Genomic DNA, 115,343 nt, shown 5'->3' with positions numbered 1-115,343 from the left:
TTTTACGGTCACTTCCTTCAAAAACCGAATCATCGCCATCCGTGGCTTTCCAGATCGTGCCCATATCCAATAGGTTTACAAAGAAGTCATTTGTTAATGTTCCTGGTCTATTGGTGAAAACACCATGCTTGGAGCCATCAAAATTAGCGTTCAAGGTACGCATACCACCAACCAATACCGTCATCTCCGGTGCCGTCAATGTCAATAGGTTAGCCTTGTCGACCAATAACTCCTCTGTATTCACAGAGAATTTTTGCTTCGTATAATTTCGGAAACCATCTGCTTGAGGCTCTAGTGCCTCAAATGCTTCAATATCCGTCTTTTCTTGTGAAGCATCTGTTCTTCCTGCTCGGAAAGGTACCTTTACATCGTGTCCAGCATCATTTGCAGCCTTTTCTATGGCTGCCGCTCCACCCAAGACGATTAAATCGGCGATAGAAACCTTTTTGCTACCGGACTGATTATCATAAAATTCTTTTTGAATTCGACCCAACGTATCCAAAACCTTCTCCAATTGCGCAGGATTGTTAGCTTTCCAGTCTTTCTGAGGCGCTAAGCGAACTCGTGCACCATTTGCTCCACCTCGTTTATCTGAATCCCTATAGGTAGATGCCGAAGCCCATGCAGTGGAGACCAATTCTGAAACGGTAAGTCCTGACGCTAGAATATTCTTCTTAATTTCATTTGCGTCCGCATCACTAATCAGCTCATGGTCCACAGCGGGTACCGGATCTTGCCACAATAACTCTTCCTTAGGAACTTCAGGTCCTAAATAGCGCTCAATGGGCCCCATATCACGATGCGTCAGTTTAAACCAAGCGCGAGCATAAGCATCTTTGAACTCCTCTGGGTTCTCCAAAAAGTGTCTTGAAATTTTTTCGTAAGCTGGGTCCATGCGCAAGGACATATCGGTTACCAACATAAAGGGTTGATGGGTTTTTCCCTCAACATGCGCATCAGGAACTGTTCCGGCACCAGCGTCGCCAACAGGTTTATACTGCCATGCTCCAGCGGGACTTTTGGTTAACTCCCATTCGAAACCGAATAAGTTCTCAAAGTATTTATGGCTCCATTGTGTAGGACTTTGGGTCCACGCACCTTCTAGACCACTAGTAATGGTATCTGGACCTACTCCACTATTGAACTTGTTCATCCAGCCCATACTTTGAAGCTCAATCCCGGCTGCATTTGGCTCAACATCCACATAATCATCCGGATTTGCAGCTCCATGTGTTTTACCAAAAGTATGCCCACCTGCAATTAGTGCAACGGTTTCATAATCGTTCATGGCCATACGCCCAAAAGTGTCGCGTATATAATGTGCTGCTTCTAGAGGATCTGGATTTGCATTGTGCCCTTCCGGGTTTACGTAAATAAGTCCCATATGGGCGGCTCCAAGGGGGTTTTCAAGTTCTCCGTTTTCTTCGGCATAACGTTTCTTGTTCCCCATCCATTCTGTTTCGGAGCCCCAATAAATATCGTCTTCCGGCTGCCATATATCCTCACGTCCTCCAGCAAAACCGAACATAGGTAATCCCATGGTTTCGTGAGCAACATTACCTGTCAAAATCATCAAATCTGCCCATGACAATTTTTTGCCATACTTCTGTTTAATGGGCCATAACAATAACCGTGCTTTATCCAAGTTCGCATTGTCCGGCCAACTATTTAAAGGCGCAAAGCGTTGGTTTCCCGTACTAGCGCCGCCGCGACCATCGGCAATTCGGTATGTACCGGCGCTATGCCACGCCATCCGAATAAAAAATGGTCCGTAGTGGCCATAATCTGCTGGCCACCAATCTTGGCTATCCGTCATTAAATCTGCCAAATCTTTTTTAACCGCAGCTAAATCTAAAGATTTGAATTCTTCTGCATAATTAAAATCTTCATCCATAGGATCCGCCTTCGAAGAATGAAGCCTCAGGATGTTTAGGTTTAACATATTCGGCCACCAATCCCTATTAGTGGTTCCTCCCCCGGCGGCTTGATTAAGCTCCCCGTTTAAAAAAGGACAATTTGCAGTGGATGAATTGTTTACATCCCATGCTTTGCCGTGATTATCATCTCCCATAATTATATCTTTTAGTGTTTAAGTTCGTAGTCTTGTAAATTTATTAAAATCCCTCTATAATTGAATCGGTTTCCCATAGTTATTATCTATGAGCAATGGGTTGGACTTATATTTTCCATCAATCCTATCCCCATAAAGAAAGTTAAGCGTCGAAGAAGGGCTTCTGCGCAATATTTGGCTTATTTTGAGGGATAAAAAACCGCTACTCTTTGGGAAGTCTTTTTAGGGCAGTATTTATTCGCGCTATGCTCTCTTCTTTGCCAATCATTGACATGATATCAAAAACATGGGGGCCTTTCATGTCGCCTACTAAGACCAGGCGTAAGGGCGCCATGACCCTTCCAAAAGAAAGTTCCTGTTGTGAAATCCATGATTTTAACTCCAATTCAGTTTTTTCCGAGGTGAAATCTGAAATCCCCTCTAAGACATTTACCACCCCTTTCATTATTTCAGGCGTGTCTTCTTTCCATTGTTTTTTTACCGCCTTATCGTTGTATGATGATGGTGCGAGAAAGAAATAATCGCTGAGCTCCCAGAAATCACTTACGAAGGTGGCACGTTCCTTAATCAGAGAAACCACCTTTTCTAAATAAGCGATTGAAAATTCATCTTTCCTTACAGCTGTCTTAGCAATAAGCTCCTGCTCGAATAAGTCAGCTAAAACAGTGTTATTCTTTTTTTGCAAATAGCATTGATTATACCATTTGGTTTTATCAGGGTCGAATCTTGCCCCAGATTTATTCACCCGTTCCAAACTGAACGCTTTTACTAATTCTTCTAAACTGAACAATTCCTGCTCAGTTCCCGGATTCCAACCCAACATAGCCAAAAAGTTGACAACGGCCTCAGGAAAATATCCCGATTCTTTGTATCCTATAGATTCGTTCCAAGATAGCGGGAATATCGGAAACCCTCCTTTTTCGCCATCTCTTTTGCTCAATTTTCCTTTTCCCACCGGTTTCATAATCAGTGGCAAGTGCGCAAACTCGGGAGCTTCCCATTCAAAGGCATCATACAGCTGTTGGTGAAGTGCCAAGGAGGGCAACCACTCCTCGCCACGAATTACATGGGTTATTTGCATTAAATGATCATCAACGATATTCGCTAAATGATAGGTTGGCATGCCGTCACTTTTGAACAAGACCTTATCATCCAAAACATTGGTATCAATCTCAATAGCTCCCCTTATCACATCGTTTAGCTTTAATTTTTCATCAGGAGTTGTCAAAAAACGGATGACATAATCCTCTCCAGAAGCCAAACGCTTTTCTAGTTCTTCGGGCATTAACGACAAGGAATTGTCCAGCTTTAAGCGATTGTGCCAATTATAGATGAACGTCTTGCCTTTTGTTTCGTGGTCTTTTCGGTGAAAATCCAATTTCTCTGAAGTATCAAAGGCGTAATATGCCTTACCTTTTTTCACCAGCTCCTTCGCATATTGCTTATACAAATGTTTACGCTCACTTTGTCTGTATGGGCCGTGTCCGCCATCCTTTCCCGGACCTTCGTCAAATGGGATTCCACACCAATTTAACGCATCAATTATGTACTGCTCCGCCCCTTCCACATATCTGTTTTGGTCCGTATCCTCTATCCTGAGGATAAAATCCCCGCCATGCTTTTTGGCGAATAAATAATTGAAAAGTGCGGTGCGTACACCGCCTATATGTAATGGCCCTGTTGGACTGGGTGCAAAACGAACTCGAACTTTTTGGCTCATCTTATAAATTTGAGCTTCAAAGATAACGAACTCTTTTCAGGATATTTCCCTATTTACAGGTAACAAATGCTCTTGAACATAGCTATGCTGCCATTTTCATTTCATTGGGAATCCTTTTATTCATTAACCTGAACCAAAGCGGTGGTAAAAAGGAAAGTACCATAGAGGTGGGGTAGCCGAAAGGCATTTGAGGTGAAATATCGTGATAATCCAAGATTTGATATTTTTTAGAGGATTTATAATGATGATCGCTATGCCGGGTGAGTTCGTACAAGACGATTCTACCTATGACATGATTGCTATTCCAAGAATGTACTTCCCGGACACGCTCGTATCTTCCTGATGGTAGTTTTTTTCGCATTAAACCGTAGTGTTCAATATAATTCACGGTTTCCAACATAAGAAACCCGACCACACCCGCTAACAAGGCCACCGTAAGGCCAAGAATATCAAAAATTAGAAAAATGGTTGTTAAATATCCTATTTGGAGCAGCGTGTACCATAACATATCATTATTAATGGAGAGAAATGAAGCCCCATCCCTTTTAAGCAATTGCATTTGTAATTGCCAAGCACTTGTATACTGACGGATGGTAGAGGTCAACCAAAAAGAATATACCGATTGGTTGTACCTTGCGGTTGCCGGGTCCTCTGCAGTAGCGGCATTTGCGTGATGGCCAAAATTATGTTCAATGTAAAAATGCATGTAATGCGATGGTAACAGTAGTGTTTTGGCCAAGGTGCGCTGCATTCTTCCTTTTCGATGTCCTAATTCATGTGCAACATTGATTCCGTTGGTTCCCAAAACAATACCCATAGAGATTACCAGGCCCACAATTTCATAGGTTTGATAGGAATTGGAGGAAACATCATATAGCAAATAGCCCAGAAGTCCAAAAACAATGGGCACATTCAGGTAAAGCATCCAATCAAACAATCTGCTTTTTTCCTTTTCCGCTCTTTTTGCACCTTCAAGATTACTAGTATCGTGCGGCAGCAAAATTTCTAAAATTGGAATGAAGACAAATGCATAAAAAGGAGTGAAGAAACTCCAATATTCCTTAAAATAAATACTAATTACGGCAGAAACGGGCAGGGTTATGGCCGCCAGGTATTTTAAATCGCTCATCTTATCGCTTTTAACAATTTTTTCTAATCGAAATTTTAGATTACGACTATCTTGCTACTAAATATAGGATATTTTGAGTGGATACCATAACATATTGGGCAAGCTGAACGGGTTTATCCAAAAACATTACACCCAAAAATTAATAAAGGGCGGTCTGCTATTTATTACTTTGGGTGTACTCTTCTTTTTAGCCGTTATGGGGATAGAATACCTGCTTTGGCTAAACTCCACAGGACGCCTCATATTATTAGTGGTTTTTATTGCAACGGCACTCTTCTTAATGTATACCTACATACTTACCCCAATCTTTTATTTGTTAAAAATAAAAAAAGGCATTTCGGCCAAAGATGCCGCCTTAATGATCGGAAAGCATTTCCCCAATGTGGGTGACAAGCTTTTAAACCTTTTAGATTTAGCAGAAAATAATGAGAAAACGGAGCTTTTACTAGCCAGTATTGAACAGCGTTCCCAAGGATTGAACCCCATTCCTTTTACAAAGGCGATTGATTATGGACAGGCCTTCCGCTACTCAAAATACGTTTTGATTCCAGCTGCTCTTATTGTCTTGGTGTACGTTTCGGGTAACTGGAATTCTTTTTTTGGTTCCTATGAGCGGGTGGTGAACTATAATATGGCATACGAACCACCGGCGCCCTTTGCGTTTGAGCTATTGTCCGCCGATTTGAATGTCATTGAAAGTGAGCCTTTTACATTTCAGGTCGCTACAAAAGGAGCGGTTAGGCCAGAAAATGTATATGTTGTGCTCGATGGAAAAGAAATTCTTTTGCAGGAAGAAAACGGAATACATCAATATACCCTTTCGCCGCCTATCAGCAGTTCGGCTTTCAATTTTCGGGCCAATGAAGTAACCTCTAAAAGCTATTCACTTCAGGCTCTCAAAGCCCCTGCCATTGTTGATTTTAATATCAAACTTACCTATCCACCATATCTAAAAAAGAAAGCCGAGGTTCTGAAAAGCACCGGAAATGCCACCGTTCCGGAAGGTACAAATGTTACATGGGCCATCGTAGGGCAAGATACGGAGGAGATAAAGCTGATAACCAAAGATACCGCTTTGGCCTTTCAAAAGGATGAGGATGCATTTACCCTTTCAAAACGTGTGTTTTCCAGTTTGTCCTATCAACTAACTACTTCAAATGCCAATGCCAAAGATTATGAAAAGTTGGACTATAACTTTGAGGTCATAAAAGATGGTTACCCGACAGTTAAGGTAACACAGATACTAGATTCGCTTAATCCTAATGTTTCCTATTATTCAGGGGAGGCAGCGGATGATTACGGGCTGGCAAAAATAGATTTGGTCTATTTTGCAAAGGGTGAGGAGCAAAGTAAGGAAATAATCAATTTAAGTAGGCCCAACACAGGTTTCAGTCAATTCTACTATACGTTTCCATCAGGTTTAGAGCTTGATGCTTCCAAGAATTACGAATTCTTTTTTTGGTCACCGATAACGATGGTATCCGAAACGGCAAAACAGTAAAAAGTCAAGTCTTTAGTCAAACGCTGTTGGATGAAAATCAACTAAAAAACAAAGACTTGGAGTCGCAACAGAAGCTAATTAACCAACTGGATAATTCTTTGGAAAAAGCAAAGGAACAAAAGGAGGCCTTAGAGGATATTAACACGCAGCAGAAGGAAAAAAACAGCCTCAATTTCAATGATCAAAATCAGGTTAAAGATTTTCTGAAAAAACAGGAGCGCCAAGAAGAGCTCATGCAAAAATTTAGCAAAGAGCTTAAGGACAATCTCAATAAGGGAAATAAAGACGATAAACTCAATCAATTACTTCAGGAAAGGTTAGAACGGCAAGAACTAGAGGCCAAAAAGAACCAAAAACTATTAGAGGAACTGAATAAAGTTGCCGATAAAATAAATAAAGAAGAGCTGAGTAAAAGGCTGGAAGAGTTAGGCAAAAAGCAACAAAACTCCGAAAGAAGTCTAGAACAATTACTGGAGCTCACAAAAAGATATTATGTAACAGAAAAAGCGGCACAACTGGGAAAGGACCTTGAAAAACTTTCAGAAGAACAGGAGGCTTTATCCGAGAAAAAATTTGGAGAAGATTATGCAAAGGAAAATCAGCAGCGTCTGAAAGAAGAATTTGAAAAAATTGCTAAAGAACTTGAAGAATTAAAAAAGGATAATGCCGCACTAAAAAAACCCATCGATTTGAAAATTGATAAAACCAAAGAATCAGGGATTAAGGAAGACCAACAGAGTGCATTGGAGCAGATTGAGAAACATGAAAATAGTCATGAAAATAGTAGTGAATCATCATCTGGTGAGGAAAAGGAAAAAAGCGCTAGTGCTACCAAAAAAAGTCAAAAATCCGCTGCCGAAAAGATGAAGGAAATGAGCGAGGAACTCAGCGAGTCTTCGGCTGGTGGAGGAGGGAATTCATCAGTTGCCGAAGATGCGGAAATGTTACGTCAAATACTAGACAATCTCATTATTTTCTCCTTTAAGCAAGAAAACCTTTTTGATAAGTTAAGCGCTCAGGAACAGGAGGACGTCTCTCAATATTCGGCAACGGTTCGCGACCAAAAAGAACTTCGAGGTCTTTTTGAACATGTTGACGATAGCCTTTTTGCACTGTCGCTGCGCCAAGCAGAACTTTCCGAATTCGTTAACGAGCAGATCACAGAGGTTTATTATAATATCGATAAATCCTTGGAGAGCATGGCCGATGGTCAAATGTATCAAGGCATATCATATCAGAAATATGTGTTGACCGCCTCGAATAGTTTGGCCGATTTCCTGGCCAAGGTTATGGATAATATGAACGAAAGCCTTCAAATGGGCAAGGGCTCCGGCGAAAGTCAAAGTGGTTTTCAATTACCCGATATCATCAAGAGTCAAGGTGAACTGGGCGAAAAAATGGGGGAGTCAGGAAGTAAGGGGCAATCAGGTAGCCAAGGAAAACAGGGTCAGCAGGGGGAAAAAGGACAAAATGGCGAGGGAGAAAATGGCCAAGAAGGGCAAAAAGGACAGGGGCAGGGAGGTGAAAATGGTCAAGGTGAAGGCGGTGAAAATGGAGAAGGCCAAGAAGGTAAGGGTAATTCCGGTTCCAACGGAAACGGGGGAGAAGGACAAAATGGTTTATCCGAAGGAGAGCTTCAAGAAATTTATGAGATTTACCAAGAACAACAACGTATCCGGCAAGAGTTGGAGAAACAATTGGAAAACCTCCTGAATTCTGGCGATCGCAAATTAGGGGAAAAATTGGTTCGACAGATGGAAGACTTTGAGAACGACTTGTTGGAAAACGGTATAACCCAGCGTACAGTGAACAAGATGAATACCATTCAGTATGAGCTCCTAAAGCTTGAAAACGCCGCCTTAAAACAAGGAAAGAAACAGGAGCGCGAAAGTAATAGTAATGAAAAGGACTTTAGTAACCCTATTACCACTAAACCCTCATTATTAGATAATTATCGCAACGAAATAGAGATTTTAAATAGACAAGCCTTACCTTTGCGGCAAAATTTTCAGAATAAAGTAAAGGAGTACTTCAAAGGCGATGACTAACTTTCATTATGAGACTGATTTTCAGCTTATAGAAGCTGAAAATCATAAGAATTGGATTGAAAAATGTTGTAAATCAGAAGGTTATGCTATTGAATCGTTGAATTATATCTTCTGTGATGACGATTTCCTATTAAAAATCAATCAGGAATATCTCAATCATAATGATTATACGGATATCATCACTTTTGATTATACTCAAGGGAAACTGGTTTCGGGAGATATTTATATATCGGTAGAACGAGTACGAGAAAACAGTATGCATTTTGATGTATCGTTTGAAAATGAATTGCATCGTGTTATGGTACATGGTCTCCTCCATTTAATGGGATATAAGGATAAGGGTGACGAGCACATCGAATTGATGCGGCAAAAAGAAGAAGAAAAAATAAAGCTGTTCCACGTGGAACAATAGAAGTTATGTTTGGAGAAAATTATGATGTTATAGTAGTAGGAGGCGGGCACGCCGGTGCGGAAGCAGCGGCTGCAGCGGCCAATATGGGTTCCAAAACCTTGTTGGTCACCATGAACCTACAGACAATTGGGCAAATGTCCTGTAATCCTGCCATGGGTGGTATTGCAAAAGGACAAATAGTGCGGGAAATTGATGCCCTCGGTGGTTATAGTGGAATTGTAACGGACAAGTCGGCCATTCAATTTAAAATGCTGAACAAGTCCAAAGGTCCGGCCATGTGGAGCCCCCGTGCTCAAAATGACCGCATGCGTTTTGCAGAAGAATGGCGACTAGCTTTGGAGCGTACCCCTAATGTAGACTTTTATCAGGAAATGGTATCAGCACTATTGGTTGAAGGTGATACCGTAGTAGGTGTGCGAACTTCATTGGGAATCGATATTAAGGGCAAAGCCGTGGTTTTGACCAATGGCACCTTTTTAAATGGGTTGATTCATATAGGTGAAAAACAATTTGGAGGAGGCCGCGCAGGAGAAAAAGCAGCCACAGGAATCACAGAACAATTAACTGCTCTAGGGTTCGAAAGCGGAAGAATGAAAACCGGCACACCTCCCCGAGTTGATGGCCGATCTCTAGACTATTCGAAAATGATTGTGCAACCCGGAGATTCCAGGCCTGAAAAATTTTCTTATACGGATACCCCAACACTTACTACACAACGGGATTGTTACATGACCCATACCAGCGCGATGGTTCACGATTTGCTTCGCGAGGGTTTTGACCGCTCTCCGATGTTTAATGGAAGAATTAAAAGTATAGGCCCCAGATATTGCCCCTCGATCGAGGACAAAATTAATCGGTTTGCGGACAAGGATAGTCACCAAATGTTCATTGAACCAGAAGGGTGGGACACTGTGGAGGTTTATGTTAACGGGTTTTCAACCTCTCTACCCGAGGATGTTCAATTCAAAGCACTACGCTCCGTTGTTGGATTTAAGCAGGTCAAATTTTTCAGGCCGGGATACGCAATAGAGTACGATTATTTTCCACCTACCCAGTTGAAACACACCTTAGAAACTAAATTGGTGAATAATCTTTATTTCGCAGGTCAAATTAATGGTACCACCGGCTATGAGGAAGCTGCATCCCAAGGTTTAATGGCGGGTGTAAATGCACATCTTAAATTAAACGAAAAGGAACCATTTATTTTAAAAAGAGACGAAGCCTATATTGGTGTATTGATTGATGATCTTATTACAAAGGGGACAGAAGAACCCTATCGTATGTTCACATCGAGGGCAGAGTACAGAACATTATTACGCCAAGATAATGCAGATTTACGATTGACGCCAATGGGATATGAAATTGGTTTAGCTAAAGAAAATCGACTTCTCAAGATGGAGCAAAAGCTTGAACAATCCGAGGCCTTTGTTAATTTCTTCAAGTCCACTAGCGTACTTCCGAATGATATAAATCCCATTTTGGAAAAAGTAGATTCTGCTTTGGTGAATCAATCCGATAAAATGTTCAAGGTTTTTTCCCGGCCCAAAGTGACCATGGATCACATGCTTCAATTAGATGCGGTTTCCTCCTATGTAAATGAAAATGACCTAGACAGGGAGGTTTTAGAACAGGCCGAAGTTCAGGTTAAATATTCTGGTTATATAGCTAAGGAAAAGGTGAACGCCGACAAATTGCACCGACTTGAAGCGGTAAAAATTCCTCCCAATTTTGACTACTCTAAACTTAAGTCGCTTTCTTATGAAGCCCGGGAGAAACTGACCGCCATTCAACCGGTAACCATATCACAGGCCTCTAGAATTAGCGGTGTCACTCCTAGCGATATTAGCGTTCTATTGGTTTTCTTGGGAAGGTAGTTGCAATTGTTCCACGTGGAACAATTTCTATGTTTTATTTGTATCATCAGATGCTGGCCTGATTAATAAAAGGGCTCTCAACAATTGTTTGACAGGTCTAAAAGTAAAAAATAACCGCCTAATTATCACAAGGGCAAGGTTATGTTGGCTTGATTTTTGATATTTATTTTGACCATCTTCAGCCGATTTTTATGAGAAGAGCATGCATCTTTCTTGTCTTTGTTTTTTTAATCCAATCCTGTATTCCTCTTCGTGTTGCACCTAAAATTGATGACTACAATGTTGGCAAGGGGAAAAATTTTAAACGCAGCCTTCCGGAAAGAGAGATGTTTATCTTTGAAGACCCCAAGGAAGCCTACATGTTCTATGATTGTGTAGACATGAAATACGGCCTCAATAATGATAATGTTTATGATGATATCCCCTTTGAAATAGATGACAAACAATACTTCTTCTCGTTTTATGAAACAGAAATACAAGACAAGTATTTAAACCTGTTTCCTTTTGTCGCCGATATTTCCCTCAACGCGGCTTTAGACAACGATGATATGGAACCTATTCTTTCCGATAAAGCGGAAGGGGTACGAAGAAACGGAAATTGGTACATCGCTATAGAGGTATACAGTGACACAGAAAAAGACTGCCTAACAATTAACCCACTTTCTAGAAAAGTGGTTTTAGAGTATCTTAGGGACTTGAAAAACGAATATTTAGCTACCCACAATTATAATGAGCTCATATTTAAAAACTAAAGATTATTTTAATACCCAAGAAGAATTTGAGTTATTATATGATTCTGAGTTGGACATGCTTGTTACACATCCACAACCTTCAGAACTGGACATCTATTATAAAAGTGAAGATTATATATCCCATTCCGATAGTCGCCAAAATCTATTGGAAAAAATCTATCATCTAGTTAAAAAATATAATCTCAATCGGAAAGTTAGGCTGATTGATTCTGTCAACAGTCCCGGGAAAAAATTATTGGACATAGGGGCGGGGACAGGTGATTTTCTTTTAACTGCAAAAAATAAAAATTGGAATATTGAGGGCGTCGAACCAAATTCTATGGCTAGATCTAAGGCTGCCGGCAAAGGAATTTTATTACACCCTAGTATTGACGATATACCCAAAACCAAGTTTGATGTTATTACACTTTGGCACGTTCTAGAACATTTACCCAACCTGGATAAACAGCTAGCTTCAATAACTTCTTTATTAAACGATAATGGAAATCTAATAGTCGCCGTGCCTAATTTTAAGTCCTATGACGCAAAAAGATATAAAACGTTCTGGGCAGGATTTGACGTCCCAAGACATCTCTGGCATTTCTCCAGAACCGCAATTCCCTTGCTCTTTAACAAATACAACTTAGATCTGATGTCTACTAAGCCAATGTGTTTTGATTCTTATTATGTCTCACTGCTTTCAGAAAAATATAAAACCGGAAAAACCAAATTACTTAGTGCTGCCTATACGGGGTTCATCTCAAATATTAGGGCGCTTTCTACAAAAGAGTATTCTTCCATCATCTATATACTTAAAAAAGCATAGAAATCAATTTAAAAGGCGTCTGTCACAGTTTCTTTACCCATACAAGCCAACATATAAGCCCGTGCTGAAAACCTTCTTAATCCTCATTATATTGATTGCTTTCACATAAGTAAAATTTATGGTGTTTGGTAATATCCATCATTTTCATCTATATCTCTATTTTTGGACAAATATGACACTCTAGAAATACTTTAATTCTCAAGGAGAGTTAGAAAAGCTTTGTTACTTTTGCGCAACTTAAATTTAATACAAATGAGAAAATTAATTCTAGGTTTGGTGGTATTGGCATTTGTCTCCTGCCAACAAGAAAAAATAGGTTACGTGGATAACGTGAAACTAATGAACGAATACCAAGAAAAAATAGATGTTGAAGCTAAATTCAAAACTAAAGCAGATGCGTTGACAAAAAAGAGAGATAGTATTTCTCAGGCATTCCAAATAGAGGCACAAGCTTTTCAAGCAAAAGCTCAAAAAATGTCTCAACAAAAAGCACAGGAAGAATATGCCTTGTTCCAGCAAAAAGGACAGTTTATGGGCCAACAACTACAACAGGAAGATCAGCAACTGCAGGCCGAAGGTCAAAAAGAAATGGATAGTGTTGTAAGTATTGTTAAAAAAGAAATCGAAGCCTACGGTAAAGCTAATGGTTACAGCTATATCCTTGGTGGAGGTGATGGTGGTAGTGTTCTTTATGGTAAGGATGCTAATGACCTTACTTCAGAAATCGTTAAAATTCTAAACGATAAATATAAAAATTAGTATCTAAAAACTTCTTTTAATAAACAACCGGCTATCGCCGGTTTTTTTATCTTATTTTCTCAATTCTTTCTATACCTTTCTTTATATCAAATTTATCTTGTGGTAAAAAACCCTTAACTATAAGTACGATACCACATACAACCAAAATTAAACCAATGCCTTTCTTAATTAGATGGATACGCTTATAAGTTAATTTTTTCTTTAATTGCTTGGCCAACAATATTTTAAAAATATCCGTTACAAAATAGGCAGAAAGCATTGTGGTAAAGAAAACCAGTATTCTATTCGGTTCATTTTCTAGACTAGGGCCCACAATAATGATGATACCCAACCAAAATACGAGAACACCAATGTTGATGAAGTTCAATAAAAAACCTTTAACAAATAACCCAAAGTAATCCCCACTAGTAATCTTGATTGATTTCTTCCGTACGGCCTTAGAGTCCCTTTTGAAAAAAGTAGTTAATCCATATACCAATAATATTACCCCTCCAAAAACGTAAAGTCCTGGCTGATTACTTAAGTTTTCAAGTAATTGAAAACTACTAAAGTAAGCCGCAATGATGAAAATAATATCAGCGATAATTACACCGCAATTGAAAGACAGTGCCGCCCTGAATCCTTTTATAGCGCTGGTCTCTAAAAGCACAAAAAATACAGGTCCAATCATAAAGCTTAACAAAAAACCCAATGGAATTGCTGCCTGTATATCTTCCAGCATAAACTGCTATACTTTTTTAATTACTCCGCCAAAAACTGTCTTTTCTTCTAACTTTGGAGGATTACCATGTACGAGTACCTCACCACCAGCCTTCACTGCGGCCCTAACATATTCACTGGCATAGATTTCTGCCCTAGAACCGGCATTTACATTAACCGTAGAGAATTTGGTCTTAAAATTCTTACCTTGGTAAACACCACCTGTATTTATTTGAACGTCCTGTAAATCCGAGAATCCGGATGTTTTAATTACACCACCAGAAACCGATTTAATCAGCATTTGTTCAACCTCTGCAGTTACTATTAACTCCCCGCCTTCTTGTGCCTTAAGTTCTAAAACATCCTGTTTTATGACTCCTTCAGATATAATCCTAGCATCTTCGTTAACGTCTATCACCACCAATTTTTCGGTATAATAAATATCTACGAAAGTTTTATAACCACTGAAAATCTTGCCTATCTGCATTCGCACTTTAAGAATGCCATCATTATTTACAATGGCAACCTTATCTGTATTATCCCCGGTAATTACTGCCTTATTTTCAGTTGATTTGATAAGGTTTATGGAAAGGCCGTCAAAACCCTTGAGTTCAGAAAACTTATCCAAACTTTTGGTTACTTTATTTTCCTGTGCATTTATTATTTGTAACCCACAAAGAAATAACAACACTATAATTTGTTTCATTCTGTTGGTTTTTTTATTTAACTAGCCTTACTAAGCAAAAGCTGTTCCAAAATGCCTATTCGTTTTTACCTAGGAGCGTGAAATCCAGATGACGTTTCACCAAATCTGTGTTCTTAACCATTACAATTACTTCGTCACCTAATTGATATGTTTTCTTGGTTCTCTCACCGACGATTGCATATTCCTTATTGTCAAAGATATAATAATCTCCTTTTATGTCTCGGATACGAACCATACCTTCACATTTATTCTCTATTATCTCCACATAGATACCCCATTCTGTGACCCCACTTATTACCCCAACAAATTCTTCATCTTGGTGGTCCTGCATGAATTTTATCTGCATGTATTTTATAGAATCCCGTTCTGCGCTTGACGCAAGATATTCCATGTCCGAAGAATGCTTACATTTTTCTTGATACAGCTCCGCCTTTGCAGATTTTCCACCATCCAAGTAATGTTGAAGTAGACGATGTACCATTACGTCGGGATATCTTCGAATAGGTGAAGTAAAGTGCGTATAATAATCAAAAGCAAGACCATAATGTCCTATATTGTCCACCGTATACACGGCCTTGCTCATACTACGTATGGCAAGCGTGTCCACCAAATTCTGTTCCTTTTGACCCTTAACATCATCCAAGAGTTGATTTAAGGATGCACTAATGGATTTTTTATCTTTAAAGTTAAGCTTGTGTCCAAATCTGGATACAATCCCGTTTAAGGCTATTAATTTTTCTTCATCCGGATCATCATGAACCCTATAAACGAAAGTTTTTATAGGTTTCTGTTTACCTATAAACTCTGCCACTTTTCTATTGGCCAAGAGCATAAACTCTTCAATAAGTTTATTGGCATCTTTTGATTCCTTAAAATAAACACTAGTTGGCTCGTTCTTTTCATTAAGGTTAAAACGTACCTCTACTTTATCAAAAGAAATGGCACCCTGGTCCATTCTTTTCGCTCGCATGTCCCTGGCCAGTCTGTTCATGGTCAAAGTGGCTTCCACCACTTCATCATCAACTTTGTATTCGGATTTTCTAATCGAGACTTCTTTTGGAATAAATCCTTTTTCAGATTCTATAATATGCTGTGCCTCTTCATAAGAGAAACGTTCATTGGAATTAATGATTGTTCTTCCAAACCACTGACCTTTAATCTGCCCTTTTCTATCCAATTCAAAAATGGCTGAAAAAGTATATTTTTCCTCGTTAGGTCTTAACGAACAAGCATTGTTGGAAAGTACTTCCGGTAACATAGGAACAACCCTGTCTACAAGGTATACCGAAGTGGCCCTATCGTAAGCTTCCTCATCCAATACCGTACCTTCTTTTAAATAATGAGATACATCGGCAATGTGAATACCTATTTCATAATTACCGTTCTCTAGAATTTTAAAGGAAAGGGCATCATCAAAATCCTTGGCATCCTTAGGGTCTATGGTAAAGGTCAACACGTCACGCATATCCCTCCGCTTTGAAATTTCCTCGGGCTTAATTTGAGTATCCAAGCCGTCCGCAAAACTTTGCACTTCCCCAGGAAACTCATAGGGAAGACCATATTCCGCCAAGATGGAGTGTATCTCCGTATCGTGTTCTCCCGGTTTGCCCAGAACTTCGGTAACCTTTCCATAAGGGGAATCCTTATCGTCCGGCCAATCGGTAATTTCTACTAAAACTTTATCTCCGTCCTTAGCATTCTTGAGTTTGTCCTGAGAAACAAAAATATCAGTATACATTCTAAAATCCGTAGGTCGTACAAAGGCAAAGGTCTTTTGCATATCTACGATTCCCACGAACGTATTCTTATAGCGTTCTAAAACCTTTACTACCTCTCCCTCTAATTTCTTACCGTTCCTTCTGGGGCGTATAAACACCTCTACTTTATCCTTATGAAAAGCTTTGTTTATTTTATTAGCCTGAACGAAGACATCATCCTCCATTCCCTCAATTACAATGTAGGCATTTCCTCTTCCTGTGATATCAACAATTCCCTCGTGGTGGGTTTTGTTGTCCTCTAAAGTTTTATAATTGCCTCTACTACTCTCCTGAATTCTTTTAGTTTCCTTGAGTTGCACCAATCTCTTAATGAGTAAATTTCTTTCTTGAGTATCCGTGACCCCAATTTTTGCAGCTATTTGTTTGTAATTGAAGCTTTTTTGTGGTTCTTTTTCTAAAACCGTGAAAATACCTTTTGTAATCTCGTTCTTCCTATGGTTCTTCGCCTTCTTATTTCTCTTCGACATTTAAAATTTTAATTTGCTGGAAAATTACGAATTATAATCCACTAGCTATTTAGACAACATGGTTCTAATTGATATCAACTTTACAGGTTATCAACATTTATTATATTATTATTTTCTCATTTTAAAATTTAAAATAAAAATGGTGATTATGATAGCTTGTTAATAGTAGGGATAAAAAATTTACTCATTACTTGCTTTAGTTAGATACCATAAGTTGTTGACAGGCAATTCTAGCTTAATAATATTGATAATCAGAAATTTGATAGAGTTATCACTGTTGGTTAATAACTACTTTCAACATGTTTTTATTGATAAATTAAAGTGAGATTGATGTTAACTAAAGGGTCTTGATTTCTTTAAATGATGTAACTAAATATTATAGTTTAATTATGTAGTTAAAAAAATTATTTACAAGCAGAATAGAATTGTAATTGACAACTTTAAGTGTAATTTTTTGTAAACATTTTTTAAAGGTTATACCACAAGTACTAACCCACTAATGAACAATTAATTTTATTGAAAACTATATTTATGTTGTCAAACATAGATTTTTTGTGGTGAGCTACTGTATGTTGTACCTTTATCCTATTAAAATTGATGTTTCCCCAACTTAACATTACTATGTAACTCTATTAAACTTCGCCATATGAAAATAGCTATAGGTAACGACCATGCCGGAACGGAATATAAGCTTGCCGTAATAGGTTTATTGAAATCCATGCAAATAGAAGTGCTTAACCATGGTACGGATGGTTCCGATAGTGTGGATTATCCAGATTTTGTACATCCCGTTGCCCAAGATGTGGAAGATGGTACCGTGGATTATGGTATCATTATCTGTGGAAGTGGTAACGGCGCATCAATGACGGCCAATAAGCATCAGAAAGTACGTGCCGCACTTTGTTGGAACAAAGAAATTGTTGAATTAGCCAGGGAACACAACGATGCGAACATATTAAGTTTGCCAGCTAGGTATATAGCTCTGCCCCAGGCATTGGAAATGGTAACTACGTTCTTAAAAACTGAATTTGCTGGAGGTAGGCATGAACGTCGTGTAGAAAAAATACCGTGTAAATAGCTCAATATAATATGGGTCACGGACACCACCACCATCATTCGCATGGACATTCGCACCCAAAGGTAAAAGGGAAGAATCTTCTTATTTCTATTTTCCTTAATATAATTATAACGGTATCCCAAGTAATAGGAGGTCTTATCTCTGGAAGTTTGGCCTTAATTTCGGATGCGCTTCACAATTTTAGCGATGTACTTTCGCTTATCGTAAGTTATATCGCCAATGTACTTTCTAAGAAAGAGGCCTCCACAAACAAGACTTTTGGTTACAAAAGAGCGGAAATTATCGCCGCATTTGTAAATTCTGCTACGCTAATCGTGGTTGCGATTATATTGATAAAAGAAGCCATCGAAAGGTTTATCACTCCCGAGGAAATCGAATCAGACCTTGTTATTTGGTTGTCGCTATTAGGGATAGCAGCCAACGGTTTTAGTGTGCTCCTGATAAAAAAGGACGCCAATAGCAATATGAACATGAAATCGGCCTATTTGCATTTATTGACGGATATGATGGCGTCAGTTGCCGTCTTAATAGGGGGGTTGTTAATGAAATTTTATCAAACGTATTGGGTAGATCCAGCCCTTACACTGGCCATAGCCCTTTATCTTATTTACATGGGTTATGACCTTTTGAAGGATTCCACGCGTGTTCTTATGCTTTTCACGCCCAACACTGTTCAAGTGCAGCACATTGTGCAAAGTATTGTTAAAATTCAACCGGTAAAGAATGTACACCACGTACATATTTGGCAATTGAACGAAGATGAAGTTCACTTAGAGGCTCATATCGATTTTAACGAGGATATAAAACTATCCCAATTTGATGATATCTTAGAAAAAATTGAAGACGAACTGTATCATAATCACGGAATCAATCACGTAAACATTCAACCAGAATTTGGTAAGTGCGATAGTAAGGATATAATAGTACAGGACTAATGAACATATCCATTAAGGCCTTTGAGGAACTCCAAACAGAAGAACTATACGATATTCTGCAATTAAGAAGCGCAGTGTTCGTCGTTGAACAAGACTGCGTATATCAAGATTTGGACGGAAAAGACAAAAGAGCACTTCATGTCATAGGAAAAAAAGAGAACAAGGTTGTGGCTTATACCCGCATTTTTGGACCTGGGGATTATTTTAATGAAGCCAGTATTGGAAGAGTTGTTGTTGAGCAAAAAGAAAGAAAATATGGCTATGGCAAACAAATTATGGAGGCATCCATAAAAGCAATACAGGATGAATATAATGTTGATATCATTAAACTATCCGCGCAAACTTATCTTAAAAATTTCTATACCGATTTAGGGTTCGTTTCGGTTGGAGAGCCCTATCTAGAGGATGGTATACCTCACGTGGCCATGGTTAGAACGTAAAAAGACCGCTACAAAGCGGTCTTTTTATATATTTTTAAGGTTGAAATTTATATCTTAATAGGCTCCTTGTTGGACAGGTTAATATCCTCTAACATGGTATCTGTAAACTTATAGTGTCCTCTAGTGGTTATTATTCTGAATCTATTGGAATTCATTCTACTCAATGTATCCAAGAACAACCATTTGGTCTTTAATAACCTTGGTTTCTCTGATTTTAAACTAATATCAAAAAAATATTTTCTTCCATTTTTAAGGGCAACTATATCCGGGGTAATTTTGGAATCACTTCCTTTTCTGATATAGGATTTTGGGGTTTCATAACCCTCCATATCAGCTTTGATATTCTCAAAACCAGTGGCCTCTAAATGTTGTATCGACTTCTCTAAAAATGCGTTGTTTTCTGACTTTTCTACTTTAACCATAAATTGTAAGATATCATTATTTATTAGAAATCCAAATTTAAAGAGTTGCTTAACAGCATTTTAACGTAATTAGAAGATTATTGCCATAGTCGATACACTAATACAGTTAAGGGCCAGGCTTTTTTATCACGGCGTTATTACTTTATTAAAATTTTGACTGACAGGTCATAGGTCATCTATTAGACTAAGCGTTTGGCCAGGCCGTTTTTAAGTAAAAAATCTAATCTTAAAATTAGATTGATTGGTTTTTCCGCTTTATGCATATTGGAAAAATAGAGATATCCTTCCATTTTAGCATTCAGCGCATCTATTTCTATTTTTCCCGAGGAACCATCATATTTTCTTATTATGCTATTCAGTTTGGTTTCGGACAATCCCTTACTTTCCAATAGAGACAAAAGCCTCTTACGGTTTACCATAGTTATTTTGCACGAAGTGTAGGAGTTGGGTTCGTCACAATATATGCCTGTGATCAACGAGTAAAAATCGGTTTTCTTATTGGCATCGAATAACCATCCTTTTTTTACTTTTCCGTTTTTTTGGTATCCCAGTTCAAAAGCGAAGGTCGGTAAATCATCGTTAATGTAATCTAATTGCGCTTTTTCATCTATAAAATAGGTTTTGTTGTTGCTTCTTTTGGTAAGAATAAGGTCAATACCTGCTAGTTGACTTTTTAAATCTGAAATTCGCTCAAAATCATAATGTCTCAAATGATTAGCATAATAGGCATCGAGAAGAACTGATAGTCTTTGTTCCTTTTCTAAATCTGCGCTAAAAGTGCTTTTTGATGCCACATTAAGAATTTATCCTCTGGAATAGGGATTCTCCTATTTTTTCCACAACCCCCACCACTAAGGCATTGCCCATGAAAAAAGCACGCTTGGTATCGCTGATGCCCTCTAGCAGAGTATGATTGTCCGGGAACATGTTCAGTCGCTCCAACTCTATGGGAGTCAACCTTCTGAGGCCTTTTTTGGTTTGTACCACGTGCTTAAAGCGCGAGGGGCTTTTACCGCCTTCTCCCGTAATAATTGTGCGGGAGGCTTTATCTAGCGCATCCGGGAAAATCATTCCTCCCTCACTATACTTGTATTCAAAACCACTTTTAGCGGTACGCATCTCTTTTTTTGCTCCCTTTAAATAGGCCCATTTTGGAAAATCTGCTTCCGGTATAAAGAAATCCCTGGTCACTTTTCCATTTTGGAGGATATCCCCCAAAATAGCATTTGGCCCATCGTAGTTGGGAGCAGTTTTGGTGGTAAATACCTGTCCGTTTATAAAAACTCCGCTATTTTGAAACGGGGATAGTTTTCCTTCTTTATTAAAGTTTTCAGAAAGGGCTACCAAATCACCATCAATAGAAAATGAATTTCTCGGATGGGACATATTCTTGACGGGAAATGCTTTGGCAATGGTGCCGGAATTATGAATCCAGTCTACCTTGTCTCCATTTTTAATCGATTTATACAAGGATGTAGACTTATGGTACCCTAGGAAAAAAACACGTCTACGCCGTTGCGGCATTCCGTAATCAGCAGCATTAATGACCCGCCATTCCACGGCATAACCTAATTCATCCAAGCTTTTGAGCATAATGGCAAAATCCCTTCCCCGCTGCGTGGAGGGGGATTTAAGCAGTCGATCTACATTTTCTAGAAACAAGTATTTTGGAGGCGTTTTCTTTTCAGAAAGGATACGGTTTATGCTCCACCATAAGACCCCTTTTTTTCCAATGAGCCCCTTGGAATTTTGTAGCGTTGTCGCAACCGAATAATCTTGGCACGGGAATCCACCAACGAGAACATCGGCATCCGGAACATCTGAAGTAGGCACTTGGGAAATATCCGCGTTACTATGATTTTCTCCTCCAAAACATTTTTCATAGACCATGGACGCGTGCTGTGTTTTGGTGCTGGGCTCCCATTGATTGCTCCAAACTACCTTATACTTGCCCTTTTTTTCCAAACCCAAACGAAAACCGCCAACACCGGCAAAAAGCTCTATGACTCTTAATTTCTCCATCACTAGCGAATTTAAGGAAAATCAAAACGAATTTCATCGCATAATCTAGTTGTCAAGCCGAGTCTTAACCTCATAATAAATGCTAGATCAATGATTATTTCTTAAACCATCTGGTTCCATAAGCCATTTCAATAATTATGTATTTTTACTTAAAACTTTTCTTCTATGGGTTTTCAAAAAATCACTTTGTGCAATTTATTCTTAAGCGTACTACTTACATCCTGCAACCTTGATAAGAATAGGGAGAATACTGTTGATGCTGCTATTGATTCTATTCAAAAACAGTATGCTCCTGACAAACGTGTGGCGTTATTTCAGATAGATGCCGTAAAACAAGGGCAAAAGACGGTCTTACAAGGGGAAAGCAACTTACCGGAAGCTATTACGACGTTGCATAATGTGTTAGACGAGCGGAAAATCGATTTTATTGATAGTATACAGCTATTGCCCGCATCGGAATTAGGGGACGAGACACAAGGGGTTGTCAACATATCGGTCGCTAATTTAAGAAGTAATCCCAAACATACCGCCGAATTAGCTACCCAAGCCACCCTTGGCACCCCGATAAAGGTATTAAAGAAGGAGGGAAGCTGGTATTATGTTCAGACTCCAGATAAATATTTATCCTGGGTGGATGCAGGTGGTATTACGCTGATGAACCCGAAACGTTTTGAGGAATGGCGTTCGCAGGATAAAATCATCTTCACAAAAACATACGGACATTCTTATAATGCGGTAGATGAGGAAGAAATTATCTCAGATTTGGTGGCAGGCAATGTTTTGGGATTTGTAAAAAACATTGATGGATTTTTTGTAGTGTCCTATCCGGATGGGCGCCTCGCACTGGTTAAGGATAAAGAAGCAGAGGATTATTCTGGCTGGTTGCAACAAATGAACCGGACTGCCGATGACCTGGTGGCCACCTCTAAAAAACTAATAGGCGTACCTTATTTGTGGGGCGGAACTTCTACCAAAGGCATGGACTGTAGCGGCTTTACGAAAACCATTTATTTCCTTAACGGGATGGTTATCCCCAGGGATGCCTCCCAACAGGTAAATACCGGTAAACCTATAGATTCGATTAGCAATTTTGAAAATTTGGAAAGGGGTGATCTTTTATTCTTTGGAAGGAAAGTCACGGATTCTACTGCAGAAAAAGTGGTACATGTAGGTATGTGGATTGGTGATAACGAGTTCATTCACGCCTCAGAAATGGTTCGGATAAGCAGTATGGATCCGAGTGCTGAAAATTATGACGAGTTTAATAGAGACCGCTATTTACGAACTAAAAGGATTTTAAAGGAAACCGATGAGAGGCTAATAAATTTAGCGCAGACCCCTATTTTTAAGGACTAATTATTTAAGCTTTTCCGAATACCTTTTCCAAGTGTTTTTCATCAGGAATTCGTTTTATGCTACATAAACTCACCACCACATAAGTAAGCATCGAAATTAGGAATGCTGGAATAATTTCGTGTATATCATTTAAGGTTTCATATTCAAATCGAAAAGCAAATCGCCAAGTAATATTTACTACCATACCTGCTATCATAGAGGCCATAGCCCCTAAATCTGTTCCCCACTTTAGATATAAACCTCCAAAAATTGCAGGAAAGAAACTGGCCGCGAAGACCGCCCCAGCAAACGCAGTTAGTTCTACAATCCCTGCCATTGGAAAGAGGGTCATCCCAAAAACAATACTACAGTAAATAGCCATAAACCATTTGGTTCTTGAAATAATCCTATTTTCTGGCATAGGTTTGATAACATGCCAAACATCCTTTACAAATGCAGTTCCAACGATAATGATTACCGAGGCCAAAGAAGACATCCCCGCAGCAAAAAGACCAGCAACACAAATACCGCTAACCAATTTATTGTCATACTTATCAAGCATAAACCCTACGACCTCATCGGTATTATGTATTAAATAGTTTGCTTCTTCTTGAGTCGCCATCCCATGCACCAAAGCCCCCAGGCCCATTACGCACACCAAAGAAATACCCAAGAAAACAGGCGTCCATATCATGGCAAAGCGCATACTTTTAGCATTATTGATAGAATAAAAACGTATGAGATTTTTCGGTTCTGAAATTTGTTTCATTCCGATAGAAAGCCCAATTCCCAATATGTACAAAAAGGAAACAAGTTCCCCAAAGGTGACTAACCCTGATTGAATAGGTGCCCCAGACTTGGTCAAATGTGATGTGTTGGAAATTGTCTCGAAAAGATTATCTACCCCCCTACGAATATGAATGGAATAGCCAACATGAGAATGGCTACCCCGAACATAATAATACCCTGTATGGCATCTGTCCAAAGCACACTATACATCCCGCCCCAAATGGTGTAAGCGCAGGTTATGAATATGATACCAAAGGCACCATATTCATAAGGAATGTCCAATACCGCCGTAAGCACGTGGGCACAGCCTTTGGCGATTCCAATCATGTACCACAAGGTCGCGAAAAGGATAATGACAGCCGATAAAACCCGAATGCTTTTTGCCAAGTTACTCTTGTACCTTAAGTGAAAATAGTCTGGGATGGTAAATGATCTTAGGCGTGCGGTTTGAAAACGCATTTTAGGACCTAATAACTGCCAGGAAATAATGCAAAAGACGGTCCAAATAATTCCCATCCACGCCCAAGACAACCCATATTCAAAAGATTTTCCCGCCTGTCCTATGTATGTGTTCGTACTTGCGGATGTTGAGAAAAAGGCTAAAGAAATGACCCAGCCAGGAATTTCTCGTTTGGCCACATAATATCCCTCGACACCTTGTGACGCCTTTTTCTTAAAGTACCATCCAACGTAAAGACAGCCCCCCACATATATTGCGGTAAGAATTAGCGTTACGTAATGCTCATAGAAATAGTCCACTATTTTTTAGGCTTATCATCTTGTTCATCTATAGTAATGTCCCTACGCAGTACCAAAAGGGCATTTATTATTACCAGAACAAGTATTCCGATATAAGGGAAAAGTGTTAGTGTATCCATAAGCCTTAAATTTTTTCTTTTATCTAGAATTAGGTTCAATGTATACCCGGAAGGGCTTTGTAGGCATGACGTGATTTCTAATCGAACCCACTTATTGGTATTTTTCTAGTTAAACATTTTTTTTACTTCATTTTTGGTGACCTTGCCAAGCACATTTCTTGGCAGCTCCTTTTTCACGATGAATCTTCTTGGAACCTTGTAGGCAGGAAGATACGCTCTTAACCATTCGGATATTTTTATGGTATCTACCGCTTGGTTCTGGCCAATTATGCACGCCGCAACCACTTCGCCCCATTCCTCGTCGGGTAACCCCACTACGGCGCAATCAGCAACCTCTACGTGTTTTCTTAACACGTCTTCAATCTCCAAGGCAGATATTTTGTATCCTCCAGATTTAATAATATCAACACTGTCCCGGCCCAATATTTTATACATTCCACCATTGAACACTCCAATATCACCCGTAATGAACCACCCATCTTTTGTAAAAGCTTTTGCCGTGGCATCAGGTTTACCCCAATATTCCTTAAATACACTTGGACCCTTAATCTGAAATTCCCCAGGCGCTCCCGGTTCAACCGGATTATTGTCCAAGTCCACTAAGCGCATATCAACACCAGGTAATGGCAGTCCCACATGACCCGGCCTGCGTTCTCCCCGGTACGAATTAGAAAGCCCCATCCCAATCTCGGTCATGCCATAACGTTCCAAAAGTGTCTGGCCCGTAATTTCTTCCCATTTTTCCAACACGGTTACGGGAAGCGCCGCAGAACCAGAAACCATTAACCTTAGCTTGGATGCCGCCGCTGTAAGTACTTGTTGCTCTTGGTCTACGGCGCTTTCCCAATAAGAAATAAGTTTGTAATATATCGTGGGAACCGCCATAAAGAGACTTAACCTTCCAGATTTAACAACCTCCCAAGCGCTTGCTGCATCGAATCTTGGCAGGAACTCGCAGCAAGCACCACTCCATAGGGCACAACTCAATACATTTATAATTCCATGCACATGATGCAAGGGCAAAATATTGAGAATATGATCTTCCTTTTTCCATTCCCATGCTTTGACCAGGGTTGTAATTTGAGCTTCAATATTTGCATGGGTAGTAACTACACCCTTTGGTTTACTGGTCGTACCACTTGTATAGAGAATCATGGCGCTTCGGAACGGAGCAATTTGCGGTAAATCGACGGTTGCTTCCCTTAAAATAGTGTTCAGCGCTACGATTCTAACACCGGTCTTTTTTTCTAAAGGCTTTAAAAAATCAAAATAATCCGGATGTGCGATAACCATTTGGGCCTTGGTGTCTTCTATGACATATTGTATGGAGGGCAATGGGTGCAATACGCACAATGGAACCGCAATTCCGCCTGCAGCCCATATTCCCCATTGTACGGCGACATATTCAAAAGAAGGTGGTACCAAATATGTAATTGGGTCTTGGTTGAGGTCCTTCCTTCCTTGTAAAAGATGGGCCGCCACTGTTCTAGTGACACTTAAAAGTGTGGCATAGGAATAGTATTGGCCATGGGATAGAATGGCATTTCTATCCGCATATTCTTTTGATTTGTTTATTAAGGACGACATTGACTGGTATTATAGGATAAGGTATTATTTTATTGTAACATAGTCACCTTTAAGAGGGTGATAATTTTTTTGCTGTATTCCCTTTGCTTCTGGGTACTCTTTGGGTTTATATTTGGATTTGTACGCTCCGAAAGACTGGCAAATATTTTGTAGCGCAGCCGGTGAATCATCTTTTTGGTTTCCTCACCTCCTTTATCGTACTGCTTTTTCAGTTTTTTAAATGCCTTTTTCCACCAATCTAGATTTAATGCCTCAGGATTAACATACTCAGATTTAATACGCTCAAAATAAACCGTTGTTAACTTCCGTTCATAGGCAATGGCTTTAGATTTTTCTTTGGAACCAATTCTGAATGCGGGTTGATTTCTTATTGTTTTGATTTTTGCCGTGACACTGTCCAAATCATAAATACTACCAAAATTCTGTCGTAGTCTATTGAAATCTTCAACCGCTAATAGAGCATCTCCATTTTTCAATTTCCTTTCCGCTTTATCGTAACCGGAGACATACAAATTCTTGAGCTGTTTCTCTTCCAACGTAACCACACCTTTTTTATGAAGCTCCACAAATAGCCAGTCAAAGGATTCTACTATTTTTTCGTCCGGAGGCCAACGATGCGCGGCATCATAGGTGAATAAGGTTTTATGGAACTTTAAACGCTCTAGAAAAGGCATCAAATCCAGCATTTCAATGTAGTTCATGTCTCGATTCCCACAGATTCCCGCGTAAAGGAATTCAGCTTCATAGGGCATATGAGCAGGCTGCAAGGAGAATCCGGCACCGCAGCCTATGACACCGGCGATACCATCACTTAAGGAAGCAATACTTGCGGCTATCCTTGAGCCCCCAGAAAAACCACTTAAGAAAACCTGTTCATTATTTATTGCGAATTGGCTGAACACATAATCAAACAAGCGAGAGGCTATAATAAAGTTGCGGTCATAAGGACCGTTCTTAGAGTTATTTGAACACACCAAGATAACACCATATTTCTCAGAAGCAATCAGGAACGGGGAGATACCAACTTTACCACGTCCAGCCGGTTCAAAAATAAAGACGATTGACGATAGTTTTTCAGAGGAATAATTGCTTGGAAGATAGAGAGCGAAGTTTTCGATATTTGAATCTGCCACGGGTATGGAATCTATAATTTCACCCACATTAAAAGCCGACTGCCCCAAAGCAAGTAATGTCAAAAAAAGTGTAGGAAGAAGAACGACATATTTCATCATAATAATGTTCAAGTAGAACTAAGAATTTATATTTTAATGAGTCCTCTAATCCAGTATCTGGGGAATGCACACGAAAGATCCCTACCGAAATCTCCTAATGGATTGTTATATTTAACGGAATGTAAATAAAACACATGAAACTACCAACGGCATCAAATAGGAAGTTCATCAGTTTACTGTTCTTAATAGTCTTGGCGATAGTTTTGTCAGCTAACATAAAGTCAAAACCTATCGGAATTAGCGAGACTTATGTAAAACCGAATATCCTATTCCTAATTGCGGATGACTGGTCTTACCCAAATGCTGGAGTCTATGGGGACTCTACCGTTCGCACACCAACTTTTGACCGTTTAGCCAACGAGGGAGCCTTATTTGAAAATGCCTATTGTTCCGCACCTTCTTGTTCGCCCTCAAGGGCCAGTATTCTTTTAGGGCGCTATCCCCACCAAAACGAAAGCGCAGGTAATTTATGGTCGGTCATACCCAAGAAATTTCCGAACTGGGTATCCTTACTGGAAACCTCGGGCTATCACACGGGCATGAGCAGAAAAGGCTGGGGTCCGGGCAATTTTAAAGCGGGTGGATACGAACATAATCCTGCAGGAAATGAGTACATTGATTTTGAAACCTTTTTATCCGATAGAAAGGACGACCAACCCTTTGTATACTGGTTTGGCAGTCAGGATCCACATCGCACCTACGAAACCAATGCCGGAATACAGACGGGAATGGAAGCGGCTTCTATAAATGTGCCAGGATTTCTTCCGGACACCCCTTGTGTGCGAAATGATATTATGGACTATTATTTTGAGGTTGAGCGATTTGATCGTGAATCTGGAAATATAATAGATGTGCTGGAGCAGCATGGATTATTGGATAACACCCTTATAGTTATGACCAGTGACAACGGCATGCCCTTTCCAAGAGCAAAGGCCAACCTATATGATTATGGAACCCGAATGCCGCTTGCCATATATTGGAAGAACCATATAGATGGGGGAATACGTATTTCGGATTTTATGAACTTCATAGATTTCGGACCTACATTTCTTGAGGCGGCGAAAATCGAAATTCCGGAGGAATTTAGCGGGCATAGTCTAATGGAACTATTTGGCGATAAAAAATCGACTAATATCTACAGAAGTAAGGTTTTTTTAGAACGTGAGCGACATGCCAATGTCCGCAAAGGAGATTTGAGTTACCCGGCCAGAGCGGTTCGCACTAAGGATTTTCTATATATAAAGAATTTTGAACCAGACCGATGGCCCGCCGGGGACCCTGAGGTCCATATTTCAGTAGGTCAATATGGCGATGTGGATAATTCTATTTCCAAATTCACAATTATGATGATGGAGGGTAAGCCTAGCGATAAAGACTATTTTGCACTAGCTTTTTCCAAAAGACCTGCGGAAGAATTGTACGTATTGGCAAATGACCCTTATAATTTGAAAAACGTAGCCGATAACCCGAAGTATAAAGATGTGCTAGCTACTTTACAAAACGAATTACAAAATTGGATGGCCCGTACAGAAGACCTCCGTGCTACGGAACCAAAAACCGATTATTGGGATAAGGTGGTATATACTCCTGATTATCAATTTCAAAACTATGATTTGCAAAAGGAATTTAATGATTATAAAATATTGATACGTGAAGGAGGGGGTTTCAAAGAAACAAATTGCGAATAGCTAAAAATCTACCAAATAGTTCAAGGTGTCCCAAGAGCAAAGGCAATGATTTGATTTCCTTTTTTGGTTCCCAACTTTTCTCCACCACAGGCGATGGCAATGTATTGCTTGCCATTAACCTCATACATTGCTGGTGTTGCAAATGCCGCCGCAGGAAGTTGATATTCCCATAAAAGGGCTCCATTTTCCTTATCAAATACTCGAAAGTAACCGTCCTTGGTCGCCCCAATGAACAACAGTCCATTTTCCGTAACCACTGGACCGCCGTAATTTTCCGTTCCGGTCCCGATGCCTTTTTCATCTAACTCTAGAGTATTGCCCAAAGGGATGGACCATTTATAGTCTCCAGTGTTCAAGTCAATGGCATGCATGGTACCCCAGGGAGGACCAATCCCCGGTAGCCCGTTACTGTCCAAAAATTTGGAGTACCCGGTATGTTTGTACAAAACTTGTTGAGCTTCATCAGCAACTATTTTCGTGGCCACTGTATGTTTTACCTCTTCGTTGTACAAATAGCGTAAAAGTGCTTGCAGTTCGTCTCCTTTAATTTGTGGAAACCCAGTCATCATACCTTTGCCATTGGTAATGATTTGGGAAACTTCGTTTTTTTCTTTCTTCAATTGGAGGTCAATAAGTGATGGAAATCCACTAGCAGCCATTGCTTTCCTATCCACTTGGTGGCAACTCACACAGTTTTTGAGATAAGTAGCCTCACCTAAAGGGGTGCTACTGGCAATTGTGGTATTCGGAGCCACTTGTAACATCCAGGGCATTTCATTGGAGTTTACATATAGAATGCCCTCATTGGGGTCAGCAGCCGCCCCCCCCATTCGGCACCTCCGTCGTATCCGGGCAACAACAGGTTCGGGGTAATATTGGGAGGGGCATATTGTCTTTTGTCAGCGGTATTAAAGATGTCCAAAAGTTCCGCTCTGTTTTTCGCAAAGGGGCTTATATCCTCTGCCATCAAGTCTTGTGACATCCGAGCATAAGGCTTGGGTTTAATAGGAATGGGTTGTGTAGGCCATGCCTGCTCTCCATCTAGACCCGATGGCGGCACGGGTGTTTCTTTAATGTCAAAAAGAGGCTCCCCTGTTAGTCTATTAAAGACAAATACATAACCCTGTTTAGTGACCTGTGCAACAGCGGGAATTTTTTTTCCATCTCGTTCCACTGTCAAAAGATTTGGAGGAGCAGGAGGGTCCCGATCCCAAATATCATGATGGGTGAATTGAAAATGCCATAATCGTTCTCCAGTATTGGCATTCAGGGCTACTAAGGAATTCGCATATAGATTGCTTCCCAAGCGCACCCCGCCATAAAAATCTGGAGCTGCTGAACCGGTAGGAACATAAAGTATCTCCGCTTCTTCATCAACGGCCATCCCGGCCCAGTTGTTCGCTGCTCCGATTATTGGACTTTTGTAAGCGGTTGAATCCTCCCACGTTTCAAAACCTTCTTCGCCTGGATATGGGATGGTGTGAAAGACCCATTGTAACTTGCCCGTAATTATATTGAACGCCATGACATCACCAGGAGCGGCTCCTTCTCCTTCGGAAACACGTAACGGCATAACTATTAAGTCTTTGAAGATGGTGCCGGGTGTATTGGATATTACGAATTTATCTTTAGCATTGTCCGGCATGCCGGAGCGCAAATCGATTTTTCCATTATCGCCAAAGGAAGAAATTGGTTCTCCGTTAAGGGCGTTTAAAGCAAAAAGATGAGGTCCACGGGTGCATAGAATGCGTTTGTCTTGCCCGCTTCCCCAATAAGAAACCCCTCTGCTTGTGGAATGCCATACCTTCACCGAATCCCCAAATTGCCAGATTTCCTTACCCGTTTCAGCATTTAAAGCAACGACACGAAGCGCAGCAGTAACTCCATAAAGAATGGAATCTACCACGATGGGATTCATTTGCATTTGTCCCCAATCCGGAGCTTCATAGGTCCATGCGACTTTAAGTTGACCCACATTTTCCTTCGTTATTTGGGACAGGGTAGAGTAATGACTGCGACCCGGGTCACCCAAATAGGAGGACCAGGTAACATAGTATTTTTCTTGGGGCAATTCACTCTTTTCCGTTCCACACCCTATTAATAGTAAGAGAGAGAGAACGGTAAATACATCAAATACCGAAAAACTCTTAAGAATTGTTTTCAAAGTAGATTGCATTTTTTTAAAAGTATGAAAAACTATATGGTCTATAAATTGGTCTTGTGCACTTTTTGAAGAATGTCTATAATTTGAACACCATTCCTTTACGAGCAATGCGGAAGCCTTTCTCGAGCACTTCTAGGGTTTGAGAGCTGTCTTCTTTTAGTAACGGATTGGTGTGGTTAAAATGTATAAAATGGATTTTCTTTTTTTCATTTGCCGAAAGGGATTCGAATAATTTTAGACTTTCTATTACGAACGGGTGTGGTATTCCCGATATGTCGCGTGTGTTCAGTTCTTCTCCATCAAAAAAAGTAGCATCCAAAAATGCATAATCAACATGGCCTATCAGGTCGACTACAGACGTATCCCAAACGGACCATTTATCAATATCCGGGATAAATAAAGCGCTTTTATTAGGCCCGTAAATTTTATACCCCACTGTTTCTGAATATTCATCTCGATGTGGAACGACAAAAGGAACTATTTTAAGTTGGTTCGTTAGCTCCACTTCATTTTCATGATCTAATGGATGGATGTCTATATTTCCGTTGGCAACTAATTGACTCCAAGGACCATTATCCTCCAAAAAAGATTTCATCTTGGGCATGGCGAAAACAGGAACTTTGTCCGCATTAACAGCTTCTTTTCCTAAATACATCAATCCGGTATAATGTCCGATATGGGCATGCGTCAAGAAAATGCCATTGGGTAATTCTTGACTTTCGGCATTCATTGTTTCACTTAAAAATTTTGTCTGTTTAGTGATGGCAGGCGTAGCTTCAAAAAGATAACTCTTATTATCATTATAATCTATTATTCCTAGAGAAACAACTTCTCTAGACTCGCTGGAGTCGATAAACAATTGCGCACAACACTCTTTTTTACACGCAATTTGCGGGGAGCCGGCATCCTGTGCAGTGCCTAACACCACTAGGGAAACAGCTTCTTTGCTATCCTCCGTTGCCAGATTTGAAGGTATATTGGTCTTAGCTTCTTCTTTACAATTGCAAAAAAAGAGCAGGGTAAATAGGACGAGGGGTAGCGCACGCATCAGTTTTGAGTTAAAAAGGTTCTGATATCCTTGGACAGTTTTTCTAAATCTGGTTGATGGGTGTACATCATGTGACCTCCTTCGTAATAAGTCACGTCTACACGATCATTGACAATTCCATTTCTGGAAAAGGTATATTCGGCATCGAAAAATGGCGTAATCAAATCGTAGTACCCACTAGCCACCAACACTTTTAAATCAGTATTTCTTCGCATAGCCTCTCCTAAATCGGGTGCAGTGTTAACTGGTGTAGGTTCCCAATAACTTCCATCCGGAATTGTTCTCCAACGCCACTTTTGGCCAATTTTACTGTTGGAAGTAAGATATGGCCGGTCCATTTCTACGTTTAGCATCGATGCGTAATAGTGGTTCAACGCCGCGGTATAGGCAGCTCCAATCCTATAACTGGCCGGATCTCCTAAAGTGGGCCTATCGGCAACATTATCCGATTCATCTCCCATAAAGCGACCATCCAACCTTCCAATGGTAAGTCCTTCGTCGTATAACAAACGTTTTTGAAACCTGGGAACGAGGACCCTTAGATTCGACTTTAAAATATACGCTTTGTCCAGTCCCGTGAAGTAGGCTAGTTTATCGGCAATATTGTCACGCTCAGCCTTTGATAGTAGGTCTCCCTTGTATAGCGCTGGGGTATAGGTATTATATGTAAACTCCCTGGCTTCTTGTACAAAATCTTCCAGACTTTTACCTGCTCCGGCTTTCTTGTGATACCATGCGGTTGCGGCCATACCAGGCAGATAGGTTATATAGGACGTAATGTTGTAATGGTCTGAAGTAGAACCGGCATAGTCCAAAGCTTGGGATATAAGGATCAAACCATTAAGGGCCATGTTTTGTCCCCCGCCTTCCAGTTCCTTGGCAACCGCTGCCGCTCTTGTCGTTCCAAAACTTTCGCCTGCAAGATATTTTGGGGACATCCATCGTTTGTTATCAGTTATCCATTTTCGAATGAAAGCGGTGACAGATTTAGCATCTTCCTTTAAACCCCAATAATCTTTTTCTTTACCTTTTCCTATTACCCTGCTGTATCCAGTTCCAACGGGGTCAATAAACACGAAATCGGTCAAGTCCAAAAGTCCATACTCGTTATTTTTTAGTAAATAGGGCGCCGCACCATCATCTTTGTTTGCTTCTGAATCTACCATTACCAATTTTGGTCCAAAAAGGCCCATGTGTAACCATACAGATGCGGAACCTGGACCACCGTTAAACACAAAAGTTACTGGCCTTTTAGAAACTTCTTTCGTGTTGTTCAGCGTATAAGCGACCGACCAAAAAGAGGCGACCGAATCTCCTTTATCGTTGGTCAAATAGGTCTCCTTGGCAGTAGCCGTATAGGCAAGGGTTTTGCCATTAAACACTCCCTCGTGTGTTGTAATGAAAGATTTTGCAGGTGGAATTTGTTTTATGGAATCCTGTTTCTCCGATGTTTGAGGGAAAACAGTATTTGACAAGAACAAAACATATAAAAACAGAAAACAATTCTTCATCTCTCAGCTTATTTAATAGGGTTCTAAGGCCTTCCCTAAATGTAAGGATTTATGATTATATTAGTGACAACCAACTGACCTTAATTACTATGTCACAATTAGCCGAGAATGTATCCAAACGACTCTTTTCTCTAGATGTATTTCGTGGATTAACGATGTTTTTGCTAGTGGCGGAAGCGGCAGGATTTCACCATAATTTTTCTGAACTGGCTGAGGGAACCGTATTCTCTGGTTTGGCACATCAATTACACCATCATCCTTGGAATGGCTTACGTTTTTGGGATTTGATTCAGCCGTTCTTTATGTTCATCGTGGGCGTAGCTATGCCCTTTTCACTAAGGAAGAGGTTAGCAACTGGGAGCCGAAAAGATGTGACCAGGCATATCCTAAGACGTTGTTTTTTGCTTTTCGCTTTTGGCGTTCTATTACATTGCGTATACAGCCATGCTTTGGTTTGGGAACTTTGGAACGTGCTCGTACAATTGGCTTTTACCATTCTCATTGCTTATGCCTTGATGAGTCTTCCCGCCAAAACACAGGTTGCGGTTTCCATAGGGTTATTAGTGCTTACGGAATTGATGTACAGAATGTACAATCCTTCAGCCCCTTATGCACAGGGACATGAAAGCTTTGGTTCTTTTATAGATTCTTTGGTTATGGGGCAGGTCAATGACGGTTATTGGGTGTTTGTTAATTTTATTCCCACAGCAGCACATACGATTTGGGGAGTAATTTGTGGACAGTTATTACTATCCAAAAAAAATGCCGCCAATAAAATAAGACCCTTTTTAATCTGGGGTGGAATTGCCCTGGTACTGGGCTTCATTATGGATTTCGCTGGAATTACACCTATAATCAAACGAATAGCAACTTCCTCGTTTACATTGGCCTCCGGAGGAATAGCCATCTTGACCTTAGCTCTTTTTTATTGGGGGATTGATGTAAAAGGAAAAAAGAAAAAGTGGATGCAAATTTTTTCTGTTGTCGGAACAAATTCCATATTTATTTATCTTTTTTCCGAAACGGTTGGTATACAGTGGTTCAGGGGTTTTGGGCGAATATGGACAGAAGGTATTTTAGCACCTCTTGGTGTTCCAGCTGATTGGATAATGGTTGTAAATTCATTGGTCGTATTGGCCATGTTCTGGTACATCACCTATTTCTTAGATAAGCATAAAATATATTTTAAAGTCTAATAACTTTTTAAATTCCAGGCATTCTAAATAATCAGAAAATAACAGATCATGAGATGCGCCATTACTATTATGAGTTTTTTGATTTTCTGTTGCACAAATGCGCAAACGGATTCTCCCAAAACTGAATTTACCAAAATGTATCTGCAAGTTTGGCAAGAGGCGGCCGACCATTGTATGGAGGTAGCAAAGGCCATGCCCCAAGAATTATATTCGTATAGGCCAACCGAAATAAGCAAGTCTTTTGCTGAGCAAATGGTACATATTGGATATACCGCAGAATTATTGACACAACGTTATGTGGAAGGGATAGAAGTAAAACCGAACACGCCAGATGCCTCAAAAATGACCAAAGCGGAAGTACTGAAGGTGTTGGAAAGGGGTTTTGACTATGTAACGAATGTCATCCATTCTATTGACCAAGAGAAACTGGATGAAGCGTGTACCATGTACCATAGCGGAAATACGGTGAGCAGAGCTTTCGCTTTCTTTTATGTTCAGGACCATATGACCAATCATAGGGCAAAGGCCAATCTTTATCTTAGGATGAACGGAATTGACCCACCGGAATACACCTGGTAATCCTTTACTTTAAAATTGCGTTGTATTTGGATGGATTGCCTAAAAGTTCCGTGGCGGCCAGAATAGCATCATCATTGGTGAGATAATACTTGTACAAACCATTACGATAGAAATAACGTTTTACGATTTCGTCCTCCAAATTCTTTTGGATTTCATTCTGATACCTATCCAAGGCATTGATCTTACCTTTCTCAATATTTGCTAGGAGTGTTTTATAGCTATCCTTTACTTCCGTTCCTAAAAAGTCGTTTTCCTCTCCAGAAAGTGCCATTTTTATAGCTTTTTCCGCCTTCGTCTCAAAAGAAAAATTACTTTCCCTTACGTAGTTTTTGAATTTATTGAAATCAGCATTTTCAAATTTAAAATTTGAAACATCGGACAATTGGTTGCTGTAATGATAGTCCGTTGCATAGTCAAAAATTACATTGTTCTGAAGCAGCGCCATGGTAAGATCGTTGGTTTTAACCGCGGCAATTTCTACATCGGGTAAAACTCCACCACCGTCTTGCACCTTTCGTCCATTTCTCGTAGTGTAATCGTTAAATTCGGTATTTCGAACGGCGTTTCCACTATCGTCCCTGTTCCAATAGTCCAAGGCCTGGATACACCTTCCAGAGGAAGTATAGTATCTGGAAATGGTAACTTTTAACTGTGTACCGTACGTTAGCTTCAAAGGGCGTTGTACCAATCCCTTGCCAAAACTTCTGGCGCCCATAATGACCGCTCGGTCCAAATCTTGTAAACTTCCGGAAACGATTTCGCTCGCCGAGGCACTGCTACCGTTTACCAGTACTACAAGCGGAATATCAGTATCTATGGCTTGATTGTTGGTCCTATATTCCCGATTGAATTTTTTTACTTTGGATTTTGTGGTAACGATCAATTCGCCTTTGGGCACGAATAGGTTGGTGACATTTATGGCTTCTGATAATAATCCTCCCGGATTGTCCCTAAGGTCCAAGATAATTTTTTCCGCACCCTTTCCTTTTAAATCCGACAAAGCGGATTTCGTCTGATTGGACGCCTTCGCATTAAACTTGGACAGCACGATGTAGCCCGTTTTATCATCGATCATTTCGTAAAACGGAACGGCATCCACTTCAATACCCTCCCTTGTGATAGTCGTTGTGTTAAGTTTACCTTGTCTTTTATAGGTAATGGCTACTGATGTTCCGTTGGCTCCTTTCAAGAGCTCACTCGCGTTATCGTCAAAGTCCGCTACTTTTATATCCCCAATTTGAATGATTTCGTCACCTGCTTTTAAGCCTGCCTTATCCGCTGGATATCCTTCATGAGGCTCAACGATTAACAGCTTATCTTTATAGGAACGTACTAAAGCTCCGATTCCCGAGTATTCGCCGGCATTATTTATACGATAGGCCTCAACATCCTGTTCGTTGAGAAATTTGGTATAGGGATCTAAATCTTCCAACATATTCTTAATGGCGGTGTCCATTAATTCTGCAGGATTGGTCTCGTCCACATAGTTCATGTTCAGTTCTTTGAACAGTGTGGTAAAAATTTCAATTTGCTTTGCAATTTCAAAAAAGTCGCTTTTAAAACCACTTCCAACAACAAGGAAAACAAGCGCTATAATGGGGACAAGAACTTTTTTGCTAACTAGTTTTTTCATGAACACGGTCATTAAATTTTTTTAAAAGAGCTTTCATTTTACCCTGAACTTCTTCAAAAGTGGGTGTTTCCTTACCAAGGTATAAAAATAGAAACGCAAACTCGCCCTGAGTATTGTTAAAAACTATGGCTTTGTTCAACCGATAAGATTCTCGCAAAAGACGTTTTATCCTGTTGCGGGTAACGGCACTTTTAAAGTTCTTCTTAGGAACGGATACTCCAGCCTGTATCTTAGAAGGCTGTTCATTCGCTTCTGAATAAATTAGTTTTAAGGGATAAACCGTCAATGCCTTACCCTCCTCAAATAATTGAGCTATTCGCTTTTTACTTTTTAGCTTTTCTTTTTTCGAGAAAGAGTATTGCATAGATGTTTTTAAAGTCTCCTTAATCTTTGGGCAATGGTTCGGCCGACCAGAAATTATTTGTGGGATTTACATCGGCCATCAATTGCGATGGGTCAATGACAATTCCCTTTATATTTTCTATTGGAGCATTAATGGTAAAACCATAAGACGGATTGGCCCATGTCCAATCTTCTAAAACCGTTCTCTTTAATTTTGGATAAGGATTTCCTTTTTCACCACGCATCATTTGTAATGGAGCATAAAAAGTTTCTTGCGTACCGTCATTGTAAACCACCAAAATATCAATAGGCATTGGCATTAGACCAATTCTTTCCATGGCCACTTTAGTCTTGTTCCCACCGGCAGACACTTCAGTTATTCCATAATCGATAGTATTTGTAGTCTGAGTCCAATCCGTTAAATACCAATCCAACTCCATGCCCGAAACCTTTTCCGCGGTGCGTTTAACATCATTGGGAACCGGGTGTTTAAATTTAAAATCGGCATAATATTTTCGAATGGTTTCCATCAATTTATCCTGACCGATAACATAGCCCAATTGCGACAAAAATATAGCTCCTTTGCTATAGGCGGCAATACCATAAGGCATGTTGGAGTCATACCTGTCTGAATGTGTTGTCTGGGGCTGCTCTTTGCCTGATTTTACAAGGTAGTAATAACTCTTATAGGAATTTTCAAAAGGGTTTTCCAAATTCTTTTCCAAAATCTCATTACTGCAAAGCGATGAAATAAAAGAAGTGAAACCTTCGTCCATCCACTCGTGTTTGGCCTCATTGGTCGCCAACACATGTTGAAACCAAGAATGTGCCAGCTCATGTATCATGGTGCCGATTACGCTTCCTGGCTTATCACCACCGGTAATGAGCGTCGCCATGGCATATTCCATACCACCGTCCCCGCCCTGTATAACGGAATATTGTTCATAGGGGTATGGTCCTATATTGTTATTGAAAAAGCGCATTGCCTTTTCGGTCAATGGCTGCACCTTTTCCCAGGTCTCCTTATACTTTTCGTCATTTTTGTATAAAAAATGTAGCGTTGGCCCATCATCCATCTTTAAGGTATCATGAACGTACTCCGGGTCTGCGGCCCACATGAAATCATGTACCATGGGTGCTTTAAAATGCCAAGTGAGTGTCTTTCCCTTTGTCTTCACTTTGGTTTCTGGATTTTCGTAGCCGTGACCTATTTCATTAGGATTTTGTAAATAGCCAGTACCACCAACCGTATAGTTTTTATCAATGGTAAGCTTTACATCAAAATCTCCCCAAACACCATGGAATTCGCGAGCAATATAGGGGTCGGCATGCCAGCCTTCAAAATCATATTCCGCCAATTTGGGATACCATTGACTCATGGAAAGGGCAACCCCATCGGCATTATTTCTGCCTGATCTACGTATTTGGACAGGAACCTGACCTTTAAAATCCATTTCAAAAGTAGTTTTTCCACCTGAGGGAATTGGCTTGGCCAAGTCAACCACTAGAACTGTTCCTTCTTCATTAAAGGTTACCGCCTCCCCATCTTGGGTCAGCTTTTCTACATGTAAATACCCTATCTCACTTTCACTGAGACTTGCAATACGGCTTTGCTTGTCTACTGTGGTCATTCGTCTATCGGGATCTTCAATCGTCTGCAAACGCATGTCCATTTCGCTCCCTGGCTGGAAGGCATTAAAGTACAAGTGATAGAAAACCCTACTTAATTCATCCGGTGAATTATTGGTGTAAACTAATTTTTGCGTACCAGTATACCGATAATTCTCAACATCCATGTTTACCTCCATCGTGTAATCTACATGTTGTTGCCAGTAGGTGGATTGGTTCTGGGCCGTTAAGGATACCGCAAAACCAGTTAGTATCAGGAATAATAGTACTTCTATTTTCTTCTTCATCGAGTTTAAATTTATAATTGTAATTGACCGTTGGCAACCTGCGAGGCCATTATGAGTGCATTATAGGCATTTGCGATTTTCCCTGAGGTAGATATCTCATTCAATGAGGCACTTTTTGAAGGGTCTCCCCCCAAAATCACTTTAGCCTTAATAGGTAGCCCGGAAGCAAGGATTATTTTCTTAACCTGTGGAGCTGTAAGCTTGGGATATTGAGAGAACAAAAGCGCCGCTAGTCCTGATACTGCCGGTGCGGCCATCGAAGTTCCCGGAGAAAACTCGTATGTATTATCAGGATAAGTAGAATAAATATCCGTTCCTGGAGCAAAAATATCTACGTTGATATCTCCATAATTGGAATAGGACGCTACGAGTTCAGACCCGTAATTAGGGTCTAGTGCACCCACAGTAATGACATTGTCTGAAATTTCTGGACCGTTATTTACTTGGTCATTAGGAAAATTAGGATTAGAAGGGTCGTCCAGATTGGCACCATCATTTCCTGCCGCATGTACAAAAAGAACATCTTTCTCGGCAGCATATTGGATGGCATCGTTAACCCATTCGGCCTTTGGAGAGAAAGATTTTCCAAAACTGCCATTAATGACTTTCGCGCCGTTGTCTACCGCATACCGAATACCCAAGGCAATGTCCTTATCATATTCATCCCCGTTAGGAACCGCCCTTACACTCATTATTGCTACGTTATTGGCAACGCCATTGGCTCCTTTCCCGTTGTTACGCTCTGCGGCAATAATCCCAGCTACGTGTGTACCATGACTTTCATCGGCCACTCGATTTTTGGGATTGCCATTCCCATAGTTTCTGTCATTCCAATCATATGGATCGTCTCCAACGACTTTCCTTCCATCAAAATCTTTGTTCAGATTATAGTTTAACTGCTCCGTAAAATATTTGAGGCCATCGCTTAATTCTTCTATAACTTCTGGGATGGAATCTTTTATAGCAAACATCTGAGAGAGGATAGCCTTGTTTCTTTGCATGGCCTCGTCTGTAGCTTCAATAGCGGCTACATCTGCCTTTGTATAGGTATCCTTTCCCAAATGTTTTCTTACTTCGGCGTCGGCGTTCTTTACAGCCTGTAAAATTTGCTCGTATTGTTGTTTGTTCTGCATGGCTTTGGCATACTCACTGTCCAGTTTCGATTTAGCCTTGGTGAGCGTAGCCTGATCTCCTATGTTGAGTCGCAACATACGTACATATTCCAATTGCTCATTGTAAGATTCCCCTAGAAAATTGTATCCATGAATATCGTCTATATAACCATTTCCGTCATCATCTTTGTTATTTCCCGGCCTCTCATCAGTATTGGTCCACAGTACACCGTCCAAATCCTCATGGTCTAAATCAATACCCGAGTCTAGTACGGCAACAATGACTTTGGTTCCCTTTCTGTTTTTAACAATTTCCTCATAAGCCCTGTCTACGCTCATACCCGGTATGGTATCCGCCACCAAATCTAGGTGGCCCCAATTTTGTTTTTCAGCCTCGCTGAGGTCACTAATTTTTAAAGGAGTAGCATCAATATTCTCTACGGGGGTCAATATCAATCCGCCGGTACCACCGCATCCCGTAAGAAGCGTAGTTATGGATAGCGCAAAAATTAATTTAGAAAATGTACTTGTCATATAATAGGTATTGAAGTTTAATGAATAATGTTTTTTAATTTCTAATTAAAGAGTTCATTAAAAGAATACGTTTGGTCCAATCGCACACCTCTTTCTGTTTGTTTTAATGTGCATAGCTGGTTGTGGGCGTCATGCTCGAAAAGGAGGTAGTATTTTTCTTTTACTGCTTTATTTAAGAAAATATTTTTTTCTTCCAGCGTGAGTAAAGGGCGCGTATCATAGCCCATAACATAGGGCAATGGAATATGCCCAACTGTTGGAATCAGATCCGCCACAAAAACGATGGTTTTTTCTTTATATTTTAATTGGGGCAACATTTGCTTGTCCGTATGGCCATCTACAAAATGAATGCCAAACCCCAATTCTGATTGTTCAATGAAATTTTTATCGGTATTACCTATAAAATGAAGTTGACCACTTTCTTTCATGGGGAAAAGGTTTTCTTTTAGGAATGATGCCTTTTCACGGGCGTTCGGCTCCGTTGCCCATTTCCAATGGTTTTGATTCGTCCAGAACTTAACGTTTTTAAAGGCCGGTTGGTAACCCGTCCTATCCTTGTTCCATTGAATGCAACCGCCACAATGATCAAAGTGGAGATGGGTCAAAAACACATCGGTAATATCATCTCGGTGAAACCCAAATTTTTTCAAAGAACCATCCAGGGTAAAATCTCCCCATCGATTGTAATAACTAAAAAATTTATCGGATTGTTTATTTCCCAGTCCAGCATCGATTAGAATTAGGCGATTGCCATCCTCTATTAAAAGACTTCTGGCAGCGATATCAATGAGATTATTGGAATCTGCCGGATTCGTTCTTGACCAAATAGTTTTAGGTACTACCCCGAACATGGCACCACCATCCAATTTAAAATTACCAGTTTCTACCGGATATAATGTCATCTAATTCAGAGCTAAAGTCCTGCAAAATAAGAAAACCCTTAGGCATACACAGGATTGTTTTATGTTTTTTAACAGTTGGGCACCCTATCGACTGTGGGACAGTATTTGTTTAAACTGTTTTCCAAAATAGAGCATTGCCTTAATTTCCTTAACGCTTAACAACCGTTCTTTTTTTAGGATAATCAACGCACTACCGTTAGACTCAATATGATAGTAGGGATTACTTTCCAAGAAAAGAATGAGCTCGTCGGTGAACAACTTCCGGATGTCCTCTGGATGTTCACCACTTAAAAAGAATCTTCTGTTAAAATCTGGACGGTTTTCTAAGACTATGTCTTTAAAGCCTGCAGGATTGTAAATAAAGTCTAAAAGCCCCTCCTTATCCAAGGTAAAGACCGGTAAGGTCTTTTCTAATTTTATGAATAATAACGTAGTTTTGACAACTTCCCTCGCGATAAATTCACCTTCGGTAAATTCTACATCAATAAGTAAAAGTGATTTTTCTTTACTAGACAGGGCGTTGTAGAAATAAGGTATTTTTCTTTTTCCAAAAAAGATGAAATCGTTCAGGAATTTCGTCCTTATATTTTTTTGGGCGGTATAGGTCCATTTAAGTTCCGTTGCCATGTTTCTCAACATCACTTGTCTTGTGGTGAAATACTTTTCAATAGCCCCAATTTTAGACAGCGGCAATACTTTTCTGATTGCAAAAGGGTGCTTGGAATCTGTACCGTGCTTGTCCAACCCAATAATCTCGATACTTCCCTTTTTGTTGGTAAAAGTGTCCGAATAATTTTCCAAACCTTCCATAACCGTGTGGTCCACAAAATTACAAAGCGAGAAATCCAGGACAACATTTTGGTTTTCAGGAATCATATCCAATTTGTTCTTTAGCTTATAAAAGTTCAAAAAGCTGCAGAAGTATTTTACGCTTACATAATAATTACCTCCGTCTTTCTCCTTAAACATCAGAATATTGGGTTTTGACAGATGATTCAAGAATAATGAAACACTTTTGTTCAACATAACGTGTATAAGAAACGTGACCAAAATACCTACGCTGATACCCGTGATGAGATTCGTAAAAAGTGTGGTCATTAAAGTGGCTAAAAATATGAACACTTGCTCTTTTCCAACCTTGGCTATTTTTCTCAAGTTCTTTGGTGTTGCCAATTTATAACCAGTATACACCAAGATTGCGGCCAAGGCCGCTAAGGGAATCCTACGAAGCTGATCTTGGAAAATAAAAACAAAAATGACCAAGAACGCCGCATGAAAGAAGTTGGACGATTTATTGGTTGCGCCGTTATTAACATTAACGGAACTTCTGGCAATAACGGTCACCACATTAAGTCCTCCTACCAAACCACTTAAAGAGGTCGCCAAACCAAGTGCTTTCAAATCTTTATTTACATTGGACCTTCTGTTTAACGGGTCTAGTTTGTCTACCGCTTTGATACTGAGCAGAGATTCGATACTTGCAATTAAGGTGATGGCAAAGACGGCGAGGATAAAGTTTGACTGATAGATGATTGAAAAATCTGGGAAGGCTAAATTGGTAAGTACATTTTCTGGGATACTGACCAAGAACTGCGATTCCATGGGGTAGGGGATATTTAACCAAGAAAACGAATAGCTGAATACAACGGATAAAATCAGAATCCACATTGGGGCTGGAATGAGATGAAAGTATCTGTTTCGGATTTTGGAATAGAAAATCATTATGAACAATGCCAAAACGCCAATCAAGGCAGCGACGATTTCTTCCAAATGGTAATCACTGTACAGTTCCAAAATCCCATTGGGTATTTGCATGAGCAAGGAGATGATACTCCCATGCTCATTGTTATGACCGATCATGATATGAAACTGTTTGGCCAATATGCCCAAGCCAATGGCCGCTAACATTCCTTCTATGGCTGATGCAGGAAAAAAATCTGCTAAACGACCCATTCTCAAAAAACCCAATAAAATCATTAGAATGCCGGAGAGTACAATGGCCGCCAATGTAAAAAGATAACCTTGGTATAAATCCCCGCCTCCCAATGTCGTAATCGCCCCCAGTAGCACGATGACCAGGCCATTTCCCGGACCGGTGATGGTGACATTGGCCCCACCAAGAATCGCCACTACGACCCCCCCAACGACCGAGGCAATGACACCGGAAATTGGAGGCGCCTCACTCGCCAGTGCGAGACCCAATCCTAATGGTAGGGCGATAAGGGACACGACAAACCCAGAAAAAATATTCTTGGGCAGTGCCTTCATAAAACCTTTGGTACGGGTTGTTCTAACGCTCAATTCTTTTTTCTGATAATTAATAAATCTGTCGGCAAGTCGGATAAAATATATTCTATGTCATGGGGAAAAATACGGTCCAACAATCCGGTTTTTAAAGGAGCGTTCATCACTAAAAGATCAGCTCGTACAACCTCTGCGTAGTGACCGATGGAGTAACCCCTTTTTCCAAAAACCCCCTGTGTTTTTATTTTTACATTGCCCTTCAGTTCTGCCGGGAGGGACTTTAAAACTCTTTTTATCCTGGTGTCCTCTCTATTTCTTATTCTTTCCTTAATTATGGCTGCTTTTTGAAGGGAGCGGTCGTCCTCAACAATCACATGCACTTCTTTTTGCATAATTTCTTCTACTACCGTTAATTGCTGCGCACCAAGAGTGTTGGAAACGTAGAGGGCACGTTCTATTGCCAACGGTGTTTCTGGAGCATCTAAGCCGTTCACCACAACATGTTTACAGGGTACCCGAACCGCGGAAGGTTTTATGAGCAATAGCACAGAGCAGGAAACTTTTCTTGTTAGCTTTCTTGCAAGGGACCCCACATAAAATTGAAACCTATTTTCATGTTGTAGCGCACCTAATATTAAAAGATCAATTTGCGAGGTTTCACATGTTTCTAAAATAGTTGGCTTCGGCTTACCATTTTTCCATTGAATATCGATTGGGATTTCTGGATAGTCGGATTCGGCAAGAATGGTTTCAATCTTAGATTGTTTTTCTGCAGTCTTTTCACCTACGTGCAAAAGAATGAGCCTTGATTGAAAGAAATAAGCTATTCGGATGGTTTCTAGAATATTCGCCTTTAAGGAAGGTGAAAATGCAAATCCGAATAAAATGGCCTTGAAAGGATGGATAGATTTGGGATTAATTTGATTAGTTAGCCAAGATAACACTTCTTGAATGAACGGAAATCATCAGGTTTGTTCAAATGCCTAAACCAAAATCTTTGTGACGTAGCTTCCGTTTAATTACTATTTTTAGCCAAAATATAAGGAAATGATAGAATTAGCCGGAATCATTATTCTTGGAATTATTGCGCAATGGGTTGCTTGGCGTTTAAAACTACCGGCCATTTTGCCTTTGATTCTTATTGGATTATTGGTAGGGCCTATTTCTACCCTTTATACCGCAGATGGGGGAAAACTAATTGAGCCCATATGGAACGGTGAAAAGGGACTGTTCCCCGGGGAAGGCCTGTACTATTTTGTTTCCTTGGCCATAAGTATCATTCTATTTGAAGGAGGGTTAACACTTAAAAGGGCTGAAATACAAAATGTAGGCCCTGTAATTACAAAATTAATTACACTAGGGAGTTTGGTCACCTTTTTTGCCGGAGCAGTTGCGGCTCATTTTATCTTTGATTTATCCTGGCAAATATCCTTTTTATTTTCCGCTTTGATTATTGTTACCGGCCCAACGGTTATAACCCCGATATTGAGAAACATACCACTTAAAAAAGATTTGTCAACAGTTCTGAAATGGGAGGGGATTTTAATAGACCCAATTGGTGCTTTGGCGGCCGTTTTGGTCTTTGAATTTATTAGTGTAGGAGAGGGGCAGGCCTATACACAAACCGCTCTTATCGAATTTGGCAAAATTCTACTTTTTGGATTTACCTTCGGATTTACCTTTGCTCATGCTTTAGCTTTTGCCATCAAGAAAAACTTTATACCCCATTATTTATTGAACGTGGTATCATTATCAGTGGTGCTGTTGGTTTTCGTGGAATCGGATATTTTTGCTCACGAATCCGGTCTTTTGGCGGTAGTAGTCATGGGGATGGTGCTTGGCAACATGGACTTACCAAATATTAAGGAATTGCTTTATTTTAAGGAATCCTTAAGCGTACTGCTAATCTCCATTTTATTCATTCTTCTCGCCGCTAACATCAACATCTCAGATTTGGAATTGATATACAATTGGAAAACTGTTGTCTTGTTTGCAGTTATCATTCTTCTCATAAGACCTTTGGGAGTTTTTCTTAGCGCTATGGGCTCTAACCTTAAACTTAATGAGAAACTTTTTGTTAGCTGGGTAGGGCCACGGGGAATTGTTGCCGCTGGTATCGCCTCGCTATTTGGTTCCAAATTAATCTCAAAGGGAGAACCGGGAGCGGAATATATAACGCCCCTTGTTTTTATGATTGTTCTGGGAACAGTTTTGTTAAATGCCACGACTGCTCGTGTCTTTGCGAAACTGGTGGGGGTGTTTTTAAAAAATCCGAAGGAATACTTATTCTTGGCGCGTCCAAAGTCTCCAGACTCATAGGGGAATATTTGCACAAGAATAATAGACATGTAGTACTTATAGACAATAACCAAACGAATGTGAACAAGGCGAAAAAATTAGGACTTGAGGCTTTTTCGGCTAATATTTATTCGGATTCGCTTGTAGACAATATAGAACTCAATGATGTCGGTTACCTAATGGCCCTAACGGGTAACTCCGAGATAAATAAGTACGCGATTGAAAAATTCGAAAAGCAATTTGGAGAGAACGGATCGTTTCGCTTGGTGGATAGTGAAGAAATGAATGATCCTGAAAACAACCCTAAAGAAGGCTTATTCTCGCATACGGATGATTTTATTAAATTGATGGAGGCAGCCCGAAAAAATCCTACCATCCATGAAATTGATTTAAAGGATACGGAACACTACGAAGGTCTTATTGAGATTACCAAGGCCGACGAAGACATCGTTCCCTTGTTTTTAAAGAGTCCGGATGGGAACATTGAGATCATCCCTTCTTTTAGCAAAGAATTCACAGATATCCAAGAAGGATATAAACTTGCCTATTTAGGTAAAATGTTTCCTATTGACGAGGTTGATGGGAAAGAGTAGCTTCAATTAATTATCAGTACCCAAGGATTTGAATCCGGAGCTGTAAACTCTTCAGAAGTTACCTTTCCAATTGCCTTCAGGTTTCCATTTTTAGGATTAATCCATGAATAGGTCAAACGTGAGGGAACATCTTTTATAGTTATTTTACCTCCGTTGTTCAGATAGGCGATATAAAGTGTTTTTTCTTTTGCTAGTAGTGGCTGTCCGTTGGCCAAGTCCCACCTTTTTTCAATATCCTTTAAGTTTAGATCTTTTAATATTTTACCGACCAATCCCACATATGTTGAACCCTCCAGGCTGAGGGCTCCCTCCCAGGACAACGGTTGATCTGTCCATGCTTCCCAACCTATTTCATCGGGAGAAACTTTCCACTGCCAAAGCGATGCTGCGCCATAAATTACTCCCATTGTCCCGCCATGCATGAGTTGCATCCATGCATCCTCTCCCTGCCACCATCCTAATCCGTTCTTTCCCGCATTCATTCCTTCGTAAGTAGGCTCACCGTTAGCGACTGCTTTTACAGGCAGGTTGTTATACATGCGCTCCACCTTATGATACAAATGCTCATTTCCATGACCTGTTTGCGCCCATTGAAAATCCAGCCAGTTTTCATCTTGATGACTTTTATTATAATGCATGCAATGCTTGGAAGGGTCGTTCTTGGCCCATTCGGCGATATAGTCGTCACACGGATTATAATGTAAACCGGTTGGTTGCTGGTAAGCGTCCCATTCTTCTAACATTGCACCACTTTCCCTTACCCCTGGATCGTTGGCATCATGATCCCCGGCAATTAACCAAATAGCTGGCTTACTCCCATATCTGGCAAGCAGATATTTGGTATACCTTACATATTCATCAGGTTGTATGTTGGTACCCAATACTTGAAGCCCTTTCCAACCAAATCCATGAAAAACAGGCTGATATACTGGAACGATTTCGCGGGACAAGAGAATGTCTATGATATCGTCATAATATTTAAAATAATCAATATTGATTTGAGTAATATGCCCTTCGGCTAAATCCCTAAAAGCCCTCTTGAATCCTTGTGCCGTATTTCTTTCATTAGGCCCATCGGCCTTTGTGTCTGGCTGAAGGGTCATCATCAGGGCTGCATTGAACCCTTTTTTTTGGCGGTCATTCGCATAGGCATGTACTTGTTCCTTAGTCGCCCTAAAGGGTATGGCCCAAGGGGTATCCGCCACTACTAGAAATGATTTTCCGGATTGATGAACCACGTTTCTATGGCCTTCGGACATCTTTAAAAGCCCTTCTTTTAAAATGGTATTGTTCTCTTGGTCAGGTACCGACTTAAATTTTCCTTTTTTATGATGCAAACCGGAATCAGAACTATTGGAGGAATAGGTTTCCCATGTCCAAATGCCATCACTATCTATCGGTGCAAATCTTACTTTCCAAATATTTTCTCCGTCCCAAAAGGCAGGTCTTTTTAGAGTATCTCCGCTTTCATTGTTGAATATGGCCCAGACATCTACGTCATTATAAGGATTCTCATAATTTGAAGTTGATTGAAGGGTTATTTCATGCGTAATCCATTCTGGTACTTTTTCCTCAACTTTCCTCTGACCTGTAAGACTCAGAAAGAAAAAAGATGCAAATAAGACTATGGATATTTGTTTCATGACAAATATATTACCAAAGAAAGGTAATAAACTTTAGTCATTTAATTTGAGGACGGCCATAAAGGCTTCCTGCGGTATCTCCACATTACCTACCTGGCGCATTCTCTTCTTACCTTTTTTCTGTTTTTCCAGTAGTTTACGCTTTCTGGAAATATCGCCACCGTAACATTTGGCAGTTACGTCTTTTCGTAAAGCTTTTATGGTTTCCCTGGAGATAATTTTTGAGCCGATAGCGGCTTGTATCGGAATATCAAACTGTTGTCTGGGAATCAGTTCCTTCAGCTTTTCACACATTTTCTTACCAATGGTGGTTGCGCTGTCAAAATGAATCAATGCCGATAGCGCGTCTACTGTTTGTCCATTGAGCAAAATATCCACTCGTACCAATTTGGAAGCTCGCATTCCTATCGGGGCGTAATCAAAAGAGGCATAGCCCCTGGAAACCGTTTTTAATCGATCATAAAAATCGAAAACAATTTCAGCTAAAGGCATATCAAAATTTAATTCTACCCGCTCTGTGGTTAAATAGGTCTGATTGGTAATCTGCCCCCTTTTTTCAATACAAAGGGACATTACGTTCCCTACAAAATCCGACTTTGTAATTATTGTGGCCTTTATGTACGGCTCTTCAACACGATCTATGGTAGATGGGTCGGGCAGGTCGCTTGGATTGTTCACCGTTAGCGGAACTTCTGGGTCTTTTCTGGTGAACGCATGGTAGCTAACGTTGGGAACCGTGGTAATGACCGTCATGTCAAATTCACGTTCCAATCGTTCCTGGATAATCTCCATATGAAGCATTCCCAAAAACCCACACCTGAAACCAAATCCCAATGCGGCACTACTTTCCGGGGTAAATACTAGCGAAGCATCATTAAGCTGTAGTTTTTCCATGGAGGATCTTAATTCCTCAAAATCTTCGGTATCCACGGGATAAATTCCCGCAAAAACCATGGGTTTTACATCCTCAAACCCTGCTATAGGGTTTTTGGTGGGATTAGCGGAATCTGTTATGGTATCCCCAACCTTTACCTCCCTAGCATCTTTGATACCTGTAATCAAATATCCCACATCGCCCGTACGAACTTCTTGTTTTGGATGTTGGGTTAATTTTAGCGTCCCCACCTCATCTGCAAAATAACTTTTATCCGTGGCCACAAACTTTATTTTCTGACCTTTTTTAATTGAGCCGTTAACTACCCTAAAGTAGGTTTCAACACCTCTGAACGGATTGTAAACGGAGTCGAAAACCAAAGCCTGTAGGGCCTCATCCGCGTTCCCTTTGGGAGGTGGAATTTGCTCAATTATGGCACTCAATATGGCCTCAATGCCAATACCTGTTTTTGCACTAGCAGGAATAACGTCTTCCGGTTTACAGCCCAAAAGGTCCACAATATCATCGGTTACCTCTTCTGGATTGGCACTGGGCAAGTCTACCTTGTTCAAGACAGGTATAATTTCTAAATCGTTTTCCAAAGCCAAATATAGGTTGGAAATTGTCTGTGCCTGTATGCTTTGAGCGGCATCCACAACCAAAAGGGCACCCTCACAGGCGGCAATGGAACGGGATACCTCATAGGAGAAATCTACATGTCCAGGAGTATCGATGAGGTTTAGGATATATTGTTCGCCCTTGTAGGTATAATCCATTTGGATAGCGTGACTCTTAATCGTAATGCCACGTTCGCGTTCCAAGTCCATACTGTCCAGCAACTGCTCTTTTTTCTCTCTTTCGGTGACTGAACCCGTAAAATCCAAAAGGCGATCGGCCAAGGTGCTTTTACCATGGTCTATATGGGCGATAATACAAAAATTTCGAATATTCTTCATAGCAATAAGGGCAAATAAAAGTGCTTTTAAAATCGGTTTTCTCAAGCCTCACCAAAAGCAATTGCAAATATAATCTAATTTCCAGCGCGATCTTAGGCGTATGTATTCAAAATAGGAATGTTTACGGTAGTGAAAGTTGCACAAACGGATTACAGGTTTTGTAAAGAAAAGCCGTATTAATTTGTTAGATTTGATGTTCAACCCAAATATGAAGTGAAGCCGCTACTACTTTTCCTCATAGTTATTTTAGGATTTTTCCAAGAGGTATCTAGTCAAACCTTTTTACTTTCTGGAGAGGTGCGCGATGAAAGAAACGAAGTTATTCCTTTTGCATCTGTTTTTTTATTGCGAACTACCGATTCCACCTTGGTCAAAGGAACTTCTGCCGATGAGTTGGGGGTGTTTACGATCCAAGATATTACCCCCAACCTCTATTTTCTTAGGGCGAGCTATATTGGTAGGACCTCGGCCAGTTTGGCCATCGATATTGCCAAGGACACTAAAATAGGTGCATTGATTATAGAACAAAAGGCAGAGGAGCTTAATGAAGTGATTGTTACCGCAAACAGACCTCAAGTAGAACGAAAAGTGGACCGTCTTATTTTTAATGTAGAGAATACCGTTCTTTCACAAAGTAGTTCTTGGGAAATTTTACAGCAAACACCGGGGGTCATTTCCATGCAGGACGAACTTCAAATACGCAACCAAGCTGCGGTGGTATATATCAACGATCGTAAGGTTCAATTATCGGCTGAGGAGATTCGTAGTCTATTGGAAAATTATCAAGGGGCGAACATCAAATCCGTAGAGGTGATTCCCAATCCGCCCTCCAATTATGATGCGGAGGGAGGAGCCGTACTTAATATTGTCACCAGCAAGAATATTTCTTTAGGATACAAAGGCAATGTTACTACCAATTATACTCAAGCGATATTTCCCAAATACAGTTTTGGCACATCACATTTTTACAAAACCAAGAAATTAAATTTAAATACCAGCTATTCCTATGTACCCAGAAAAGATTTTAAGAATACGGAGAGCATCATCAATTTTATAAACGACACAGGTATTTTTTCTCGATGGGACACTGATTTTGATAAAACGAACCGCTTTAGAACTCACAACGCAGGCCTTGTCATTGATTATGAAATTAATAAGAGGAACGAACTCAATTTCACCACAAATGCGCAATTATCTCCAGAAAGAACATATAACAATTTTCAAGACACACAAATTAGAAATACCTCTGGAGTATTGGATTCAACCTTCACCACATCCAGTTTTCTGGATGAAAACAAGAATAATATTTCGGGCGACCTTACTTTTAAACATCGCTTTAAGGAAAATGGAGGGCTAACCCTAAACGGGCACTATACACAATTTGATTTTACACGAACGCAGGATGCGAACTCTACTTATTTTGAGCCAGACGGCAACTTCATTCGAGATTTTAATTTTTTTACGGACGCCAATCAGGATATAGAAATTGTAACTGCTCAAATGGATTATACCAATCTATTGGGAACCGTAGGTGTTGAAGCGGGCATAAAGGGCTCATTTATCAATTCGGAAAGTAAGCTGGATTATTTTGACCAGAATAATGGAAGTGTTTTAGACCCGAACCTGTCCGATAACTTTCTTTATGATGAAACTGTTTATGCAGGCTACTTAAGTCTTTCCAAGGATTGGGAAAAGTGGAGTTTAAAAACTGGATTAAGAGCGGAACATACGCAAAGTTCGGGGACGTCTATTGCACTATCCACAATCAATAACTTGGAATATTTTGAGCTGTTCCCTACGTTGTACCTCTTACATAATATCCACGAGAACCATAGTGTAGCTTTTGACTATTCAAGAAAACTGACGCGACCCAGGTATGAGGACTTAAACCCCTTTAGAACATTTATTAACGAAAACATCTTCTATGAAGGCAACCCAAATTTACCTCCAAGTTTCAGCAATAATTTCAATTTAAACTATACCCTAAAGCAAGAGTTCTTCTTTGATTTTTATTATCGGGACAATGGGGAATACATCTCCACACTTTCTTTCCAGGATAACGAAAATCAAATTTTAAGGGATGTTACCCAAAATGTTTTGGAAAGTACCTCTTATGGATTCGATTTTAACTATGGGAAATCTATTTCGAACAATTGGTATCTATATAGTTATGTTTCCATTTTTCATGAAGATGAGACTTTTTTGGCCTTGGAAAGCGATGCGTTATCCGCCACCAATGAGATTGATGGACTTTATTTGGATATCACAAATTATTTAACCCTTTCCAAAGACGGCACTTTTAAAGGTGAATTGGGGCTCACCTATTTGTCCGGATTTTTACAGGGATCTTATATCATAGACGAAACCACCAATCTAACCCTAGGTTTACGCAAGTCGTTTTGGAACAGAAGAGCGCTCGTAAGTATCTCAGCTAATGATATATTGGGCAAGGCCAATAGCAGGGTCACCTCTAAGTATTTGAATCAGGACAACAACTATTTAGCCGTGCCGGAAACACAGTATGTGCGTTTTGGATTTACCTATAATTTTGGGAATTTTAGATTAGAGGATAATCAAAGAGAAATAGATAAGATTGAAAGAGATCGCTTACGTGCCGAATAGACCGCTACACCTATCCACTTTCAAATTTCACCAAACTATTTTAGATGTAGGATTATTCGGATTTTCTTTTTTATATTTAGCGCATACCTACGATGAATGAAGAGGGAACTTAGACTATTCTCAATTTTTGTGCTTTTTGTTTCCCTCACCATAGCGCAAGATTTTAAGATATCAGGAACCGTATTGGACGGCAATGAAGCGCCGCTAGTTTTTGCCAGTGTGCTGCTCCAAACAGAGGATTCGGTTCTCATCAAAGGCACTGCTACTGATGAAAAGGGTTTCTTCCAATTGGACAATATAGCGCAAGGAAATTATCTATTGGCCGCCAGTTTTATCGAAAACAGATCTGAGATTCTTCCATTATCTCTTACAGGAGATACAGATATAGGCTCACTTATTATATTGGAAAACGCCCAAGCATTGGATGAAGTGGTGGTCGCTTATAAAAAACCGACCATTGAACAGAAAGTGGACCGCTTGGTTTTCAATATTGAGAATACTGCACTCTCCGATAGTGATATTTGGAACGTGCTAAAACGTACACCAGGCGTAGTGGTAATCAAGGACGAATTAACTATTAAGGGGAGTTCCAATATTGGTATTATGATCAATGGAAGATTGGTGAACATACCACAAAGCGATATTATAAACCTGCTTTCCGGAAGTTCGGCCGGCAATGTGGAGGCCATCGAGGTGATAACAAACCCACCTGCAAAATATAGTGCAGAAGGGGGGCTGCTCATCGATATTAAAATGAAAAAAAATTTGATAGCAGGTTACAACGGTTCCCTCTATAACCGCTATACCCAAGGGGTCTTTCCAAAACATACCGTAGGTACCGATCATTTTTTCAAAGGGAAGCGGACTGATTTCTCCATAAACTATAGTTTTAGAAACGCGAAAACGATTAGCCGATTTACGGATATCACCAATTTCTTTGAGGATAGTACCGTTGATGAAGTTTGGAGTGCTGAACAAAGCGCGGTAACCAGAAGAAAACAACACAACGTTAGCGCTTTTCTGGATTTTGAACTTAATGATAAGAATACCATCAGTTTGTCCACGATAAATACGCTGACCCCATCCGTTAATAGGTTTTATGATTCCGAGACCGTAATAACCGATACGAACGGGACCTTGATTTCAAGCTTTGACACGACCAATGATTCCGATTATGATTTGTACAATACTTCCATTTACTTGGACTGGGCACATCGATTGGATAAAAAAGGTGCGGAAATCGCTTTTAACACCCACTATACCAACTATGAATATGACCGGGGACAGTTGTTAAATACCGATTTTTTTGATGCCGATGGGACCTTGACCGGTGAGAATGATTTCACTACTCAGTCTGGACAACTAACGGGATTGTTCAGCATCCAACTGGATTATAGCACACCTGTGGGAAAATCGAGCGAATTAGAAGCAGGGTTGCGCTATGCCGCTATTAATTCCGACAACACCATTTCTCAGGAGGGTTTCGATAGGAATCAGCCGGGAATAAACCCAACCGAAACGGGAGTTTTTTCCTATGATGAGGATATATCTGCAGCTTACATAAGTTTTAATAGCGGCTGGAATAATTGGGAAATAAAAATGGGTTTAAGAGCCGAATATACTGAAACCATAGGTCTTTTGGATACCGAGGAGGTGGCTACAGAAAATAACTATTTGGAGTTTTTTCCATCGTTTTCTTTGAGGCACACGCTAAATACAAAGCATAGTTTTGGCTTAAACTATTATCGTAGGATTACTAGACCGCGCTATAATAGGTTGAACCCTTTCCAATATTTTCAGACCAATAATTCGGTCGTAGAGGGCAATCCGAATTTGCTGCCTTCTACCCGCAACTACATTTCCTTGGGATATACCTTTGACAAGGCGTATAATCTGGAATTCTTTTTCGGGGAACGAAAAAATCAGTATTTACAACAAGTCTTTCAAGATAATGACTCCAATCTTCTTCGTTTTATAAGCACCAATCTAGGATTGAGTAGAAGTTATGGGGCCGATTTTTCGCTGAATAAAGAAATAACCGACTTTTGGAATACTTTTTTCCTGGTCAGTTATTTTTATGAAATCAATGAGTTTACCGATTTGGGTTCAGGAGCACAATTGAACAACGATGTCTGGACGGGACACATTCGTACCACTAACAGTTTTACTTTTTTAAGTGACAAATCCCTGTTCGCCGATTTAACGTTTACGTATTTCTCTCCTACTGTAAATGGGAATTCCCGTCAGGATTCCTATAATCAGTTAGGCTTCGCACTTAGAAAGACCATCTGGAACAAGAATGCAAGCATTTCTTTGGAGGTTGAAGACATTTTCAACCAAGGAAACTTATTCAATACCAGGCGCTATCTTAATCAGGACAACACCTCCTCGTTCAGGCCTGAAAATAGATTGTTGATTTTAGGATTTCGGTATAAGTTTGGAAACACAAGGATAAGGGACAATAAAAAGAGAAAGCGTGTGGACGAACGCAATAGGATTTAAATCAATACCCGCCAAGCATCGCACCACAGATACCCAGGCTAACCAATAGGTAGACTCCGGCAAGAATACAAAAAACCTTACCGGCCGTTTTTTTCTTTTTTAGAATTAAAATAATGCCAGTTAACAACAAAAGGGCCGGTGGCCCCAGCATGACCAGAAATATTAAAACTACGAGCCCGTCTAAATTCCCTACCTCTAAAATCATTGTACTATCAATCTTTAGTTAATGAAGGCTGAAATTAGCCATCATAATCCCACAAGTACCTAGGCTTATCAGCAAATAGACCCCGGCCAAAATGAACATAATTTTTGCTTTTTTCTTCTCTAGCTTGTTTTTAAAAACAATACCGAGGACGAGAAATAATAAGGCCGGCCCAAACATCAATAAGAGAATTAGTATCATACTATCTCATTTTGAAGTTTAACCAAATGCTCAATTTTATCGTCCCTATAAAACAAGTTCATCGTTTCAAACGGGATAATTTTATAATCCTTGTTCACGATATGTACGCAGGATTTTTTAATTGCCCTGACATCAAAATTATGGGCATCAATAAATTGCATGATAATGATACGGAACAAATTATCATAACCCAATTCTGGCGCATCAATTTCCGGTAAGCAGCACATGATGCTTTTTAGGTTTTCAGATGCTTTTTCAACAGAATTCCCAGTACTGAACAGCTCGATCATTTTTCCATGTAACTGTTCGTCCTGCTCATAGATAATGGTGTTCTTCCCTTCGTTCAACAAATCGTCCGGGTTGATGTATCGTGTTAGAGGGCTTACCTCATCCCCCAATTTTAGGGCATATGCCATTACCAGCGCATCAGGATTGCAGGGCACGGGAATAAGATCGTCCGCTTCAAAAATTGGGGATTGTTCCAGTATCTTACGCCGTACTTCCGTGAGTGTAATTCTATTTTCATCTACCTCAAAATTCTCCAATCTTCCAGCAATCTGTGTAGGTTGGAAAGTAACCCCTCGAACGCATTTTTGTTTCAGTGCAAAATCGATGGTCTCCCCCATGTCATGGTCGTTCAATCCTTTTTGTAGGGTCACCACTAAAGTGGTAGATAAGTTGAGCCTGTTAAGGTGCTCCAACGCTTTTAGTCTTATTTCGGCCAGATCCGCACCGCGCAAAGTTTGCAATACGCTATTGTCTAACGAATCAAATTGCAGGTATATCTCAAAATCCGGGGCATAGGAAGCTAATCGCTCAGCAAAGGCGAAATCCTTGGCAATTTTTATTCCGTTGGTGTTCAGCATCAAATGCCGTATGGGTAAGGATTTGGCATAATCCATAATCTCAAAAAACTGGGGATGTATCGTCGGTTCCCCACCGCTGAGCTGCACTACATCTGGCTCTCCCTCGTTTTTCACGATGACGTCCAACATCTTTTTGACCTCCTCTAAGGTACGATGACGCCCATAGGTGGGAGAAGACCCCGCATAGCAGGTGGGGCAAGTCAAATTACAACGATCCGTAAGCTCCACAACGGTAAGGCACGAATGCTGTTCGTGGTCTGGACATAGACCGCAATCGTAAGGACAGCCGTAATGTGTTTTGGTGTTGAAGGTTTTTGGATATTCAGAAGCCTTATTATAGTTCCGAATGTTCTTGTAGTACTCAATGTCGTCTGCGATCAAAACTTTGGAGCGCCCGTGTTCCCTACAATTCTTGAGCATGTATACCTTGTCATTTTCAAAGACGATTTTGGCGTCTACGCGGCGCAGGCAATCTGGACAAAGGCTTAGCGTAAAATCATAATAGGTGTAATTTTTTTCTGGCATAGGCAGTTCCTTGTAGGATAGTTTTAGAATAGTAGACGAAACAAATTAAGCATAAATATTGGATGCTACTCAGCCCTAGAATTAAAAAAGTATTGGGTTTCAAGAATTCGATTACGAACCGAAACCCAAAGTAGGAGAGCATGAAAATCTTGAAATACATGCCGCTTTCCAAACGATTTGGGCGTTGTTGCAATCGTTTTATGAAAAAGAATAGAATAATCAGAAAAACCACTTCATACAGGGCTATGGGATGTCTAACTAAACCATCTCCCAAATCCATTCCAAGGAAAAAACCGGTTGTTTTCCCATAAGTGAATTCCTTGATGCCCGCTAAAAAACATCCGATACGTCCAATGATAATCCCCAGTATGATCGGCAGCGTAAACAAATCCCCGGAGGAATGCTTTTCTCCGATAATCTTTTTTGCAAGTTCCACGCCCAATAGACCACCAAATAGGCCTCCCATAATAGTTTTATTGTTCAAGATGGCTAGCCATCCCTGTTCGTAGTGTAAAGCGGGATTTTCTAAAAAAGCCACTACTCTGGAAAATAGTAGCGCACCAAAAATGGCCCCAATAATTATGGATAGCCGATTGTTGGAAGAAATAACGTCATCATTTTTTCTGCGCAGTACAATGTAATATCTGAAGGCTACAAAGAATGCCAAGTACTCCAGCACTAAATGCAGGTTGACCTTTACGCCAAACAAAATAGGTTCAAACGGAAGTGCTATTCCTGCCATTCGGCGATGAACAAATTTGTATCACGCGTACCTCCGTTATTCCGGTTACTGGAAAAGGCCAAATACTTCCCGTCGTTAGAAAATACCGGGAATGCATCAAAAGTTTCGCCATGGGTAACCCGCTCAAGGTTCTTCCCATCGATATCAATAAAATAGAGGTTAAAAGGGAAGCCTTTTTCAGCTTCATAATTACTGCTAAACAATATTTTCTTTCCAGAGGGATGAAAGAAAGGACTCCAATTCGCATTTCCCAAAAAGGTCAATTGTTTCAAATCGGACCCATCGGCATTGCAAATAAACAACTCCATTTCCGTGGGTTCCACCAGACCCTCTGCCAATAGGTCTTTGTACTTTTTTATGGCCTCAGGGGTCTTGGGCCGGGATGCCCTAAAAATTAATTTGGTGCCATCCGGAGAAAAAAATGCGCCCCCGTCATAGCCCAGCTCATTGGTGATCTGTTTTACGTCAGAACCGTCAAGATTCATGGTATAAAGCTCTAAATCGCCACTTCGGGTGGAGGTGAAAACAATCTTATCCCCTTTTGGAGATACCGTCGCTTCTGCATCGTACCCGGGCAAATCGGTTAACTGAGCGGTAATGTTTCCTTCTAGGTCGGACACAAAAATGTCAAACGAATCATAGACGGGCCAGACATAGTTGCCATTTTTACGCAAGGGCACCTCGGGACACTCGGCATCTGCCAAATGGGTGGAACCGTATACAAAATGCTTGTTGTCCGGCAAGAAATAGGCACAGGTGGTTCTACCCATCCCCGTGCTCACCATGGGAGGAATAGTATCCGCAAAACTATCGGTAACGTTCATTAGGAACATTTGATCGCACTCCATGCCCCAATCGGCATTGTTGGATTGAAAGATCATCTGTTTATCATCCCAGCTCCAATACGCCTCCGCATTATCTCCGCCGAAAGTGATTTGACGAATGGATTTGAAATATTTCTCCTCGGGATAAATCAAGGTATCCGTACCCGCCATCAGGGAAGCTTTTTTTTCGGTCTCGGGGGACGTATTTTTTTTGGATTCGTTCTTGCAATGGGTAAAAAGAAACAAAACGGCTAATAGGGTTAAAATTCTCATGCGATGTTTATTTTATTGAACGCCCACTTTAAATCCGATTTACGACCTCGAATCGGAACGCTGAATTAACCCTGATAATGTTCAGGGCTTATTTAAGTATTATCTTCGTATTGATAATTACAAATATCATGAATAGAACTGTTTTTTACCTACTTATCACATTATTTATATCCTGTAAATCAGAAAAACAAAAATCAATTTCCCTAGAGGAGGATATTGCATATTTGGCCAGTGATAGCCTCCAAGGTAGGGAAACCGGTACCGAATATGAGCTAAAAGCCGCGATGTACATTAAGAAACGTATGGAAGGCATTGGTTTAGCTCCCAAGGGTAACGCAGGCACTTACTTTCAAACCTTCACCTTTAAGCCCAAAACCGACCCGCACACGGAAATTGAATTCGTAAACGGGGACAGTACCATAACGGGAACCAATGTAATTGGCTATGTGGATAACCAAGCCGATAAAACGGTTATCATCGGCGCCCATTACGATCATTTGGGATTGGGAGGCGAAGGCTCTTTATACGCAGAGGGGGACGCCGTTCATAATGGCGCCGATGACAATGCGAGCGGGGTGGGCATTCTACTGCAACTGGCAGAAAGGTTAAAGGACTCTCTAAAAGGAAGTAATTATTTGTTCCTTGCTTTTTCAGGGGAAGAGATGGGACTTTTGGGCAGCAATTATTTTACTAAAAATCCGACCATAGATTTACCAAAGGCCAGCTATATGTTGAATATGGATATGGTGGGGAGGCTGCGTGACGATAATACTTTGTCCATTAGCGGAGTAGGTACGTCCCCTATTTGGAACCAAGTGCTGAATTCAAATAATTCCGATTTCAAGTTGGTGCTGAGCGAATCTGGAATGGGCCCTTCGGACCATACTTCCTTTTACCTACAGGACATACCTGCCTTGCACTTTTTCACGGGTCAACATTCGGATTACCATAAACCTTCTGACGATTCGGAAAAACTGAATTACGATGGTATGCGAATGATCGAGGAATATATAACCCATATCATCTCCGAATTGGATGATGATGCCAAACTAGCGTTTCGAACCACCAAAAATGAAAGCGAGGATGTTCCGCGTTTTAAAGTGGCTCTCGGTGTAATGCCCGATTATCTTTTTGATGGGAAAGGCATGCGGATAGACGGCGTTACGGAAGGCAGACCGGCAGCTGCGGCCGGACTCCAAAAAGGCGATGTCGTTATACAGTTGGGCGATAGTCTCGTCACCGATATGATGAGCTACATGCGGGCCCTTTCGGTATTCGAGGAAGGTAACACCACTGAAGTCACGGTGGATAGGAATGGGGAGAAAATATCGGCGGAAATAAAGTTTTAGGATATTGTCAGTTCGAGTGCTTAGCAATAGGCGAAGTGCATCGATAACCATTTGAAAAACAAAAACTTCTCGATACAATTTTTCTCCTGCGTCGAAAAACCACTCGAAGTGACAACGGATTACTATTTAGTTCTTTAGAATGTCACTTCGAGAGCTACGCCGCAGGTGTAGTGTGTTGAGACCGTTTCAACCATGAAAGCTTCTTGAGATAGTTTTTCTCCCGTATCTAAAAACAATTCGAAATGGCAACGGAATACTATTTAGGTTTTAAAAAACCTAACCTCACATTTCTTCAGAATGTCAGTTCGAGTGCTTCGCCAGAGGCGAAGTGTATCGAGAACTAGGTATGACATACACGCTTCTTGACACCACTTGTCTCCTATGTCGACAAACTACACCAAGTGACACCATAAATCACGAGAACTTTTTCTTGGCAAGATTTGGCAACTTATCGAACTGACCTGAGATTAGGGCCTGTTTCTTAGCTCTTGACCATTTTTTGATTTGTTTTTCTGTAGCGATAGCAACAGCTGCCTCCGTGAATTCACAATAAAATACAAGTTTCAGTGGTCCACGTGAAGCGGTATAACTGTTTGGATAGGCACCAATATTATGTGAGGCTAACCTTTTCTCCATATCCGACGTTATACCCGTATAATAAGTACCATCGGAACACTCAAGGATATAAACATAGAACAGCTTCATTTGATTAAACTAATAAAAATCTTTGTACTTTCTAGCACACTGTCAGTTCGAGTGCTACGCAGCACGTGTAGTGTATCGAGAACCGTTTGGAGCAAGAAAACTTCTCGATACAATTTTTCTCCAATGTTGAAAAACCACTCGAAGTGACAACAGGTAGCTATTTAACTCTTAAAAAAACGAAACCTTTACATTTCTTCAGAATGTCAGTTCGAGCGCTTCACAATAGGCGAAGTGTATCGAGAACAAATTGCTTCTTCGACTCTTCTTGAAAACATTTTTTTCATCCGTTGAAAAACTACTCGAAATAACAACGGAGTGCTATTAACTTCTTTAAAACCCTTCATTCCATTTTTTCTTAACTTTGCAATCCAAAATCAATAAGGTCCGTGCCTAAAATAGGAGACATAAAATTACCGGAATTCCCTTTGCTTCTCGCCCCTATGGAAGACGTGAGCGACCCACCTTTTCGTGCGCTTTGCAAAGAGCAAGGGGCGGACGTGGTGTATACCGAGTTTATTTCCTCGGAAGGCTTAATAAGGGATGCTGCCAAAAGTGTAATGAAGCTGGATATCTATGAAAAAGAACGTCCGGTGGGGATACAGATTTTTGGCGCTAACCTGGATTCCATGTTGCAATCCGTGGAGATTGTGGAAAAATCCAATCCGGATATCATCGATATTAATTTCGGATGTCCCGTTAAGAAAGTGGTATCCAAAGGCGCCGGCGCCGGAATTTTAAAAGACATCGATTTAATGGTTTCGCTTACCGAGGCCATGGTGAAACATACCAAATTACCCATTACGGTAAAGACGCGTCTGGGGTGGGACGAGCATTCCATTAAAATTGTAGAAGTGGCGGAGCGGCTGCAAGACGTAGGATGTAAGGCCATAGCCATCCACGGCAGGACCAGGGCACAGATGTACAAGGGCAAAGCTAATTGGGAACCTATTGCTGCGGTGAAGAATAACCCTAGAATGCACATTCCGGTTTTTGGAAATGGGGATGTAGATTCGCCCGAAGCGGCTATGAGGATGCGGGACGAATACGGCTTGGACGGTGCCATGATCGGACGTGCCAGTATTGGTTATCCCTGGTTTTTTAGAGAGGTAAAACATTATTTTGAAACGGGCACCTATTTAGAGCTACCGACTATGCCAGAGCGGGTGGAGGCTGCACGGCGACATTTGCAAATGGCCATAGATTGGAAAGGGGAAACCTTGGGCGTATTTGAAACCCGCAGACACTATACCAATTACTTCAAAGGCATCCCCAATTTTAAGGAGTACCGTATGAAAATGGTGACCAGCGATGATTCCGCCAGCGTTTTTAATGCTTTTGACGAGGTACTGGAAAAGTTCGGGGACCACCAGTTTAGTCTAGTGTAGGGAAATCAGTTTTTTATTGATGCGGCTACTGGCAATTTTAGAGGCGATAACGCCCAGCACTACAATAGTGGCCAATACCAAAAAGACGTTCATAATTTTAAATTCTACCGGATAGGCCAAGGATGGGGTTATACGTAGCCACCCAAAGGTGGTTTGCGACCATATCAAAAGCGAACCCAACAAGACCCCGATGATGCCACCCATACTCGTAACCAAAATCCCCTGCATAAAATAGATGGAGCGTAGTTCTTTAATGGTAGTTCCAAAACTGTATAGCGTTTTGGAATTCTGCTGTTTGTCCAAGATCATCATGATAATGGCGCCAACTACATTGAACAGGGCGATGATCAAGACCAGCGTAAAGATGAGGTACGTGGCCAAATTTTCGGTGTTCAACATCTTATAGAGTGTACTGTTCAGCTCTTCCCTGTTTTTTAGAACGATGGATTCCCCTAAGACCGCTTTAATGTCCGCTCTTACGGTCAGGGCATCGGCATCCTCTTTCAGTTTAAAATTGATGCCGGAAATTTGGTTCTCCTTCTTTTCGAGCAAAGCTTGTACCAAGGGCAAATCGGCAAAAACATATTTGTTGTCCAAATCGGCCTCCACCGCGTAAACCCCTCCAATGACCATGGGTAATTGGTTGTACAATGAATTGGAACTGCCCATACTCTGGGAGATGGAACCCGTTCCTGGTTTCACCGCGTAGATTTGCAACGGACTTCTAAATTGGTTGATGGTGACACCAAGAATATTGGCAATCCCGATTCCGGAAACGACCTGCTGCTCGTTAATGGTCCAATCTCCCAAATACAGGATACTGTCCACTTTTATGGACTTTACATAGTTGGAGTCAATTCCCTTGATATAGGCAATGTGATTTTTACCTCGGTGTTCCAGATAAACCTTTTCCTCAATTTCTTTGGAATAAATAGCCAAGCCTGATATTTCACTGAGTTGCTTCTCCTGTTCAGGGGTTATTTCAAAAAACTTTCCCGTTGCAGGCAGTGCTTTGAGTTCCGGGTCAAAAGAATTGGTAAAGGAGAGGCTAAAGGTTTTTAAGCCAGCAAAACCAGAAAGCACGATGAACAGGGCCGCGGAACCGATGACAATGACCAGAAAAGTGATAAAATTAATGATGTTTACCGCGTTCTGGCTGCTTTTAGAACGTACATACCTTTTGGCAATGTAGAGCGGAAAATTCAAGAGATTAGGACTTTTTACGTTTGGGCAATAAATCCCTGTTTTCGATAGGGTTTTCCTTTTCTTTCAAAGAGCTTTCTATTTTTTCGATATAGTCCAAGGAATCGTCCAAAAAGAACAATAATTCCGGAACCCTACGGAGTTGATTACGCGTGCGTTGCGCCAATTCGTGTTTAATCAACGGCTGGTTGGATTTTATCCCCTCCATCAGTTCCTTTGCCTTGTCCGTAGGGAAGATGCTTACGTATACCTTGGCAATGGATAAGTCTGTAGTAACGGAAACCTTGGAAACGGAAATCAGCGTACCCCTAAGCCCACCTTCCAATGCCGCTTTTTGCAGGATATCTACAATATCCTTTTGAATTACCCCACCTATTTTTCGTTGTCGTTGCGTTTCCATGCTACAAAAATACGCAGTAATACTGTATCTTCGGTAGTGACAGAAATATATTCGGCGTGAAGAAAATAGAACATTTGGGAATTGTGGTCAAAAACATGGAAGCGTCCAATCTTTTGTTCGAGAAGTTATTGGGCGCGGCACCTTACAAACAGGAAGAAGTAGCTTCCGAGGGAGTAAGGACTTCGTTCTTTAAGAACGGGCCTAACAAAATTGAGCTTTTGGAGGCCTTGGACGATAATAGCCCCATTGCTAAATTTTTAGAGAAAAAGGGCGAAGGCATCCACCATGTGGCTTTTGAGGTAGACGATATTGTGGCGGAAATCACCCGGCTAAAAGCAGAGGGTTTTACGGTGTTGAACGAAACGCCCAAAAGCGGTGCGGACAATAAATTGGTAGCTTTTGTACATCCCAAGACGGCCAATGGAGTGCTCGTTGAGCTTTGCCAGGAAATACGGAAGTAGGTGTTGTTTTGCTTGTATCGATTAAAAATAAATAGTAATATTGCATCCGCAATTTGCGGGTCCTATAGCTCAGCTGGTTAGAGCACCTGACTCATAATCAGGGGGTCCCTGGTTCGAGCCCAGGTGGGACCACACAGTGGTTGAAAAGTCTTAGCGAAAGCTAGGACTTTTTTTGTGGAACAAACCCTGGGCGAGAAGTTCATGCCGAGCGTAGTCGAGGTAAGCCAATGTAAGTCCACGAAGAGAAGTCGAAAGGCTTTTTTTGTTTCAAAGATTGACAAAGAATAGGGGAAAACACCTCCTTCTCGATCATTAATTAGGCACTTACGGACACTCATTCCTATCGTTCGTCCGCGGCAGGCCCATTGCCGGTATTAAAAAGGATACCTTTAAGGGCCTTCCCCGTGGGACGGTATCAATTAACCGGAACAACCTTGAGAGGCCAGGAAAACCAATCATTTCTTAAACTAAAACTTAAAATCATGAAAAAACTCATTCTATTAGGGGGCTTTTTGGCTCTTGTGGCGTTCACATTTACAGCCTGTGAAACGGCAGAAAAACCGGTACCGTTGGATATGGATGCGGTAAGGGCAGAAATACAGGCTATGGAAGATGCCTATGCTGCCGGTGAAAAAGCCAAAGATGCCGATGCCGTGGCCGCCTATTACAGCGAGAATGCCATCAGTTATAGTCGCAACGACCAGCCTGCTAAAGGCAGGGCAGAGATACGTGCAAATATTGCCGAAAATATTGCGAAGGATACTACGGGCAATTATAATGTATACAAACTGGTAGACCTATTTGCCGAAGGCGATACCGCATTGGAAATTGGGTCATGGACAGAATATAACGAGGAGGGCACGGCCCTTGAAAACGGGTATTATATGTCGTATTTTGAAAAAATAGAGGGCAATTATAAATGTGTGAGGGATATGACGGTAACCACAAAACCGGTCGCCGCAACTATGAGCGCTGACGAGGCTATGTAAGTTGAGATGATGGTACGACAATTAGGGTAATTAGCCAGGAGTTTGCAAGGTGCAGGCTCCTTTTTCTTTTTCGCCTCATGGTTTGGTTCTGACTAAATCAATATTCAATGGACAGTTCCTCATAGTCTACCTTTTCAATAATGTCCGGTCTATCTCCTTCTCCACCTCTTTTATAAAGGTCCTTGCTAATGGGGTAGGCCTTGATGTGTTCGTCCACCAAATCATCCGCCATAACCTCCATGACCTCATCTTCTTGTAGTGTATCGTCCAGCCAAACATCAATGTCGTCATCCTGTAAGATGACCGGTCGTCTAAATTTTTTATTGTGAATTTTCGCGAACAACGGGGTGGCCTCTTTGGTGAGGATGGTAAAGGTTACCATTTTATCTTTGGTAACGGCATAGATACCGGCAAGGTTAAACGGCGTGTCGTTCTTTCTATGGAAGTAAAAGGGGATTTTAAAATCCTTCCCGTTTTTTTTGGCCGTATGCGGCTCGTAAAAACCGTCCACTGGAATGATACACCTTCGCGTTAGGGCACTGTTCCTGTAGTTGTTGGAATCAAAGAGCTTTTCGGAACGCGCGTTTAGGCCAGAACCGTATCGGATGGTTTCCTTGTAGTAGTCTTTGGCTTCGGACCCCAGTTTATAATGGGGAATCAATCCCCACATAACGGGTATCATAGTGCCTTTTTTCTCCTGCGGAATAATCCACATATGCGGGTGTGAAAACCCGTTGGCATAGTTGTAAACGAGCTCCTTGTCCTTGGGGAGGTCCCCGTACAGTTTCTCTACATTGTAGAACAGCTCCAACTGTTGGGCCGTTCTTACCACTCGGGTTCCGTAGCACATAATATTGCGTTTGTTCTAAAATACTCAAAAACTGTTAAAGTGTGGAACGGCATTCCTCAAATATCTATATTTGGTATAATTCCATAAATATGGAATATATCCATAAAATGAAAGACGTTGTTTATAGAAATTATGACCGGTACGCTATAAAGCATTTGCTTATGGAAATTGGCGCACATGCCATGCGCATGGAGTGTGAGCGGAAATTCCTGACCTTCCCCAAACGATTGGGGCTTTTCTTTTTGGAGCAGAACGATTTCTGTACTTTTTTACGGTACAACTACCCCCAAAAAGGAATCATAAGCATAATGAAAATAGACCGGTGGGAATTACCGGAAAAAGGTTGGGAGCGGGTGAAGCTCCAATAATTAGGCACCGTAATTTCCATAGATGGCGACCTTGGGGGATACTACGACAAAAGTAGTATCTTGGGCAGCATAACGTAACCACAGTATGGCCGGAAACAAGACTTCCAAATCTTGGATAAACATTTTGATTGAACTGGTAGAGGTCTTTTTTAAGAGCTCTCGAGCCAATGACCGACCCAGAACCTGGCACCAACATGTAGTGCCCCACGAAAAAGGTTGGGCGGTACGCCGCGAAGGCAACCAACGCATCACCTCTACCCACAGATTACAAGAAACGGCCATACGGAAAGCGAAGCGACTCGCCAGAAAGAAACAGGCCGATGTCATCATCCACAGAGCGGATGGGACCATCCGCGACCGGCTAAGTAATTTCTAAAAGTTCTATGTACCATGGCTAACTATTATATTATCCGGCATAAATATTTAGAACGCAACAGTTTAAGGGATTATTGGATTTTATTTTCTACCTTCAACAAGGTTATCTTTTGAACATGGATAACACATAACAACCAAACTAAACTAATGATTATGAAAACGACTAGAAACATCGCGCTGCTTTTTGCCCTGCTAAGTTATGGGCTTGTTAGCGCACAAGAGCCAACGGTTAGAATTACCCTTACCGTAGACACCAATGCCCTTGGCGACGATCGTAAGGCTCCCGGGGGCTGCACGTACACCGTTGTCCCAGCTGACCGGATCGTTATAAACGACCCCAACGACCCCAAAGCCTTTACCATTCAAGTTAACGAGTCTGACGTAATCGAATGGCAAGGTATCACCACTACAGGTGGGGATGTACGTATGAAAAAAATCAACTTTATAAAAGGGACCCAAATTTTTGACTCGAACCCCGTAAGAGGGCGCAATAGTAATGGCAAGGAAAAGATTAAGGCCAAACCCAATAGAAGAACACCTCCCGGCAAAGACTTTGAATATAGTATAACCTTTAAACCGGATGGTTTCCAAACGTACCAAATTGACCCCAGGATTAGGGTTGGAACGCAATAAGAAATTAACCAGCTTATGATTCCCTTTTTTAGGGTAGGGTTATGAAACACAAAATCAACATACAATTTTTTTTGGTGCTACTTCTAGGCCTTTGGATGCTTCAGGGGCAAGCCCAGACGCTACACGAAGTGGTACTTACGGTAGATGCTATAAAACCGAACAGTGAAGCGAACCTTTCTTTTAGTGCAGGCAGTACTACTACCGTAATCGAAAAGGCCACTGGGAAGCGATTTGCAATTTGGGCAGATGTCGGCGATTCCGTGTTATGGAAGGCCAAGGCCGCCGGTGAATCCCAAGTACCTGTGCATGTGGTTGGTGTCAATTATCGTAGTGGCCCACGTATTTTTAGTTCCAATACCTTAACCGGTAAAAGTACCGTTAAGGCCACCATTATTCGTGGAGGCAAGGAAGATTATGTCTACGAGCTCCAATACTCCCTTGGTTCGGATACCAAGTTGTATCAGGTTACCGCCGTAATCAAGACCAAAAAATAGCGATCAAAGCTTTTTATATGAAGTTATTTTTAGAATGTAAGCGTTGGGCAAAAGCAATGCTATTGCTGAGCCTAATGGTAAAGGGTACTCTCGGTTTTGGTCAAAATGAATCGCTTGCCGATAGCTTGATACAGCTCTATGAATCTGGAAATTATGACTCGGCGCTACAGCTTAAAATTTTATCGGATATTGTCAATAATCTCCCAGATCCCGATCGTATTTTACTGTATAGCGATTCGTTGATGATGGAAGCCGTACGGCAAGATTCCACCAAGTATATATTCAAGTCGCACTTACAGACCGGTAACGCTTTACAACAAAAAGGAAATCTGAGCGGCGCCTTGGACAGTTATTATAAGGCTGTGGAAATTGCAGATAGAAATTCCGAAAAAAAACAGTTGGCCATCATGTATACGGCCATTGCGGCAGTTTACGCCGGCATGGATAATCGGAAAAATGTGAGACAATACTATGCCGATGCCATTGCTATTTTTAGAACGGAACAAGACACCTTGAACTATGCCATTGCCATGGAAAACTTAGGGGATACCTATTTGGAGTGGTCCAAACCGGATTCCGCGTTGCTGTACTTCAACCAATCTGGCCCAATATTCGAAAAATTGGAAAATAAACTTGCCTTGGCCTATAATCTTGGGAATAAGGGCCTGGCCTTTGCCCAGCAGGGAAGACCCACCAAAGCGGAGGAGAATATTGCGGAGGCCATTGCCATACTGGAGGAGTTAGGGGATTACTGGCCCATCACCACCTACCTTACCTACATGTCCGATATTTATGCGGACAAGGAAGACTGGGACGGTGCTTTCGATTATTCCTTGCGTTCTTTGGAGTTGGCCAAGCAGTATGGCTTAAAAGCCCAAATAAGCAGTGCCTATTTAAAGTTATCTGAATTGTATGAACGTACCGGCTATGCCAGTGCGGCTTTGAATTATTACCGCAAGTATATTGCTTTTAGGGACAGCGTTGTGAATATTACGGCCGTACAGCAAATGGCAGACATCCGTAGAAAGTCTGAAATTGGACAAAAGCAAGCGGAAATAGACTTGGCCAACCAACAAAAGCAGACCCAAAAAATCATTACCATCGCTACGGGCATTGCTTTATTTTTAATTGCCTTATTGGCGTTTGGACTCTATAGGCGAGCTGTCTTTACCAAGCGCACCAAGGCCATCATAGAACGCGAAATGGCACGATCGGAAGCATTGTTGGTCAATATCCTACCAGTGGAAACGGCAAAGGAATTAAAGGAGCATGGGAAAGTCAAGGCCAAGAAGTTTGAATCCGTCACGGTATTGTTCACAGATTTTGAGGCCTTTACCGCACATTCTGAACATGTAGACCCTGAACTCTTGGTCAGTAGGTTGGGCTATTATTTTTCCGCCTTTGACGATATCATAGAAAAGCATGGATTGGAAAAGATCAAAACCATTGGGGATGCGTATATGTGTGCCGGGGGCTTGCCATTTCCAATAGCGGACCATGCCATAAAAACAGTCAACGCAGCGTTAGAGATCCTTAGCTTTGTAGAAGAGGTAAAGGCTAAAAATGAAACAAGTTTTTCTTTTAGTGTTCGTATCGGCCTTAATACAGGGCCGGTTGTTGCAGGGGTTGTAGGGAGTAAAAAATTCTCCTATGATATTTGGGGCGATACGGTAAACGTGGCTTCCCGAATGGAAACCTTTTCAGACTCGGGGAGGATCAACATAAGTCACAACACGTATCTTTTGGTTAAGGATGTTTTTGACTGTGAATACAGAGGAAAGGTAGAAGTAAAGAATAGAGGCATTCTAAAGATGTACTTTGTCAAAGGACCCCGAAAAGAAAAATCAAATGTATAAAATTGGAATTAAATAGTACTGGACTTACCGATTCATAAAAAAATCAAAGCTAGGAACATCTTTGTACCGAGGTTTTATGAGTAGCTTTAGGACAGGATTTTAAACCTTTTCGGCCTTACCGGCACCGAGGCCCATATACAGTTTTATGGCGGCGACAAGAAAAAGAAATAGTAGGGCGTAGTCCCAATCTCCGGTGAGGTCAAAAATGCCCCCAAAAAGCATGGGTCCGGTGGCGGCTACCAGATAACCCACAGATTGGGCCATACCGGAAAGTTCCGTGGCCCCATCAGTATCCCGTGAACGGAGTACCAAAAATAGTAACGCCAGCCCAAACGTACCGCCCAGGACAATTCCCAACAAGGAGACCCAAACGGCAATAAGGCCAAATTCCGGCAACAGTATCCCAAGCAGGCTTACCGCTTCTAGCAGAACGAGAACGGTGACGATGGTGCGCTGGTTTTTTTGCTTCCCGGCCACATAGGGGATGACCAAAGACCCAATGATACCAGTAGCCTGGGATAGGGAAAGCATCCATCCGGCGAAAGCCGCATCATAGCCCCGGCTTTGCAAAATAACGGGCAGCCATGCCAAAATAATATAGAAGACCATAGACTGCAAACCCATGAATAAGGCTACGTTCCACGCCAACCGAGAGCTGCTAAGTTTTTTCATGGCCTCCTTAAAACTTCGGTCACTGGACGATTTGGTTAATTTGGGTACCTGGGGCATCCACACGAAAAGCGCTAGTAGCGAGGGAACTCCCCAGACCACTAAAGAGCCGCGCCAGCCCAGTTCAATATCTTGGGCCAAGGGCACACTAAGCCCAGCCGCTGTAGCCGCTCCCAAGGCCATAAAGCTAGAGTAGAGACTGGTCATAAACCCGGAGTTCTCATTAAAGTTCCGTTTCGTTATGCTGGGTAGTAGCACATTGCCCAATGCTATGGCCACCCCCAATAATAGGGTGCCAATGTATAGCGCCGGAATCCAGTTTATATAACGAATGGCGATACCCGCGGTCAATAGGAGCATTGCCCCTAATAAGGTGCCGCCAATTCCAAAACGTTTGGTAAACAGCGGGGTTAAGGTAGAAACCACCCCAAAAGCGAGTAAAGGAAGCGTGGTCAACAGTCCCAAGAGCGTATTGGACAAGCCGGTGGAGACCCGTATATCCTCTACCAAAGGTCCAACACTGGCCAAGGCGGGGCGTAGGTTAATGGCAATAAAAATAATGCCTACGACCAACAAGTAGTTGTTGCGTGAAGCTGATTTTTGGGTTGGGGACATGTGTTTTGGCATTTTAGAATTCGGCAAAAATACTTAAACCTTGGCCTTTCTATCCCTTTAGCATCTTAATTTATAGATAAAACCACAGGCAAACGGGCGCCTATCATGGCAAAAAGGTATGCACTACCAACACCTACGATAATGTCTCCGCGCGCATCCCAGTTATCATGTTTTGTACATTGATAGGATTTTATCTCGTATAACCTGTTAGAACATGGCAAGAATACCAAAACCCAGGCCGCAACTTTTTGGAAATAGGTGGCATCTTGGAACGCGGTGAAGGAATACGCTGAGGGAAAAGCCTGCTCATTTTTGGCCTACATTTATGGCTGGACCAACGTTCCAAAAAGTGGTCGTAAACTCGATGGCCACCTACAAAAGAGTCATAAGCCCTGCAAACTTTTTCGGGCACTGTATTCCTTTGGGGTACAATCGTATTCTTTACGGAAGGCCCTGTAAAAGGCATTTTTAGAATGGAACCCACAAACCTTGCCCAAGGCCTCTATGGAATGCTTTTCCAGATACTTTTTTTGTATCAGCTTTTCCGAATGGGCCACTCTCAAATGGTTGATGTAATCGTTAAAGTTGGCATAGTTGGATGCGCTGATCATTTCCGATATCCTCCGCGCAGAGGTATCGGTCTTCATGGCGAGCAACGAAAGGGTAATGGACGAATCTAGAAACAGTTTTTGCTGTTGCACTTGAGTATTAAAGTCCGTAAAGATATTAAGCAAGAGCAATTCTTGGGGTTCGGTGGGGCTGTTCGCATCGGTAATCAATAAGGTGGGTAGGCCAATGAGTATGTTGGGATTCCATAAGAGGTAACCGGAAATCAACAAGTAGCTAACGGCCAAGATGACCCGCGTAAACTGCACCATAAAATCCTCTGCACTTACCGAGGCTATGACCATAAAAAAAATTACTACATAAAGGCAGACCAACGAAATCAGGTAAAGGGTCTGTAATTTGGTAAAATCGAACAGCCATTTTTTAACCAAGCGATACTGCTTGGATACATTCTCCTTGTTCCGTTTAAAGAACCCGATGAGTAGCCACCACTGAAAAAAGAGATAGATAAGCGATTGACTGGCGCGCGCCATGATATTTACCCACTCTGGTAGAAGTCCGTCCCTAACTGTGTAGACATTTTCTATATTTTCTGCCACCCTGCTTACGATGATGCGTTTCTCCTCCAAATCCATCGTGTAAAAAGAGAAATAGTTGGCGACGAAAAACAGAAATGGAATAAGATGTAGTAAATCTCTTTTACGAAATCGGTTCTCATTGTACAATACCGATCTTACATAGATATAGGATATAGGCGGAATGAGGTAGGATATGGGTGCGGGCATCTTGTAGAGTACGGGAAAATAATTGATTGCCCCGTAAAGGATTACGAAATAAAAACCGAAGCAAATGGCATTTAAGAAAAGGTAGGTCGCAATGAGATGAGCAGAAAAGTTATGCACTTTGTTGATTCGAAACCAAATCACCAATGCCGTAACGATGGAAAAGAAAACACTTGTAACGTACAAGAAATCCAAAAACATATAGGGATAGGTCTAGTAAGAATAAGGTACAAATACTGTAATGGTAACCAAAGGTATTTGGTATAAACGAGAAATTAGGGTTTATTTAGCCGAATAGCAAAAACAATGGTACAAAAGAAAGATTAATTTGAAAATGCAAATGGATCAATTGATCGCCAAGGTAAAAAAATGGGGTAGTGACCAGCCGGCTATTTCCTATATACTCCAAATGGATACGGATTCCGATCTGCAAACGGATCGCAGCAATTCCTTAAAACTTCTGATCGTTGCCCAACGGATAAAGGACTTTTTAGAGCAGCCCGCCTGGTTGGAAGATTTTGGCGCCTATACTAAATGCCACAAGGCCAACCATGGTTTTTTCCAAATACTAAAGGTTTCCTATACGTGTGGGGTAAACGTAAATTTTGTAATGGTAGAGGGTAACGGAAAAGAAACCGCCTATAACTTTGGCGATGCCGACGATTTGGAGAACAATCTGAATATACTGGTCAATAAGGGAGAAAAATAGTGATGCGCCTAAAACGGTAAATCGCCCTTGCAAAGCCATCAAGATTACCCACTTCAACCTTTCCTTGAATACGATGTTCCAGAACAAGCTATACTACTGAATTTCTTATCGGAATAAAATCAATATGGCTCCAAGAGCGGTAAGCACCAAAATCATCTTTCGGTAAAAATCGTCCTTGATTATTTTCACCAACCGTACCCCTACGAACAAGCCTATCAATATCCCGGGAATCAATTTGAGGTTTACCCAAAGCGTATCCAAACTTATGGTCTCCCAAACAAAAATGTGAAACGGCAGCTTAAAAATATTGATGATAAAGAAAAGCCAAGCGGCCGTACCTATAAACTCGTTTTTGGGCAGTCGCATCGCCAAGAAAAAGATATTGCTGAACGCCCCGGCCAAATTGCCGATCATGGTAGTGATGCCGGCCATTATCCCCATAGATCCCGCAAATGCCCAATGCGTAGGTACGCGTTTAGACTTTTTCCGGTCCCACCAATACATCATGACCACACTGCCCAAAATGATGCCGACCATGCCTAGTTTAAATGTGCTTTCATCCAAATCTTTTCCGACCAAAACCCCGATCAGGACCCCCAACATCATCCACGGTAAAAAACGCACGATGTATTTCCATTGGGTATGCCGATTGTAGTAGATGACCGCAAAAATATCGCCCACAATAAGCAGGGGCACGATAAGCCCCGTAGATTCTTTGGCGCCAAAGGCCAGGGCCATTAAGGTAACGATGATGATGGCGATACCTTTGATGCCCGATTTGGAAACTCCAATAACAAAGGCGGCCGTAAAGGCGAGGATCCAAGATGTTAATGAGATTTCCATAGCTGTTGGTATCAGCCCGCCGGACGTTTAGCGAACAAACGGCAAAAGTATCTTAAATTATTTTATCTTTAGTTGTTAACTAACAACCAAACCATGCAACTAAGCACCTTAGATTATAGCTTTATAATCGTATTCTTCTCCCTTGTTTTAGGAATTGGCATTTACGTCTCCAAGAAATCCGGAAAAAACTCAACCGAGTTCTTCCTATCGGGCAGAACCATGCCGTGGTGGCTTTTGGGGCTCTCCATGGTGGCAACCACCTTTTCTACCGATACGCCCAATCTGGTAACGGATATTGTGCGTACCAACGGGGTTTCAGGCAACTGGGTCTGGTGGTGTTTTTTAATTACGGGAATGTTGACCGTTTTTGTCTATGCCAAGCTTTGGCGCAGGTCCAACGTCAATACTGATCTAGAATTCTACGAGATGCGGTACGGTGGTAAGCCAGCCAGCTTTTTGCGAAAATTCAGGGCCATCTACTTAGGGGCCTTATTCAATATTATTACCATGGCATCCGTTACCTTGGCGGCCATTAAGATCGGGGGCATCATGTTGGGACTGGAACCTTGGGAAACCGTGGTCGGCGCGGGATTGATTACCGTGGTCTTTAGTGCTTTGGGCGGATTCAAAGGGGTGGTCTATACCGATTTCCTTCTGTTCTTCGTAGCAATGTCCGGAGCTATCGGGGCGGCGTACTACTTGGTGAATATCCCTGAAGTAGGCGGCATAGAAGCCTTGATGTCCCACGATAACGTTACGAGCAAACTCAATATTTTACCCGATTTTGACAATACCCAGGTGCTTATTATGCTGTTCATCATTCCCATTGCGGTGCAGTGGTGGAGTTCGTGGTATCCCGGAGCGGAGCCGGGCGGTGGTGGCTACATAGCCCAACGAATGTTGGCGGCAAAAGACGAGAACCATGCCATAGGGGCAACCTTCTTTTTTAACATCATGCACTATGCCCTGCGCCCTTGGCCATGGATTTTGGTGGCCTTGGCTTCCTTGGTGGTATATCCTGATGTGGCGAGTATCGCCGCAGCGTTTCCTAATGTGGAGGAGGGTAAACTGGGGCATGACCTGGCCTATTCCGCCATGTTGACCAAACTGCCCAGTGGTCTTTTGGGCGTGGTATTGGCATCCTTGGTGGCTGCCTATATGAGTACGATTTCCACGCAGCTCAATTGGGGTTCCTCCTATATTGTTTTTGATTTTTACAAAAGACAAATCAATCCCGATGCGACCGAAAAGCAAATGGTTCTAGTGGGTAGATTGGCCACGGTAGTGTTGATGGTCCTTAGCGCCCTGTTTGCGCTGACTTTACAAAACGCCTTCGAGGTTTTTGATTTGTTGATACAGTTCGGGGCGGGTACCGGATTGGTGTTCATCTTGCGCTGGTTTTGGTGGCGTATCAACGCGTGGAGCGAGATCACGGCGATGTTCGCCTCGGGAATCATTGTTATTTTATTGGCGAGAACCGATTTAGGTGATATCCTTTTTGCACCGGAGACGGGCATATTTCCAGTATGGGCCAATTACCCTTTTATCGTGGTAGTTACTACCGCCATTTGGATGCTGGTCACCTTTTTAACACCTCCGGAAAGCCCTGAAACCTTAAGGTCTTTTTACAAGAAAACCCAACCTGGCGGTCCGGGATGGAGCAAAGTTGTACGGGATGCCAAAACCGAAAATAAGGATATTAAAAAGTCAGGGGAAGTGTGGAGCGTGCCGGCCGGTATTACGGCGATGCTGATTGGAATCGTATTGATTTACTCCATCATGTTCGCTACGGGATACTGGATTTACGGAAGAACAACCCAAGCGATGGTTTTAACGGTGGTCTCTATCATCTCTGGGGTCTTGCTGATCAAGGCATGGAACCGATTAAAGGGCAATATTCTATAAAAAGGAAAATTATGAAGGATAGAATTATATCGGTGGATATTTTTAGGGGTGCTACCATCATCTTAATGGTTCTGGTAAATACGCCCGGAACCTGGTCCAACGTGTATGCGCCATTTTTGCACGCACCATGGCATGGGTATACCCCGACCGATCTGGTATTTCCTTTCTTCTTGTTCATAGTGGGCACGTCCATTGTTTTCTCGTATCAAAACAAAACGGTGAATGCGGGGGTCTATAAAAAAATTACGATCCGGACCTTAAAGCTCATAGGTCTGGGTCTTTTTCTGGGAGCGTTTACCGTAAGCCTACCTTTTATTAAGGACTGGGCAGATATTCGTTTTCCAGGGGTACTGCAGCGTATAGGGGTGGTGTTCTTTTTTGCTGCCATTATGTTCATCAATTTCAAATGGAGAACACTTATAATCATTACGGCCATCTTGTTAATCGGTTATTGGTTGTTGATGACCTTGGTTCCGGTGAACGGCATGGAATCTACCTTGGACCGAGCACCGAACAATTTGGCGAATTGGTTGGATGTACAAGTCTTTGGTACTCATAACTATAAAGCGGATTACGACCCAGAGGGATTGTTAAGCACCATCCCCTCCATTGCCAGTTCTTTACTGGGCATCTTCACCGGGTTGATTTTGGCATCCAAGCAAGAGAAAAAAGCGACCCTTTTGATGGGTATCGGAGGCAGCCTGTTGATCATAGGTCATTTGTGGGACATCATTTTCCCCATAAACAAAGCGCTATGGACTAGCAGTTTTGTGCTGGTCACGGCGGGGTGGGCAAATTTGGTATTGGCCCTCATTTATTATCTAACGGACGTTAAAAAAATAGAGTTCGGTAGCATCTTCCGATACATTGGGGCGAACGCCATTATCGTTTATTTCCTCTCCAGCTTTATTGCGAAAGTGATGGGACAGATAGAAGTGGGCGACACCTCATTACATGGTTGGCTCTTTCGAAAAATTTATGTTCACGATTTCATGTCCATGGAAATGTCATCGTTGTTGTATGCCTTGTCCGTGGTCACCTTTTACTGTTTCTTGGCATATTTCTTGTACCAAAGAAAGATATTCATAAAGGTATAAACGTGATATACAAGCTAGGAAACCCATTACTTTTTCTCGTACTATTCTTTCTTTTCGCACTGTCCAACCCTATCTTGGGGCAGAAGCATTATGAAGAGGGATATGTAGTATTGAACAACGGTGATACGATTATAGGACGGATCAAAGATCGGACACCCGATCCCTTCGGGAAATTGTGTAAAAAAATACGGTTTAAGGGAAAGGGTAAATCCAAATACGGCCCGGACGAGATCCTATCCTATAAAAAGGGCGATGCACTTTACGAGACCATCAGCTTGGTGGATGCGGAAGGTTTTCTGAGCCAGGATTATAGCATATCTTTTGATGGAAGGGACCCTGTTTTTATAAGAGTAGTAGAAAGAAGGGACCTGTAAACCATTACCTCTTGGAGTTTCAAGATGCGGATTCGGGATATTTTGACCATATATCCTATTTTCAAAAAAGTAATGGAAGGGAACTTGTGCGCACTGCTCAGGGTATTTTTGGGTTGCGAAGGAAACGGTTAGCTTCCTTTTTCAACGATTGCCCTTCGTTGGCGGATAAAATTTTAAATAAAGAATTGAAGACTTCTTACGAAGTCGCTACTTTTTACAACACATGGAAGAAAAACCAAAAAACGTATTAGGTACCCAGCTGTGTTCCTGTTGCTTTGAACCCAAAACGGGTTTCTACAGAGATGGATTCTGCAAAACGGGGGAAGAGGACATTGGCACCCACATCGTCTGTGCCGTGATGACGGACGAATTTTTGGAGTTCACCAAATCTAAAGGAAACGACCTGTCCACGCCCATACCCCAATGGCAGTTTCCAGGCTTGAAAGCAGGCGATAAATGGTGTTTGTGCATCCGAAGATGGTTGGAGGCTGAGAAAGCGGGCAAGGCCCCAAAAATAATCTTAGAGGCTACCCATCAAAATGCGTTAGAATATGCCAACTTTGAACTACTGCTGGAGTACAAGGCATAGGCGCCAACAGTTATTTCTCTTATTTGGAGCTTTTGGTTTCTAGAAAGAAATAAAAGTATTTTAACAAATTTTTAAATAGGCGCTAAAGGCTACACCTTACTTTTGTTTAATCATATATAAAATAGAATAAACAAAATTGAAAATAGCTTGAAACTACACCCCCTTTTATTTGCAAAGTGCTTCGTATTCACCGCCATACTGTTTTTATTGCCAGTAGATAATGTGGTCGCCCAGGTTTCTGGAACCTTAAGCGGTAAAGTCGTGGATGTTACAGGACAACCCATAATGGGGGCATCGATTTTTTTGAGCGGCACCCAAAAAGGAACCATTACCAATGAAAATGGACGGTATATCTTGGAGGACATTGTTCCCGCATCGTACAACCTAACCGTTAGCTATCTGGGTTTCGAGACGCAAACAAAATTTAATATACTGGTTAAATCTAAAGGGAATCCATCCTACAATTTTAGACTTGTAGAGGCAACTGAGAATTTGGATGAAGTGGTTGTTTCAAATTCAAAAATAGGAAGGCCTAAAGAAACACCTTTATCCACACAAAGTTTATCTGCTGTTGAAATAGCAACCTATCCGGGGAGTAATAATGATGTCGTTCAGGTAGCGCAAACCCTGCCAGGAGTTTCTCCTTCTGTTGGTGGTTTTAGAAATGATCTGATCATTCGTGGTGGTGCGCCCAACGAAACGGTTTACTATTTAGATGGTATGGAAGTGCCCAACATAAATCATTTTAGTACGCAAGGTAGTGCTGGAGGACCTGTTGGACTTTTGAACGTTTCTTTTATTGATGATGTTACGCTATCCACGTCTGCTTTTGGTGCCCAATATGACAATCCACTTTCGGGAGTGCTCCAATTTACCCAGCGTAACGGTAACAATAGCTCCTTTGGAGGTAATTTTAGAGTAAGCGCCAGCGAGGCGGCCTTAACTATGGAAGGCCCTTTGTTCAAAAATGGAAGGGATCAATCCAAGACTACTTTTTTAGTATCGGCCAGAAGGAGTTACCTGCAGGCGCTGTTTGCATTAATCGGCTTACCTTTTCGTCCCAATTATTGGGATTATCAATACAAAATTGATCATCAGCTAGATGATTATAATTCCCTTACCCTTTTGGGCGTAGGTTCCATAGATGATTTTACTTTGGCGGCACCGGACGAATTTGATTCCGGTCAGCAAGCACAATTGGAACAAGCTCCATTTATTGATCAAAGGTCGAATACGATAGGTCTTACATGGAAAAACCGTTTTAAGAATGGCTCTGGATTTATGCAAACCACCCTAAGCAACAACCGGTTGGCAAATGTCTTCACAAGATTTGAGGATTCCGAAAACCAAACAGGCATTATTTTTAGAAACGATGCCGTAGAGTCCGAAACAAAATTACGGCACCAAACAACAATGTTTTATGACGGCTGGAAGGTGACAGGAGGCTTTAATGTACAGCAATCCTTTTATTCCAATGAGACCATAAATACCACTAATAATATATTATTCAATACCGAAATAGATTTTATGAAATATGGTCTCTTCGCTAACGCCACGAAGTCTTTCTTCGATAATAAGTTGGATGTATCTTTTGGTGTGCGAGCAGACGATGACAGTTTCACGGATGGCAATAGTTTGGCAAGCACACTTTCTCCGCGTATGGGAATTTCTTACGAATTCAAGGAAAACTGGAAATTAAACGCCTCCGTAGGACGGTATTTTAAGATTCCGCCCTACACGATGCTTGGTTTTAGGAATAATGACTTGGAACTGGTAAATAGAAGTTTAAAATATACTAGAAGTGACCATTATGTCTTGGGACTACAGCATATTTTTGGCCCGGCCGCCAGCATTTCGGTAGAAGCATTTTATAAGGATTATGACGATTATCCTGTTTCTGTTACAGATGGGGTTTCCCTGGCCAATAAGGGCGGTGGTTTTGAAGTATTGGGGAATGAGGAAATAGCCTCGGTAGGTCGGGGGCGCACCTACGGCACAGAAATTCAATTTCAACAGAAACTAACGAATAATTTTTATGGTATTTTTTCGTACACCTATTTCTTTAGTGATTTTACAGGCTTTGATAGAAACGTATTCTTACCATCGGTTTGGGACAGCCGTCATCTAATTTCCTTTGTTGGAGGCTATAAACTAAAGCGTAATTGGGAAATAAGTGCCAGATACCGTTTTGCAGGAAATACCCCATTCGTTCCTACAGATTTGAACAGAACGCTAGATACCTACCCGGATATTGTCTTGGACTATGGAAGATTGGGAGAGGAAAACCTTGGTGTTTTTAGTCAATTGGACATCCGAATCGATAAAAAATGGAATTTTAAGAAATTGTCCTTAGATGTATTTTTTGAAGTACAGAACATACTTTCCCAAAACAACCCTCAACCACCTGAATATGGTCTTAACAGGAATGATACAGGAGCTGTGGTAGACCCGAGGAGCCTGGTGGAAATTACAGAGGATAATGGACAATTAATTCCCAGCATTGGCCTGGTAGTCGATTTCTAAAGCTAAATTTTAGTGCAGTAGCTATTCAAGGAACGCCCACCTCAAAAAACTCGGGAACGCATTTCCCCAAGTAAGCAAGTCGTGTTTGCCTTCCTTAACCTCCATATAGGTAATGTCACCTGGATAGGAATATCCCTTTTTTTGTAGTTCTTTGATGACGTCAAGTGTATCGTCAATGGCATCAATGACCCCATTTTTATTACGATCGGCCAGCTCGTCATTGGTGCCGCACTGGAACCAAAATTTTTGTCCAGCAACGTGCGGTCTGTTCTTAATAACATCGAGGATTATGCGACTTCTATCCAACGTATCCCCTTTCACATAGGCTTTCTTGCGCCACCAAAAAGACCCACTAAAAACACCCGATTTACCAAAATAATCCGGGTGATTGTACACGATATCGAAGGCCGATAACCCACCCAAAGACATGCCGCAATACACCCACTCCCGATGATTATCGGAAATATTGAATTCTTCTTTTAGAAAAGGAATTAATTCCTCGATGATAAATCTGCTGTAGGAAGCCGCTCTTTTGCCCCTGTTCTTAAAATCGGGGGTGCCACTTATACCGTACTCGTTCATCCGATCTTCGTTACAGGAAATTCCAACATAACAAAAAGGGCGTAGGGTTCTATCTGTAAAAGCTCGTGCCAAGGTTTTTTCCAGTCCCATGGCTTGGTAGTCTTGACCGTCATTCATTAATAGTAGGGGAAAGGATGCTTCACTTTTTTTGTAATTTCCAGGCGCTACAAATCGGAACTGGACTTTTCTCTTCAAATTTTGAGAAAGAAAATGACCTTTGGCACTTATAAAATCAACCTGAAAACCCATATTTTGCGCTTAGCGAATGCAAGTATAACGAATACTAAAAAATAAAATTTAACATGTCAAAAAATAAATTACTTTTGCGCCCCTTAAATGGTTGACTGCTAATTCTTTTGCATTAATTTAGTATATGGCTAAAATTGAACATATTCCTTATTATTCCAATACCCTTGGTCGCAATATTATGGTGGAGGTAACCGGGCATTGGGGGCATCCTATTTTAATGTTCCCATCCTCTGGAGGCCAATATACCCAGAATACCGATTTTGGACTGAATGCATCCGTAATGCATTTGGTAGAAGAAGGCCGTGTTAAACTTTATAATGTAGAGACCTTGGATATGATGTCCTTCTACAATGATGACATGAATTCGGAGACCAAGATTCATAATTATGAATTGTACATGCAATTTTTACAAAACGAATTCATTCCGTATATTCAAAGGGAATGCAATACCCATAGGATTGCGGTCTCCGGAGTAAGTTTTGGTGGTTTTCATGCCGCTAATACCGCTTTTCGTTTTCCAGATGTTATTTCGCATTTAATTGCGATGAGTGCCGCGTTCAATATTAGAAACATGGCCCCACTTTCTGAGGATATGCGGATTTATTTTAACTGTCCGGACGAGTACATGCAAAATGAGGAAGGATGGAAATATAACCACATGCAGATCGTATTGGGCACTTCGGATTGGGATATTTGCAGGGATAAGAACTTGCACATGTCCGGCATTTTAAACAGCAAGGGAATCGCACATTGGTACGACGAAAAAAAATGGCAAGATCACGACTGGCCTTTATGGAAAATGATGTTTCCGGAATATTTGGGTAAATATTTTTAAGTTACCTGTACCTTGAATAATTTGACTGCGCTCTGCATGAACTGAAGCTGATTGCTCAAGAGATTTTTAAGTAAAAACAAAAGGACTAATTTATATAAAACAACAGAAAATAACATGGCAAAAAAAGTAGGTATATTATTTGGAATGGAAGACACGTTTCCATGGGCATTTATAGATAAGGTAAATCAATTAGGGAACGGGGAAATTGTTGCCGAGCCCGTACAGGTTGATAAGCTACAACAAGGTATTGATTACGGATACAGTGTTATTTTTGACCGTATCTCCCAGGAGGTTCCGTTTTATAGGGCATATTTAAAGAACGCATCGTTAATGGGAACGGCGGTCATTAACAACCCTTTTTGGTGGAGTGCGGACGAAAAGTTCTTCAACAACTGTTTGGCCATGGAATTGGGGGTTCCTGTTCCCAACACCGTCTTGTTGCCATCCAAAGAAAGACCGGATAATACTACGGAAAAGTCCTTCCGGAATTTAAAAGCGCCGTTGGACTGGGATTACATTTTTGACTACATCGGTTTTCCGGCCTATATGAAACCACACGATGGAGGTGGATGGAAGAATGTTTACAAAGTGAACAACGCCGACCACTTATTCGAGTGTTTGGAGGAAACGGGCCAGTTGGTCATGATGTTGCAGGAAGAAATCGTTTTTGACGATTATTACCGTGTTTACTGCTTGGGTCAGAAATACGTTCATATAATGCCCTACGAGCCTAGAAACGAGTTCCATGCACGTTATGCAACGGAACCCAAAACTACCGGCGAGGAGCATAAAAAGCTAATGAAGACCATTCACGACTACACCTTAAAATTGAACAAGGCTCTGGGCTATGATTTCAACACGGTAGAGTTTGCTATCCGCAATGGTATTCCTTATGCCATTGATTTTTGTAACCCTGCGCCAGATGCCGATATCCATTCCGTAGGACAAGAAAATTTTGATTGGATCGTGGAACATTCCGCCAAATTGGCTATTGAAAAGGCGAAAGCGCACAAACCGAAGAAGAACAACACGTCTTGGGGAACTTTTCTTAAGAATGCCGCTACCCCAGTAAAGCCAGTTGCAAAGAAAACAACTTTAAAGACCGCTGCTGAAGCCAAGAAATCCGTAAAAAAGTCGACTTCGACTGCTGCCAAAAAAGCAACCCCAAGCGCTAAGAAACCCGTTGCCGTTAAGAAGGCGCCTGCAAAGGGAACTCCAGCGAGGAAAACAGCTGGGAAGGCGAAGACAACAACTAGGAAATCCAAATAAGAATAACAAAAAAGCAAGCATAGTATGCATAAGTTCACCCTGGGAATAGAAGAAGAGTTTCAAATCTTGGATAGCGATAGCTTAAAGCTTTATTCCCAGATGTCTAAGATTATTGATGGTGGCAAGGTCTTTTTAAAGGAGCGGATAAAGGAGGAGATGCATCAATCCATGGTAGAAATGGGTACCAATGTTTGTGAAAATATTCATCAAGTTAGGGATGAAGTTTCCTTTTTACGTCAACAAATAATTCAATTGGCGGACGATGAAGGATTAAAAGTTGCCGCAGCAGGTACACATGCCATTTCGCAATGGCATGAGCAGCTAATAACGCCCAAACCAAGATATGATGAAATCGTGGATGAGATGAAAGACGTGGCACGCGGCAATCTTATTTTTGGAATGCACGTACACGTAGCCATACCTAACAGGGAACAAGGCATGGAAATCTTGAACACGGTCAGGTATTTTCTGCCACATTTATATGCGCTATCTACGAATTCCCCATTTTGGGAAGGAAGGGATACCGGGTTTAAATCCTACCGCAGTAAGGTTTTTGATAAGTTTCCTAGAACTGGGATTCCTCCCTTTTTTGCTAGCGTAGCGGAATATGACAAGTTTGTGGATATCTTGGTGCGGACCAAGTGTTTGGACAATGCAAAGAAAATTTGGTGGGACATTCGTTTGCACCCCTTCTATCCTACTATAGAGTTTAGGATATGTGATGTGGTGATGACGGTTGATGAGGTAACTTGTATTGCCGCACTTATGCAATGTTTGGTAGCCAAGTTGTACAAATTGAACCAGAAGAACCAGACCTTTAAGAATTATCGCAGACTTTTATTGAACGAAAATAAATGGCGAGCCGCAAGATGGGGAGTGGAGGCTAAACTTATTGATTTTGGTAAAGAGGAGGAAGTACCTTTTGCCCAATTGATGAATGAGCTATTGGAATTTATAGACGACGTAGTAGATGAGCTTGGGTGCCGCACGGAGGTAAATTATGTATATCAAATGCTGGAGCAGGGTTCTGGAGCGGACAGGCAGCTTAAGGTTTATGAGGAAACCAAAGACTTGAAAAAAGTGATGGAGTACGTAGTTTCCCAGACCCAAAAAGGACTATAGTGGGAATATGTAGTAATTTTGAACGCAACTTCATTTTTTTGCGTTAGTGTAAGAAAGTCGGGTGACAAATGGAAAGAAAATATAAGATTGCTATTTTGGATATGAATGCAGGCGAACCCAACGAGGGAATGCGTTGTATTGAACAATTAGCGGTGCAATTTTTAGGTCAAAAGGACATCAAAGGGGAATATGATGTTTTTGATGTACGCGTAAAATCGGAAATTCCCAAACTAAAGGACTACGATATTTTTATTTCTTCCGGTGGACCAGGAACACCATTGGTAACGGGAGAGCCTTGGGAAAACGCTTATTTCAATTTTTTGGACGCCCTCTTACTGCACAATCTTTCCAAACCCCAAAAAAAGCATCTCTTTTTAATATGTCACTCTTTTCAGTTGGCTTGCTTGCATTGGGACGTGGCCAAGGTTACCAAACGCAGGTCCACCTCTTTTGGAATTTTGCCTATGCACAAGACCAAAAGCGGCCAAAATGAAATCCTTTTTAAAGATTTGGAAGACCCATTTTTTGCGGTCGATTCCAGGGACTATCAAGTTATCGGTCCGAAGGAATGGAAATTAGATACGTTGGATGGTAAAGTATTATGTATAGAGAAAAACAGACCTAACGTGCTTTTAGAGCGGGCCGTAATGGCCATTCGCTTTTCCAATGAAATCTTTGGCACCCAATTTCACCCAGAAGCCGATGCCAAGGGAATGAAGCGTTATTTTGCCCGTGAGGAGAAAAAGAAACTGGTTATAAAAAAGTTCGGAATAAAGAAGTATAAAAGCATGTTGGAACATCTTGAGGATGAAAACATGATCATGAAAACAAATGCGACTATTATTCCCACTTTTCTGAGATTGGCGGCTGCGACCATTGATCAGAACAAATTACAGACTGTATGATTACCAAAATAAGGGAGCAATTCAATGCAGATTTCAAGGAAGAGTATTACGAAAACCTCAAGAAAGAAATTGTGGACACCTATGGCGAGGGGACCGCTTTTCGCTTGTCAGAAACTCCAATATTTGTAAGTAAGGACGTAAAGAATCAAATATTTGATGCCTGCGAGAGCATTATAGCGCAGCTATGGGATCTAAATTTTGACGAAATCCGATCGAAGTTCGTACACAGGGACATTCAGTCTCCATCCAAGATTGGGAAACCTCATTTTCTGGGAATAGATTTTGGAATTTGTGAAGATGGTAACGGGGGAGTTACGCCACAGCTTATTGAGCTGCAAGCATTCCCCACCTTGTTTTTTTATCAGCCCTTTTTAGGGAAAGCTTTTTTGAATAATTATCCCACCATACCAAGAGAAGGATTCCATTATTATTTTAGTGGTTTGGATGAATCTACATATTTAGAGGAAGTGCGGCAGGTAATTTTAGGTGATGAACAACCCGAGCATGTCATTCTAATGGAACTTTACCCGGAAAAACAAAAGACCAGAATCGATTTTTGGGCCACGAAGAAGGCGTTGGGAATTGAAGTGGTCTGTATGACCGACATTATTAAAGAAGGGAAAAAGCTCTTTTACCTAAAAGAAGGTCTAAAAACTCCGATTAAAAGAATATATAACCGGGTTATTTTTGACGAAATCTCGAGAACCAAAGATTTGAACACGGCGTTCAATCTCCACGATGAGGTAGATGTGGAATGGGTAACACACCCAGATTGGTTTTTCATGATTTCCAAATGCGTAATGCCCTTATTGAAGCATAGGAACATTCCAAATTCTTTTTACCTGGACGATTTCCCGGAGGACATCAACCTGGATAACTATGTTCTAAAACCCTTGTTCTCTTTTGCCGGACTGGGAATTGACTTACATCCCACCAAAGAGAAAATAGGCGCTATTTCAGATAAGCAAAATTATATTCTCCAAGAGAAAGTGAAGTACGCGGCTAACATTAAAACCAATTCGGCTAAAAACTCCAAAGCGGAAATACGCATCCTTTTTATTTGGGACGAGAAGAACGAGCGGTTAAAACCGGTCGTTAACCTTGGGCGCATGAGTAAGGGTGAATTAATCAATGTTTCGCACAATACCGAAGAAACCTGGATCGGTTCCTCCATTGGTTTTTTTGAGGATTAGACCTGTTAGGATACCCTTATAACTATCTACTGCCTAGCAGCTAAAAGCTTCGCCACATATTTTCCGATGACATCAAACTCCAAATTAACAACCGTACCCTCTTCATAGGTGTTGAAACGCGTATGTTCATAGGTATAAGGAATGATGGCCACGCTAAAAGAGTCTATTCCCGAATCCACCACAGTAAGACTGGTGCCATCAATGGTTATGGAGCCTTTCTCAATGGTCGGATTCCCCTTATCGGCGTCATATTTAAAAGAAAAGAACCAACTTCCGTCTTTTTCCTCAATATGGATGCAAGTGCCCGTTTGGTCCACATGGCCCTGTACGATGTGTCCGTCCAAACGAGACCCTAAAATCATGGCGCGCTCCAGATTTATGGTGTCCCCGACCGCAAGCAGGTTCAGGTTCGTTTTTTCTAATGTTTCCGCAATGGCCGTTACGGTATAGTTATCGTCGGCCAAAGAAACTACCGTAAGGCAAACGCCGTTATGTGCAACACTCTGGTCAATTTTTAATTCGGTTGAGAGGTCGGATTTTATGGTGATATGAAGATTGCTGGCATCGTGAACCAAACCAACGACTTCTCCTAAGGTTTCAATTATACCGGTAAACATGTATCGTTTTTATTAAGTAGTTTTGTGGACTGAATTGGTTTACAAAGGTAAAGATTATCATGGAGGAAAAAGGTAAGATTAAGTTGGGCATTTCCATAGGGGATTTAAACGGCATAGGTTGTGAAGTGGCGTTAAAAACTTTTGAGGATAGTAGGATGCTGGACTTTTGCACGCCTGTAATTTTTGCCTCCAACAAGACCATTTCGCACCAAATGAAAGCGTTGAACGTCAACATTGCTTTTAATGGTGTCCAAGAGGCCTCCAAGGCGATTGACGGCAAAGTGAACATTGTTAATGTCTGGAAAGAAGTGCCGAACATTCAATTTGGGGAAGCAACAGAGGAGTCCGGCCGTTATGCGATTAAATCTTTGACGGCGGCTACCGAAGCGCTAAAAAATGGGGCTATCGATGTCTTAGTAACGGCGCCCATAAACAAAAACAACGTCCAATCGGAGGAGTTTAATTTTCCGGGACATACAGATTATCTAGCCCAGGAATTGGACGGCGAGAGCCTCATGTTCATGGTTACAGATACCCTAAAAGTTGGATTGCTAACAGACCATGTAGCCGTGAAAGATGTAGCATCGGCCATTATTCCAAGATTGGTAAGGGATAAGATCAATTGTATTGAAAAATCCCTGATGATGGATTTTGGCATCCGCAGACCTAAAATTGCGTTGTTAGGAATAAATCCACACAGTGGAGATAATGGTGTTATCGGCAAAGAAGATGATGAGGTTTTGAAACCCGTAATTGCGGAAATGGCAAATCTTGGCCATTTAGTTTATGGGCCCTACCCGGCCGATAGTTTTTTTGGGTCCGATACCTATAAAAAATTCGATGCGGTCCTAGCTGCCTATCACGATCAAGGTCTTATACCCTTCAAAACCTTATCTTTTGGACGGGGGGTAAATTTTACTGCGGGTCTAAGCAAGGTGAGGACTTCGCCGGATCATGGAACCGCCTACGAGATAGCGGGAAAAGGGGTTGCGGACCACAGCTCGTTTAAGGAAGCGGTATTTACCGCATTAAGTATTTTTAAAAATAGGACGGAATTTCAAACCCTAACCGAGAACCCCTTGAAGAAACAAAAAGTAAGGCGCTAATCTAAGTTGTGTGTGCTGAGAAATAGTCGTCATACAAATCGTTGATAACTATTGGGTTTTATTAAAATAATAGTATCTTTGCACCCGCCTTTTAAGGCAATCATTTTAATAAAGTGTGTTACGTGATGAAGCAAAAGGAGTTTGATATTCCTTTCTCAGGATTAAAGCAAGGGAAACACGGGTTTAGTTACAACATAGATAATACGTTCTTTGATTCTTTTGGATATGACGAGTTTAATGCGGTAGACGTTACCGTTAAGGTAATATTAAACAAAACCCCTACAATTATGGAGTTGGATTTTGATGCTGCCGGAACTGTAAACGTGGACTGCGATATAACAAGTGAGCCCTACGACCAGCCTATAACTTCATGTTCTAGGTTAATCGTTAAATTTGGGGATTCGTACAATGACGAGGACGATGAAATTCTGATACTTCCTCACGGTGAGCATCAATTGAATATTGCACAGTTCGTGTATGAGATGTTAGTATTGGCGGTTCCATTAAAAAGAGTTCATCCAGGAATTGCAGACGGGACGTTAAAGTCGGAAGTTCTGGACAGGCTGGAAGAGCTACAACCAAAAGAAAAAAAGGATAATAAAGAAGGAAACGATCCCCGATGGGACGAATTAAAAAAACTATTAACGGATAAATAAGGTTTAAATGGCACATCCTAAAAGAAAAATTTCCAAAACCAGGAGAGACAAAAGAAGAACACATTATAAGGCAGTTGCACCAACTTTGGCTACAGACTCCACTACAGGAGAAATGCATTTGTACCATAGAGCACATTGGCATGAAGGTAAACTGTACTATAGAGGCCAGGTTTTAGTCGATAAAACGGAAGAAGTCGAAGCTTAGTTTCCGCTCTACTAAAAATATAACTCCCACTTCAATTGAAGTAGGGAGTTTTTTTTCGTCCAAAGACAAAATTTCGGTTTTAATAGTATCCCTATCAAGCTCCGGAGCAAAATATTATATTTCTAACTAAATTTGCTAAATAAGACCGTTTTTCAACAAAAAGTCTGTGGAAATCACTATTTTTCACGACTTTTGATGTGTTTTTAAAGGTTTTTACTCAAAGAACTACTGATATATGACCAAGATTACGGCAGCTATTACCGCTGTAGGAGGCTATGTTCCCCAATTCGTCCTTACCAATAAAATGCTTGAAGCAATGGTGGACACTAATGATGAATGGATTACAACGAGGACGGGAATTAAGGAACGAAGGGTATTAAAGAAAGAAGAAGGAGAAGGTAGTTCCTATTTGGCTATTAAAGCCGCAACGCAACTAATTGAAAAGCGCCAATTAAATCCTGAGGAAATAGACCTAGTGGTGGTTGCCACGGCAACTCCGGATAGTATGGTAGCATCCACGGCGGCCTTTGTGGCCTCTGAAATAGGTGCGGTAAATGCATTTGCCTATGACCTATTGGCCGCTTGTTCCAGTTTCCTCTTTGGAATGAGTACCGTCGCAGGATATATTGAAACTGGAAGGTATAAGAAGGTTTTGTTGATCGGAGCGGACAAGATGTCCTCCATTATTGATTATACGGATAGAACAACTTGCATCATTTTTGGGGATGGGGCTGGAGCTGTACTGTTCGAGCCGAATACCGAAGGCTTGGGGCTACAGGATGAATATTTACGAGCGGACGGAAGTGGAAGACAATTTCTTGGAATGGAGGGAGGAGGTTCACTAATGCCAGCTACGATAGAATCGGTTACAAACAAAAAACATTTTATCTTTCAAGACGGTAAATCTGTTTTTAAGTTCGCTGTATCCAACATGGCGCATGTAGCTGAGCTCATGATGAAGAAGAACAATTTGACTGACGATGATGTTGCCTGGTTGGTGCCGCATCAAGCCAATAAACGTATAATCGACGCAACCGCCAAGCGTATGGGATTGGATGCAGGAAAGGTAATGATGAACATCCAGAGGTATGGTAATACTACTTCGGCTACCCTACCACTTTTGTTGAACGATTATGAAAGTCAACTTAAAAAAGGGGATAATCTAATTTTCGCCGCTTTTGGAGGCGGATTTACTTGGGGTTCCATCTATCTGAAATGGGCCTATAATGCAAATTAAACCATTACTTAATACATATTTGAAACTATGGATATTAAAGAAATTCAAAGCCTGATTAAATTCGTAGCGAAGTCCGGAGCTAGTGAAGTAAAATTGGAAACGGATGAAATTAAAATAACCATCCGTACAGGTAGTCTTGGCACCAATGAGACCACTTATGTACAGTCCATTCCAATGGCACAGGCACCGGTGGCACAACAGCCGGTTCCCGTTCAAACAGAAGCTGCTGCTGCTGCAGGATCCGTCCCAAAGGAGGATTCCTCGGACGACTCTAAGTACATTACTATAAAATCACCTATCATCGGTACTTTTTATAGAAAACCATCTCCGGACAAACCAGTCTTCGTTGAAGTTGGGGACACTATTTCCGCAGGTGACGTACTTTGTGTAATCGAAGCCATGAAATTGTTCAATGACATTGAATCGGAAGTTTCCGGTACTATCGTGAAGGTATTGGTGGACGATTCTTCACCGGTAGAATTTGACCAGCCACTTTTCTTGGTGGATCCGTCATAATTTTAAGTTTAAAGTTTGAAGTTTATCGTTTGAATCCAGCGCATTTGAACCTATAAACTGCTAAACCGTAAACTCTTAAACTAAAAAACTATGTTCAAAAAAATATTAATAGCAAATAGGGGCGAAATAGCATTACGCGTCATTCGTACGTGTAAGGAAATGGGCATCAAAACGGTTGCCGTTTATTCCAAAGCGGACGAGGAGAGCCTTCATGTTCGTTTTGCGGACGAGGCGGTTTGTATCGGTCCGGCGGCCAGTAGTGAATCCTACTTGAAAATCCCGAATATTATTGCTGCCGCGGAAATAACCAATGCGGATGCCATACATCCCGGTTATGGTTTTCTTTCGGAAAATGCACGGTTTTCCAGAATTTGTGCCGAGCATGAGATAAAATTTATTGGAGCCTCCGGGGACCAGATAGACAAGATGGGCGACAAGGCAACCGCCAAAGCTACAATGAAGGCTGCCGGCGTACCCTGTGTCCCAGGTTCAGAAGGCCTTTTAAAAGACGTAGCCGATGCTAAGAAGATTGCCGCAAAAATGGGGTATCCCGTTATGATTAAAGCCACTGCAGGTGGTGGAGGAAAAGGAATGCGCGCCGTATGGAAAGAGGAGAAAATGGAGGAGCTTTTTGAAAGTGCCGTCCAAGAGGCAACGGCCGCTTTTGGCAACGGAGGTATGTATATGGAGAAATTAATCGAGGAACCACGACATATTGAAATCCAAGTAGTAGGGGACCAATACGGAAAGGCCTGTCATTTATCGGAACGGGATTGTTCCGTACAGCGCAGGCACCAGAAATTGACGGAGGAGACACCTTCACCCTTTATGACGGACAAGCTCCGTGATGCCATGGGGAAAGCTGCGGTAAAAGCCGCCGAGTACATTAAGTACGAAGGAGCGGGTACCGTAGAATTTTTGGTGGACAAGCACCGAAAGTTTTATTTTATGGAGATGAATACCCGAATTCAGGTAGAGCATCCCATCACCGAACAGGTTATCGATTACGATTTGATTCGAGAGCAAATATTGGTGGCGGCAGGAGTTCCCATTTCCGGGAAGAACTACACGCCAAAACTACACTCTATAGAATGTAGGATTAACGCGGAAGATCCTTATAATAATTTTAGGCCTTCCCCGGGGAAAATCACTACCCTTCATACACCTGGAGGTCATGGAATACGAATGGATACTCATGTGTACAGTGGCTATAGTATTCCACCAAATTACGATTCCATGATTGCTAAGCTTATAACAACGGCGCAGACAAGGGAAGAGGCCATTAATAAGATGAAACGTGCGTTGGACGAGTTCGTCATAGAGGGAATAAAGACCACAATTCCGTTCCACAGGCAGTTAATGGATCATCCGGATTATTTGGCCGGGAATTATACTACGGCGTTTATGGACACTTTTAAGATGGATCCAAAACCAGAAGAATAGAACAAAACTCCGATAAACGCTATCGGAGTTTTTTTATTGGTTTCTTTTGTATTAGCTAAAGAATAAAATGAAGGCTCTTGTTGCCCAAGGGTTTTATTATTTTAGTCTTTAAGTTGGATAGTATTAATGATGATATTCATTTGTAATGTTGCATATGAAAAAAGCCCTGGTCGTAATTTCAACCTTACTTTTGTTTTCATGTGGGAGCAAGGCACTTTCTTATCTAAACACAGCAATAGATATAATGGAGGAGAATTCAATAAAAAAGAAGGAAATCGACTGGAAAGAGTTAAGAACATCAGCTCTTGCCGAAATGAAAGGAAAAGAATCAATTGAAGAAACTTATCCAATAATTGAAAAAATTTTAAGGGAGCTAGGAGATAATCATAGTTTTTTGTTGACCGAACAACTTAGAACAAAAATGAGGCAAGCCCATGAAAACTTGCCGATTGTTGAATATAAAATCATAAACAAACAAATTGCATATTTGAAAATACCTGCATTCATGGGCAGTGACAGTTTGCCAAATAATTTTGCAGAATCAATCCAAAAACAAATTAAAAAACTGGACAAGAAAGAGATTAAAAGCTGGATTATTGATTTGACCGAAAATACGGGTGGGAACATGTGGCCGATGTATTTAGGTTTGTCCCCAATTTTAGGGGATGGGATTTCTGGCTACTTTTTAGATTCCGAAAATAAATTTTACGAATGGAGATATTCTAATAATGCAGTTTATGAAGGTAAAACCAAACATCTTGAAATTGAAGATTCGTATGTTTTAAATAATACTGATTACGACAAAATTGCGGTATTAATCGGACGTAAGACGGCTAGTTCAGGCGAGGCAATAGCAATAGCGTTTAAAGAATTTCCTAAAACCCAGTTTTTTGGAGAATTTACACATGGACTGACAACTGGGAATTCAATTCATCCTTTGAGTGACGGTGCCAAACTTATTTTAACAACATCAATATTCGTTGATAGGACAAAAACTATATATGGTGGGCCTATAGAACCGGATATTTATACCACCAAACCTGAAGAAAAAGCAGTTAAATGGCTTATGGAAAAATAATACGTAACATGACTTTGGCTATAATTCAGCTCTAACTCTCTCCTAACATGAAAAACGGTAACTTTAAACCAGCTGATTCCTATCTTGAAAAATCCTAGCGGATTTCCCAAGCTAAAATCATAGCCGAGACGTTGTTTTGCATTAAATTAAACTGGAACTATCAACCTGACTTTTTCATGAATTCATTGGTTTTAAGCCCATTTTTTATAGTCTGCATTGTTTGTGGAATAATTTTTACTCTAGGCGGTTGGCTTTTTCAGAATTTTCCACCTAAAAAAATCAATAATTGGTATGGTTATAGAACTCCTGCGTCTCAAAAAAATCAGGAAAGATGTGATTTTGCACAAGAATATTCCTCTAAAGAAATGATTCGCATGGGTGCGATTTTCATATTAGTCAGTTTTATTGGTTTTTTTTTACCAGGGTCCTTGACAGAAGCTTTTGCAGCTATCGTAATTCTCTTGGTACTTACGACTACTCTAATTTATAGGGTAGAAATTGCAATTAAAGAAAAGTTCAATTAATCAATGCACTGCGACAACGGCTCTGGCTTTTTCTTTTTCAATTAAAATTCAAATAAACTTCTATTATGAACCTTAGCTACTGGGAATACAAATCTTGGCTCTCCAATATCGATTTTACGGTTATTGGCAGTGGAATTGTAGGCCTCAATTGTGCCTTGCAATTACGGACCTTGTATCCAAAGGCTAAAATTTTGGTTTTGGAAAAAGGCGTTCTACCGCAGGGAGCAAGTACGAAAAATGCAGGCTTTGCCTGTTTTGGAAGTATTTCCGAAGTGCTGTCCGATCTAAAGACACATACCGAGGAGGAGGTCGTGGAATTGGTGCAGCAACGCTGGGATGGGATGGCAGCCTTGAGAAAGTTATTGAGCGATAGAGCAATCGATTTTCAGTTACACGGAGGGCACGAGCTTTTTCTGGCGGAGGACCAAGAGCTGTACCAAAATTGTTTAGAGAATCTGGAGGTGGCTAATGCTTTATTGCAACCTGTTTTTAAGGATAATGTTTTTAGAAAAATCCCCAACCATTTTGGTTTTAAAGGGATTGAGCAAAACTATATCTCCCATGTGTTTGAAGGTCAACTGGACACGGGAAAGATGATGTATTCCTTATTGCAATTGGCTATGGCATCGGGCATCATCATTCTTAATTCGGTAACGGTGGAATCCTATGAGGATAAATCGGATGGGGTTGAAGTTAAGACCGATCAATTCGAGTTTCGAACCAATAAACTACTCATAGCTACTAATGGCTTTGCCAACAAATTGTTGAACGAGAAAATTAAACCGGCACGGGCGCAAGTCATTATCACCAAACCAATCGAAAACCTTCAGATAAAAGGGACCTTTCATTTGCAAGAAGGCTACTATTATTTTAGGAATATCGAAAACCGAATTCTTTTTGGAGGTGGTAGGAACCTGGATTTTAAAACCGAGGAAACCACGCAATTCGGCGAAACCGAGCTAGTTCGGAAAAAACTACATGAACTCCTGAAAACCGTCATCCTTCCCGACACACCATTTGAAATCGACTATGGTTGGAGCGGTATCATGGGCGTTGGCAAGCATAAAAAACCCATAATAAAGCGGTTATCCGATAATACGGCATGTGGTGTTCGGCTCGGGGGAATGGGCGTTGCCATAGGCACTACTGTTGGTAGACAATTGGCCAATCTATTCGGCTCTGGAAGTTAACGGACTCAAAAAAATGAGGACGTACGATAGTAGCCTAAATTGAACCCCGGAAATAGAGTAATTAAAGTTAGAAATACTTGTAAATATTAATCTCTAAGTTTCTTTTTCTTTTTATATTGTCTTCCCCTATATTTTAAAGGCTCCATTTCGCGAGTCATCATTTTCATTGAACTACTACCTAATTCCATTGTTTAGAACCCAGTGGGCTATGCTACTAACATAGTTGGACGTTATATGAAAAATGAATTCTCAAAGCTGGGTAAGCTTACCATTTGTACCCTATTAATTGCATTGGCTTCTGCCTGTGCAACGACACAATCCAAATATGATCGGGAATATAGTAAGGTCTGGAAAGAGCTTATCAAATCTAAAGCATGGGAAGAATCTTTTTTGGTTAAGAATGAAGGCCCTGCTGCGGATGGACTTTATGTTAGTACGGAGAATGATGTAGTAGTATTGGATGAACCATCGGTCTATACTAACAATACTGGCTTTGATGAAAAATATCAATCTTTGGTCTCCAGGGCATATTTTAAAATCATAACCGAGGCCGAAAAGGCCGATGCCCGTATCACGGCCGAATACCGGTTGCTCAACAAGCAAGTAGTTTCAGAAAACGGAATTAAGGAGAAATCTTTAAAAAAGCAGAAGGAAGAGATGGCCCGAAAGTATAATGCGCACAAAGCGATGCTGGAAGGTTTGAAGTCGTGGAATATATTCAATGAAAATAGAACAGGGGATTTGGACTATTTTAAGGCTGAGAATAGAGCGGCTGTTCAAGAAATGGCTGAAAACAACGAAAATGATGACCGCATGGTCAACTTCCTTATATATAAACTTGCCGATCTTTACCATGTTGAAGAAAATTGAAAATCTTGAGGAATTAAGAACAAGGGCTTTTGAGCACTGTAATCAATTTGTGGTCGATAGGTTAAACAGGATACAATTTCAAATAAAGGAATTGGAAGAGGCCTTGACTTCTGAAACCAAAAGTAGTGCGGGGGACAAGCACGAAACGGGGAGGGCCATGATTCAATTGGAACGCGAAAAATTGGGTCGGCAATTAGCGGAACAGGAACGAACGCAACAAGTGCTCACCAAAGTTCCTCAAAATCCAAACCCTGAAACTATTGGCATTGGAAATCTGGTCGTCACCGACGCCTTCCTATATTACATCGCCATATCAGCAGGACAATGTAAGGCACAAGGCCAATCCGTTTTCTGTATCTCCGGGGCTACGCCAATCGGGCAGCTGTTGAACGGCAAAGCAGTGGGAGAAAATATTGAATTTAAGGGGACAACGACCTCTATACTTGCAATTCACTAATAATTTATATTCATTTTTAGCTATCTTAAAGCCGGCAACCTAGCTACAGCCAACCAACTATTATGGATAAAAAAAGAAAGTTACGGAGCAGTGAGTGGTTTGGGGGAAATGATAAAATGGGTTTTGTACACCGGTCTTGGTTACGCAACCAGGGATACCCGGACGATTATTTCGAAGGAAAACCGGTAATTGGTATTTGCAATACTTGGTCTGAACTCACCCCGTGCAATGGTCATCTAAGAGATTTTGCAGAGGTTGTGAAAAGGGGTATTTTGGAAGCTGGTGGATTTCCCTTGGAATTTCCGGTAATGTCCCTTGGCGAAACCATCATGAAACCGACCACCATGCTATTTCGAAATTTGGCCAGTATGGATACCGAAGAGTCGATAAGGGCTAACCCTTTAGATGGTGTCGTATTACTAACGGGTTGCGACAAAACGACCCCGTCCACGATAATGGGCGCCTGCAGTGTAGATTTACCTACAATTGTAGTTCCAGGCGGCCCCATGCTCACCGGTCGTTTTAGGGGAGAAAAAATAGGTTCCGGCTCCATGAACTGGATGATAAAGGAACGTCAAGAAGTAGCAGGATATGCTGCTGCTGATATCAGGGAAGCCGAAGTTTGCGTGGCGCGAAGTATAGGCCATTGCAATACCATGGGTACAGCATCTACCATGGCCACCATGTGCGAGGCTTTGGGTCTGACCCTACCCGGATTTTCTTCGATTCCTGCGGTAGATTCAAGAAAGAAACTATTTGCGCAACTATCCGGCAGACGCATCGTAGAAATGGTAAAGGAAGACTTGAAACTTTCTAAAATCCTTACGCGCAAAGCGTTTGAGAACGCTATCATAACGAACGCGGCTGTAGGGGGCTCTACCAATCTCATTATTCATTTGACGGCGATTGGGGGTAGAATAGGGGTGAAACTAGCGTTAGAAGATTTTGATAGTATTGGCAGTAAGGTTCCGCTATTGGTCAACCTAAAACCTTCCGGCAAATACTTAATGGAAGATTTCTTTTACGCAGGTGGGTTACCCATAGTGATGAAAGAACTGCAACCCTTATTGCAAGAATCCGTAACGGTAAACGGAAAGGATATTACTTCAAATTATGAGAAGGATGAATGTTATAATCGTGACGTTATTGCCACCCTATCAAAACCCTTTCAAGAGCAATCGGGCATTGCAGTGCTAAAAGGGAACCTCTGTGAGAACGGAGCTGTTATCAAACCATCTGCCGCTACGCCAAAATTAATGCAGCATAAAGGCAAAGCGGTTGTTTTTGAAAGCATGGAAGACTACCATGCGCGCATCGATATGCCTGATTTGGATATTGACGAGAACAGTATTATCGTTTTAAAAGGGGTGGGGCCCAAAGGATATCCTGGTATGCCCGAAGTGGGCAATGTAGACCTTCCCAAAAAACTTTTGGCCAGAGGCATCACAGATGTTGTTCGTATTTCCGATGGGCGCATGAGCGGTACCGCGGCTGGCACAGTGATTCTGCATGTTTCTCCAGAATCTACCATAGGCGGGACTTTGGCAATTGTAAAAAACGGGGATGTCATTTCTTTGGATGTTCAAAATCGCAGTTTGAACTTGGAAATAACAGAGGAAGAGATGCAACGTAGAAAAAAGGAATGGACTTCCCCTGAGCCCTTGGCAGACAGAGGTTACGTAAAAATGTATATAGACCACGTAGAACAAGCGGATAAGGGAGCCGACCTGGATTTTTTGGTCGGAGGCTCGGGGTCAAAGGTAGAAAGGGATTTACACTAGATTATGGAGATACTATATTTGCTAGTTGCCGTACTGGCCATCATTTTGATGACCACCAAGTTAAAGATTCACGCTTTTCTGGCACTTTTTATCATATCCATTTGTTATGGGATTTTTGCAGGAATGCCTTATGGTGAGATTATCCTGTCCATAAACGAGGGTTTCGGGGGTACTTTAGGTAAAATAGGGCTGATAATCGTATTGGGCGTTATTATTGGTGCGTTTCTGGAAAATACCGGTGGGGCTTATGCCATAGCGGAAAAAGTATTGAAAATAATAGGAAGAAAACGGGTGCCCACCGCAATGGGGGTAATCGGTTATATTGTATCCATACCGGTATTCGCCGATAGTGGTTTCATGTTGCTTCACCCCTTGAACAAAAGCCTTTCAAAAAAAGCTAAAATTTCCATAGCCGGTCCTGCCATAGCTTTGGGATTGGGATTAATGGCTTCGCATACCATGGTTCCACCGACTCCAGGACCAATCGCCGCCGCAGGTATTCTGGGGGCGGATTTGGGATTGGTCATCGCTTTTGGCTTTCCAATAAGCATCATTGCGTTGACCATAGGTATTCTCTTCGCTAACAAATATGCTTCCAAAACGTATATTGAGCCCGATGTGGATAATGCATCGACCACCGAAGCGGAAATAAAAGATAGGCCCAGTGCCCTTAAATCATCCATTCCGATACTTGTCCCCATTATTCTGATCGTATTAAAATCGGTTTTGAATCCGACGAAAACAGGGCTCGACAATGGATTCGTAGCATTCATCAATTTTGTGGGCGAACCGGTCATCTCCTTACTCATTGGTATTTTTCTTTGTCTTTTCTTGCCGAAAAAGTTGAACTACGATATGTTATCGTCTTCCGGTTGGGTTGGAAAGGCGATTCAGGATGCAGCGTCGATAATTTTGATTACAGGGGCGGGTGGAATTTTCGGAAAAATTTTACAGAACTCGGGTATCGCCGATATTTTAGGACAAACTTTGACGGAATACAATATGGGCATCTTTCTGCCATTTGTACTTGCAGCGGCTTTAAAAACGGCTCAAGGATCCTCAACCGTGGCCTTGGTAACTACGGCCTCGATAATTATGCCCATGATGCCATCTTTGGGTTTTGATTCGGAAATTCAGAAAGCTCTGGTGGTGGTGGTTATTGGGGCAGGATCGGCCGTGGTCTCCCATGCGAACGATAGTTTCTTTTGGGTCGTTACCCAAATGAGCGGCATGAACGTTAAAACGGGTTACCGATTATTTAGTTTAGGAAGCGGCGTTTTGGGGGTTACCGGGGCAATTGCCGTCTTTATTTTTTACTCCATTTTTGCTTAAAATCAGAAGTAATGAAAGTCTACCATACCAAAGAAGGCATTTTAGTAGAACAAGAATCAAAATTTTATCTGCTCACTCACGAAACGTGGGACGATTTCATCAATGATGATGACATCATTACCAATACCATGGCAAAACTGACTCCCGATAATGAAGTAGAAAATAGTAAATCCCTGCTCGAGCAAGGCTTGCGACCTCCGGTGGAAAGTCAAGAAATCTGGGCAAGTGGGGTTACCTATTATAACAGTAAATTAGGAAGGGAAGAAGAATCTAAAGCGTCTGGCGGGAGTGACTTCTATGCCAAGGTGTACGAGGCGGAAAGACCCGAATTGTTCTTCAAGGCGACGGCGCATCGTACAGTAGGCCATGGCGGAACCGTGAGAATACGTAAAGATTCCCATTGGAACGTGCCAGAACCGGAACTGACCTTGGTCATAACGGCTTCGGGTAAAATAATTGGGTATACTATTGGTAACGATATGAGCTCTAGAAGTATTGAAGGCGAAAATCCGTTATATCTGCCTCAAGCCAAGACTTACGATGGCTGTGCTGCCATAGGACCTTGCATTCTATTGTCCGGCGAACCTTTGCCTGGTAATACCCAAATTAAACTGACAATTCAAAGAGGGGGAAAATCGGTATTTGAAAAAAGTATCGGTATTGACCAAATGAAACGAAAATTGACGGATATCGTAGGGTATCTCTACCGGGAATGCTCTTTCCCACACGGAAGTCTGTTAATGACCGGAACGGGAATCATACCCCCTAGTGATTTCACCTTAGAAATTGGAGATGAGGTTTTCATCTCTATTGATGGGATTGGAACGCTGAAGAATACTGTAGGTTAAATATCCGGTTTGCCACGGTGCTTCTTTTTTAAAGAAGCTATTTTTTTGCTCCGTAATCTTTTTTCTATGGATGAACGCGTGGGTTTGCTCTTTTTTCTTCTTTTCTGGACGATTAAAGCTTTCTTCGTCAAATCGAAGAATCTTTTTATGACCAGTTCCTTGTTCTTGTGCTGACTGCGCGTTTCATCACATTGCAGCACCAAAGTATCGTCTTTGGTGAGTTTTGAACTTAGTTTGAGCTTTAATCGACTCTTTTCCACTTCGGAAAGACCAGTGGAATTTGTTATATCAAACGTGAGTTCAACCTTGGAAGAAACCTTATTGGCATGTTGGCCCCCAGGCCCACCACTTCTAATGGCCTTAAACTGGAGTTCCTTTAAAATGCGTTCACTATCCAAAAGAGTGCTTTTAGACAAATGTAATCAAACGGTCAGGAAATGATTTCTAAAGCACTACCTAGGTTTAGGCAAAGTATGCGGCTAAGGATGACATATTAAACGAAAGCGGGAATAAGTAGCATGGTAAAAACTACCAAGGTTAGCACAAAATGAACTCTCTTCATAATATGGGATTTAAAGATTTACCGCATTAACGATTGATTTTTGAAAATAGTCTGTATCCGCAGAAATTTATTCAAAAGTCTAAAAATGGGCAATATGTTAACGGTATCAATAAGGAGGTTGAAAGGTTTACAACAATTCCACTTGTTGTAGTCGCTGATTGATGGTTTCCAGAGACACATTTAGGAACACCTCTCTTCCTATATCAAGATCTGTGTTGGCATTGAAGAAAATAGTGTCACCATCATCTCCTTCACCCTTCATTAAATAATGACTACCCATGGGATAGACGTTTTTAACGGTAATAGGAATTCCAGAGCTTTCGGAAACCTTAAATTCATGTGCGTAAACAATGATTTTTCTCTTGGTGTTGGCGTAGGATTTCAGCACATCTATGGATATTAGGGTTGCTTCTCCAAATAAGGAGGCAATATACAAGTCGCGTGGATTCCTATACAGTTCAAGTGGACGAGCTTTGGCAATGATATTAGTGTTCCTGATCACGACAACACGGTCCGCAAATGGGAGAAAATCGTTATAATCATGAGTGGCCACGATACAGGTGATGCCGTTCTCCTTCAAGTATTTGAAGATATTTCTTCGAAGACTATTTTTTAGGAAATTATCAATATGACTAAAGGGTTCGTCCAAAAGCAAAATCTCAGGTTTTTGGGCCAGTACCCTAGCCAATGCCACGCGCTGCTGTTGGCCGCCACTTAAAGTATTTACTTTTTTATGGGCAAAATCCGTAAGTTCTATCAGTTCCAATAACTCGGCTGTTCGCTCTTTCAATTCTTTCGGATAAAAAACGGACAAATACTGACTTACGTTTTCGGCAACGGTAGTAAAGGGCATCAAATCAAAATCCTGCGAAAGGTATTTCATGTAAGACATCCCCGGTACTAGATTATAAGCCGGTCCAAGTACGGGTTCGTCTTCCCAAAAAATAGCTCCTTCCTCCAAATCTAGGAGCCCGTAAATTATTTTGAGAAGGGTACTTTTTCCGCAACCGCTTTCCCCAATGATGGCCACATGTTCTCTGCGCTGTATCCTTAAGTTGATATCCTCCAGAACAGGGAGTTTGTCATAGGCATAAGAAACATTTTCTATTCGGAGCATAGCGTGATCTGATTGATGTAATAGCGAAAAATCCGTTCCTACATAAGAACGGATTTTTCAATAAAATATTGATGTAAACCTTTTATTAATCCTTAAACTCTTTCAACACCGATTGATTGGGTAATTCATTGTAGCCCATGTTATAATACGTGAACGCAAAAATATCGGCATACTGTTCAATGGTTTTGCTTACGGGAGTCCCAGCTCCGTGGCCGGCATTGGTTTCAATACGTATCAAGGTTGGGTTGTCCCCTGATTGCTTTTCTTGGAGCTCCGCGGCAAACTTAAAGCTGTGCGCAGGAACTACGCGATCATCGTGGTCTCCTGTCGTGACTAAAGTAGCAGGATATGATGTCCCTTCTTTGACATTGTGCACAGGGGAATATCCTTTTAGGTAATTGAACATTTCCTCGCTCTCTTCAGATGTTCCGTAATCATAAGCCCATCCCGCTCCGGATGTAAAAGTGTGATAGCGCAACATATCAAGAACACCAACCGCAGGTAGCGCTACCTGCATTAAATCCGGTCTTTGGGTCATGGTGGCACCTACCAATAACCCGCCATTGGAGCCGCCCCTTATGGCAAGATGTTCCTTGGAAGTGTATTTGTTATCGATGAGGTATTCGGCTGCGGCTATAAAATCGTCAAAGACATTTTGTTTTTTTGTCTTTATGCCGGCGTCATGCCATTTTTTACCGTATTCACCTCCACCCCTAAGGTTCGGGACCGCGTATATGCCGCCTTGTTCCATCCATACGGCATTTACAATACTAAAGGAAGGGGTGAGGCTAATGTTAAATCCACCATATCCATATAAAATAGTGGGGTTCTTGCCATTGAGCTCCAATCCTTTTTTATGGGTTATGATCATAGGAACCTTAGTGCCGTCCTTGGAGTTATAGAATACCTGTTTGGATTCATAATCCGAGGGATTAAAATCTATCTCCGGTTTCCAATATTGCTCGTATTCCCCGGTCTCTACATTGTATTTGTAGGAAGAACCTGGGGTGTTGTAGTTAGTGAAAGAAAAATAGAATTCCTTATCTTCTTTTTTGCCTCCAAACCCACTGGCGCTGCCCAATCCAGGAAGTTTAACTTCACGCACCAGGTTGCCCTCATAATCGTATTGAAAGACTTTGGAAATGGCATCCACCATGTACTCTGTAAAAAAGTAACCGCCTCCCGTATTAGGGCTTAGAACGTTTTCGGTTTCTGGGATGAAATCCGTCCAATTTTCTGGTGTCGGATTAGCAGCATCTACGGTAACTATTTTTTGGTTTGGTGCATCCCTGTTTGTAACCAGATATAGTTTAGAACCTACATTTTCTATGACGTAGGTATCGGAATCCGTATCCTCCAGAATGGGAATCAGAAGTCCGTTAGGATCTTCAAGGTCTTGTATGAACAATTTATTTCCAGAAGTGGAGGTAGATGCGGAAATGATGAGGTATTTATTATCCTCCGTAACACTGGCACCCACATAACGATGCTTTTCTAATGGCTTTCCACCGTAGACCAGTTCATCTTCATTTTGAGGGGTACCCAACTTATGGTAATATACCTTGTGCTGATCTGTCTTGGCAGAAAGCTCACTACCTTTTGGTTTATCATAGCTGGAATAGTAAAAACCATCGTTCCCGCGCCAGGAAATGCCGCTGAATTTAATGTCGACCAAGGTATCTTCCACTATCTCTTTCGTAGCGGTTTTCATAACAATTGCTTTCCGCCAATCGCTTCCGCCTTCGGAAATAAGGTAAGTGGCCAATGAGCCATCCTTGGTGAAACTTAAACCCGCTAAAGATGTAGTGCCGTCTTCCGAGAATTCGTTGGGATTCAGGAATACTTCTTCCTCAACCTCCCCTTTTTTGCGATACACTACATATTGATTTTGGAGCCCGTCGTTTTTGTAGTAATATGTATAATCCCCTTCTTTAAACGGTGCGCTCAGTTTCTCGTAGTTCCATAGTTTTTCCAAGCGATTCTTAATATCCTTTCTAAATGGAATTTTCTCCAAGTAGTCGAAAGTCGTTTCGTTCTGCTTTTTCACCCATGCTTCGGTTTGGGGACTTCTATCGTCCTCCAACCAACGGTAAGGATCTTTAACTTCTATTCCGAAATAGGTGTCTGTGGAATCGACTTTTGTAGTAGTGGGATAGTTCACGGCGATGGGTTCTCTTTTAGTTTCTGTTTTACATGCGCCGAGGACGGTCACGGCCAACAGATATAGGGCTATTTTTTTCATATCTCCTTAGGAATTTGTCGGGCCAAAAATACCATAAAAAACCCTTCAAAACGGTAACGTTTTGAAGGGTTTAACATTTTTTTGGTGTTACCATCAGACCAAATCTTTCGCCACCAAATACTCGGCGATTTGCACCGCGTTGGTAGCGGCACCTTTTCTAAGATTGTCAGATACGATCCACATGTTCAAAGTATTGCGCTGTGTTTCATCCCTGCGGATACGTCCTACAAAAACCTCGTCTTTATCGTGGGCGTAGATGGGCATAGGATAGGTGTTGGTGTCCGGATTGTCCTGTACGGTGACGCCTGGCGTATCGTTCAATAGCTGCCTAACCTCGTTTAATTCAAAATCATTTAAAAATTCCACATTCACCGACTCGGAATGTCCTCCTGCCGTAGGAATGCGAACCGCTGTTGCAGAAACGGAAAATGTTCTATCGTCCAATATTTTCTGAGGCTCACGCGCCAGTTTCATTTCCTCCTTGGTATAACCATTTTCCAAAAACACATCGCAGTGGGGTAGTGCATTTCTGTTAATAGGATATGGATAGGCCATCTCCCCTTGTATGCCTGCAATTTCATTTTCTAATTGTTTTACGGCTTTTAGTCCGGTACCTGAAACCGACTGATAAGTGGATATCACTACCCTTTTCATTTTATACTTTTTGTGGAGCGGCGCTAAAGCCATGACCAATTGTATCGTAGAACAGTTGGGATTGGCGATGATTTTATCCGTGGCGCTCAATTCATGCGCGTTAATTTCCGGGACAATCAGTTTCTTGTCCGGGTCCATACGCCACGCGGAAGAATTATCAACGACCGTAGTTCCGGCTGCAGCAAACTTGGGCGCCCATGCTAAGGACGTGTCCCCACCCGCAGAAAATATGGCAATTTGTGGTTTTGCGGCAACGGCATCGGCCAGACCAATAATGGTATGTTCTTTTCCCTTATAAGAAAGAGTTTTGCCAACGGAACGTTCGGAAGCTACCAGTAAGAGCTCCGTAATTGGAAAATTACGCTCTGCCAATACTTTTAACATGACCTCACCGACCATTCCGGTGGCACCTACTACAGCTACTTTCATTTATGTTAATTTAAAGAACAAAGGTAGGTCAACAGTGAGTACCTCACAATAAGATTTTGAGAACATATTAAAAACACAACAAAATGTTTTGTTTGGAACAATTTTTTAATTTGTTCATTTAGTGGGCTGCCTTTCTTTATTTGATAAGGGTTCTTTCTAAGATCAATGATGAAAAAGATTTCACCCCAACTCTGATACATTCTTCATCAACATTAAAATTGGGCGCGTGATTCATGGCGACAATTCCTTTTTCGAGATTTGAACCGCCAAGTAGAAAATACACTCCCGGGGTTTTTTGCTGAAAATAGATGAAGTCGTCATTAAAATAGGGAACTTGACCGTAACCCGTTACAACAGTTTCGGTACCATATATTTCGTTGAGGATGTTTTCTGCTTTATGCGTTAGCCTTTCATCATTCAATACTGTTGGATTTTCTTGAATGTACGATGTTGCAATGAACTGATCTTTAAATTCTGAATCATGAATGATTTGCTCAATTTTAGGTAAGATTTGAGGCAAATTTGACTTATTGGTTTCGTAAGCAGAAGCTATTATTTTGAATTGACCGCTATCTTCTTCGGTGCTGAAAAACTCATCTATAAAAAAATAATCTTTTAAAATAGTATTCGGGTTACTTAGTCCGTCTATGGTATCAAATGCCTTTAAAATTTGCCATGGATTCGTTTTATCTTTTTCTTCGTAACGTTTCATTTCTCATCCGATTGTGCAGTACTTGCGCATCTTCTTTAGACAATTCACTGTTGAATTTAAGCTGTATTATTTTTTGATAAGCATATAGCTCGTTAGGTTTTACCATGATTTGACCAACTGGTAAAGCGGTCACGTGTAATGCATATATTTCATCTATATCCATTACTGAATATAGGTCGCTGTTGACGATATTTTTTGCACCGACAAAAGTTTCTTCTTCAGGTTGAAATATAAAATATATTGTACCATGGATAGTTTCTTTGCTTTTGGACAATACTTCTGCTATTCCCAGTCCAATGGCGAGATGAACATCGTGACCGCAGCCATGCTGTACCCCTTTAATTTTGGATTTGTAGGGTGTCTCATCAGGAAAATCATTCGGTATAGCGTCCATGTCGGCCCTCCAAGCGATATTTTTACCTTTTTTCCCTCCTTTTAATATCCCGATGACACCATATCCCCCTACACCTGTTTTCACTTCCAGTCCTAGGTTCAGCAAATACTCCCTGATAAGCTTGGAAGTTCTTTTCTCATTTCCGGACAGCTCGGGGTTTTGGTAGAAATCCCTTCGAATTTCAGCCAGTTTGTTAAAAATTTCATTTGTTCGTTTTTCTATCTCTTGATGGACACTTTTTTCTTCCGGTGATGCACAAGATATTGCTGTAATGCTTAGTAATACCAATAAACTGTAGCATAAGATTTGACTTTTTTTCATTTGACTTGTCTTTATTATTTATTGAACGATTTGTCAAATAAAATCAGAAAGATAAAATGGTGAAAGAAATAGTGACGAATGAATATTATTATTGATTAGTTGCCGGTTTTTTTGACGAAGTACTATTTTTTGGGCTAAGTATCCATGGCCGATTTGATGGTTTTATAGTATGATTTTGATAAAGGTACGTTCACATCTTCGTAATGAAACGCTATTTTAGCATTTTGCGAATTACCCATTATCGATTTAATGTTGGAAGCATTTACTAAATAGGAACGATGCGACCTATATAAAAAGGGAGCTTGTTTTTTTATGGCTTTTAAAGTATTTCTAAATGTTACTTGTTTGATGATATTGTCTGTGATATAAAAAATCCGGATATAATTCTCAGATGCCTTAACGAATAGAATTTCTTCTTTTTGAAGTGTTATTTTCTCTCCTTTGTTAACTCCAAAGAACTTAATCTCATGAAGAGATTTTTTGGTAATCAACACACCAAATTTATTTCTGAAATACAGGTAGAATGGAAGAAGGATTACCATGATCGGTACAATCGAGTTTCCGAAAAACCAAAGTCCGTGTTTTAGATGCTCATATCCATTGAATTTGTAGCTAAAAAGATTATTTAGAAAGACTTGGTTGTAGAAATGTATCGGCACACTCGAAACAAGTATAAAGCCGATAAAAGAAAGAATTTCATAGCGAACCTCCCATCTTTTGTTTCTGTACGTATACCATAGATTTTCCATTCTTGCACAAAACAAATATGCGATCTTGATTAATAAACCAAATCCAGAAAATATTAAATACTTATAGTCGGATTCAAATCCATACGTGCCGAAAGGTTGAAGGGAAATCATTATGAACATCACGATTCCTCCTAAAAAGACACCTATTAAGAGTTGCTTCTTAAAATTAAAACTGTAGGGTATTTGCTTAAATATGAACGCTAACATTTTAATTCCCATTCTTCATTTTACAGAAAAATTTAAAAGAGCTTTTGAATTTATTTCTTTTAGCTGTGTACTTAAATATAACATATTTAAAGAGACCCTTGAACCGAAGTCCAGGATTGATTTAATCACCTAAGCCTAAGTGATTTACCATCTCACCAAAAAAGAACCGTCATTCTTTTATGCGAAAAAGAGAATGACGGTTAAAGTTTAAATTATACTGCGTAGTGCAGCGGCTTCCCGATGCTTACATCAGGAAAAATTATTTGTATTATTTCTTCAGCAAATCCCTGATCTGCATCAACAATTCCTCTTGCGTTGGTCCTGCTGGTGCTGCCGGAGCTTCTTCAACAGGTTTTTTAGTTTTATTATAGGCTTTTACAATGGCAAAGAGTACGGCACCTACAATAATTAAATTGATGATTGCATTGACCCATTTACCGTACATGATGGCATTTTCTGGCTTCGTTACGGTACCGTCTGTTGCTATGACCGCTTCCGAAAGGACTACTTTCATATCGGCAAAGTCTACTCCTCCGGCAAAATGACCTACAATCGGCATCATTATATCGGTGACAAATCCGTTGACGACCAATCCTACCGCGCCGGCCAAAATTACGGCGACTGCCAGATCAATGACGTTCCCCGTCATGATGAAATCCTTAAATTCTTTTAACATGATTTAGTGTTTTTAGTGGTTTATATAAAGCAACAGCAATGTAATAAAAAAACAGTTTCTTAACAAAGTGTTAATTGCTATTTTTTAATCGACTAGCTCTCGTCTCACCCTTTGCGAAATTCCGGTTAAAAGCTCATAAGATATGGTGTTGGCCGATCCCGCAAATTGATGCGCAGATAGTTCGGGGCCAAAGACCAGTACTTCATCACCCTCTTTACAATCAATACCCGTAATGTCGATCATGGTCATATCCATACAAACATTACCTATAATAGGCGCTTTTTTACCATGGACCAAAAAATATGCTTTCCCGTTTCCATACTGTCTTCCAATGCCGTCCGCATGACCAATGGGAAGTGTTGCCGTAGTCCTATAATCTGTGGAGCTATAGGCCCTATTATAACCCACGCTTTCTCCAGGCTCGATTTTGTGAATCTGTGAAATGATGGTCTTCAGGGTGGCAATAGGCTTTAATTGTGAATCTATTATGGTATCGTTCCCATATCCGTATAACCCGATACCGCTTCTTACCATATCGTACTGCCCTTGAGCATAGTTGATTATTCCAGAGGTATTTAGCAAATGTTTAAAGGGGCTATAACCCAACTTCTTGTCCACCTCTGTAACGATTTTTTGGAAAGTATTTATTTGTTTTCTCGTGAATTCCTCTTCGCTCAAATCCTCGGATGCCGCTAAGTGGGAGAAGACCGAGGCGACTTTAACTGCGTTACTCTCTTTCAATTTCGCAATTATAAAATCGACATCATTTTCCCAAAAACCCAATCGGTTCAATCCAGTATTGAACTTTAGATGAATCGGATAGTCTTTTTGATTATGCTTTTTAGCAATATTCAGGAACTGTTTCAGAATATTGGGAGAATAGATGCTAGGTTCTAGACACCTTTCGATTAGGGTATCAAAATTAACGGGCTGTGGATGTAAAACCAAAATAGGTTTTGTGATGCCTGCGTTTCGGAGCGCAACCCCTTCCTTTGCATAGGCCACACCAAAATAGTCTACGCCAAGTCCTTGCATTTTTTGGGCGATCTTCTCCGCATCGGACCCGTAGGCAAAAGCCTTTACTACAGCTAAAAACTTGGTCTCCGATTTTAGTTTAGAACGTAGGTAATGATAATTATGTTCCAATGCCCTTAAATCGATTTCGAGAACGGTTTCCCTAGCTATGGCCATTGGAATCTTTTTTATTCGGCGCAACCTCCTCTGAATCTACATGCATATCCTTTACTTTTTCCTTCAGCATCGCTTTATAAAAAGCACCGCGACTCAGCGGCTCGTACTCGTTGGTCTCGCCTAGCATTACCAATTTGTCGTTATTAGATTTTCTAAAACTGTAATTGGCCAGATTTCCCGTACGCGTGCAGATAGCGTGGACTTTGGTCACATACTCAGCCGTGGCCATAAGGGCGGGCATGGGTCCAAAGGGATTTCCCTTAAAATCCATATCCAAGCCCGCAACGATTACCCGAACCCCTTTGTTCGCCAAATCGTTACAAACCGTTACTATTTCATCATCAAAGAACTGTGCCTCGTCTATTCCTATAACGTCACAGGTATCCGCAAGAATCCGAATGTTAGCAGCTGCAGGAACAGGGGTAGAACGTATCTCATTGGCGTCATGCGATACCACCAGGTCATCATCATAACGGGTATCTACCATAGGTTTGAATATCTCTACTTTTAATTTTGCGAATTGAGCACGCTTTAAACGCCGTATCAGTTCCTCGGTTTTCCCAGAAAACATGGAACCGGCGATGACTTCTATCCAACCGAATTGTTCCTTGTGATTAACGGTATTTTCGAGAAACATTTTGTAATTTTAGACGAAAATAAGAGGTTTTTTCGTTGTAGTTTATAGAATGCTAAAGTTATTAAAAAAAGGCGCTGTAATTGGGAGGATTAGACTAATTTGTAGGATAACAAGGGAGTCGAGATTAATTCTGTCAACACTTAATCGCAATACGACAAGGGCAACTCATGGAATTAATTGAAGTTGGGCCGGTAAAAACAATAAAAATATCACGTAGAGATGAAAAGAAAGTTGAAAGCTGAATTGGTGAAAATGTCCACGGATATCATCACTTCAAGAAACATGAATGAGATACCGGAACTTTACGAGGCCGCCAAAGGTCTGTATGAAAAAATTGCGGTACTCAAGTTTATTGAGGAGGAATTGAACGATATTCAAGTAGATGTCTCCAAAAATGTAATTGCGGAGAAGTTCGAGAAGATGGCTAATGCCGTGTTGAGCGCAAACTCATCCGTACCGGAGAGTAACCCGCACGAAGAGGATATTATGACGCCTGGGATGGACACCATCAAAGATATGGTCTCCGAGATGCCGAATTCGGATAATCTAGAGGAGGTACTTACAGAGTTTATGGGAAAGCCGGATTTAATGAAGAACGATAAAGAAATTTTCATGCCCAGAAAGGGTAAGAGCGGTGCCGAAGTGGAAGTCCCCAAATCGCTCAATGACCGTTTTGGGAACAAGGATTTAAAGGTGGATTTGAACAATCGCCTAGCATTCGTGAAACATTTGTTCAACAACAGCACCTCAGATTACAATCGTGTGTTATCCCAACTCAATACGATAGATACCGAGGAGCGTTCCATCGCTTTTATTAAGAACATGGTAAAGCCGGACTATAATAATTGGGAAGGAAAAGAGGAATATGAAATGCGTTTTATGGAATTGATAGAGCGTAGGTTTTCGAAATAAAAAAACAGGATTAAAATCTAAAACCCGACAGTAATGTTGGGTTTTTTATTGCTTCATTATTGAGGAAAAGAAGTAAGGCCTTAACTTTAACCCATGGGGAAATTATATTTAGTTCCGACGCCAATAGGCAACCTTGAGGATATGACCCTTAGGGCAATTCGAATCTTAAAGGAAGTGGATTTGATTCTGGCGGAAGACACACGCACGAGTGGTAAGCTATTGCAGCATTATGATATAACAACGGCTATGCAAAGCCATCACATGCACAATGAGCACAAAACGGTAGATGGGATTGTTCGTAGGTTGAAGAATGGCGATACTATTGCGCTTATATCCGATGCCGGAACACCGGCAATTTCTGACCCGGGTTTTTTGGTAACACGTGCTTGTTTAGAAAATAATATTGAAGTTGAATGCTTGCCCGGAGCAACGGCTTTTGTTCCCGCGCTTGTGAATAGTGGCCTTCCGAACGACAAATTTGTTTTTGAAGGATTTCTCCCGGTAAAAAAAGGAAGACAAACGAGATTGAAGTTCTTAGCGGAAGAGGAACGGACGCTAATTTTTTACGAATCTCCCCACAAGCTATTAAAAACCTTAGCGCAATTTGTGGAATACTTTGGAGCGGACAGAGCGATTTCCGTGTCGCGGGAGCTTACAAAATTGTACGAAGAAACGTTTAGGGGAACAGCAGAAGAAGTATTGAAACACTACACGGAAAAGCCTCCCAAAGGGGAAATTGTCATCGTTGTTGGGGGCAAGAAATAGTTTCTTACATTGGCCCCATGTTAGCACCTTGGATAATCGCTTCTTTTACAGTCATTGCTGTTTACTACTTGGACCGATGGGAAAATAAGCATATCAAATCCTTATTTGATTGGGTGCCCGCAATTTTATTGGCCTACATCATTCCCGCAATAATTTCCTTTGTTTTAAACGTCGATTATTCACAGGCATACATTCACAATTTTAGTAGGGATTATTTTATTCCCTTGGCTATTATTGCCGTAATGAGCAGTTTGTCCTTAAGCCAGTTGAAGGCCATTGGGTTCAAACCTATCTTGGTCTTTGCCGCTGGGTCTTTGTTCATTGCCGTCTTTCCTGTACTACTGATGTTATTTTTTTCCGATGCCGAGCTTATATCAAAGACCATGGTTGCCGATAGTTATTGGATGGGAATCCCTCCCATTGTGGGGAGTTGGATTGGAGGCAGTACCAGTCAGCTGGTCTTAAAAGAGCTGGTAGCCTGCCCCGAAAATATATTTCTTACGGTGCTGGTCATGGACAATATTCTGGTGAACATCTGGACCATACTCATGTTTCAAAGTATTAAAAAAAGCGACAAACTAAACTCATGGTTCAAGATATCCGATATAGCCATTCCAGAAGATATCCGTGTAGAAAAAGGGATAAAATTAAATCCATGGCTAAGTGCATTTGTTCTTCTCTCCATCGTAGTATTGAGTAATTTTTTTATAGACAGTTTTGTGGTTAAAGTGGTTTTGCTCTCCTTTATAGGCTTGGCCCTTAGCAATTTCATTCCTCGATGGAATTTCAAATTTGCTTTGAAAGCGGGAAGCATTCTGATTATTGTGGTCATGGCTGTATTAGGACTAAAGCTGCAGATAGCCACTTTAGGATTCAATATTCCTTTTCTCGGGTTTCTAATCATTTGGCTTGTGGGTCACTTTATTTTTATGCTGTTGATTGCGAAAATGCTCAATGTGAACATGGCTTGGGTGCCCATTGCAAGTATGGCCAATGTTGGCGGTATCGCCACGGCACCAGCAGTCACGGCGGCCTATAACATCAAATGGATGCCACATGCCATTGTACTGGCTATTTTAAGTATGGCAACAGGTACATTTTGGGGGATGCTTACTATTTGGCTGTTGCGTAATTTTGTAGTTCAAGGAACAGGTTAATTATGCAAAAACTTCTTTCAGAAATCAGGGCCTGTGAAGTCTGCAAGGAACACTTACCCCTGGGACCTAGGCCTATCATTAGCGTAACGAATACGTCCAAAATCATTTTGGTAAGTCAAGCCCCTGGAAAAAAAGCACATGAACAAAATAGGGCTTGGGATGACCCTAGTGGAAGAAAACTTAGGGAATGGTTGGGAGTAACCGAAGAACAGTTTTACCATCCGGATAATTTTGCCGTATTGCCTATGGGATTCTGTTATCCGGGAAAAGCGGCCACTGGTGATATGCCCCCACGGAAAGAATGTGCGCCGCTGTGGCACGATTTGGTTTGGAAACAGTTTAAAAATGTTGAATTAATACTGCTGATTGGAAAATACGCACAGGACAACTATTTAAAGGATGCTTCCAAAAGAAACTTAACGGAGAACGTAGCAAATTATAAGGATTTCTTGCCTAAATATTTCCCGTTACCACATCCTTCACCCGTCAACCGTTTTTGGACAATAAAAAATCCTTGGTTTGAGGAGGAGGTTCTTGGGGAGTTGAGAGAAAGGGTAGCTGGGGTTATTAGTCCTTAAAAGGTTTTGGAAAACTTGTACTCACGCGATATCAAACACCTGCAATAAAAGAAGGTGTCTGCTAATTTCAGTAGGAACCTTAATCACCTTTGTCATTTTCCTTAGCTGTTTTCTGTAAGGTTGCCTTTTATAAATCAATTTGATTTTTCAGGAGCAAACTTAAAAACCAAATTACCTAATGCTATTTCTATGGTGTCTTTTTGAATCCTATCATACCTCTCTTTTATTGCTATCGCCTCTAGCGATTTATAGAAATCAAATTTGGAATATCCTTTTAAAAATGAACGTGTTTTACTTTTATCGGAAAGCCTCAAAGGGCCAAATTCGCTTGAACTTACAGTTCCAAAATCTTTGAACCCATATTTATTGTTAATAAGAAGTGACACTAATAATATTCTGTAACCTTCAAATGTTCCCCTACTTTCTCTAAAATATGCAGGCATAACATAAATTACATCGTTTTCTAAAAATCTAATTTTTTGAAAATCACCTTTAGTTAGAGTTGACGCCCCATTTTCAGGAATAAAAGAGTAAGGTATCATATCTTCATCATACTTTAAAGTTTTACAAGAAGAAAACAGTAAAATTATCATACATAAGCTTCTCATTTGTAAAACTTTAATAACGACTCCCATCATGCTTTCCTTTCTCCCAACCGTGTTTGCCCAAATATTGATTGGCACTTTCAACGGCACCATCTTCAATATCCGTTCCTTGTGAATCGTTCCAACGGTTGAGGTAGCCAAAAAGAGAAATCACGCCCAACATTTCCACAATTTCGCCCTCGTTCCAATACAGGTAGAGTCGCTCTTTAATTTCGGAATCAACGGCATTGGGCACTTGCGATGCTAGTAA

General features: G+C 41.1%; 106 protein-coding genes, 1 tRNA gene and 1 pseudogene (2 of these 108 cut by a window edge). 57 read left to right on the top strand and 51 right to left on the bottom strand.

Annotation, left to right across the window (positions count from 1 at the left end; all coding sequences use genetic code 11):
- The 3 genes from katG to N8A89_RS07935 form a co-directional block, all read right to left on the bottom strand.
- Positions 1 to 2,071, bottom strand: the 5' portion of a protein-coding gene (gene katG, locus N8A89_RS07945; protein WP_430682113.1) for a catalase/peroxidase HPI. 125 nt of this gene lie to the left of the window's left edge; only the first 2,071 of its 2,196 coding nucleotides appear in the window; it begins with the start codon at positions 2,069 to 2,071; the stop codon falls past the left edge of the window.
- 202 nt (positions 2,072 to 2,273) lie between these two features.
- Positions 2,274 to 3,791 carry a glutamate--tRNA ligase gene (gene gltX / locus N8A89_RS07940; protein ID WP_281541779.1) on the bottom strand — a complete coding sequence of 506 codons (1,518 nt, stop codon included), beginning with the start codon at positions 3,789 to 3,791 and terminating at the stop codon, positions 2,274 to 2,276.
- Between the two features lie 82 nt (positions 3,792 to 3,873).
- Positions 3,874 to 4,920 carry an alkane 1-monooxygenase gene (locus N8A89_RS07935; RefSeq protein ID WP_281541778.1) on the bottom strand — a complete coding sequence of 349 codons (1,047 nt, stop codon included), beginning with the start codon at positions 4,918 to 4,920 and terminating at the stop codon, positions 3,874 to 3,876.
- Between the two features lie 73 nt (positions 4,921 to 4,993).
- Here N8A89_RS07935 and N8A89_RS07930 point away from each other — a divergent pair, with 73 nt between their 5' ends.
- The 7 genes from N8A89_RS07930 (at position 4,994) to N8A89_RS07900 (ending at position 13,071) form a co-directional block, all read left to right on the top strand.
- A complete protein-coding gene (locus N8A89_RS07930) occupies positions 4,994 to 6,421 on the top strand; it encodes a DUF4175 family protein (RefSeq protein ID WP_289645284.1) in 1,428 nt (475 codons plus the stop codon).
- Entirely contained in the window at positions 6,379 to 8,469 is a 2,091-nt protein-coding gene (locus N8A89_RS07925) for a coiled-coil domain-containing protein (RefSeq protein WP_289645282.1), read from the top strand. Before N8A89_RS07930 ends, N8A89_RS07925 begins: the two co-directional genes overlap by 43 nt.
- Positions 8,462 to 8,881, top strand: a complete 420-nt coding sequence (gene ybeY, locus N8A89_RS07920; RefSeq protein ID WP_281541773.1) for an rRNA maturation RNase YbeY — start codon at positions 8,462 to 8,464, stop codon at positions 8,879 to 8,881. Before N8A89_RS07925 ends, ybeY begins: the two co-directional genes overlap by 8 nt.
- 5 nt (positions 8,882 to 8,886) lie before the next feature.
- Positions 8,887 to 10,755 (top strand): tRNA uridine-5-carboxymethylaminomethyl(34) synthesis enzyme MnmG, encoded by a 1,869-nt coding sequence (gene mnmG, locus N8A89_RS07915; protein WP_281541772.1) that lies wholly within the window; start codon positions 8,887 to 8,889, stop codon positions 10,753 to 10,755.
- A gap of 191 nt (positions 10,756 to 10,946) precedes the next feature.
- Positions 10,947 to 11,507, top strand: coding sequence for a hypothetical protein (locus tag N8A89_RS07910; RefSeq protein WP_281541771.1), 561 nt, complete (start codon positions 10,947 to 10,949; stop codon positions 11,505 to 11,507).
- The gene (locus N8A89_RS07905) at positions 11,485 to 12,312 is read left to right on the top strand and encodes a class I SAM-dependent methyltransferase (protein WP_281541770.1); all 828 of its coding nucleotides are present in this window, start codon (positions 11,485 to 11,487) and stop codon (positions 12,310 to 12,312) included. Before N8A89_RS07910 ends, N8A89_RS07905 begins: the two co-directional genes overlap by 23 nt.
- 252 nt (positions 12,313 to 12,564) lie before the next feature.
- The gene (locus N8A89_RS07900) at positions 12,565 to 13,071 is read left to right on the top strand and encodes an OmpH/Skp family outer membrane protein (protein ID WP_281541769.1); all 507 of its coding nucleotides are present in this window, start codon (positions 12,565 to 12,567) and stop codon (positions 13,069 to 13,071) included.
- Positions 13,072 to 13,117: 46 nt separating this feature from the next.
- Here N8A89_RS07900 and N8A89_RS07895 read toward each other — a convergent pair whose 3' ends face one another.
- From N8A89_RS07895 to rnr, 3 genes are read right to left on the bottom strand one after another with little or no spacing between them, the layout of a single operon-like run.
- Positions 13,118 to 13,792 carry a LysE family translocator gene (locus tag N8A89_RS07895; protein WP_281541768.1) on the bottom strand — a complete coding sequence of 225 codons (675 nt, stop codon included), beginning with the start codon at positions 13,790 to 13,792 and terminating at the stop codon, positions 13,118 to 13,120.
- A 6-nt stretch (positions 13,793 to 13,798) separates the two neighbouring features.
- Complete coding sequence (locus tag N8A89_RS07890; RefSeq protein ID WP_281541767.1) at positions 13,799 to 14,476, bottom strand: head GIN domain-containing protein; 678 nt, start codon at positions 14,474 to 14,476, stop codon at positions 13,799 to 13,801.
- Positions 14,477 to 14,531: 55 nt separating this feature from the next.
- The gene (rnr, locus tag N8A89_RS07885) at positions 14,532 to 16,721 is read right to left on the bottom strand and encodes a ribonuclease R (RefSeq protein WP_281541766.1); all 2,190 of its coding nucleotides are present in this window, start codon (positions 16,719 to 16,721) and stop codon (positions 14,532 to 14,534) included.
- A gap of 646 nt (positions 16,722 to 17,367) precedes the next feature.
- Here rnr and N8A89_RS07880 point away from each other — a divergent pair.
- From N8A89_RS07880 to N8A89_RS07870, 3 genes are read left to right on the top strand one after another with little or no spacing between them, the layout of a single operon-like run.
- Positions 17,368 to 17,799, top strand: a complete 432-nt coding sequence (locus N8A89_RS07880; RefSeq protein ID WP_281541765.1) for an RpiB/LacA/LacB family sugar-phosphate isomerase — start codon at positions 17,368 to 17,370, stop codon at positions 17,797 to 17,799.
- 11 nt (positions 17,800 to 17,810) lie between these two features.
- Positions 17,811 to 18,734 (top strand): cation diffusion facilitator family transporter, encoded by a 924-nt coding sequence (locus tag N8A89_RS07875; RefSeq protein ID WP_289645277.1) that lies wholly within the window; start codon positions 17,811 to 17,813, stop codon positions 18,732 to 18,734.
- Complete coding sequence (locus N8A89_RS07870) at positions 18,734 to 19,174, top strand: GNAT family N-acetyltransferase (RefSeq protein ID WP_281541764.1); 441 nt, start codon at positions 18,734 to 18,736, stop codon at positions 19,172 to 19,174. The genes N8A89_RS07875 and N8A89_RS07870 overlap by 1 nt, the downstream gene beginning before the upstream one ends.
- A gap of 47 nt (positions 19,175 to 19,221) precedes the next feature.
- On the opposite strand, the gene N8A89_RS07865 is transcribed toward N8A89_RS07870, so the two are convergent.
- The 3 genes from N8A89_RS07865 to dcm form a co-directional block, all read right to left on the bottom strand.
- The gene (locus tag N8A89_RS07865; RefSeq protein ID WP_281541763.1) at positions 19,222 to 19,596 is read right to left on the bottom strand and encodes a hypothetical protein; all 375 of its coding nucleotides are present in this window, start codon (positions 19,594 to 19,596) and stop codon (positions 19,222 to 19,224) included.
- A gap of 179 nt (positions 19,597 to 19,775) precedes the next feature.
- Positions 19,776 to 20,390: a hypothetical protein gene (locus N8A89_RS07860; protein WP_281541762.1), complete on the bottom strand. Its 615-nt coding sequence runs from the start codon at positions 20,388 to 20,390 to the stop codon at positions 19,776 to 19,778.
- A gap of 1 nt (position 20,391) precedes the next feature.
- The gene (dcm, locus tag N8A89_RS07855; protein ID WP_281541761.1) at positions 20,392 to 21,618 is read right to left on the bottom strand and encodes a DNA (cytosine-5-)-methyltransferase; all 1,227 of its coding nucleotides are present in this window, start codon (positions 21,616 to 21,618) and stop codon (positions 20,392 to 20,394) included.
- A gap of 165 nt (positions 21,619 to 21,783) precedes the next feature.
- Here dcm and N8A89_RS07850 point away from each other — a divergent pair, with 165 nt between their 5' ends.
- Positions 21,784 to 22,974 (top strand): C40 family peptidase, encoded by a 1,191-nt coding sequence (locus N8A89_RS07850; RefSeq protein ID WP_281541760.1) that lies wholly within the window; start codon positions 21,784 to 21,786, stop codon positions 22,972 to 22,974.
- A gap of 4 nt (positions 22,975 to 22,978) precedes the next feature.
- Here N8A89_RS07850 and N8A89_RS07845 read toward each other — a convergent pair whose 3' ends face one another.
- The 4 genes from N8A89_RS07845 to N8A89_RS07830 form a co-directional block, all read right to left on the bottom strand.
- On the bottom strand, positions 22,979 to 23,818 hold the full coding sequence (locus tag N8A89_RS07845; protein ID WP_281541759.1) for a sodium:solute symporter family transporter: 840 nt from the start codon (positions 23,816 to 23,818) through the stop codon (positions 22,979 to 22,981).
- A 35-nt stretch (positions 23,819 to 23,853) separates the two neighbouring features.
- Entirely contained in the window at positions 23,854 to 24,501 is a 648-nt protein-coding gene (locus tag N8A89_RS07840; protein ID WP_289645273.1) for a sodium:solute symporter family transporter, read from the bottom strand.
- Between the two features lie 224 nt (positions 24,502 to 24,725).
- Positions 24,726 to 26,207: an acyl-CoA synthetase gene (locus N8A89_RS07835; RefSeq protein WP_281541757.1), complete on the bottom strand. Its 1,482-nt coding sequence runs from the start codon at positions 26,205 to 26,207 to the stop codon at positions 24,726 to 24,728.
- Positions 26,208 to 26,236: 29 nt separating this feature from the next.
- The gene (locus N8A89_RS07830; protein WP_281541756.1) at positions 26,237 to 27,439 is read right to left on the bottom strand and encodes an alpha/beta hydrolase; all 1,203 of its coding nucleotides are present in this window, start codon (positions 27,437 to 27,439) and stop codon (positions 26,237 to 26,239) included.
- Between the two features lie 134 nt (positions 27,440 to 27,573).
- Between N8A89_RS07830 and N8A89_RS07825 the strand changes: the two genes are divergently transcribed.
- Entirely contained in the window at positions 27,574 to 29,127 is a 1,554-nt protein-coding gene (locus N8A89_RS07825; protein WP_289645271.1) for a sulfatase family protein, read from the top strand.
- A gap of 20 nt (positions 29,128 to 29,147) precedes the next feature.
- Here N8A89_RS07825 and N8A89_RS07820 read toward each other — a convergent pair whose 3' ends face one another.
- The 4 genes from N8A89_RS07820 to N8A89_RS07805 all read right to left on the bottom strand — a co-directional run bounded on the left by N8A89_RS07820 (position 29,148) and on the right by N8A89_RS07805 (position 33,850).
- On the bottom strand, positions 29,148 to 29,891 hold the full coding sequence (locus tag N8A89_RS07820) for a c-type cytochrome (protein WP_289645269.1): 744 nt from the start codon (positions 29,889 to 29,891) through the stop codon (positions 29,148 to 29,150).
- A gap of 20 nt (positions 29,892 to 29,911) precedes the next feature.
- A complete protein-coding gene (locus tag N8A89_RS07815) occupies positions 29,912 to 31,291 on the bottom strand; it encodes an outer membrane protein assembly factor BamB family protein (protein ID WP_289645267.1) in 1,380 nt (459 codons plus the stop codon).
- A gap of 76 nt (positions 31,292 to 31,367) precedes the next feature.
- Positions 31,368 to 32,339: an MBL fold metallo-hydrolase gene (locus N8A89_RS07810; protein WP_281541753.1), complete on the bottom strand. Its 972-nt coding sequence runs from the start codon at positions 32,337 to 32,339 to the stop codon at positions 31,368 to 31,370.
- Positions 32,339 to 33,850, bottom strand: a complete 1,512-nt coding sequence (locus N8A89_RS07805; RefSeq protein ID WP_281541752.1) for a S10 family peptidase — start codon at positions 33,848 to 33,850, stop codon at positions 32,339 to 32,341. Before N8A89_RS07805 ends, N8A89_RS07810 begins: the two co-directional genes overlap by 1 nt.
- Before the next feature lie 89 nt (positions 33,851 to 33,939).
- Here N8A89_RS07805 and N8A89_RS07800 point away from each other — a divergent pair, with 89 nt between their 5' ends.
- Together N8A89_RS07800 and N8A89_RS07795 are read left to right on the top strand one after the other, a co-directional pair.
- On the top strand, positions 33,940 to 35,046 hold the full coding sequence (locus N8A89_RS07800) for an acyltransferase family protein (RefSeq protein ID WP_281541751.1): 1,107 nt from the start codon (positions 33,940 to 33,942) through the stop codon (positions 35,044 to 35,046).
- A gap of 135 nt (positions 35,047 to 35,181) precedes the next feature.
- Positions 35,182 to 35,625 carry a DinB family protein gene (locus N8A89_RS07795; RefSeq protein ID WP_289645264.1) on the top strand — a complete coding sequence of 148 codons (444 nt, stop codon included), beginning with the start codon at positions 35,182 to 35,184 and terminating at the stop codon, positions 35,623 to 35,625.
- A 4-nt stretch (positions 35,626 to 35,629) separates the two neighbouring features.
- Here N8A89_RS07795 and N8A89_RS07790 read toward each other — a convergent pair whose 3' ends face one another.
- The 7 genes from N8A89_RS07790 to N8A89_RS07760 form a co-directional block, all read right to left on the bottom strand.
- The gene (locus N8A89_RS07790; protein WP_281541749.1) at positions 35,630 to 37,258 is read right to left on the bottom strand and encodes a S41 family peptidase; all 1,629 of its coding nucleotides are present in this window, start codon (positions 37,256 to 37,258) and stop codon (positions 35,630 to 35,632) included.
- Positions 37,242 to 37,622, bottom strand: coding sequence for a ribonuclease P protein component (gene rnpA / locus N8A89_RS07785; RefSeq protein WP_281541748.1), 381 nt, complete (start codon positions 37,620 to 37,622; stop codon positions 37,242 to 37,244). Before rnpA ends, N8A89_RS07790 begins: the two co-directional genes overlap by 17 nt.
- Positions 37,623 to 37,641: 19 nt before the next feature.
- Positions 37,642 to 39,516 (bottom strand): M1 family metallopeptidase, encoded by a 1,875-nt coding sequence (locus N8A89_RS07780; protein ID WP_281541747.1) that lies wholly within the window; start codon positions 39,514 to 39,516, stop codon positions 37,642 to 37,644.
- 11 nt (positions 39,517 to 39,527) lie between these two features.
- Complete coding sequence (locus N8A89_RS07775; protein WP_289645261.1) at positions 39,528 to 41,162, bottom strand: S8 family peptidase; 1,635 nt, start codon at positions 41,160 to 41,162, stop codon at positions 39,528 to 39,530.
- Positions 41,163 to 41,203: 41 nt separating this feature from the next.
- Positions 41,204 to 42,064 carry an MBL fold metallo-hydrolase gene (locus N8A89_RS07770; RefSeq protein WP_281541746.1) on the bottom strand — a complete coding sequence of 287 codons (861 nt, stop codon included), beginning with the start codon at positions 42,062 to 42,064 and terminating at the stop codon, positions 41,204 to 41,206.
- Between the two features lie 84 nt (positions 42,065 to 42,148).
- Entirely contained in the window at positions 42,149 to 44,365 is a 2,217-nt protein-coding gene (locus tag N8A89_RS07765) for a SulP family inorganic anion transporter (protein WP_430682111.1), read from the bottom strand.
- Complete coding sequence (locus N8A89_RS07760; RefSeq protein ID WP_281541745.1) at positions 44,362 to 45,252, bottom strand: universal stress protein; 891 nt, start codon at positions 45,250 to 45,252, stop codon at positions 44,362 to 44,364. Before N8A89_RS07760 ends, N8A89_RS07765 begins: the two co-directional genes overlap by 4 nt.
- A 103-nt stretch (positions 45,253 to 45,355) precedes the next feature.
- Between N8A89_RS07760 and N8A89_RS07755 the strand changes: the two are divergent.
- Positions 45,356 to 47,199: pseudogene (locus tag N8A89_RS07755) on the top strand (cation:proton antiporter).
- Between the two features lie 2 nt (positions 47,200 to 47,201).
- Here the strand turns inward: N8A89_RS07755 and N8A89_RS07750 are convergent.
- The gene (locus N8A89_RS07750) at positions 47,202 to 48,842 is read right to left on the bottom strand and encodes a glycoside hydrolase family 140 protein (RefSeq protein ID WP_289645259.1); all 1,641 of its coding nucleotides are present in this window, start codon (positions 48,840 to 48,842) and stop codon (positions 47,202 to 47,204) included.
- 33 nt (positions 48,843 to 48,875) lie between these two features.
- Positions 48,876 to 50,672 carry a translation elongation factor 4 gene (gene lepA / locus N8A89_RS07745; protein WP_281541744.1) on the bottom strand — a complete coding sequence of 599 codons (1,797 nt, stop codon included), beginning with the start codon at positions 50,670 to 50,672 and terminating at the stop codon, positions 48,876 to 48,878.
- 213 nt (positions 50,673 to 50,885) lie between these two features.
- On the opposite strand from lepA, the gene N8A89_RS07740 reads away from it, so the two are divergent.
- Positions 50,886 to 53,294: an outer membrane beta-barrel family protein gene (locus N8A89_RS07740; protein ID WP_281541743.1), complete on the top strand. Its 2,409-nt coding sequence runs from the start codon at positions 50,886 to 50,888 to the stop codon at positions 53,292 to 53,294.
- A 96-nt stretch (positions 53,295 to 53,390) separates the two neighbouring features.
- The gene (locus tag N8A89_RS07735; RefSeq protein WP_289645257.1) at positions 53,391 to 55,796 is read left to right on the top strand and encodes an outer membrane beta-barrel family protein; all 2,406 of its coding nucleotides are present in this window, start codon (positions 53,391 to 53,393) and stop codon (positions 55,794 to 55,796) included.
- A 1-nt stretch (position 55,797) separates the two neighbouring features.
- Here N8A89_RS07735 and N8A89_RS07730 read toward each other — a convergent pair whose 3' ends face one another.
- From N8A89_RS07730 to N8A89_RS07715, 4 genes are all read right to left on the bottom strand, one after another.
- Entirely contained in the window at positions 55,798 to 56,001 is a 204-nt protein-coding gene (locus tag N8A89_RS07730) for a hypothetical protein (protein ID WP_289645255.1), read from the bottom strand.
- Between the two features lie 194 nt (positions 56,002 to 56,195).
- Entirely contained in the window at positions 56,196 to 57,590 is a 1,395-nt protein-coding gene (locus N8A89_RS07725; protein ID WP_281541740.1) for a radical SAM protein, read from the bottom strand.
- Positions 57,562 to 58,332, bottom strand: a complete 771-nt coding sequence (locus N8A89_RS07720) for a prolipoprotein diacylglyceryl transferase family protein (protein ID WP_281541739.1) — start codon at positions 58,330 to 58,332, stop codon at positions 57,562 to 57,564. The genes N8A89_RS07725 and N8A89_RS07720 overlap by 29 nt, the downstream gene beginning before the upstream one ends.
- Complete coding sequence (locus N8A89_RS07715; protein WP_289645252.1) at positions 58,320 to 59,429, bottom strand: TolB family protein; 1,110 nt, start codon at positions 59,427 to 59,429, stop codon at positions 58,320 to 58,322. Before N8A89_RS07715 ends, N8A89_RS07720 begins: the two co-directional genes overlap by 13 nt.
- A gap of 128 nt (positions 59,430 to 59,557) precedes the next feature.
- Here N8A89_RS07715 and N8A89_RS07710 point away from each other — a divergent pair, with 128 nt between their 5' ends.
- Entirely contained in the window at positions 59,558 to 60,778 is a 1,221-nt protein-coding gene (locus tag N8A89_RS07710) for a M28 family peptidase (RefSeq protein WP_281541738.1), read from the top strand.
- Between the two features lie 414 nt (positions 60,779 to 61,192).
- Here the strand turns inward: N8A89_RS07710 and N8A89_RS07705 are convergent, their stop codons facing one another.
- Positions 61,193 to 61,483, bottom strand: coding sequence for a GIY-YIG nuclease family protein (locus N8A89_RS07705; protein WP_281541737.1), 291 nt, complete (start codon positions 61,481 to 61,483; stop codon positions 61,193 to 61,195).
- Positions 61,484 to 61,869: 386 nt separating this feature from the next.
- On the opposite strand from N8A89_RS07705, the gene dusB reads away from it, so the two are divergent.
- Entirely contained in the window at positions 61,870 to 62,868 is a 999-nt protein-coding gene (dusB, locus tag N8A89_RS07700) for a tRNA dihydrouridine synthase DusB (RefSeq protein WP_281541736.1), read from the top strand.
- On the opposite strand, the gene N8A89_RS07695 is transcribed toward dusB, so the two are convergent.
- On the bottom strand, positions 62,860 to 64,074 hold the full coding sequence (locus N8A89_RS07695; RefSeq protein WP_281541735.1) for an ABC transporter permease: 1,215 nt from the start codon (positions 64,072 to 64,074) through the stop codon (positions 62,860 to 62,862). The genes dusB and N8A89_RS07695 overlap by 9 nt on opposite strands.
- Before the next feature lie 4 nt (positions 64,075 to 64,078).
- Positions 64,079 to 64,471 carry a 30S ribosome-binding factor RbfA gene (gene rbfA, locus N8A89_RS07690; protein WP_281541734.1) on the bottom strand — a complete coding sequence of 131 codons (393 nt, stop codon included), beginning with the start codon at positions 64,469 to 64,471 and terminating at the stop codon, positions 64,079 to 64,081.
- A gap of 56 nt (positions 64,472 to 64,527) precedes the next feature.
- Between rbfA and mce the strand changes: the two genes are divergently transcribed.
- The 3 genes from mce (at position 64,528) to N8A89_RS07675 (ending at position 65,921) form a co-directional block, all read left to right on the top strand.
- Positions 64,528 to 64,932 carry a methylmalonyl-CoA epimerase gene (mce, locus tag N8A89_RS07685; protein WP_281541733.1) on the top strand — a complete coding sequence of 135 codons (405 nt, stop codon included), beginning with the start codon at positions 64,528 to 64,530 and terminating at the stop codon, positions 64,930 to 64,932.
- Positions 64,933 to 64,990: 58 nt separating this feature from the next.
- Positions 64,991 to 65,064 (top strand) — tRNA-Ile (locus N8A89_RS07680).
- A gap of 350 nt (positions 65,065 to 65,414) precedes the next feature.
- Positions 65,415 to 65,921: a DUF4440 domain-containing protein gene (locus N8A89_RS07675; protein WP_281541732.1), complete on the top strand. Its 507-nt coding sequence runs from the start codon at positions 65,415 to 65,417 to the stop codon at positions 65,919 to 65,921.
- A gap of 97 nt (positions 65,922 to 66,018) precedes the next feature.
- On the opposite strand, the gene N8A89_RS07670 is transcribed toward N8A89_RS07675, so the two are convergent.
- The gene (locus N8A89_RS07670; protein ID WP_289645247.1) at positions 66,019 to 66,771 is read right to left on the bottom strand and encodes an SOS response-associated peptidase; all 753 of its coding nucleotides are present in this window, start codon (positions 66,769 to 66,771) and stop codon (positions 66,019 to 66,021) included.
- Positions 66,772 to 66,860: 89 nt separating this feature from the next.
- On the opposite strand from N8A89_RS07670, the gene N8A89_RS07665 reads away from it, so the two are divergent.
- The 5 genes from N8A89_RS07665 to N8A89_RS07645 all read left to right on the top strand — a co-directional run bounded on the left by N8A89_RS07665 (position 66,861) and on the right by N8A89_RS07645 (position 70,497).
- Positions 66,861 to 67,139 (top strand): hypothetical protein, encoded by a 279-nt coding sequence (locus N8A89_RS07665; RefSeq protein ID WP_281541731.1) that lies wholly within the window; start codon positions 66,861 to 66,863, stop codon positions 67,137 to 67,139.
- 85 nt (positions 67,140 to 67,224) lie between these two features.
- Positions 67,225 to 67,515: a DUF2188 domain-containing protein gene (locus N8A89_RS07660; protein ID WP_281541730.1), complete on the top strand. Its 291-nt coding sequence runs from the start codon at positions 67,225 to 67,227 to the stop codon at positions 67,513 to 67,515.
- Positions 67,516 to 67,667: 152 nt separating this feature from the next.
- Positions 67,668 to 68,147, top strand: coding sequence for a hypothetical protein (locus N8A89_RS07655; RefSeq protein WP_281541729.1), 480 nt, complete (start codon positions 67,668 to 67,670; stop codon positions 68,145 to 68,147).
- 41 nt (positions 68,148 to 68,188) lie between these two features.
- Complete coding sequence (locus N8A89_RS07650) at positions 68,189 to 68,641, top strand: hypothetical protein (protein WP_281541728.1); 453 nt, start codon at positions 68,189 to 68,191, stop codon at positions 68,639 to 68,641.
- Between the two features lie 17 nt (positions 68,642 to 68,658).
- Positions 68,659 to 70,497 (top strand): adenylate/guanylate cyclase domain-containing protein, encoded by a 1,839-nt coding sequence (locus tag N8A89_RS07645; protein ID WP_281541727.1) that lies wholly within the window; start codon positions 68,659 to 68,661, stop codon positions 70,495 to 70,497.
- Positions 70,498 to 70,596: 99 nt separating this feature from the next.
- Here N8A89_RS07645 and N8A89_RS07640 read toward each other — a convergent pair whose 3' ends face one another.
- Both N8A89_RS07640 and N8A89_RS07635 read right to left on the bottom strand, forming a co-directional pair.
- The gene (locus N8A89_RS07640) at positions 70,597 to 71,781 is read right to left on the bottom strand and encodes a CynX/NimT family MFS transporter (protein WP_281541726.1); all 1,185 of its coding nucleotides are present in this window, start codon (positions 71,779 to 71,781) and stop codon (positions 70,597 to 70,599) included.
- Between the two features lie 383 nt (positions 71,782 to 72,164).
- Positions 72,165 to 73,331: a helix-turn-helix transcriptional regulator gene (locus tag N8A89_RS07635; RefSeq protein ID WP_289645243.1), complete on the bottom strand. Its 1,167-nt coding sequence runs from the start codon at positions 73,329 to 73,331 to the stop codon at positions 72,165 to 72,167.
- Positions 73,332 to 73,470: 139 nt separating this feature from the next.
- Between N8A89_RS07635 and N8A89_RS07630 the strand changes: the two genes are divergently transcribed.
- Complete coding sequence (locus tag N8A89_RS07630) at positions 73,471 to 73,839, top strand: hypothetical protein (protein ID WP_281541723.1); 369 nt, start codon at positions 73,471 to 73,473, stop codon at positions 73,837 to 73,839.
- Positions 73,840 to 73,944: 105 nt separating this feature from the next.
- On the opposite strand, the gene N8A89_RS07625 is transcribed toward N8A89_RS07630, so the two are convergent.
- Positions 73,945 to 74,682 carry a sulfite exporter TauE/SafE family protein gene (locus N8A89_RS07625; RefSeq protein ID WP_281541722.1) on the bottom strand — a complete coding sequence of 246 codons (738 nt, stop codon included), beginning with the start codon at positions 74,680 to 74,682 and terminating at the stop codon, positions 73,945 to 73,947.
- A gap of 93 nt (positions 74,683 to 74,775) precedes the next feature.
- Here N8A89_RS07625 and N8A89_RS07620 point away from each other — a divergent pair, with 93 nt between their 5' ends.
- The 6 genes from N8A89_RS07620 to N8A89_RS07595 all read left to right on the top strand — a co-directional run bounded on the left by N8A89_RS07620 (position 74,776) and on the right by N8A89_RS07595 (position 81,170).
- The gene (locus tag N8A89_RS07620) at positions 74,776 to 76,587 is read left to right on the top strand and encodes a sodium:solute symporter family protein (protein WP_281541721.1); all 1,812 of its coding nucleotides are present in this window, start codon (positions 74,776 to 74,778) and stop codon (positions 76,585 to 76,587) included.
- 11 nt (positions 76,588 to 76,598) lie between these two features.
- Positions 76,599 to 77,684 (top strand): acyltransferase family protein, encoded by a 1,086-nt coding sequence (locus N8A89_RS07615; protein WP_281541720.1) that lies wholly within the window; start codon positions 76,599 to 76,601, stop codon positions 77,682 to 77,684.
- A 2-nt stretch (positions 77,685 to 77,686) separates the two neighbouring features.
- Positions 77,687 to 78,058, top strand: a complete 372-nt coding sequence (locus N8A89_RS07610; RefSeq protein WP_289645240.1) for a hypothetical protein — start codon at positions 77,687 to 77,689, stop codon at positions 78,056 to 78,058.
- Between the two features lie 11 nt (positions 78,059 to 78,069).
- Positions 78,070 to 78,309 carry a hypothetical protein gene (locus N8A89_RS07605; RefSeq protein WP_289645239.1) on the top strand — a complete coding sequence of 80 codons (240 nt, stop codon included), beginning with the start codon at positions 78,070 to 78,072 and terminating at the stop codon, positions 78,307 to 78,309.
- Complete coding sequence (locus N8A89_RS07600) at positions 78,282 to 78,647, top strand: DUF2237 family protein (protein ID WP_281541718.1); 366 nt, start codon at positions 78,282 to 78,284, stop codon at positions 78,645 to 78,647. Before N8A89_RS07605 ends, N8A89_RS07600 begins: the two co-directional genes overlap by 28 nt.
- A gap of 147 nt (positions 78,648 to 78,794) precedes the next feature.
- The gene (locus N8A89_RS07595) at positions 78,795 to 81,170 is read left to right on the top strand and encodes a TonB-dependent receptor (RefSeq protein ID WP_281541717.1); all 2,376 of its coding nucleotides are present in this window, start codon (positions 78,795 to 78,797) and stop codon (positions 81,168 to 81,170) included.
- A 21-nt stretch (positions 81,171 to 81,191) separates the two neighbouring features.
- Here the strand turns inward: N8A89_RS07595 and N8A89_RS07590 are convergent, their stop codons facing one another.
- Positions 81,192 to 82,001: an alpha/beta hydrolase gene (locus N8A89_RS07590; RefSeq protein WP_281541716.1), complete on the bottom strand. Its 810-nt coding sequence runs from the start codon at positions 81,999 to 82,001 to the stop codon at positions 81,192 to 81,194.
- Between the two features lie 124 nt (positions 82,002 to 82,125).
- On the opposite strand from N8A89_RS07590, the gene N8A89_RS07585 reads away from it, so the two are divergent.
- The 5 genes from N8A89_RS07585 to N8A89_RS07565 all read left to right on the top strand — a co-directional run bounded on the left by N8A89_RS07585 (position 82,126) and on the right by N8A89_RS07565 (position 87,325).
- Positions 82,126 to 82,836 (top strand): alpha/beta fold hydrolase, encoded by a 711-nt coding sequence (locus tag N8A89_RS07585; protein ID WP_281541715.1) that lies wholly within the window; start codon positions 82,126 to 82,128, stop codon positions 82,834 to 82,836.
- A gap of 114 nt (positions 82,837 to 82,950) precedes the next feature.
- Complete coding sequence (locus N8A89_RS07580; protein WP_281541714.1) at positions 82,951 to 84,105, top strand: ATP-grasp domain-containing protein; 1,155 nt, start codon at positions 82,951 to 82,953, stop codon at positions 84,103 to 84,105.
- 24 nt (positions 84,106 to 84,129) lie between these two features.
- The gene (locus tag N8A89_RS07575) at positions 84,130 to 85,227 is read left to right on the top strand and encodes a carboxylate-amine ligase (RefSeq protein ID WP_281541713.1); all 1,098 of its coding nucleotides are present in this window, start codon (positions 84,130 to 84,132) and stop codon (positions 85,225 to 85,227) included.
- 68 nt (positions 85,228 to 85,295) lie between these two features.
- Positions 85,296 to 86,132, top strand: coding sequence for a type 1 glutamine amidotransferase (locus tag N8A89_RS07570; protein ID WP_281541712.1), 837 nt, complete (start codon positions 85,296 to 85,298; stop codon positions 86,130 to 86,132).
- A complete protein-coding gene (locus N8A89_RS07565; protein ID WP_281541711.1) occupies positions 86,129 to 87,325 on the top strand; it encodes a hypothetical protein in 1,197 nt (398 codons plus the stop codon). The genes N8A89_RS07570 and N8A89_RS07565 overlap by 4 nt, the downstream gene beginning before the upstream one ends.
- A gap of 26 nt (positions 87,326 to 87,351) precedes the next feature.
- On the opposite strand, the gene N8A89_RS07560 is transcribed toward N8A89_RS07565, so the two are convergent.
- On the bottom strand, positions 87,352 to 87,942 hold the full coding sequence (locus N8A89_RS07560) for a riboflavin synthase (protein ID WP_281541710.1): 591 nt from the start codon (positions 87,940 to 87,942) through the stop codon (positions 87,352 to 87,354).
- Between the two features lie 59 nt (positions 87,943 to 88,001).
- On the opposite strand from N8A89_RS07560, the gene pdxA reads away from it, so the two are divergent.
- The 14 genes from pdxA (at position 88,002) to N8A89_RS07490 (ending at position 101,185) form a co-directional block, all read left to right on the top strand.
- Positions 88,002 to 89,048: a 4-hydroxythreonine-4-phosphate dehydrogenase PdxA gene (gene pdxA, locus N8A89_RS07555; protein ID WP_281541709.1), complete on the top strand. Its 1,047-nt coding sequence runs from the start codon at positions 88,002 to 88,004 to the stop codon at positions 89,046 to 89,048.
- Between the two features lie 125 nt (positions 89,049 to 89,173).
- Positions 89,174 to 89,704: a YceD family protein gene (locus N8A89_RS07550; protein WP_281541708.1), complete on the top strand. Its 531-nt coding sequence runs from the start codon at positions 89,174 to 89,176 to the stop codon at positions 89,702 to 89,704.
- A gap of 7 nt (positions 89,705 to 89,711) precedes the next feature.
- Positions 89,712 to 89,909, top strand: a complete 198-nt coding sequence (rpmF, locus tag N8A89_RS07545) for a 50S ribosomal protein L32 (RefSeq protein ID WP_281541707.1) — start codon at positions 89,712 to 89,714, stop codon at positions 89,907 to 89,909.
- 235 nt (positions 89,910 to 90,144) lie between these two features.
- Positions 90,145 to 91,146 (top strand): beta-ketoacyl-ACP synthase III, encoded by a 1,002-nt coding sequence (locus N8A89_RS07540; RefSeq protein ID WP_281541706.1) that lies wholly within the window; start codon positions 90,145 to 90,147, stop codon positions 91,144 to 91,146.
- A 27-nt stretch (positions 91,147 to 91,173) separates the two neighbouring features.
- Complete coding sequence (gene accB, locus N8A89_RS07535) at positions 91,174 to 91,662, top strand: acetyl-CoA carboxylase biotin carboxyl carrier protein (protein WP_281541705.1); 489 nt, start codon at positions 91,174 to 91,176, stop codon at positions 91,660 to 91,662.
- A gap of 90 nt (positions 91,663 to 91,752) precedes the next feature.
- Complete coding sequence (accC, locus tag N8A89_RS07530; RefSeq protein ID WP_281541704.1) at positions 91,753 to 93,105, top strand: acetyl-CoA carboxylase biotin carboxylase subunit; 1,353 nt, start codon at positions 91,753 to 91,755, stop codon at positions 93,103 to 93,105.
- Positions 93,106 to 93,259: 154 nt separating this feature from the next.
- A complete protein-coding gene (locus N8A89_RS07525; RefSeq protein ID WP_281541703.1) occupies positions 93,260 to 94,183 on the top strand; it encodes a S41 family peptidase in 924 nt (307 codons plus the stop codon).
- A 176-nt stretch (positions 94,184 to 94,359) separates the two neighbouring features.
- Positions 94,360 to 94,707, top strand: a complete 348-nt coding sequence (locus N8A89_RS07520) for an SdpI family protein (RefSeq protein WP_289645231.1) — start codon at positions 94,360 to 94,362, stop codon at positions 94,705 to 94,707.
- A 65-nt stretch (positions 94,708 to 94,772) separates the two neighbouring features.
- Positions 94,773 to 95,897: an NAD(P)/FAD-dependent oxidoreductase gene (locus N8A89_RS07515; RefSeq protein ID WP_281541701.1), complete on the top strand. Its 1,125-nt coding sequence runs from the start codon at positions 94,773 to 94,775 to the stop codon at positions 95,895 to 95,897.
- A gap of 234 nt (positions 95,898 to 96,131) precedes the next feature.
- Positions 96,132 to 96,767 carry a hypothetical protein gene (locus N8A89_RS07510; RefSeq protein ID WP_281541700.1) on the top strand — a complete coding sequence of 212 codons (636 nt, stop codon included), beginning with the start codon at positions 96,132 to 96,134 and terminating at the stop codon, positions 96,765 to 96,767.
- Positions 96,751 to 97,224, top strand: a complete 474-nt coding sequence (locus N8A89_RS07505; RefSeq protein ID WP_281541699.1) for a 3-oxoacyl-ACP synthase — start codon at positions 96,751 to 96,753, stop codon at positions 97,222 to 97,224. The genes N8A89_RS07510 and N8A89_RS07505 overlap by 17 nt, the downstream gene beginning before the upstream one ends.
- 62 nt (positions 97,225 to 97,286) lie before the next feature.
- Positions 97,287 to 99,005: an IlvD/Edd family dehydratase gene (locus N8A89_RS07500; RefSeq protein ID WP_289645228.1), complete on the top strand. Its 1,719-nt coding sequence runs from the start codon at positions 97,287 to 97,289 to the stop codon at positions 99,003 to 99,005.
- Between the two features lie 3 nt (positions 99,006 to 99,008).
- Positions 99,009 to 100,337: a GntP family permease gene (locus N8A89_RS07495; protein WP_281541697.1), complete on the top strand. Its 1,329-nt coding sequence runs from the start codon at positions 99,009 to 99,011 to the stop codon at positions 100,335 to 100,337.
- An 11-nt stretch (positions 100,338 to 100,348) separates the two neighbouring features.
- Positions 100,349 to 101,185, top strand: coding sequence for a fumarylacetoacetate hydrolase family protein (locus N8A89_RS07490; protein WP_281541696.1), 837 nt, complete (start codon positions 100,349 to 100,351; stop codon positions 101,183 to 101,185).
- Here N8A89_RS07490 and arfB read toward each other — a convergent pair.
- From arfB to N8A89_RS07440, 10 genes are all read right to left on the bottom strand, one after another.
- A complete protein-coding gene (gene arfB, locus N8A89_RS07485) occupies positions 101,182 to 101,583 on the bottom strand; it encodes an alternative ribosome rescue aminoacyl-tRNA hydrolase ArfB (RefSeq protein WP_281541695.1) in 402 nt (133 codons plus the stop codon). The genes N8A89_RS07490 and arfB overlap by 4 nt on opposite strands.
- A 291-nt stretch (positions 101,584 to 101,874) precedes the next feature.
- On the bottom strand, positions 101,875 to 102,864 hold the full coding sequence (locus N8A89_RS07480; protein ID WP_289645225.1) for an ABC transporter ATP-binding protein: 990 nt from the start codon (positions 102,862 to 102,864) through the stop codon (positions 101,875 to 101,877).
- Between the two features lie 85 nt (positions 102,865 to 102,949).
- Complete coding sequence (locus tag N8A89_RS07475; protein ID WP_281541694.1) at positions 102,950 to 105,106, bottom strand: prolyl oligopeptidase family serine peptidase; 2,157 nt, start codon at positions 105,104 to 105,106, stop codon at positions 102,950 to 102,952.
- 93 nt (positions 105,107 to 105,199) lie between these two features.
- Entirely contained in the window at positions 105,200 to 106,189 is a 990-nt protein-coding gene (locus N8A89_RS07470) for an aspartate-semialdehyde dehydrogenase (protein ID WP_281541693.1), read from the bottom strand.
- Positions 106,190 to 106,325: 136 nt separating this feature from the next.
- Positions 106,326 to 106,901, bottom strand: coding sequence for a M20/M25/M40 family metallo-hydrolase (locus tag N8A89_RS07465; protein ID WP_289645223.1), 576 nt, complete (start codon positions 106,899 to 106,901; stop codon positions 106,326 to 106,328).
- A complete protein-coding gene (locus tag N8A89_RS07460; protein WP_289645221.1) occupies positions 106,876 to 107,616 on the bottom strand; it encodes an amidohydrolase in 741 nt (246 codons plus the stop codon). Before N8A89_RS07460 ends, N8A89_RS07465 begins: the two co-directional genes overlap by 26 nt.
- A gap of 134 nt (positions 107,617 to 107,750) precedes the next feature.
- Positions 107,751 to 108,584 carry a LytTR family DNA-binding domain-containing protein gene (locus N8A89_RS07455; RefSeq protein WP_281541691.1) on the bottom strand — a complete coding sequence of 278 codons (834 nt, stop codon included), beginning with the start codon at positions 108,582 to 108,584 and terminating at the stop codon, positions 107,751 to 107,753.
- Positions 108,585 to 108,840: 256 nt separating this feature from the next.
- The gene (gene mscL, locus N8A89_RS07450) at positions 108,841 to 109,248 is read right to left on the bottom strand and encodes a large conductance mechanosensitive channel protein MscL (protein WP_289645218.1); all 408 of its coding nucleotides are present in this window, start codon (positions 109,246 to 109,248) and stop codon (positions 108,841 to 108,843) included.
- An 84-nt stretch (positions 109,249 to 109,332) separates the two neighbouring features.
- Entirely contained in the window at positions 109,333 to 110,439 is a 1,107-nt protein-coding gene (gene alr, locus N8A89_RS07445) for an alanine racemase (RefSeq protein ID WP_281541689.1), read from the bottom strand.
- On the bottom strand, positions 110,426 to 111,076 hold the full coding sequence (locus N8A89_RS07440) for a thymidine kinase (protein WP_281541688.1): 651 nt from the start codon (positions 111,074 to 111,076) through the stop codon (positions 110,426 to 110,428). The genes alr and N8A89_RS07440 overlap by 14 nt, the downstream gene beginning before the upstream one ends.
- A 219-nt stretch (positions 111,077 to 111,295) precedes the next feature.
- Between N8A89_RS07440 and N8A89_RS07435 the strand changes: the two genes are divergently transcribed.
- The 4 genes from N8A89_RS07435 to N8A89_RS07420 all read left to right on the top strand — a co-directional run bounded on the left by N8A89_RS07435 (position 111,296) and on the right by N8A89_RS07420 (position 114,488).
- On the top strand, positions 111,296 to 111,988 hold the full coding sequence (locus N8A89_RS07435; protein ID WP_281541687.1) for a hypothetical protein: 693 nt from the start codon (positions 111,296 to 111,298) through the stop codon (positions 111,986 to 111,988).
- A gap of 93 nt (positions 111,989 to 112,081) precedes the next feature.
- Positions 112,082 to 112,753, top strand: a complete 672-nt coding sequence (gene rsmI, locus N8A89_RS07430) for a 16S rRNA (cytidine(1402)-2'-O)-methyltransferase (RefSeq protein ID WP_281541686.1) — start codon at positions 112,082 to 112,084, stop codon at positions 112,751 to 112,753.
- A gap of 17 nt (positions 112,754 to 112,770) precedes the next feature.
- Positions 112,771 to 113,910, top strand: a complete 1,140-nt coding sequence (locus N8A89_RS07425; protein ID WP_281541685.1) for a DUF819 family protein — start codon at positions 112,771 to 112,773, stop codon at positions 113,908 to 113,910.
- 2 nt (positions 113,911 to 113,912) lie between these two features.
- Positions 113,913 to 114,488 carry a uracil-DNA glycosylase family protein gene (locus tag N8A89_RS07420; RefSeq protein ID WP_281541684.1) on the top strand — a complete coding sequence of 192 codons (576 nt, stop codon included), beginning with the start codon at positions 113,913 to 113,915 and terminating at the stop codon, positions 114,486 to 114,488.
- A gap of 134 nt (positions 114,489 to 114,622) precedes the next feature.
- On the opposite strand, the gene N8A89_RS07415 is transcribed toward N8A89_RS07420, so the two are convergent.
- Both N8A89_RS07415 and N8A89_RS07410 read right to left on the bottom strand, forming a co-directional pair.
- On the bottom strand, positions 114,623 to 115,096 hold the full coding sequence (locus N8A89_RS07415) for a hypothetical protein (RefSeq protein WP_289645214.1): 474 nt from the start codon (positions 115,094 to 115,096) through the stop codon (positions 114,623 to 114,625).
- Positions 115,097 to 115,106: 10 nt separating this feature from the next.
- A protein-coding gene (locus N8A89_RS07410; RefSeq protein ID WP_281541682.1) for a carboxymuconolactone decarboxylase family protein crosses the window boundary here: on the bottom strand, positions 115,107 to 115,343 show its final stretch. 366 nt of this gene lie beyond the right edge of the window; only the last 237 of its 603 coding nucleotides appear in the window; the start codon falls outside the window, past its right edge; the stop codon is at positions 115,107 to 115,109.

Origin of the sequence: Maribacter aestuarii, assembly GCF_027474845.2 — a bacterium.
GTDB lineage: Bacteria > Bacteroidota > Bacteroidia > Flavobacteriales > Flavobacteriaceae > Maribacter > Maribacter aestuarii.
This window is presented reverse-complemented; position numbering and strand designations above follow the sequence as displayed.

Bases quoted from the DNA above. Each gene is read 5' to 3' on its own strand.
- lepA (WP_281541744.1), bottom strand. From the start codon at position 50,672: ATGAAGAATATTCGAAATTTTTGTATTATCGCCCATATAGACCATGGT.
- N8A89_RS07810 (WP_281541753.1), bottom strand. From the start codon at position 32,339: ATGCGTGCGCTACCCCTCGTCCTATTTACCCTGCTCTTTTTTTGCAAT.
- N8A89_RS07475 (WP_281541694.1), bottom strand. From the start codon at position 105,106: ATGAAAAAAATAGCCCTATATCTGTTGGCCGTGACCGTCCTCGGCGCA.
- N8A89_RS07795 (WP_289645264.1), top strand. From the start codon at position 35,182: ATGTATCTGCAAGTTTGGCAAGAGGCGGCCGACCATTGTATGGAGGTA.
- N8A89_RS07560 (WP_281541710.1), bottom strand. From the start codon at position 87,942: ATGTTTACCGGTATAATTGAAACCTTAGGAGAAGTCGTTGGTTTGGTT.
- N8A89_RS07705 (WP_281541737.1), bottom strand. From the start codon at position 61,483: ATGAAGCTGTTCTATGTTTATATCCTTGAGTGTTCCGATGGTACTTAT.
- N8A89_RS07585 (WP_281541715.1), top strand. From the start codon at position 82,126: ATGGCTAAAATTGAACATATTCCTTATTATTCCAATACCCTTGGTCGC.
- N8A89_RS07620 (WP_281541721.1), top strand. From the start codon at position 74,776: ATGCAACTAAGCACCTTAGATTATAGCTTTATAATCGTATTCTTCTCC.
- N8A89_RS07905 (WP_281541770.1), top strand. From the start codon at position 11,485: ATGAGCTCATATTTAAAAACTAAAGATTATTTTAATACCCAAGAAGAA.
- N8A89_RS07635 (WP_289645243.1), bottom strand. From the start codon at position 73,331: ATGTTTTTGGATTTCTTGTACGTTACAAGTGTTTTCTTTTCCATCGTT.
- N8A89_RS07495 (WP_281541697.1), top strand. From the start codon at position 99,009: ATGGAGATACTATATTTGCTAGTTGCCGTACTGGCCATCATTTTGATG.
- gltX (WP_281541779.1), bottom strand. From the start codon at position 3,791: ATGAGCCAAAAAGTTCGAGTTCGTTTTGCACCCAGTCCAACAGGGCCA.
- N8A89_RS07615 (WP_281541720.1), top strand. From the start codon at position 76,599: ATGAAGGATAGAATTATATCGGTGGATATTTTTAGGGGTGCTACCATC.
- N8A89_RS07525 (WP_281541703.1), top strand. From the start codon at position 93,260: ATGAAAAAAGCCCTGGTCGTAATTTCAACCTTACTTTTGTTTTCATGT.
- N8A89_RS07470 (WP_281541693.1), bottom strand. From the start codon at position 106,189: ATGAAAGTAGCTGTAGTAGGTGCCACCGGAATGGTCGGTGAGGTCATG.
- N8A89_RS07875 (WP_289645277.1), top strand. From the start codon at position 17,811: ATGGGTCACGGACACCACCACCATCATTCGCATGGACATTCGCACCCA.
- pdxA (WP_281541709.1), top strand. From the start codon at position 88,002: ATGGAGGAAAAAGGTAAGATTAAGTTGGGCATTTCCATAGGGGATTTA.
- N8A89_RS07515 (WP_281541701.1), top strand. From the start codon at position 94,773: ATGAACCTTAGCTACTGGGAATACAAATCTTGGCTCTCCAATATCGAT.
- N8A89_RS07935 (WP_281541778.1), bottom strand. From the start codon at position 4,920: ATGAGCGATTTAAAATACCTGGCGGCCATAACCCTGCCCGTTTCTGCC.
- N8A89_RS07895 (WP_281541768.1), bottom strand. From the start codon at position 13,792: ATGCTGGAAGATATACAGGCAGCAATTCCATTGGGTTTTTTGTTAAGC.
- N8A89_RS07835 (WP_281541757.1), bottom strand. From the start codon at position 26,207: ATGTCGTCCTTAATAAACAAATCAAAAGAATATGCGGATAGAAATGCC.
- N8A89_RS07780 (WP_281541747.1), bottom strand. From the start codon at position 39,516: ATGAAGAAGAAAATAGAAGTACTATTATTCCTGATACTAACTGGTTTT.
- N8A89_RS07775 (WP_289645261.1), bottom strand. From the start codon at position 41,162: ATGACAAGTACATTTTCTAAATTAATTTTTGCGCTATCCATAACTACG.
- N8A89_RS07575 (WP_281541713.1), top strand. From the start codon at position 84,130: ATGCATAAGTTCACCCTGGGAATAGAAGAAGAGTTTCAAATCTTGGAT.
- N8A89_RS07565 (WP_281541711.1), top strand. From the start codon at position 86,129: ATGATTACCAAAATAAGGGAGCAATTCAATGCAGATTTCAAGGAAGAG.
- rpmF (WP_281541707.1), top strand. From the start codon at position 89,712: ATGGCACATCCTAAAAGAAAAATTTCCAAAACCAGGAGAGACAAAAGA.
- rbfA (WP_281541734.1), bottom strand. From the start codon at position 64,471: ATGGAAACGCAACGACAACGAAAAATAGGTGGGGTAATTCAAAAGGAT.
- N8A89_RS07890 (WP_281541767.1), bottom strand. From the start codon at position 14,476: ATGAAACAAATTATAGTGTTGTTATTTCTTTGTGGGTTACAAATAATA.
- N8A89_RS07655 (WP_281541729.1), top strand. From the start codon at position 67,668: ATGAAAACGACTAGAAACATCGCGCTGCTTTTTGCCCTGCTAAGTTAT.
- accC (WP_281541704.1), top strand. From the start codon at position 91,753: ATGTTCAAAAAAATATTAATAGCAAATAGGGGCGAAATAGCATTACGC.
- N8A89_RS07850 (WP_281541760.1), top strand. From the start codon at position 21,784: ATGGGTTTTCAAAAAATCACTTTGTGCAATTTATTCTTAAGCGTACTA.
- N8A89_RS07650 (WP_281541728.1), top strand. From the start codon at position 68,189: ATGAAACACAAAATCAACATACAATTTTTTTTGGTGCTACTTCTAGGC.
- N8A89_RS07550 (WP_281541708.1), top strand. From the start codon at position 89,174: ATGAAGCAAAAGGAGTTTGATATTCCTTTCTCAGGATTAAAGCAAGGG.
- N8A89_RS07790 (WP_281541749.1), bottom strand. From the start codon at position 37,258: ATGAAAAAACTAGTTAGCAAAAAAGTTCTTGTCCCCATTATAGCGCTT.
- N8A89_RS07570 (WP_281541712.1), top strand. From the start codon at position 85,296: ATGGAAAGAAAATATAAGATTGCTATTTTGGATATGAATGCAGGCGAA.
- mnmG (WP_281541772.1), top strand. From the start codon at position 8,887: ATGTTTGGAGAAAATTATGATGTTATAGTAGTAGGAGGCGGGCACGCC.
- N8A89_RS07805 (WP_281541752.1), bottom strand. From the start codon at position 33,850: ATGAAGAATTGTTTTCTGTTTTTATATGTTTTGTTCTTGTCAAATACT.
- N8A89_RS07425 (WP_281541685.1), top strand. From the start codon at position 112,771: ATGTTAGCACCTTGGATAATCGCTTCTTTTACAGTCATTGCTGTTTAC.
- N8A89_RS07770 (WP_281541746.1), bottom strand. From the start codon at position 42,064: ATGACATTATATCCGGTAGAAACTGGTAATTTTAAATTGGATGGTGGT.
- N8A89_RS07865 (WP_281541763.1), bottom strand. From the start codon at position 19,596: ATGGTTAAAGTAGAAAAGTCAGAAAACAACGCATTTTTAGAGAAGTCG.
- N8A89_RS07880 (WP_281541765.1), top strand. From the start codon at position 17,368: ATGAAAATAGCTATAGGTAACGACCATGCCGGAACGGAATATAAGCTT.
- N8A89_RS07830 (WP_281541756.1), bottom strand. From the start codon at position 27,439: ATGATGAAATATGTCGTTCTTCTTCCTACACTTTTTTTGACATTACTT.
- N8A89_RS07505 (WP_281541699.1), top strand. From the start codon at position 96,751: ATGTTGAAGAAAATTGAAAATCTTGAGGAATTAAGAACAAGGGCTTTT.
- rsmI (WP_281541686.1), top strand. From the start codon at position 112,082: ATGGGGAAATTATATTTAGTTCCGACGCCAATAGGCAACCTTGAGGAT.
- N8A89_RS07500 (WP_289645228.1), top strand. From the start codon at position 97,287: ATGGATAAAAAAAGAAAGTTACGGAGCAGTGAGTGGTTTGGGGGAAAT.
- N8A89_RS07670 (WP_289645247.1), bottom strand. From the start codon at position 66,771: ATGTGCTACGGAACCCGAGTGGTAAGAACGGCCCAACAGTTGGAGCTG.
- rnr (WP_281541766.1), bottom strand. From the start codon at position 16,721: ATGTCGAAGAGAAATAAGAAGGCGAAGAACCATAGGAAGAACGAGATT.
- N8A89_RS07420 (WP_281541684.1), top strand. From the start codon at position 113,913: ATGCAAAAACTTCTTTCAGAAATCAGGGCCTGTGAAGTCTGCAAGGAA.
- N8A89_RS07440 (WP_281541688.1), bottom strand. From the start codon at position 111,076: ATGTTTCTCGAAAATACCGTTAATCACAAGGAACAATTCGGTTGGATA.
- N8A89_RS07900 (WP_281541769.1), top strand. From the start codon at position 12,565: ATGAGAAAATTAATTCTAGGTTTGGTGGTATTGGCATTTGTCTCCTGC.
- N8A89_RS07710 (WP_281541738.1), top strand. From the start codon at position 59,558: ATGAATAGAACTGTTTTTTACCTACTTATCACATTATTTATATCCTGT.
- N8A89_RS07750 (WP_289645259.1), bottom strand. From the start codon at position 48,842: ATGAAACAAATATCCATAGTCTTATTTGCATCTTTTTTCTTTCTGAGT.
- N8A89_RS07715 (WP_289645252.1), bottom strand. From the start codon at position 59,429: ATGAGAATTTTAACCCTATTAGCCGTTTTGTTTCTTTTTACCCATTGC.
- N8A89_RS07665 (WP_281541731.1), top strand. From the start codon at position 66,861: ATGGAATATATCCATAAAATGAAAGACGTTGTTTATAGAAATTATGAC.
- alr (WP_281541689.1), bottom strand. From the start codon at position 110,439: ATGGCCATAGCTAGGGAAACCGTTCTCGAAATCGATTTAAGGGCATTG.
- N8A89_RS07600 (WP_281541718.1), top strand. From the start codon at position 78,282: ATGGAAGAAAAACCAAAAAACGTATTAGGTACCCAGCTGTGTTCCTGT.
- N8A89_RS07480 (WP_289645225.1), bottom strand. From the start codon at position 102,864: ATGCTCCGAATAGAAAATGTTTCTTATGCCTATGACAAACTCCCTGTT.
- N8A89_RS07730 (WP_289645255.1), bottom strand. From the start codon at position 56,001: ATGATTTTAGAGGTAGGGAATTTAGACGGGCTCGTAGTTTTAATATTT.
- N8A89_RS07520 (WP_289645231.1), top strand. From the start codon at position 94,360: ATGAATTCATTGGTTTTAAGCCCATTTTTTATAGTCTGCATTGTTTGT.
- dcm (WP_281541761.1), bottom strand. From the start codon at position 21,618: ATGGAGAAATTAAGAGTCATAGAGCTTTTTGCCGGTGTTGGCGGTTTT.
- N8A89_RS07645 (WP_281541727.1), top strand. From the start codon at position 68,659: ATGAAGTTATTTTTAGAATGTAAGCGTTGGGCAAAAGCAATGCTATTG.
- N8A89_RS07490 (WP_281541696.1), top strand. From the start codon at position 100,349: ATGAAAGTCTACCATACCAAAGAAGGCATTTTAGTAGAACAAGAATCA.
- N8A89_RS07630 (WP_281541723.1), top strand. From the start codon at position 73,471: ATGGATCAATTGATCGCCAAGGTAAAAAAATGGGGTAGTGACCAGCCG.
- N8A89_RS07435 (WP_281541687.1), top strand. From the start codon at position 111,296: ATGAAAAGAAAGTTGAAAGCTGAATTGGTGAAAATGTCCACGGATATC.
- N8A89_RS07580 (WP_281541714.1), top strand. From the start codon at position 82,951: ATGGCAAAAAAAGTAGGTATATTATTTGGAATGGAAGACACGTTTCCA.
- N8A89_RS07735 (WP_289645257.1), top strand. From the start codon at position 53,391: ATGAAGAGGGAACTTAGACTATTCTCAATTTTTGTGCTTTTTGTTTCC.
- accB (WP_281541705.1), top strand. From the start codon at position 91,174: ATGGATATTAAAGAAATTCAAAGCCTGATTAAATTCGTAGCGAAGTCC.
- N8A89_RS07460 (WP_289645221.1), bottom strand. From the start codon at position 107,616: ATGAAAAAAAGTCAAATCTTATGCTACAGTTTATTGGTATTACTAAGC.
- N8A89_RS07415 (WP_289645214.1), bottom strand. From the start codon at position 115,096: ATGAGAAGCTTATGTATGATAATTTTACTGTTTTCTTCTTGTAAAACT.
- ybeY (WP_281541773.1), top strand. From the start codon at position 8,462: ATGACTAACTTTCATTATGAGACTGATTTTCAGCTTATAGAAGCTGAA.
- N8A89_RS07455 (WP_281541691.1), bottom strand. From the start codon at position 108,584: ATGGGAATTAAAATGTTAGCGTTCATATTTAAGCAAATACCCTACAGT.
- rnpA (WP_281541748.1), bottom strand. From the start codon at position 37,622: ATGCAATACTCTTTCTCGAAAAAAGAAAAGCTAAAAAGTAAAAAGCGA.
- N8A89_RS07870 (WP_281541764.1), top strand. From the start codon at position 18,734: ATGAACATATCCATTAAGGCCTTTGAGGAACTCCAAACAGAAGAACTA.
- N8A89_RS07825 (WP_289645271.1), top strand. From the start codon at position 27,574: ATGAAACTACCAACGGCATCAAATAGGAAGTTCATCAGTTTACTGTTC.
- N8A89_RS07640 (WP_281541726.1), bottom strand. From the start codon at position 71,781: ATGTCCCCAACCCAAAAATCAGCTTCACGCAACAACTACTTGTTGGTC.
- N8A89_RS07725 (WP_281541740.1), bottom strand. From the start codon at position 57,590: ATGCCAGAAAAAAATTACACCTATTATGATTTTACGCTAAGCCTTTGT.
- N8A89_RS07625 (WP_281541722.1), bottom strand. From the start codon at position 74,682: ATGGAAATCTCATTAACATCTTGGATCCTCGCCTTTACGGCCGCCTTT.
- N8A89_RS07910 (WP_281541771.1), top strand. From the start codon at position 10,947: ATGAGAAGAGCATGCATCTTTCTTGTCTTTGTTTTTTTAATCCAATCC.
- N8A89_RS07540 (WP_281541706.1), top strand. From the start codon at position 90,145: ATGACCAAGATTACGGCAGCTATTACCGCTGTAGGAGGCTATGTTCCC.
- mscL (WP_289645218.1), bottom strand. From the start codon at position 109,248: ATGTTAAAAGAATTTAAGGATTTCATCATGACGGGGAACGTCATTGAT.
- N8A89_RS07590 (WP_281541716.1), bottom strand. From the start codon at position 82,001: ATGGGTTTTCAGGTTGATTTTATAAGTGCCAAAGGTCATTTTCTTTCT.
- N8A89_RS07820 (WP_289645269.1), bottom strand. From the start codon at position 29,891: ATGTTACAAGTGGCTCCGAATACCACAATTGCCAGTAGCACCCCTTTA.
- N8A89_RS07720 (WP_281541739.1), bottom strand. From the start codon at position 58,332: ATGGCAGGAATAGCACTTCCGTTTGAACCTATTTTGTTTGGCGTAAAG.
- N8A89_RS07675 (WP_281541732.1), top strand. From the start codon at position 65,415: ATGAAAAAACTCATTCTATTAGGGGGCTTTTTGGCTCTTGTGGCGTTC.
- N8A89_RS07660 (WP_281541730.1), top strand. From the start codon at position 67,225: ATGGCCGGAAACAAGACTTCCAAATCTTGGATAAACATTTTGATTGAA.
- N8A89_RS07510 (WP_281541700.1), top strand. From the start codon at position 96,132: ATGAAAAATGAATTCTCAAAGCTGGGTAAGCTTACCATTTGTACCCTA.
- N8A89_RS07800 (WP_281541751.1), top strand. From the start codon at position 33,940: ATGTCACAATTAGCCGAGAATGTATCCAAACGACTCTTTTCTCTAGAT.
- N8A89_RS07465 (WP_289645223.1), bottom strand. From the start codon at position 106,901: ATGAAACGTTACGAAGAAAAAGATAAAACGAATCCATGGCAAATTTTA.